The organism is Klebsiella sp. HMSC16A12 (assembly GCF_001808265.1).
Classification (GTDB): Bacteria; Pseudomonadota; Gammaproteobacteria; order Enterobacterales; family Enterobacteriaceae; genus Klebsiella; species Klebsiella pneumoniae.
On the sequence record NZ_KV792606.1, the window covers coordinates 1 to 115,343 of the forward strand.

Annotated in this window: 93 protein-coding genes and 1 riboswitch; of the genes, 52 read left to right on the top strand and 41 right to left on the bottom strand. The window is 57.4% G+C overall.

Translation table 11 applies throughout. The annotated features are described in order from the left end of the window. Window positions 1-187: 187 nt before the first annotated feature. Entirely contained in the window at window positions 188-1,528 is a 1,341-nt protein-coding gene (gene citS, locus HMPREF3140_RS11375; RefSeq protein ID WP_032410800.1) for a citrate/sodium symporter CitS, read from the bottom strand. Window positions 1,529-1,784: 256 nt separating this feature from the next. Between citS and citC the strand changes: the two genes are divergently transcribed. The 12 genes from citC to folA all read left to right on the top strand — a co-directional run bounded on the left by citC (window position 1,785) and on the right by folA (window position 15,942). After that, a complete protein-coding gene (gene citC / locus HMPREF3140_RS11380) occupies window positions 1,785-2,813 on the top strand; it encodes a [citrate (pro-3S)-lyase] ligase (RefSeq protein ID WP_004222626.1) in 1,029 nt (342 codons plus the stop codon). Between the two features lie 30 nt (window positions 2,814-2,843). After that, window positions 2,844-3,137: a citrate lyase acyl carrier protein gene (citD, locus tag HMPREF3140_RS11385; protein WP_070552988.1), complete on the top strand. Its 294-nt coding sequence runs from the start codon at window positions 2,844-2,846 to the stop codon at window positions 3,135-3,137. After that, complete coding sequence (gene citE / locus HMPREF3140_RS11390; RefSeq protein ID WP_004151372.1) at window positions 3,134-4,003, top strand: citrate (pro-3S)-lyase subunit beta; 870 nt, start codon at window positions 3,134-3,136, stop codon at window positions 4,001-4,003. The genes citD and citE overlap by 4 nt, the downstream gene beginning before the upstream one ends. A 10-nt stretch (window positions 4,004-4,013) precedes the next feature. After that, complete coding sequence (gene citF / locus HMPREF3140_RS11395) at window positions 4,014-5,540, top strand: citrate lyase subunit alpha (RefSeq protein WP_032410804.1); 1,527 nt, start codon at window positions 4,014-4,016, stop codon at window positions 5,538-5,540. 18 nt (window positions 5,541-5,558) lie between these two features. After that, entirely contained in the window at window positions 5,559-6,467 is a 909-nt protein-coding gene (citG, locus tag HMPREF3140_RS11400) for a triphosphoribosyl-dephospho-CoA synthase CitG (protein ID WP_004222628.1), read from the top strand. A 228-nt stretch (window positions 6,468-6,695) separates the two neighbouring features. After that, entirely contained in the window at window positions 6,696-7,517 is an 822-nt protein-coding gene (gene dapB / locus HMPREF3140_RS11405) for a 4-hydroxy-tetrahydrodipicolinate reductase (protein WP_004177440.1), read from the top strand. Window positions 7,518-7,974: 457 nt separating this feature from the next. Then, the gene (gene carA / locus HMPREF3140_RS11420; protein WP_004177433.1) at window positions 7,975-9,123 is read left to right on the top strand and encodes a glutamine-hydrolyzing carbamoyl-phosphate synthase small subunit; all 1,149 of its coding nucleotides are present in this window, start codon (window positions 7,975-7,977) and stop codon (window positions 9,121-9,123) included. Window positions 9,124-9,140: 17 nt separating this feature from the next. Continuing rightward, a complete protein-coding gene (gene carB / locus HMPREF3140_RS11425) occupies window positions 9,141-12,365 on the top strand; it encodes a carbamoyl-phosphate synthase large subunit (RefSeq protein ID WP_032410806.1) in 3,225 nt (1,074 codons plus the stop codon). Window positions 12,366-12,532: 167 nt separating this feature from the next. Next, window positions 12,533-12,766, top strand: a complete 234-nt coding sequence (locus HMPREF3140_RS11430) for a YgdI/YgdR family lipoprotein (protein WP_002888059.1) — start codon at window positions 12,533-12,535, stop codon at window positions 12,764-12,766. Window positions 12,767-12,897: 131 nt separating this feature from the next. After that, the gene (kefF, locus tag HMPREF3140_RS11435; RefSeq protein WP_002888068.1) at window positions 12,898-13,431 is read left to right on the top strand and encodes a glutathione-regulated potassium-efflux system oxidoreductase KefF; all 534 of its coding nucleotides are present in this window, start codon (window positions 12,898-12,900) and stop codon (window positions 13,429-13,431) included. After that, window positions 13,424-15,289 (top strand): glutathione-regulated potassium-efflux system protein KefC, encoded by a 1,866-nt coding sequence (kefC, locus tag HMPREF3140_RS11440; RefSeq protein ID WP_032410809.1) that lies wholly within the window; start codon window positions 13,424-13,426, stop codon window positions 15,287-15,289. The genes kefF and kefC overlap by 8 nt, the downstream gene beginning before the upstream one ends. 173 nt (window positions 15,290-15,462) lie before the next feature. Beyond that, a complete protein-coding gene (folA, locus tag HMPREF3140_RS11445) occupies window positions 15,463-15,942 on the top strand; it encodes a type 3 dihydrofolate reductase (protein WP_002888320.1) in 480 nt (159 codons plus the stop codon). A gap of 255 nt (window positions 15,943-16,197) precedes the next feature. Here the strand turns inward: folA and apaH are convergent, their stop codons facing one another. The 6 genes from apaH to lptD are packed head-to-tail and all read right to left on the bottom strand — an operon-like array spanning window position 16,198 to window position 22,933. Beyond that, on the bottom strand, window positions 16,198-17,046 hold the full coding sequence (gene apaH / locus HMPREF3140_RS11450) for a bis(5'-nucleosyl)-tetraphosphatase (symmetrical) ApaH (protein ID WP_002888321.1): 849 nt from the start codon (window positions 17,044-17,046) through the stop codon (window positions 16,198-16,200). A gap of 4 nt (window positions 17,047-17,050) precedes the next feature. Further along, window positions 17,051-17,428: a Co2+/Mg2+ efflux protein ApaG gene (gene apaG / locus HMPREF3140_RS11455; RefSeq protein WP_002888323.1), complete on the bottom strand. Its 378-nt coding sequence runs from the start codon at window positions 17,426-17,428 to the stop codon at window positions 17,051-17,053. A 2-nt stretch (window positions 17,429-17,430) separates the two neighbouring features. After that, on the bottom strand, window positions 17,431-18,252 hold the full coding sequence (gene rsmA / locus HMPREF3140_RS11460; protein ID WP_002888324.1) for a 16S rRNA (adenine(1518)-N(6)/adenine(1519)-N(6))-dimethyltransferase RsmA: 822 nt from the start codon (window positions 18,250-18,252) through the stop codon (window positions 17,431-17,433). After that, a complete protein-coding gene (gene pdxA / locus HMPREF3140_RS11465; RefSeq protein WP_002888327.1) occupies window positions 18,249-19,238 on the bottom strand; it encodes a 4-hydroxythreonine-4-phosphate dehydrogenase PdxA in 990 nt (329 codons plus the stop codon). The genes rsmA and pdxA overlap by 4 nt, the downstream gene beginning before the upstream one ends. A 5-nt stretch (window positions 19,239-19,243) precedes the next feature. Further along, window positions 19,244-20,530, bottom strand: a complete 1,287-nt coding sequence (gene surA / locus HMPREF3140_RS11470; RefSeq protein ID WP_002888329.1) for a peptidylprolyl isomerase SurA — start codon at window positions 20,528-20,530, stop codon at window positions 19,244-19,246. 54 nt (window positions 20,531-20,584) lie between these two features. Next, window positions 20,585-22,933: an LPS assembly protein LptD gene (lptD, locus tag HMPREF3140_RS11475; protein WP_004147026.1), complete on the bottom strand. Its 2,349-nt coding sequence runs from the start codon at window positions 22,931-22,933 to the stop codon at window positions 20,585-20,587. 243 nt (window positions 22,934-23,176) lie between these two features. Between lptD and djlA the strand changes: the two genes are divergently transcribed. Continuing rightward, a complete protein-coding gene (gene djlA / locus HMPREF3140_RS11480; protein WP_002888332.1) occupies window positions 23,177-24,004 on the top strand; it encodes a co-chaperone DjlA in 828 nt (275 codons plus the stop codon). A gap of 32 nt (window positions 24,005-24,036) precedes the next feature. Here the strand turns inward: djlA and HMPREF3140_RS11485 are convergent, their stop codons facing one another. Next, window positions 24,037-24,735, bottom strand: coding sequence for a response regulator (locus HMPREF3140_RS11485; RefSeq protein ID WP_002888337.1), 699 nt, complete (start codon window positions 24,733-24,735; stop codon window positions 24,037-24,039). Next, complete coding sequence (locus tag HMPREF3140_RS11490) at window positions 24,725-26,350, bottom strand: ATP-binding protein (RefSeq protein ID WP_002888340.1); 1,626 nt, start codon at window positions 26,348-26,350, stop codon at window positions 24,725-24,727. The genes HMPREF3140_RS11485 and HMPREF3140_RS11490 overlap by 11 nt, the downstream gene beginning before the upstream one ends. 324 nt (window positions 26,351-26,674) lie before the next feature. Here HMPREF3140_RS11490 and HMPREF3140_RS11495 point away from each other — a divergent pair, with 324 nt between their 5' ends. Both HMPREF3140_RS11495 and citX read left to right on the top strand, forming a co-directional pair. Further along, complete coding sequence (locus HMPREF3140_RS11495) at window positions 26,675-28,039, top strand: 2-hydroxycarboxylate transporter family protein (protein WP_002888345.1); 1,365 nt, start codon at window positions 26,675-26,677, stop codon at window positions 28,037-28,039. Window positions 28,040-28,218: 179 nt separating this feature from the next. Beyond that, window positions 28,219-28,758, top strand: a complete 540-nt coding sequence (gene citX, locus HMPREF3140_RS11505; RefSeq protein ID WP_002888347.1) for a citrate lyase holo-[acyl-carrier protein] synthase — start codon at window positions 28,219-28,221, stop codon at window positions 28,756-28,758. A gap of 74 nt (window positions 28,759-28,832) precedes the next feature. Here citX and rluA read toward each other — a convergent pair whose 3' ends face one another. From rluA to araB, 6 genes are all read right to left on the bottom strand, one after another. After that, complete coding sequence (rluA, locus tag HMPREF3140_RS11510; protein ID WP_004145980.1) at window positions 28,833-29,492, bottom strand: bifunctional tRNA pseudouridine(32) synthase/23S rRNA pseudouridine(746) synthase RluA; 660 nt, start codon at window positions 29,490-29,492, stop codon at window positions 28,833-28,835. A gap of 12 nt (window positions 29,493-29,504) precedes the next feature. Next, window positions 29,505-32,411, bottom strand: a complete 2,907-nt coding sequence (rapA, locus tag HMPREF3140_RS11515; protein WP_070552989.1) for an RNA polymerase-associated protein RapA — start codon at window positions 32,409-32,411, stop codon at window positions 29,505-29,507. A gap of 187 nt (window positions 32,412-32,598) precedes the next feature. Further along, window positions 32,599-34,956 carry a DNA polymerase II gene (gene polB / locus HMPREF3140_RS11520; protein ID WP_070552990.1) on the bottom strand — a complete coding sequence of 786 codons (2,358 nt, stop codon included), beginning with the start codon at window positions 34,954-34,956 and terminating at the stop codon, window positions 32,599-32,601. Between the two features lie 175 nt (window positions 34,957-35,131). Further along, window positions 35,132-35,827 (bottom strand): L-ribulose-5-phosphate 4-epimerase, encoded by a 696-nt coding sequence (gene araD / locus HMPREF3140_RS11525; RefSeq protein WP_002888353.1) that lies wholly within the window; start codon window positions 35,825-35,827, stop codon window positions 35,132-35,134. 137 nt (window positions 35,828-35,964) lie between these two features. Further along, window positions 35,965-37,467, bottom strand: coding sequence for an L-arabinose isomerase (araA, locus tag HMPREF3140_RS11530; protein WP_004177424.1), 1,503 nt, complete (start codon window positions 37,465-37,467; stop codon window positions 35,965-35,967). A 10-nt stretch (window positions 37,468-37,477) separates the two neighbouring features. Next, the gene (araB, locus tag HMPREF3140_RS11535; RefSeq protein ID WP_032410815.1) at window positions 37,478-39,187 is read right to left on the bottom strand and encodes a ribulokinase; all 1,710 of its coding nucleotides are present in this window, start codon (window positions 39,185-39,187) and stop codon (window positions 37,478-37,480) included. A 337-nt stretch (window positions 39,188-39,524) separates the two neighbouring features. On the opposite strand from araB, the gene araC reads away from it, so the two are divergent. After that, complete coding sequence (gene araC, locus HMPREF3140_RS11545; RefSeq protein ID WP_004145972.1) at window positions 39,525-40,370, top strand: arabinose operon transcriptional regulator AraC; 846 nt, start codon at window positions 39,525-39,527, stop codon at window positions 40,368-40,370. A 128-nt stretch (window positions 40,371-40,498) separates the two neighbouring features. Further along, complete coding sequence (locus HMPREF3140_RS11550; protein ID WP_002888373.1) at window positions 40,499-41,266, top strand: DedA family protein; 768 nt, start codon at window positions 40,499-40,501, stop codon at window positions 41,264-41,266. Here HMPREF3140_RS11550 and thiQ read toward each other — a convergent pair. From thiQ to sgrR, 4 genes are all read right to left on the bottom strand, one after another. Then, window positions 41,253-41,954, bottom strand: coding sequence for a thiamine ABC transporter ATP-binding protein ThiQ (thiQ, locus tag HMPREF3140_RS11555; RefSeq protein WP_004145970.1), 702 nt, complete (start codon window positions 41,952-41,954; stop codon window positions 41,253-41,255). The genes HMPREF3140_RS11550 and thiQ overlap by 14 nt on opposite strands. Continuing rightward, entirely contained in the window at window positions 41,938-43,548 is a 1,611-nt protein-coding gene (gene thiP, locus HMPREF3140_RS11560) for a thiamine/thiamine pyrophosphate ABC transporter permease ThiP (RefSeq protein ID WP_002888430.1), read from the bottom strand. The genes thiQ and thiP overlap by 17 nt, the downstream gene beginning before the upstream one ends. Further along, entirely contained in the window at window positions 43,524-44,507 is a 984-nt protein-coding gene (gene thiB / locus HMPREF3140_RS11565) for a thiamine ABC transporter substrate binding subunit (protein ID WP_070552991.1), read from the bottom strand. Before thiB ends, thiP begins: the two co-directional genes overlap by 25 nt. A gap of 32 nt (window positions 44,508-44,539) precedes the next feature. Then, window positions 44,540-44,759: riboswitch (TPP riboswitch) on the bottom strand. A 37-nt stretch (window positions 44,760-44,796) separates the two neighbouring features. Further along, window positions 44,797-46,452 carry an HTH-type transcriptional regulator SgrR gene (gene sgrR / locus HMPREF3140_RS11570; RefSeq protein ID WP_004145968.1) on the bottom strand — a complete coding sequence of 552 codons (1,656 nt, stop codon included), beginning with the start codon at window positions 46,450-46,452 and terminating at the stop codon, window positions 44,797-44,799. Window positions 46,453-46,539: 87 nt separating this feature from the next. On the opposite strand from sgrR, the gene sgrT reads away from it, so the two are divergent. Together sgrT and HMPREF3140_RS11585 are read left to right on the top strand one after the other, a co-directional pair. After that, the gene (gene sgrT / locus HMPREF3140_RS11575; protein ID WP_002888448.1) at window positions 46,540-46,692 is read left to right on the top strand and encodes a glucose uptake inhibitor SgrT; all 153 of its coding nucleotides are present in this window, start codon (window positions 46,540-46,542) and stop codon (window positions 46,690-46,692) included. A 267-nt stretch (window positions 46,693-46,959) separates the two neighbouring features. Beyond that, window positions 46,960-48,144 (top strand): sugar efflux transporter, encoded by a 1,185-nt coding sequence (locus tag HMPREF3140_RS11585; RefSeq protein ID WP_004147046.1) that lies wholly within the window; start codon window positions 46,960-46,962, stop codon window positions 48,142-48,144. 33 nt (window positions 48,145-48,177) lie between these two features. Here HMPREF3140_RS11585 and HMPREF3140_RS11590 read toward each other — a convergent pair whose 3' ends face one another. Further along, window positions 48,178-49,488, bottom strand: a complete 1,311-nt coding sequence (locus tag HMPREF3140_RS11590; protein WP_023279862.1) for an MFS transporter — start codon at window positions 49,486-49,488, stop codon at window positions 48,178-48,180. A 231-nt stretch (window positions 49,489-49,719) separates the two neighbouring features. Here HMPREF3140_RS11590 and HMPREF3140_RS11595 point away from each other — a divergent pair, with 231 nt between their 5' ends. Then, window positions 49,720-50,616 carry a LysR family transcriptional regulator gene (locus HMPREF3140_RS11595; protein ID WP_002888455.1) on the top strand — a complete coding sequence of 299 codons (897 nt, stop codon included), beginning with the start codon at window positions 49,720-49,722 and terminating at the stop codon, window positions 50,614-50,616. 37 nt (window positions 50,617-50,653) lie between these two features. On the opposite strand, the gene aroD is transcribed toward HMPREF3140_RS11595, so the two are convergent. The 9 genes from aroD to leuL all read right to left on the bottom strand — a co-directional run bounded on the left by aroD (window position 50,654) and on the right by leuL (window position 60,832). Beyond that, window positions 50,654-51,409: a type I 3-dehydroquinate dehydratase gene (gene aroD / locus HMPREF3140_RS11600; RefSeq protein WP_070552992.1), complete on the bottom strand. Its 756-nt coding sequence runs from the start codon at window positions 51,407-51,409 to the stop codon at window positions 50,654-50,656. 30 nt (window positions 51,410-51,439) lie between these two features. Continuing rightward, on the bottom strand, window positions 51,440-52,654 hold the full coding sequence (locus tag HMPREF3140_RS11605; RefSeq protein ID WP_023279857.1) for an MFS transporter: 1,215 nt from the start codon (window positions 52,652-52,654) through the stop codon (window positions 51,440-51,442). Between the two features lie 10 nt (window positions 52,655-52,664). After that, the gene (locus HMPREF3140_RS11610) at window positions 52,665-53,528 is read right to left on the bottom strand and encodes a shikimate dehydrogenase (RefSeq protein ID WP_032410820.1); all 864 of its coding nucleotides are present in this window, start codon (window positions 53,526-53,528) and stop codon (window positions 52,665-52,667) included. Window positions 53,529-53,539: 11 nt separating this feature from the next. Then, the gene (locus tag HMPREF3140_RS11615; RefSeq protein ID WP_023279856.1) at window positions 53,540-55,573 is read right to left on the bottom strand and encodes an oxidoreductase; all 2,034 of its coding nucleotides are present in this window, start codon (window positions 55,571-55,573) and stop codon (window positions 53,540-53,542) included. Window positions 55,574-55,968: 395 nt separating this feature from the next. Further along, a complete protein-coding gene (gene leuD, locus HMPREF3140_RS11620; RefSeq protein ID WP_002888481.1) occupies window positions 55,969-56,574 on the bottom strand; it encodes a 3-isopropylmalate dehydratase small subunit in 606 nt (201 codons plus the stop codon). 10 nt (window positions 56,575-56,584) lie between these two features. Further along, a complete protein-coding gene (gene leuC / locus HMPREF3140_RS11625; protein ID WP_004177417.1) occupies window positions 56,585-57,985 on the bottom strand; it encodes a 3-isopropylmalate dehydratase large subunit in 1,401 nt (466 codons plus the stop codon). A 2-nt stretch (window positions 57,986-57,987) separates the two neighbouring features. After that, window positions 57,988-59,079 (bottom strand): 3-isopropylmalate dehydrogenase, encoded by a 1,092-nt coding sequence (gene leuB, locus HMPREF3140_RS11630; protein WP_002888487.1) that lies wholly within the window; start codon window positions 59,077-59,079, stop codon window positions 57,988-57,990. Then, complete coding sequence (gene leuA, locus HMPREF3140_RS11635; RefSeq protein ID WP_004178594.1) at window positions 59,079-60,650, bottom strand: 2-isopropylmalate synthase; 1,572 nt, start codon at window positions 60,648-60,650, stop codon at window positions 59,079-59,081. The genes leuB and leuA overlap by 1 nt, the downstream gene beginning before the upstream one ends. A gap of 95 nt (window positions 60,651-60,745) precedes the next feature. Continuing rightward, window positions 60,746-60,832, bottom strand: a complete 87-nt coding sequence (gene leuL, locus HMPREF3140_RS27330; protein ID WP_004222662.1) for a leu operon leader peptide — start codon at window positions 60,830-60,832, stop codon at window positions 60,746-60,748. 613 nt (window positions 60,833-61,445) lie between these two features. Between leuL and leuO the strand changes: the two genes are divergently transcribed. From leuO to mutT, 23 genes are all read left to right on the top strand, one after another. Continuing rightward, window positions 61,446-62,414 carry a transcriptional regulator LeuO gene (gene leuO, locus HMPREF3140_RS11645; RefSeq protein ID WP_004192013.1) on the top strand — a complete coding sequence of 323 codons (969 nt, stop codon included), beginning with the start codon at window positions 61,446-61,448 and terminating at the stop codon, window positions 62,412-62,414. A gap of 394 nt (window positions 62,415-62,808) precedes the next feature. Further along, a complete protein-coding gene (ilvI, locus tag HMPREF3140_RS11650) occupies window positions 62,809-64,533 on the top strand; it encodes an acetolactate synthase 3 large subunit (protein ID WP_002888534.1) in 1,725 nt (574 codons plus the stop codon). A gap of 2 nt (window positions 64,534-64,535) precedes the next feature. Next, window positions 64,536-65,027, top strand: coding sequence for an acetolactate synthase small subunit (gene ilvN / locus HMPREF3140_RS11655; RefSeq protein ID WP_002888536.1), 492 nt, complete (start codon window positions 64,536-64,538; stop codon window positions 65,025-65,027). Window positions 65,028-65,207: 180 nt separating this feature from the next. Then, window positions 65,208-66,212 (top strand): catabolite repressor/activator, encoded by a 1,005-nt coding sequence (gene cra, locus HMPREF3140_RS11660; protein ID WP_004145952.1) that lies wholly within the window; start codon window positions 65,208-65,210, stop codon window positions 66,210-66,212. A 640-nt stretch (window positions 66,213-66,852) separates the two neighbouring features. Then, complete coding sequence (gene mraZ / locus HMPREF3140_RS11665) at window positions 66,853-67,311, top strand: division/cell wall cluster transcriptional repressor MraZ (protein WP_002888541.1); 459 nt, start codon at window positions 66,853-66,855, stop codon at window positions 67,309-67,311. Between the two features lie 2 nt (window positions 67,312-67,313). Next, entirely contained in the window at window positions 67,314-68,255 is a 942-nt protein-coding gene (gene rsmH / locus HMPREF3140_RS11670; RefSeq protein ID WP_002888547.1) for a 16S rRNA (cytosine(1402)-N(4))-methyltransferase RsmH, read from the top strand. Further along, window positions 68,252-68,617 (top strand): cell division protein FtsL, encoded by a 366-nt coding sequence (ftsL, locus tag HMPREF3140_RS11675; protein WP_002888550.1) that lies wholly within the window; start codon window positions 68,252-68,254, stop codon window positions 68,615-68,617. Before rsmH ends, ftsL begins: the two co-directional genes overlap by 4 nt. Before the next feature lie 15 nt (window positions 68,618-68,632). Then, window positions 68,633-70,399, top strand: a complete 1,767-nt coding sequence (locus HMPREF3140_RS11680) for a peptidoglycan glycosyltransferase FtsI (RefSeq protein ID WP_002888559.1) — start codon at window positions 68,633-68,635, stop codon at window positions 70,397-70,399. After that, on the top strand, window positions 70,386-71,873 hold the full coding sequence (gene murE / locus HMPREF3140_RS11685) for a UDP-N-acetylmuramoyl-L-alanyl-D-glutamate--2,6-diaminopimelate ligase (RefSeq protein ID WP_070552993.1): 1,488 nt from the start codon (window positions 70,386-70,388) through the stop codon (window positions 71,871-71,873). Before HMPREF3140_RS11680 ends, murE begins: the two co-directional genes overlap by 14 nt. Beyond that, window positions 71,870-73,228, top strand: a complete 1,359-nt coding sequence (gene murF, locus HMPREF3140_RS11690) for a UDP-N-acetylmuramoyl-tripeptide--D-alanyl-D-alanine ligase (protein ID WP_004147073.1) — start codon at window positions 71,870-71,872, stop codon at window positions 73,226-73,228. The genes murE and murF overlap by 4 nt, the downstream gene beginning before the upstream one ends. Next, window positions 73,222-74,304: a phospho-N-acetylmuramoyl-pentapeptide-transferase gene (mraY, locus tag HMPREF3140_RS11695; protein WP_002888562.1), complete on the top strand. Its 1,083-nt coding sequence runs from the start codon at window positions 73,222-73,224 to the stop codon at window positions 74,302-74,304. The genes murF and mraY overlap by 7 nt, the downstream gene beginning before the upstream one ends. Window positions 74,305-74,306: 2 nt before the next feature. Continuing rightward, entirely contained in the window at window positions 74,307-75,623 is a 1,317-nt protein-coding gene (murD, locus tag HMPREF3140_RS11700) for a UDP-N-acetylmuramoyl-L-alanine--D-glutamate ligase (RefSeq protein WP_004151364.1), read from the top strand. Further along, window positions 75,623-76,897, top strand: a complete 1,275-nt coding sequence (gene ftsW / locus HMPREF3140_RS11705) for a cell division protein FtsW (RefSeq protein WP_002888565.1) — start codon at window positions 75,623-75,625, stop codon at window positions 76,895-76,897. Before murD ends, ftsW begins: the two co-directional genes overlap by 1 nt. Next, window positions 76,894-77,964, top strand: coding sequence for an undecaprenyldiphospho-muramoylpentapeptide beta-N-acetylglucosaminyltransferase (gene murG / locus HMPREF3140_RS11710; protein ID WP_002888566.1), 1,071 nt, complete (start codon window positions 76,894-76,896; stop codon window positions 77,962-77,964). The genes ftsW and murG overlap by 4 nt, the downstream gene beginning before the upstream one ends. A gap of 47 nt (window positions 77,965-78,011) precedes the next feature. Continuing rightward, window positions 78,012-79,487: a UDP-N-acetylmuramate--L-alanine ligase gene (gene murC / locus HMPREF3140_RS11715; RefSeq protein WP_004145947.1), complete on the top strand. Its 1,476-nt coding sequence runs from the start codon at window positions 78,012-78,014 to the stop codon at window positions 79,485-79,487. Continuing rightward, a complete protein-coding gene (locus HMPREF3140_RS11720; protein ID WP_023279854.1) occupies window positions 79,480-80,400 on the top strand; it encodes a D-alanine--D-alanine ligase in 921 nt (306 codons plus the stop codon). Before murC ends, HMPREF3140_RS11720 begins: the two co-directional genes overlap by 8 nt. A gap of 1 nt (window position 80,401) precedes the next feature. Beyond that, window positions 80,402-81,232 carry a cell division protein FtsQ gene (gene ftsQ / locus HMPREF3140_RS11725; protein WP_002888624.1) on the top strand — a complete coding sequence of 277 codons (831 nt, stop codon included), beginning with the start codon at window positions 80,402-80,404 and terminating at the stop codon, window positions 81,230-81,232. Then, the gene (gene ftsA / locus HMPREF3140_RS11730) at window positions 81,229-82,491 is read left to right on the top strand and encodes a cell division protein FtsA (RefSeq protein ID WP_002888625.1); all 1,263 of its coding nucleotides are present in this window, start codon (window positions 81,229-81,231) and stop codon (window positions 82,489-82,491) included. Before ftsQ ends, ftsA begins: the two co-directional genes overlap by 4 nt. A 62-nt stretch (window positions 82,492-82,553) precedes the next feature. Then, window positions 82,554-83,705, top strand: a complete 1,152-nt coding sequence (gene ftsZ, locus HMPREF3140_RS11735) for a cell division protein FtsZ (RefSeq protein WP_002888628.1) — start codon at window positions 82,554-82,556, stop codon at window positions 83,703-83,705. A 100-nt stretch (window positions 83,706-83,805) separates the two neighbouring features. Then, window positions 83,806-84,723 carry a UDP-3-O-acyl-N-acetylglucosamine deacetylase gene (gene lpxC / locus HMPREF3140_RS11740; RefSeq protein WP_002888632.1) on the top strand — a complete coding sequence of 306 codons (918 nt, stop codon included), beginning with the start codon at window positions 83,806-83,808 and terminating at the stop codon, window positions 84,721-84,723. 322 nt (window positions 84,724-85,045) lie between these two features. Then, a complete protein-coding gene (gene secM / locus HMPREF3140_RS11745) occupies window positions 85,046-85,543 on the top strand; it encodes a secA translation cis-regulator SecM (RefSeq protein WP_002888635.1) in 498 nt (165 codons plus the stop codon). 61 nt (window positions 85,544-85,604) lie between these two features. Next, window positions 85,605-88,310: a preprotein translocase subunit SecA gene (gene secA / locus HMPREF3140_RS11750; RefSeq protein WP_002888638.1), complete on the top strand. Its 2,706-nt coding sequence runs from the start codon at window positions 85,605-85,607 to the stop codon at window positions 88,308-88,310. Window positions 88,311-88,368: 58 nt separating this feature from the next. Next, on the top strand, window positions 88,369-88,761 hold the full coding sequence (gene mutT / locus HMPREF3140_RS11755; protein ID WP_023279853.1) for an 8-oxo-dGTP diphosphatase MutT: 393 nt from the start codon (window positions 88,369-88,371) through the stop codon (window positions 88,759-88,761). 52 nt (window positions 88,762-88,813) lie between these two features. Here the strand turns inward: mutT and yacG are convergent, their stop codons facing one another. From yacG to coaE, 3 genes are read right to left on the bottom strand one after another with little or no spacing between them, the layout of a single operon-like run. Further along, window positions 88,814-89,008 carry a DNA gyrase inhibitor YacG gene (gene yacG / locus HMPREF3140_RS11760; RefSeq protein WP_002888644.1) on the bottom strand — a complete coding sequence of 65 codons (195 nt, stop codon included), beginning with the start codon at window positions 89,006-89,008 and terminating at the stop codon, window positions 88,814-88,816. Between the two features lie 9 nt (window positions 89,009-89,017). After that, on the bottom strand, window positions 89,018-89,761 hold the full coding sequence (zapD, locus tag HMPREF3140_RS11765) for a cell division protein ZapD (RefSeq protein WP_004178596.1): 744 nt from the start codon (window positions 89,759-89,761) through the stop codon (window positions 89,018-89,020). Next, window positions 89,761-90,381, bottom strand: a complete 621-nt coding sequence (gene coaE / locus HMPREF3140_RS11770) for a dephospho-CoA kinase (RefSeq protein WP_002888649.1) — start codon at window positions 90,379-90,381, stop codon at window positions 89,761-89,763. Before coaE ends, zapD begins: the two co-directional genes overlap by 1 nt. 343 nt (window positions 90,382-90,724) lie before the next feature. On the opposite strand from coaE, the gene HMPREF3140_RS11780 reads away from it, so the two are divergent. Further along, window positions 90,725-91,768, top strand: coding sequence for a GMP reductase (locus tag HMPREF3140_RS11780; protein ID WP_004145938.1), 1,044 nt, complete (start codon window positions 90,725-90,727; stop codon window positions 91,766-91,768). A 36-nt stretch (window positions 91,769-91,804) separates the two neighbouring features. Here the strand turns inward: HMPREF3140_RS11780 and hofC are convergent, their stop codons facing one another. The 4 genes from hofC to nadC all read right to left on the bottom strand — a co-directional run bounded on the left by hofC (window position 91,805) and on the right by nadC (window position 95,902). Next, window positions 91,805-93,010, bottom strand: a complete 1,206-nt coding sequence (hofC, locus tag HMPREF3140_RS11785) for a protein transport protein HofC (protein ID WP_023279852.1) — start codon at window positions 93,008-93,010, stop codon at window positions 91,805-91,807. After that, window positions 93,000-94,385 carry a type II secretion system protein GspE gene (gene gspE, locus HMPREF3140_RS11790; protein WP_004145935.1) on the bottom strand — a complete coding sequence of 462 codons (1,386 nt, stop codon included), beginning with the start codon at window positions 94,383-94,385 and terminating at the stop codon, window positions 93,000-93,002. The genes hofC and gspE overlap by 11 nt, the downstream gene beginning before the upstream one ends. Before the next feature lie 10 nt (window positions 94,386-94,395). After that, complete coding sequence (gene ppdD, locus HMPREF3140_RS11795) at window positions 94,396-94,827, bottom strand: prepilin peptidase-dependent pilin (protein ID WP_002888683.1); 432 nt, start codon at window positions 94,825-94,827, stop codon at window positions 94,396-94,398. Window positions 94,828-95,008: 181 nt separating this feature from the next. Continuing rightward, window positions 95,009-95,902, bottom strand: coding sequence for a carboxylating nicotinate-nucleotide diphosphorylase (gene nadC, locus HMPREF3140_RS11800; protein WP_002888684.1), 894 nt, complete (start codon window positions 95,900-95,902; stop codon window positions 95,009-95,011). Between the two features lie 133 nt (window positions 95,903-96,035). On the opposite strand from nadC, the gene ampD reads away from it, so the two are divergent. Together ampD and ampE are read left to right on the top strand one after the other, a co-directional pair. After that, a complete protein-coding gene (gene ampD, locus HMPREF3140_RS11805) occupies window positions 96,036-96,599 on the top strand; it encodes a 1,6-anhydro-N-acetylmuramyl-L-alanine amidase AmpD (RefSeq protein ID WP_002888692.1) in 564 nt (187 codons plus the stop codon). Then, complete coding sequence (gene ampE, locus HMPREF3140_RS11810; RefSeq protein WP_002888694.1) at window positions 96,596-97,450, top strand: beta-lactamase regulator AmpE; 855 nt, start codon at window positions 96,596-96,598, stop codon at window positions 97,448-97,450. Before ampD ends, ampE begins: the two co-directional genes overlap by 4 nt. A 235-nt stretch (window positions 97,451-97,685) precedes the next feature. Here the strand turns inward: ampE and HMPREF3140_RS11815 are convergent, their stop codons facing one another. The 3 genes from HMPREF3140_RS11815 to aroP all read right to left on the bottom strand — a co-directional run bounded on the left by HMPREF3140_RS11815 (window position 97,686) and on the right by aroP (window position 101,597). Next, complete coding sequence (locus HMPREF3140_RS11815; RefSeq protein ID WP_023279850.1) at window positions 97,686-98,636, bottom strand: glycoside hydrolase family 43 protein; 951 nt, start codon at window positions 98,634-98,636, stop codon at window positions 97,686-97,688. Continuing rightward, a complete protein-coding gene (locus HMPREF3140_RS11820; protein WP_004145929.1) occupies window positions 98,636-100,042 on the bottom strand; it encodes a glycoside-pentoside-hexuronide (GPH):cation symporter in 1,407 nt (468 codons plus the stop codon). The genes HMPREF3140_RS11815 and HMPREF3140_RS11820 overlap by 1 nt, the downstream gene beginning before the upstream one ends. Window positions 100,043-100,226: 184 nt before the next feature. Then, a complete protein-coding gene (gene aroP / locus HMPREF3140_RS11825; RefSeq protein ID WP_004147090.1) occupies window positions 100,227-101,597 on the bottom strand; it encodes an aromatic amino acid transporter AroP in 1,371 nt (456 codons plus the stop codon). 643 nt (window positions 101,598-102,240) lie between these two features. On the opposite strand from aroP, the gene pdhR reads away from it, so the two are divergent. From pdhR to HMPREF3140_RS11855, 5 genes are all read left to right on the top strand, one after another. After that, complete coding sequence (pdhR, locus tag HMPREF3140_RS11835; RefSeq protein WP_002888699.1) at window positions 102,241-103,020, top strand: pyruvate dehydrogenase complex transcriptional repressor PdhR; 780 nt, start codon at window positions 102,241-102,243, stop codon at window positions 103,018-103,020. A 136-nt stretch (window positions 103,021-103,156) separates the two neighbouring features. Beyond that, window positions 103,157-105,820: a pyruvate dehydrogenase (acetyl-transferring), homodimeric type gene (gene aceE / locus HMPREF3140_RS11840; protein WP_002888700.1), complete on the top strand. Its 2,664-nt coding sequence runs from the start codon at window positions 103,157-103,159 to the stop codon at window positions 105,818-105,820. A 14-nt stretch (window positions 105,821-105,834) separates the two neighbouring features. Next, window positions 105,835-107,751 (top strand): pyruvate dehydrogenase complex dihydrolipoyllysine-residue acetyltransferase, encoded by a 1,917-nt coding sequence (gene aceF / locus HMPREF3140_RS11845; protein WP_032410827.1) that lies wholly within the window; start codon window positions 105,835-105,837, stop codon window positions 107,749-107,751. 206 nt (window positions 107,752-107,957) lie between these two features. Further along, the gene (gene lpdA, locus HMPREF3140_RS11850) at window positions 107,958-109,382 is read left to right on the top strand and encodes a dihydrolipoyl dehydrogenase (RefSeq protein WP_002888731.1); all 1,425 of its coding nucleotides are present in this window, start codon (window positions 107,958-107,960) and stop codon (window positions 109,380-109,382) included. 164 nt (window positions 109,383-109,546) lie between these two features. Further along, window positions 109,547-109,831 (top strand): hypothetical protein, encoded by a 285-nt coding sequence (locus tag HMPREF3140_RS11855; protein ID WP_002888732.1) that lies wholly within the window; start codon window positions 109,547-109,549, stop codon window positions 109,829-109,831. Window positions 109,832-109,876: 45 nt separating this feature from the next. On the opposite strand, the gene HMPREF3140_RS11860 is transcribed toward HMPREF3140_RS11855, so the two are convergent. Beyond that, window positions 109,877-110,683, bottom strand: coding sequence for a DUF2950 family protein (locus HMPREF3140_RS11860; RefSeq protein WP_032410830.1), 807 nt, complete (start codon window positions 110,681-110,683; stop codon window positions 109,877-109,879). 11 nt (window positions 110,684-110,694) lie between these two features. Next, window positions 110,695-112,302, bottom strand: coding sequence for a DUF3300 domain-containing protein (locus HMPREF3140_RS11865; RefSeq protein ID WP_004177401.1), 1,608 nt, complete (start codon window positions 112,300-112,302; stop codon window positions 110,695-110,697). Between the two features lie 431 nt (window positions 112,303-112,733). On the opposite strand from HMPREF3140_RS11865, the gene acnB reads away from it, so the two are divergent. After that, window positions 112,734-115,331, top strand: a complete 2,598-nt coding sequence (gene acnB, locus HMPREF3140_RS11875; protein ID WP_002888735.1) for a bifunctional aconitate hydratase 2/2-methylisocitrate dehydratase — start codon at window positions 112,734-112,736, stop codon at window positions 115,329-115,331. The last annotated feature ends 12 nt before the right edge of the window (window positions 115,332-115,343 follow it).

Here is a 115,343-nt window from a genome sequence, read left to right on the forward strand (position 1 = left end):
CCTTCGCCTAACAGGATGGCATTGTCAGTCATTTATACATCTCAAATAGGGGCACGATGACGCGCTGTCTGACAAGGTTTCTGGCGTTTCCGGCTAAGGAGCAGGGTGGATTTCCCTCTGCCGCTCCCGGCATGGGACCCTGATTCGTTCTTCACCTGTCAGTTCAACGTGCCATCGTGCGTATGGGTTAAATCATCATGCCGAACACGATGCTGGCGATGACCAGCACAATACCGCCGCCCAAACGGGAGGAGATTTGCGCATAAGAGATAAGGTTCATACGGTTACAGGCAGAGAGAACTTCCAGGTCGCCGGAGCCGCCGCGGTTGGCCATACACAGGCCTGCAGTGATGGCCGATTCTATTGGGAAGAAGCCCATCAGCCAGCCACCGATCGCCGCGCCGAGCACCGCACCGATAACGATAATGGCGGCGATAACAACGTTAGCGAAGGTGATGGCGTTGATAATTTCCTGTAGGTCGGTGTAGCAGACGCCGACCCCGACCATCAGCACCCACAGCAGCTGTTTGGAGAAGAAATCAGACAAGCGTTTAGCACCGGCTTTGATTTCCGGTGAGCACAGCCCGGAGGCGTTCAGCGCGGCGACGATCAGCACCATCCACGCGAAATAGTGAATAGCCACACCGCCAATGCTGGGCAGAATTTTCTTCGCCACGACGTAGGCCAGCAGGAAGCAGGTAGTGGACAGCACCAGACCGACGGCGGTTTCGCGATGGGTGATTTGTCCCGCTTTCTCATCTTCTTCCACTTTGAACGAGGCTTTACGCACCAGTTCCCCTTCGCCGCTCAGCCAGGCGTGTTTTTTGCCGATGATATCGAGGACGGCGGCAAAGACGATGGCGAAGATGTTAGCGATGGTCAGAATAGCGATAGCGGTTGAGTAATACTCTTCGCGAGAACGACCGGTGACGGAGTGGTAAATCTCCGACAGGGGGACCGCGCCCGCGCCGTTGCCGCCACCCATGATCGGCAGGACGTACAGCATCATGATGCGATCCACTGGAATACCGAACACCAGGCCGATAGCGATGCCAAAAATAGACGCGCCGACAATGCCCATCAGGATAGTTGGAATATAGCCGAGCAGTGATTTCAGCAGCAGGCGGCGGTTTACCGACAGAATTGCTCCGGTAATTAATACCGCGATGAATAAGTTAAGGAAGTTACTCTTATCCATAACGTTGCTGATAGCATCGATTTCTTTCTGCGTAAAAATACCGGCATAGACAAAATAAGCCGCCACCAGGAAAATCATCACCGGAGCGCCACCGATATATTTGTTGAATATTGGCAGGCGATTGCCAATTTCCCCGAATATAGCGCCGATAATAAACATGATGGCAAAGCCGCCGACGATATCGGTGGGTAAAGCGTTATAAAAATGTGAAAGTAATAGTGTAATTAACGCAAATGCGTAAAGGGGGAGCGGCATGCCGAAGATTTTAAATCCCAGCAGATCGCTAACGCCCTTTTTCTCCGTCGCCGGAGCCTGACTCATGTTAGTCATAAACGTTATCCTGTTTATTGATGGAGTAGTAAGACCGGCGCATAGTAATAAATAGATCCAGGGGTAAGGTGTGATTATCTTCACTGAATACTCGTGTTTTTTATTAATTTAATTGTTTTTATGATTCTGAATTAATTAACAACATAAAAACCATAAAGCCAATTAAGCCACGAGAAAAACTGTGACTTAAATACAAGAATCCATAGCCGAACGCTGGCGAAATACAGTTCGTTTTGAAATGACGAAGCGCTAAAAAATGACACTGATATTAAAACGCGTTCAACTATTAAAAGATAAACCGCGGCGAGAGGCGATCGATCGGTTTCTCCGCCAGCATCAACTGTCGTTAGAGGCCGACTGCGAAATGGCGATTATCGCCGAGTATCAGCAGCGGCTGGTCGGCTGCGGTGCTATCGCCGGCAATGTGCTGAAATGCATCGCCATCGATCCCTCGCTGCAGGGGGAGGGGCTGAGCCTTAAATTACTGACCGAGCTCCTGACGCTGGCCTATGAGCTGGGGCGCAGCGAACTGTTTTTGTTCACTAAACCTTGCAATGCTGCGTTATTTTCCGGCGCCGGCTTCTGGCCGATAGCCCAGGCGGGCGACCGCGCCGTGCTAATGGAAAATAGCCGCGAACGACTGACTCGTTACTGCCGACAGCTGGCGATGTACCGTCAGCCGGGAAGAAAAATCGGCGCTATCGTGATGAACGCCAATCCATTCACCCTCGGCCACCGCTGGTTGGTAGAACAGGCGGCCAGCCAGTGCGACTGGCTGCATCTGTTTGTGGTCAAAGAAGATGCGTCCTGCTTTTCCTATCACGATCGCTTCAAGCTCATTGAACAGGGGATTACCGGCATCGATAAGGTGACGCTGCATCCCGGTTCGGCGTATCTGATCTCGCGGGCGACGTTCCCCGGCTATTTCCTGAAAGAGCAAGGGGTGGTTGATGACTGCCACAGCCAGATTGACCTGCAGCTCTTCCGCGAGCGCCTGGCCCCGGCGCTGCAGATTACCCATCGCTTTGTCGGCACCGAGCCGTTGTGTCCCCTGACCCGTAATTACAACCAGCGCATGAAGTCACTACTGGAAGCGCCAGGCGACGCGCCGCCCATTGAAGTAGTTGAGCTTGCGCGAATCGAAAAAAATGGTGGACCCGTGTCGGCCTCCCGAGTGCGTGAACTCTATCGACAGCGCAACTGGCAGGCGGTCGCGGCGCTGGTGCCGCCGGGGACCCTCTCTTTTCTGATGCAACTGGCGGAAAGCGAACATCAAACCGCCTGATTTTTATGCCCTAACTAAGGATTTTCCCCTATGGAAATGAAGATTGACGCCCTGGCCGGCACGCTGGAGTCCAGCGATGTGATGGTCAGGATTGGACCGGCGGCGCAGCCGGGCATTCAGCTGGAAATCGACAGCATTGTGAAACAACAGTTTGGCGCTGCGATTGAGCCGGTAGTGAGAGAAACGCTGGCTCAGCTTGGCGTGAAACAGGCCAACGTGGTGGTCGATGATAAAGGCGCGCTGGAATGTGTTTTGCGAGCTCGCGTACAGGCCGCGGCGCTGCGCGCGGCGCAACAGACCCAATTACAATGGAGCCAGCTATGAAACCACGTCGCAGTATGTTGTTCATCCCTGGCGCCAATGCCGCCATGTTAAGCACGTCATTCGTCTACGGCGCCGATGCGGTGATGTTCGACCTGGAAGATGCCGTTTCGCTGCGCGAGAAAGATACCGCTCGTCTGCTGGTGTATCAGGCGCTGCAGCATCCACTGTATCAGGATATCGAAACCGTGGTGCGCATTAACCCGCTGAATACGCCGTTCGGTCTTGCCGACCTTGAAGCGGTAGTCCGCGCGGGCGTGGATATGGTGCGTCTGCCGAAAACCGACAGCAAAGAAGATATCCATGAGCTGGAAGCGCATGTTGAGCGGATTGAACGCGAGTGCGGCCGGGAAGTGGGCAGCACCAAGTTAATGGCGGCGATCGAGTCGGCGCTGGGCGTGGTGAACGCGGTGGAAATCGCCCGTGCCAGCCCGCGTCTGGCGGCGATCGCGCTGGCGGCCTTCGATTACGTGATGGATATGGGCACCTCCCGCGGCGACGGTACTGAACTGTTCTACGCCCGCTGCGCTGTACTGCATGCCGCCCGCGTTGCCGGCATCGCCGCCTATGACGTGGTGTGGTCGGATATCAATAATGAAGAGGGCTTCCTGGCGGAAGCGAATCTGGCCAAAAACCTCGGCTTTAACGGCAAATCGTTGGTTAACCCACGACAAATTGAACTCCTGCATCAGGTCTATGCCCCGACGCGCAAAGAGGTCGATCACGCGCTGGAAGTGATTGCCGCGGCGGAAGAAGCCGAAACGCGAGGTCTGGGTGTGGTATCGCTGAACGGCAAGATGATCGATGGACCGATTATCGACCATGCTCGCAAAGTGGTGGCGCTCTCGGCTTCCGGTATTCGTGATTAAGGGGAATAAGATGAAAGAGACAGTAGCAATGCTTAATCAGCAGTACGTGATGCCGAATGGACTGACACCTTATGCCGGCGTAACGGCGAAAAGTCCCTGGCTGGCGAGTGAGAGCGAAAAGCGCCAGCGCAAAATCTGCGATTCGCTGGAAACGGCGATTCGTCGCTCCGGCCTGCAAAACGGCATGACCATCTCGTTTCACCACGCGTTTCGCGGCGGTGACAAAGTCGTCAATATGGTAGTGGCGAAGCTGGCGGAAATGGGTTTTCGCGATCTCACCCTGGCGTCCAGTTCGCTGATCGACGCCCACTGGCCGCTGATCGAGCATATTAAAAATGGCGTGATCCGCCAGATCTACACCTCCGGCCTGCGCGGCAAGTTGGGCGAGGAGATCTCCGCCGGTTTAATGGAAAACCCGGTGCAGATCCACTCCCACGGCGGTCGCGTACAGCTGATTCAAAGCGGCGAGCTGTCGATTGATGTCGCGTTTCTCGGCGTTCCTTGCTGCGATGAGTTTGGCAACGCCAACGGCTTTAGCGGTAAATCACGCTGCGGTTCGCTGGGCTACGCGCGCGTCGATGCCGAGCACGCTAAATGCGTGGTGCTGCTCACCGAAGAGTGGGTGGATTATCCTAACTATCCGGCCAGTATTGCCCAGGATCAGGTGGATCTGATAGTCCAGGTAGATGAAGTCGGCGATCCGCAAAAAATTACCGCGGGTGCCATCCGTCTGACCAGCAACCCGCGCGAGCTGCTGATCGCCCGCCAGGCGGCGAAAGTGGTTGAGCACTCCGGTTACTTTAAAGAGGGTTTCTCGCTGCAGACCGGTACCGGCGGCGCCTCGCTGGCAGTAACTCGCTTCCTTGAAGATAAAATGCGCCGTAACGGCATTACCGCCAGCTTCGGCCTCGGCGGTATCACCGGGACGATGGTCGATTTGCACGAAAAAGGGTTGATCAAAACGCTGCTCGATACCCAGTCCTTCGATGGCGACGCGGCGCGTTCGCTGGCGCAGAACCCGAACCATGTCGAGATCTCCACCAATCAGTATGCCAGCCCGGGCTCCAAAGGCGCCTCCTGCGAGCGCTTAAACGTGGTGATGCTCAGCGCGCTGGAAATTGATATCGACTTTAACGTTAACGTGATGACCGGTTCTAACGGTGTGCTGCGCGGGGCGTCCGGTGGCCATAGCGATACCGCCGCCGGTGCGGATTTGACCATTATTACCGCGCCGTTAGTTCGCGGCCGTATTCCCTGCGTCGTGGAAAAGGTGCTGACCCGCGTCACGCCGGGGGCCAGCGTGGATGTGCTGGTCACTGACCACGGCATTGCGGTCAACCCGGCACGTCAGGACCTGATCGACAATTTGCGCAGCGCAGGCATTCCGCTGATGACCATTGAGGAACTGCAGCAGCGTGCTGAGCTGTTGACTGGCAAGCCGCAGCCGATCGAATTCACCGATCGGGTGGTGGCGGTGGTGCGCTATCGCGACGGTTCGGTCATCGATGTGATTCATCAGGTGAAAAACAGCGACTAAACGCAGAGGGGAAAGGCCATGAGCGACGTGTTAATTAATCCTGCGCGTGTGCGGCGCGTGAAGCCACTGAGTGCCGAAGAGGTGGTCAGCGCGGTAGAGCGCGCGCTGTTGACCGAAGTTCGCCTGACCCCAAAGCCCGGGTTGGTGGATATTCGTAACGCTGGCGCGCACTGGGATATGGATCTGGCCTCGTTTGAGGCCAGCACCGCGGTGGTGGCTCCGTGGATGGAGAAATTTTTCATCATGGGCCACGATACTGCGGCGGTCGCGCCGGAGCAGGTATTGATGATGCTGCGCCCGGTAGGGATGGCCTGTGAGAACGATATGCTGGAGGCCACCGGCGGGGTGAATACCCATCGCGGGGCGATCTTCGCTTTTGGCCTGCTCAGCGCGGCGGCGGGCAGGCTGGTGTCGAAAGGTGAGCCGATAGAGCAGCACCGGCTTTGCGACCAGGTGGCGCGCTTCTGTCGCGGCATGGTTATGCAGGAGTTGTCTTCTGCTGGCGGGGAACGGCTCAGTAAAGGCGAGGCTCATTTTCTGCGCTATGGTCTCTCCGGGGCCCGCGGCGAGGCGGAGAGCGGTTTCCTGACGGTGCGTACCCAGGCCATGCCAGTCTTTACCCGCATGATGGAAGAGACCGGCGACAGTAATCTGGCGCTACTGCAAACCCTGCTGCATCTGATGGCGTGGAATGATGACACCAACCTGGTCTCGCGCGGCGGGCTTGCCGGGCTGAACTTTGTCCAGCAGGAGGCGCAGCGACTGCTGTGGCAGGGCGGCGTGCTGGCGGACGGCGGGCTGGAGGCGCTGCGACAGTTTGACGATGAGCTGATTGCCCGCCATCTCAGCCCTGGCGGCAGCGCCGATCTGTTGGCGGTGACCTGGTTTTTATCCGCGTTTCCCGCCGGCGCGCTTTTCCCGCTGTAACCCACTGCAATACCGCCTTCGCCCGCACTGTACGGGCGAGGGCGCCATCATTAGCCTTCCCGGTTGTCATCCGGTAAACACGGAATCGCGGCACAATCGTATAGTTTTTACTGATATCGTCCGCCGTTTGTCATAAATTTCTAATTATCGGCGTTTTTGAGTAGCGGCCCGCTGACGGGCTGGTTACTCTGAAAACAATTTACGTAATGTTAACAAAAGAGAATAGCTATGCATGATGCACAAATCCGCGTGGCCATCGCCGGCGCGGGCGGCCGGATGGGACGCCAGTTAATTCAGGCTGCATTGCAGATGGAAGGCGTGGCGCTGGGCGCGGCGCTGGAGCGTGAAGGGTCAAGCCTGGTGGGCAGCGACGCCGGCGAGCTGGCGGGCGCCGGCAAAGCGGGCGTCGCGGTGCAGAGCAGCCTGGCGGCGGTAAAAGATGATTTCGACGTGTTGATCGATTTTACCCGCCCGGAAGGCACGCTGAACCATCTGGCGTTTTGCCGCGAGCACGGCAAAGGGATGGTCATCGGCACCACCGGTTTTGACGACGCTGGCAAACAGGCGATTCGCGATGCCGCGCAGGACATTGCCATTGTCTTCGCCGCTAACTTTAGCGTTGGCGTCAACGTCCTGTTGAAGCTGCTGGAGAAGGCGGCGAAGGTGATGGGCGACTATACCGACATCGAAATTATCGAAGCGCACCACCGGCATAAAGTGGATGCGCCGTCAGGCACCGCGCTGGCGATGGGCGAAGCGATCGCCGGGGCATTGAACAAAGATCTTAAGGACTGCGCGGTCTACAGTCGTGAAGGCTACACTGGCGAACGCGTCCCGGGCACCATCGGCTTCGCGACCGTTCGCGCGGGGGATATCGTCGGGGAGCATACGGCAATGTTTGCTGACATCGGTGAGCGTATTGAAATCACCCATAAAGCGTCCAGCCGCATGACCTTTGCAAATGGCGCCGTTCGTTCAGCATTATGGCTGAAAGACAAGAAAAATGGCCTGTTTGATATGCGTGATGTGCTGGATCTGAATAGTTTATAACGATTATTACCCATCGTGATGTGGTTATTGCTATCAATAAGTTATTGATTCAAGGGGCAATATTTTGTTGCCCTTTTTTATTTTTGCGAATTACGGTGTATTTCTTAAGTCTAATGCGTAAAAAATACAATATTAGCGTGTTTTTTAGTGAATTAAATGTAAATTTTGACCATCTGGTCCACTTTTTTGTCGATCATCCCTCTGTTTTACACTCTTCCACATCCGCAAGCGTTTTCTCAGCCAGGTTTGTTGATCTTTTTGGCGTAAAAATCACGTGTTACGCACCAGTGGCGTAAAATGACATTAAAAATCTCCGCTTTAAGTTGACTTTTATCCGACATCTCTCCAGAATGCCGCCGTTTGCCAAAAATCTGCGGGCAACAGATTTGCATTGATTCAGATCGTGTTTATGAATTAATATGCAAATAAAGTGAGTGGATATTCTCTGGAGGATGTTTTGATTAAGTCAGCGCTATTGGTTCTGGAAGACGGAACCCAGTTTCACGGTCGGGCCATCGGGGCAACCGGCACGGCGGTTGGGGAAGTCGTTTTCAATACTTCAATGACCGGTTATCAAGAAATCCTCACTGATCCTTCCTATTCCCGCCAAATCGTCACTCTTACTTATCCTCATATTGGTAATGTCGGCACCAACGCCGCCGATGAAGAATCTTCTCAGGTACATGCGCAGGGGCTGGTTATTCGCGACCTGCCGCTGATTGCCAGCAACTTCCGCAGTACTGAAGACCTCTCTTCTTATCTGAAGCGCCATAACATCGTGGCGATTGCCGATATCGATACCCGCAAGCTGACGCGTCTGCTGCGTGAGAAAGGGGCGCAGAACGGCTGCATCATCGCGGGCGACAGCCCGGATGCCCAGCTGGCGCTGGAAAAAGCGAAAGCGTTCCCGGGCCTGAACGGCATGGACTTGGCGAAGGAAGTGACCACCGCAGAAACCTATAGCTGGACGCAAGGCAGCTGGACCCTGGCGGGCGACCTGCCGGAAGCGAAAGCGGAAAGCGAGCTGCCGTTCCACGTTGTGGCATATGACTTCGGCGCGAAACGCAACATCCTGCGCATGCTGGTTGACCGCGGCTGCCGCCTGACGGTGGTGCCGGCGAAGACCTCCGCCGCGGACGTGCTGGCGCTCAATCCGGACGGTATCTTCCTCTCCAACGGCCCTGGCGACCCGGCGCCGTGCGATTACGCTATCGAGGCGATTGAAAAATTCCTTGAGACCGATATTCCGGTATTCGGCATCTGCCTTGGCCATCAGCTACTGGCGCTGGCGAGCGGTGCCAAGACCATTAAGATGAAGTTCGGCCACCACGGCGGCAACCACCCGGTGAAAGATATTGATAACAACGTGGTGATGATCACTGCCCAGAACCACGGTTTCGCCGTAGATGAGGCGACGCTGCCGGCCAACCTGCGCGTGACCCATAAGTCGCTGTTCGACGGCACCCTGCAGGGGATCCATCGTACCGACAAACCGGCGTTCAGCTTCCAGGGGCACCCTGAAGCGAGCCCGGGGCCGCACGATGCCGCGCCGCTGTTCGACCACTTTATCGAGTTAATTGAGCTCTACCGTCAGTCCGCGAAATAATCAGGAGTAAAAGAGCAATGCCAAAACGTACAGACATAAAAAGTATCCTGATTCTGGGCGCGGGCCCGATTGTTATCGGTCAGGCGTGTGAGTTTGACTACTCCGGCGCCCAGGCCTGTAAAGCGCTGCGCGAAGAGGGCTACCGCGTTATCCTGGTGAACTCTAACCCGGCGACCATCATGACCGACCCGGAAATGGCCGATGCCACCTACATCGAGCCGATTCACTGGGAAGTGGTGCGTAAAATCATCGAAAAAGAGCGCCCGGATGCGGTGCTGCCGACCATGGGCGGCCAGACGGCGCTGAACTGCGCGCTCGAGCTGGAGCGTCAGGGGGTACTGGCTGAATTCGGCGTGACCATGATTGGCGCCACCGCCGATGCGATTGATAAAGCCGAAGACCGTCGCCGTTTCGATATCGCAATGAAAAAAATCGGCCTCGACACCGCGCGCTCTGGTATCGCCCACACGATGGAAGAGGCGCTGGCGGTTGCCGCAGACGTTGGTTTCCCGTGCATCATCCGTCCGTCCTTCACCATGGGCGGCACCGGCGGCGGTATCGCCTATAACCGCGAAGAGTTCGAAGAAATCTGCGAACGCGGCCTGGATCTCTCTCCGACCAACGAACTGCTGATCGATGAATCGCTGATCGGCTGGAAAGAGTACGAGATGGAAGTGGTGCGCGATAAGAACGATAACTGCATCATCGTCTGCTCCATCGAAAACTTCGACGCCATGGGGATCCACACCGGTGACTCCATCACCGTTGCCCCGGCGCAGACCCTGACCGACAAAGAGTACCAGATCATGCGTAACGCCTCGATGGCGGTGCTGCGTGAAATCGGCGTCGAAACCGGCGGCTCTAACGTGCAGTTCGCGGTCAACCCGAAAAACGGTCGCCTGATCGTTATCGAAATGAACCCGCGCGTCTCCCGCTCCTCGGCGCTGGCCTCTAAGGCCACCGGCTTCCCGATTGCTAAAGTGGCAGCCAAGCTGGCGGTAGGTTATACCCTCGACGAGCTGATGAACGACATCACCGGCGGCCGCACCCCGGCTTCCTTTGAACCGTCCATCGACTACGTGGTCACTAAAATCCCACGCTTTAACTTTGAAAAATTCGCCGGCGCCAACGACCGTCTGACCACCCAGATGAAGTCTGTCGGCGAAGTGATGGCGATTGGTCGTACCCAGCAGGAATCCTTGCAGAAAGCGCTGCGCGGTCTGGAAGTGGGCGCTACCGGCTTCGACCCGAAAGTGAGCCTCGACGATCCGGAAGCGCTGACCAAAATCCGCCGCGAGCTGAAAGATGCCGGCGCTGAGCGTATCTGGTATATCGCTGACGCGTTCCGCGCGGGCCTCTCGGTTGACGGCGTCTTCAACCTGACCAACATCGACCGCTGGTTCCTGGTACAGATTGAAGAGCTGGTCCGTCTGGAAGAGAAAGTGGCGGAAGTGGGCATCAACGGCCTCGACGCTGACTTCCTGCGCACCCTGAAGCGTAAAGGCTTTGCCGATGCGCGTCTGGCGAAGCTGGCGGGCGTGCGGGAAGCGGAAATCCGCAAGCTGCGCGACCAGTATGACCTGCACCCGGTCTACAAGCGCGTGGACACCTGCGCTGCGGAATTTGCTACCGATACCGCCTACATGTACTCCACTTATGAAGAAGAGTGTGAGTCCAACCCGTTCGTTGACCGCGATAAAATCATGGTCCTCGGCGGCGGCCCGAACCGTATCGGTCAGGGTATCGAATTCGACTACTGCTGCGTACACGCCTCGCTGGCGCTGCGCGAGGACGGTTACGAGACCATCATGGTCAACTGTAACCCGGAAACCGTCTCTACCGACTACGACACCTCCGACCGTCTGTATTTTGAGCCGGTGACCCTGGAAGACGTGCTGGAAATCGTGCGCATCGAGAAGCCAAAAGGCGTTATCGTCCAGTACGGCGGCCAGACCCCGCTGAAACTGGCTCGTGCCCTGGAAGCTGCCGGCGTGCCGGTTATCGGTACCAGTCCGGACGCTATCGACCGGGCGGAAGACCGTGAGCGCTTCCAGCACGCGGTTGACCGTCTGAAGCTGAAGCAGCCGGCGAACGCCACCGTCACCGCCATTGAGCAGGCGGTAGAGAAAGCGAAAGAGATTGGCTACCCGCTGGTGGTGCGTCCGTCTTATGTGCTCGGCGGCCGGGCGATGGAGATCGTCTATGACGAGCAGGATCTGCGCCGCTACTTCCAGACCGCGGTCAGCGTCTCCAACGACGCGCCGGTGCTGCTGGATCGCTTCCTCGACGATGCGATTGAAGTGGATGTCGATGCCATCTGCGATGGCGAAATGGTGCTGATTGGCGGCATCATGGAGCATATCGAGCAGGCAGGCGTCCACTCCGGCGACTCCGCCTGTTCCCTGCCGGCCTACACCCTGAGCAAAGAGATTCAGGATGTGATGCGCGAGCAGGTGCAGAAGCTGGCCTTCGAGCTGCAGGTTCGCGGCCTGATGAACGTCCAGTTCGCGGTGAAAGATAACGAAGTTTATCTGATTGAGGTCAACCCGCGTGCGGCGCGTACCGTACCGTTCGTCTCCAAAGCCACCGGCGTCCCGCTGGCGAAAGTGGCGGCGCGCGTGATGGCCGGTAAGACGCTGGCGCAGCAGGGCGTGACCAAAGAGATCATCCCGCCGTACTACTCGGTGAAAGAGGTGGTCCTGCCGTTCAATAAATTCCCGGGCGTTGACCCGCTGTTAGGGCCAGAAATGCGCTCCACCGGGGAAGTGATGGGCGTCGGCCGCACCTTTGCCGAAGCGTTCGCCAAAGCGCAGCTGGGCAGCAACTCGACCATGAAGAAACAGGGTCGCGCGCTGCTCTCCGTCCGCGAAGGCGATAAAGAGCGCGTGGTTGACCTGGCGGCGAAGCTGCTGAAGTTTGGCTTCGAGCTGGATGCGACTCACGGTACGGCGATTGTGCTGGGTGAAGCGGGCATTAACCCGCGTCTGGTGAACAAGGTGCATGAAGGTCGTCCGCACATTCAGGACCGCATCAAGAATGGCGAATATACCTACATCATCAACACCACCGCAGGTCGCCAGGCGATTGAAGACTCCAAGCTGATTCGCCGCAGCGCGCTGCAGTACAAAGTGCATTACGACACCACCCTGAACGGCGGCTTTGCCACCGCGATGGCGCTGAACGCTGACGCCACCGAGAAGGTGATTTCGGTGCAGGAAATGCACGCGCAAATCACTAAATAAGCTTCCCGGCCTGGCCGGATAGCAACAATCCTGGGCTGACGACATCGTCAGCCTTTTTTTTGGCCGCAGCCATCTTCAGAGAGTTCTGCTTTTAACCCCCTGTCGGGTCAGGCTAACTATAGTTAGCACCATAACGATACCTATTGATGAAAAGACAGGAGGATACAATGCGGAACAATATTCTGGTGGCATCCGCACTGGCAGCGACGGCAATCATGTTCGTGGCCGGCTGCTCATCGAATCAATCGATCAAAACCACCGACGGTAAGACCATTGTCACCAGCGGCAAACCGCAGGTGGATGATGACACCGGCCTTGTCTCATACAAAAATGCCGAAACCGGCCGCGTGGAGCAGATTAACCGCGACCAGGTGAAGTCCATGGACGAGCTGGATAACTAAGGCCTGACGTTAACCCTCAGGGCGCGCGTTGCGTAAGCCATCGCGACATAAATCACAGTTATCATTGTAAGCGGTTCGCTTAACTGTCTACACTCTTGCTGATTACGACAAGAGCAAACGCAGGCCAATCAATGATTCTGATAATTTATGCGCATCCTTATCCGCAGCATTCTCATGCGAATAAGCGAATGCTTGAACAGGCAGGGACGCTTGAAGGCGTAGAGATACGCTCCCTCTATCAACTCTATCCCGACTTTAATATCGATGTCGCCGCCGAGCAGGCGGCGCTGGCCCGTGCCGATCTGGTTATCTGGCAGCACCCTATGCAATGGTATAGCGTACCGCCGCTGCTCAAGCTGTGGATGGACAAGGTGCTGTCGCACGGTTGGGCCTATGGCCATAACGGTATTGCGCTGCGCGGTAAATCGCTGATGTGGGCGGTCACTACCGGCGGCGGTGAAAGCCACTTTGATATCGGTTCGTTTCCCGGTTTCCCGGTGCTGGCGCAGCCTCTGCAGGCAACCGCGCTTTACTGCGGGATGAAGTGGCTGCCGCCGTTCGCTATGCACTGCACCTTTATCTGCGATGATGAAACGCTGCAGGCGCAGGCCCGCCGCTATCGTCAACGCTTAATCGACTGGCAGGAGGCACACCAGAATGGATAGCCATACGCTGATACAGGCGTTGATTTACCTCGGCGCCGCGGCGCTGATTGTGCCCATCGCCGTCCGTCTGGGGCTGGGGTCAGTGCTGGGCTATCTCATCGCCGGCTGTATTATCGGCCCGTGGGCGCTGCGGCTGGTGACCGATGCCGAGGCGATTCTGCACTTTGCCGAGATTGGCGTGGTGCTGATGCTGTTCGTCATTGGTCTGGAGCTCGATCCGCAGCGCTTATGGAAGCTGCGCGCCTCGGTGTTTGGCGGCGGCGCACTGCAGATGGTGGCGTGCGGGGTGTTGATCGGCCTGTTCTGCATGCTGCTGGGCCTGCGCTGGCAGGTGGCCGAGCTGATTGGTATGACTCTGGCGCTTTCCTCAACCGCGATCGCTATGCAGGCGATGAATGAGCGCAATCTGACGGTGTCGCAGATGGGGCGCAGCGCCTTTGCGGTGCTGCTGTTCCAGGATATCGCCGCGATCCCGCTGGTGGCGATGATCCCGCTGCTGGCGGCCAGCGGCGGCGCCACTTCGCTGATGGCTTTTGCCCTCTCCGCGCTGAAAGTGGCCGCAGCGCTGGCGCTGGTGGTGGTCCTTGGGCGCTATCTGACCCGCCCGCTGCTGCGCTTTGTCGCCCGTTCCGGCCTGCGCGAAGTGTTCAGCGCCGTGGCCCTGTTCCTGGTCTTCGGCTTTGGCTTATTGCTGGAAGAGGTGGGGCTGTCGATGGCAATGGGGGCGTTTCTCGCCGGGGTGCTGCTGGCCAGCTCCGAATATCGTCATGCGCTGGAGAGTGATATTGAGCCGTTTAAAGGACTGCTGTTGGGGCTGTTCTTTATCGGCGTCGGCATGTCGATTGATTTCGGCACCCTGGTCACCCATCCGCTGCGTATTGTGATTTTGCTGGTCGGTTTCCTGGCGATAAAAATGCTGATGCTGTGGCTTATCGCCAGGCCGCTTGGCGTACCGCGCGCCCAGCGCCGCTGGTTTGCGGTGCTGCTGGGGCAGGGGAGTGAGTTCGCGTTTGTGGTGTTTGGCGCCGCGCGGATGGCGGATGTACTGGACGGCGAATGGGCAAAAGCGTTGACCCTGGCGGTGGCCCTGTCGATGGCGGCAACCCCCATTCTGCTGGTGCTGCTGACCCGTCTGGAGAAATCGTCCAGCGGCCAGGCGCGTGATGCTGACGAGATTGATGAAGAGCAGCCGCGGGTGATTGTCGCCGGCTTTGGCCGCTTCGGGCAGATAGCCGGCCGTTTGCTGCTCTCGAGCGGGGTGAAGATGGTGATCCTCGATCACGATCCGGACCATGTCGATACCCTGCGCAAATTTGATATGAAGGTTTTCTACGGCGATGCCACCCGGGTCGATCTGCTGGAGTCGGCCGGCGCCGAAAAGGCGGAAGTGCTGATCAATACCATTGACGATCCGCACGTCAGCCTGGAGCTGGTGGCGAGGGTAAAAGAGCATTTTCCGCATCTGCAGATCATCTCCCGCGCCCGCGATGTCGATCATTACATTCAGCTGCGCCAGGCTGGCGTCGAGGCCCCGGAGCGTGAAACCTTCGAGGCGGCGCTGAAGTCCGGCCGAATGACGCTGGAGGCGCTGGGGCTCGGCGCCTATGAAGCGCGCGAGCGGGCCGATCTGTTCCGTCGATTCAACCTGCAGATGGTCGAAGAGATGGTGGCGATGGCGGAAAACGATGCCGCGTCGCGGGTGGCGGTCTTCAAGCGGACCAGCGATATGCTGACCGGCATCATCAACGAAGATCGTCATCATCTGTCGCTGGTGCAGCGTCATGGCTGGCAGGGTACGGAAGAGGGCAGGCACACCGGGGATATCGCCGATGAGCCGGAAAATAAGCCCTCAGCCTGAGGCTGACCAGTAACATTTTGTTTTCGTTTGGATCCTCTTCTGGCGGCCCACGGTGTGAACGTGGGCTTGCCAGCAAATCAGAAAATTTTCTTATTCTTTACCCTCCGGCCAGTCGACGAAGTTGTACGCTTTCCGTATAGTGGCGACAATTTTGTGCACTCGGGAATGAATGAATGATCAGTCTGATTGCGGCGTTAGCGGTAGATCGCGTCATTGGTATGGAAAACGCCATGCCATGGAACCTGCCTGCCGATCTCGCCTGGTTCAAACGCAACACGTTAAATAAGCCGGTGGTGATGGGGCGTCTGACCTGGGAATCCATTGGGCGCCCATTGCCGGGGCGTAAAAATATCGTGATCAGCAGCAAACCCGGCAGCGACGATCGCGTGCAGTGGGTCTCCTCCGTAGAAGAAGCAATTGCCGCCTGCGGCGATGTGGAAGAGATTATGGTGATCGGCGGCGGCCGGGTGTATGAGCAGTTCCTGCCGAAAGCGCAGAAGCTCTACTTGACCCATATTGATGCGGAAGTGGAAGGCGATACCCATTTCCCGGATTACGATCCGGACGAATGGGAGTCGGTGTTCAGCGAGTTTCATGACGCCGACGCGCAGAACTCCCATAGCTACTGCTTTGAGATCCTCGAACGTCGTTAAGCGGGCAGGATAGCGATAAAAAAACCCCGGTCGCGTCTGGCGTGACCGGGGTTTTCTTTTGCATGAATTGCGCGACGATGGCGCACTCAGTATCTCGTCATGTTCCCCGTCGCGGGCTTCGTCTTCTTTCTGAAGCACTCCCCGGAGCGACAAATAGCACATAAACGTAGGTCGGGTAAGGCGTTAGCCGCCACCCGACAAAACGACGCCGCAGGTAGCCCGGATAAGGCGCAACGCGCCGCTATCCGGGAAGAGTCAGGACGCGACGGCTTCGCCTTCGTCGAGGCTTTTCTGCCGGTTTGACGGCTGGGTGAAGTACTGCTTATCTTCCCAGCGCAGGCAGGTGAGTTCCCCGCCCCAGCAGCAGCCGGTATCCAGGGCGTAAATCCCCTCCGGCGTGCCGCGTCCCTCCAGCGAAGCCCAGTGGCCAAAGGCAATGCTGTAGGCATTGCTGACCGGGCCGGGAATGGCAAACCACGGCTTCAGCGGCGCCGGGGCGTCCTCGGGCGCTTCCTTCGAATACATATCCAGCTGTCCGTTCGGGAAACAGTAGCGCATGCGGGTAAAGGCGTTAGAGATAAAGCGCAGGCGCGCCAGGCCGCTCAGCTCGTTGCTCCAGTGGTTCGGCATGTCGCCGTACATGGCATCGAGGAAGAAAGGATAGGAGTCGCTGGAGAGCACTGCTTCAACATCACGCGCGCACTGCTGGGCGGTCTCCAGATCCCACTGCGGCGTAATGCCGGCATGGGCCATCACCAGCTTTTTCTCTTCATCCACCTGCAGCAGCGGCTGGCGACGCAGCCAGTTGAGCAGCTCATCGGCATCCGGCGCTTCCAGCAGTGGTTTCAGACGATCCTTTGGCTTGTTGCGGCTGATACCGGCAAAGACCGCCAGCAGGTGTAAGTCATGGTTGCCCAGCACCAGTCGAACGCTGTCGCCCAGAGATTTGACATAGCGCAGGACCTCCAGCGATCCCGGGCCTCGGGCCACCAGATCGCCGGTCAGCCACAGCGTATCTCTCCGCGGATCGAATTCAACCTGCGCTAATAATGCGATCAGTTCATCGTAGCAACCGTGAACGTCGCCAATAAGGTATGTTGACATTGTTTTAATGAATGAGCGTTGGAACTGCGAGACGGAAAACAGGGATCTCAATACGGAACGGCGCGCCGTCGATATCGATCATCTCATAATGACCCTGCATGGTTCCCAGCGGCGTTTCAATCACTGCGCCGCTGGTATATTGATATTCACCGCCGGCGGGAATATGCGGTTGCTCGCCGACCACCCCTTCACCCTGAACTTCAGTCTCACGACCGTGGCCATTAGTGATGAGCCAGTAGCGGCCAAGCAGCTGAACCTGACTCCGCCCCAGGTTGCGAATGGTGACGGTGTAAGCGAAGACGTAGCGCTCTTCTTCCGGGGAAGACTGCGATTCGATATAGACGCTCTGTACCTGGACACACACCCGGGGCGAATGAATCATGGTTAGCTCTCCTTCGTTGGCAGATTGTCAGACAGCCAGTTGGCCATCAGGCAGTACTGCGCCACGGAAATATTTTCGGCGCGCATGGCCGGGTCGATGCCCAGCTCGGTCAGCACTTCCACGCTGAACAGATTGCCGAGACTGTTGCGGATAGTCTTGCGGCGCTGGTTGAACGCTTCGGTGGTGATGCGGCTCAGCACCCGGATCTCTTTGACCGGATACGGCATGGTGCTGTGCGGCACCAGGCGTACCACCGCGGAGTCGACCTTAGGCGGCGGGGTAAACGCGCTCGGCGGCACTTCGAGTACCGGGATCACCTGGCAATAATATTGCGCCATCACGCTTAACCGACCATACGCCTTACTGTTCGGTCCGGCAACCAGACGATTCACTACTTCCTTCTGCAGCATAAAGTGCATATCGGCAATGGCATCAGTATAGCTGAACAGATGGAACATCAGCGGGGTCGAGATATTGTACGGCAGGTTGCCGAAGACGCGCAGCGGCTGGCCCATTTTCTCCGCCAGTTCGCCAAAGTTCATGGTCATCGCATCCTGCTGATAGATGGTCAGCTTTGGACCGAGGAACGGATGCGTCTGCAGGCGAGCCGCCAGATCGCGGTCCAGTTCGATGACGGTCAGCTGGTCAAGGCGTTCGCCGACCGGCTCGGTCAGGGCCGCCAGGCCGGGGCCGATTTCAACCATCGCCTGGCCTTTCTGCGGGTTAATCGCCGAGACGATGCTGTCGATCACAAACTGATCGTTGAGGAAGTTCTGCCCGAAGCGTTTACGGGCTAAATGGCCCTGATGGACTCGATTATTCATTGGGTATTAACAATCATTTTGATGGCGAGATTAAGCGCCGTGATAAAACTGCCGACGTCCGCTTTTCCCTGGCCCGCTAATTCCAGTGCGGTGCCGTGGTCGACGGAGGTACGAATAAAAGGTAAACCGAGCGTAATGTTCACGCCGCGGCCAAAGCCCTGGTATTTTAGCACGGGCAGGCCCTGATCGTGGTACATCGCGAGTACCGCATCGGCATGATCAAGATATTTCGGCTGAAAGAGGGTGTCTGCCGGCAGCGGACCGCTGAGGTTCATCCCCTTTGCGCGCATCTCTTCCAGCACCGGAATGATGGTGTCTATCTCTTCTGTTCCCATATGGCCGCCTTCGCCAGCATGCGGGTTAAGCCCGCAAACCAGCACATGCGGCTGGGCAATGCCAAATTTCGTGCGCAGGTCGTGATCGAGAATGGTGATGATCTCGCGCAGTAGCTCGGGGGTAATCGCTTCGCTGATGGCTTTCAACGGCAGATGGGTGGTGACCAGCGCCACCCGCAGCTCCTCGGTCGCCAACATCATCACCACTTTGCTGGCCTTCGCGCGTTCTTCAAAGAACTCGGTATGACCGGTAAAGGCGATACCGGCGTCGTTGATGTTGCCTTTATGCACCGGGCCGGTCACTAACGCCGCAAACTCGCCGCTAAGGCAGCCGTCGCAGGCGCGCGCCAGCGTCTCCACTACGTAGGCGCCGTTTTGCACATTCAGCACGCCGGGCTCCGCCGGGACGTTTAGCGGCACGTTCAGCAGCGTCAGGGTACCGGCGCGCTGAGGAACAGGAGGTTGCGCGGGATCGTAAGGGAGGAGAGATAAAGGAAGACCGAGCCGCTTGGCTCGGTCAGTTAACAGGGCGCCATCGGCGCAAATCACCAGCTCAACTGGCCAGTCTCGCTGGGCAAGCTGCACGACCAGGTCAGGGCCAATCCCGGCGGGTTCGCCGGGAGTGATAACAACTTTACGGGTTTCAGGCATCGATATTAGTTGCTCAGAATTTTAACATACGCACTGGCGCGCTGTTCCTGCATCCAGGTTGCCGCTTCTTCAGAGAATTTGCGGTTCATCAGCATGCGGTAAGCACGATCTTTCTGCGCGGCGTCGGTTCTGTCGACCTGACGGCTATCCAGCAGTTCGATCAGATGCCAGCCAAAGGAAGAGTGCACCGGTCCGCTGGTCTGCCCTTTGTTCAGACGCATCAGCGCATCGCGGAACGCCGGGTCAAAGATGTCCGGCGTGGCCCAGCCTAAATCACCGCCCTGGTTTGCCGAGCCCGGATCTTCCGAATAGGTTTTCGCCGCTTGAGCAAACGTGATTTTCCCGCTCTTAATCTCGGCTGCGATCTGTTCCAGCTTAGCCTGAGCCTGGGCGTCGTTCATGATCGGCGACGGTTTCAGCAGAATATGACGGGCGTGAACCTCGGTAACGGAGATATTCTGGGTACCACCGCGCAGGTCGTTGACTTTCAGAATGTGGAAACCAACGCCGGAACGAATCGGACCGACGATATCCCCTTTCTTCGCGGTGCTTAACGCCTGAGCGAAAATGCCCGGCAGCTCCTGGATACGGCCCCAGCCCATCTGGCCACCCTTCAGCGCCTGTTGGTCAGCGGAGTAGGTGATCGCCAGTTTGCCGAAGTTGGCGCCGTTGCGCGCCTGCTCAACGATGGAGTTTGCTTGCTCCTGGGCCGCGGCGACTTCATCAGAGGTCGGGTTCTCCGGCAGCGGGATCAGGATGTGGCTCAGGTTGAGCTCGGTGCTGGCGTCGTTCTGGTCGCCGATCTGTTTCGCCAGCGCTTCCACTTCCTGCGGCAGCACGGTGATGCGACGACGCACTTCATTGTTACGCACTTCCGAAATCAGCATCTCTTTACGGATCTGGTTACGGTAGGTGTTGTAGTTGATGCCTTCATAGGCCAGACGGCTGCGCATCTGATCCAAGGTCATATTATTTTGTTTGGCGATGTTGGCGATAGCCTGATCGAGCTGGTCGTCAGAGATCTTCACGCCCATCTTCTGCCCCATCTGTAACACGATCTGGTCCATGATCAGTCTTTCGAGGATTTGATGGCGCAGGGTGGCGTCATCCGGCAGCTGTTGGCCAGCCTGACCAGCATTGAGCTTAACCGATTGCATCAAACCATCGACGTCGCTTTCCAGCACGACGCCATTATTGACGACGGCCGCTACTTTATCGACCACCTGGGGGGCAGCGAAACTGGTATTCGCGATCATGGCGATACCGAGAAGCAGCGTTTTCCAGTTCTTCATACTTTTTCCATTTCGATTAACCGCAAATGCGGATGATGTTGTAAACCAGCCGCATCACAGGGAGCTCTGGTACGGTAAAATGTTCGAGCGCAGCATCTGCTGGGTGCCGAGGCCGTAGTTAGAGCTCAGACCGCGCAATTCGATATTGATTCCGAAGGTGTTATCGTATTTGCTCTCGCCGCCGTTGTCGTTGCTGTTCCAGCCGTTGACTTTACGTTCGTAGCCAAGACGGATGGCGTAGCAGCAGGAGTTATACTGCACACCCAACATCTGGTTTGCTGCTTTCCGGGTATTAGTATCGTAGTAGTAGGCCCCGACCACGGACCAGCGATCGACAATTGGCCAACTGGCGGTCATCCCCACCTGCGAAATACCCTGTTTATATTGTGCCGCGGTGGAATATGACGGCAGCGTGGCCTGAATATATTCCGGGCTGGCGTAACGATAGTTAAGCTGAACTAAGCGGTTCTCATCGCGACGGTATTCAATGGTGCCGTTACCAGTGGCAACGTTATCCAGACGCGTATCGTACTGGATCCCCCCGCGCAGACCCCATTCATCGGCAATGCGCCAGTAGGTATCGCCGGCCCAGACCAGTGAACCCGTGGTATCGTTGTTCTCCCAGTTGATGTTGTCATCACCGGTGCGTGACTCGGTGAAATAGTAGATTTGACCAACGGAAATATTAAAACGTTCCACCGCGGCGGCATCATACACGCGCGAGGTGAGGCCGGTGGTGACCTGATTAGCCGACGCGATGCGGTCCAGACCGCTATAGGTACGGTCGCGGAACAGACCGGTGTAATCCGACTGCAACAGCGTGGAGTCGTAGTTGCCGATTTCACTCTGATCGCGGTACGGCACGTACAGATACTGCACGCGCGGTTCCAGCGTTTGGGTGAATCCCTCCTGCAGGTCGCGTTCAAAGACCATTTTGCCGTCGACTTTAAACTGCGGCATTACGCGGCTGACGGACTCTTTATAGTCAGTGCCGTTGGCGGCATTGTACTTATCGAGGTTGCTTTGCTGGTAGTGAGTCGCCAGCAGCTTGGCTTCGGTATTCAGACTGCCCCAACCGTTGGACAGCGGCAGGTTGATCGTCGGTTCGAAGTGAACGCGGGTCGCTTCCGGCATGTTGTTATTCGAGTTAACAAAATGGGCAACCTGTCCATAGAGATGGGTATCGAACGGACCGACATCATTCTGGTAGTAGTTGACGTCGAGCTGCGGCTCAGCCGAATAGGAGTTGCTCGATTCGCGGTCAAAGACCTGGAACTGTTTGGTCGATACCGTGGCGTCAAAGTTCTGGTTGACGTAACCGGCGCTGAATTTCTGCGTCGCATAGCCGTCGGTACTGGAACCATATTTCGAGCTGAAGTCGTTGAAGTAGTCAGGATCGCTGACCTTGGTGTAGTCAGCGTTCAGACGCCATACCTGATCGATAACCCCCGAGTGGTTCCAGTAGAACAGCCAGCGGCGGCTGTTGCTGTCGCTCGAGTGGTCGTCTTCGTAGACTTTATCCGACGGCAGGTAGTCGAATTCAGTTAAGCCGCTGCCGAGCTGGGTCAGATAGCGGAACTCGTTTTCCCACATCACGCCGCCGCGTTTGTTCATATAGTGCGGAGTAATGGTGGCATCGAAGTTTGGCGCGATGTTCCAGTAGTACGGCAGGGAGAATTCCACGCCGTTTTTGGTGCTGTATTTCGCGTTCGGGATCAGGAAGCCTGAACGACGCTTATCGCCCACCGGCAGCTGCAGGTAGGGGCTATAGAAAATCGGCACAGAGCCAAGCTTGAAGCGGGCGTTCCAGATCTCGGCAACCTGCTCTTCGCGATCGTGGATAACTTCGCTGCCGACGACGCTCCAGGTGTCGGAGCCCGGCAGACAGGAGGTAAAGCTGCCGTTTTCGAGAATGGTATAGCGGTTTTCACCGCGCTGTTTCATCAGGTCGGCGGTGCCGCGTCCCTGGCGTCCGACCATTTGATAATCGCCCTGCCAGACGTTGGTATCTTTGGTATTCAGATTCGACCAGGCTTTTGGCCCTTTGAGGATCACCTGGTTATCGTCGTAATGCACGTTGCCCAGCGCGTCCACGGTGCGCACCGGCTGCGCCTGGCCCGCGGCCTGCTGCTGATGCAGCTGAACTTCGTCGGCGCGGAGGCGACTATTCCCCTGGTTAATATCGACGTTGCCGGTAAAGACGGCGTTGTCCGGGTAGTTGCCCTTCGCATGATCGGCGTTAATCGTCACCGGCAGATCGCCAGGACGACCTTCCACGAGCGGACGATCATAGCTTGGCACGCCAAGCATACATTGCGTTGCGAGATCGGCAGCGAGGCCTTGTTGGCTATACAAGGCGCTGGCAATCATCGTAGCCAGGAGGCTGGGAATACGTTTTTTCATACGTTGTATTTATTGTTCCATCATCTTGTGACAGCGGCTTGCAAACGGTCAGAGCCTAACTTACTCAACATTATCACGCTAGTGTTAATCCTGCCCGTTTCGAGCCCGAGCGTTAGGCACCCTGTTGAATGACGAGTATGATAAAGCAAATTATAGGCTATGTCCCACAATTGACCGAGGCGCGAGTGCCGGGTAACGTGCGGTCATATTCGAGCTTAACGGCGATAAACAGTTGGGGAGTCTATGCAGTATTTGGGTAAAGTGATTGGCGTGGCAGTGGCTTTGCTGATGGGTGGTGGGTTCTGGGGCGTGGTGCTTGGCTTTCTGGTCGGCCATATGTTTGACCGGGCGCGCAGCCGCCGGTTAAATCTCTTCGCCAATCAGCAGGAGCGTCAGTCGCTCTTCTTTTCCACCACCTTCGAAGTGATGGGGCACCTGACCAAATCCAAGGGCCGCGTTACCGAAGCGGATATTCATGTCGCCAATGTGCTAATGGATCGCATGAACCTGCATGGCGCCTCGCGCACCGCGGCGCAGCAGGCGTTTCGCGACGGTAAGGCCGACAACTATCCCCTGCGCGAGAAAATGCGTCAGCTGCGCAGCGTCTGCTTTGGCCGTTTCGATCTGATTCGGATGTTTCTGGAAATTCAGCTGCAGGCGGCGTTCGCTGATGGCGAACTGCATCCTAACGAACGGGAAGTGCTGTTCGTCATTGCCGACGAGCTCGGCATCTCCCGCGCCCAGTTCGATCAATTCCTGCGGATGATGCAGGGCGGCGCCCAGTTTGGCGGCGGTTCGCAGCAGCGCTCTTATGGCCAGCATGGCGGCAACGCCGGCTGGCAGCAGGCGCAGCGTGGGCCGACCCTCGAAGATGCCTGCAATGTGCTGGGAGTAAAACCGACCGACGACGCGGCGACGGTGAAGCGCGCCTATCGCAAGCTGATGAACGAACATCATCCGGACAAGCTGGTAGCGAAAGGTCTGCCGCCGGAGATGATGGAGATGGCCAAACAGAAGGCCCAGGAGATCCAGAAGGCCTGGGAGCTGATCAAAGAGCAGCGCGGCTTCTGACGTTTCCAGCCCCTCCCGTCCGGCGAGGGGTTTTAACTTTTGACCTTAGCGCGGCGATACAGCCGCCGCGGATGGCCAATTTTTCCGTACAGCATCTCCACTTCCAGAAAACCGGTCTCAACGCCGTGCTCCAGATAGCGACGGGCGGTGGTTTTGCTGAGCCCGGCGGCGCTGACCACTTCATCAACGGAAAAACAGTGCGCTTCCCGGTCGCTAAACAGTCCCTGCACCAGCGCCAGCGTTTTCTCTTCAATCCCCTTGCTGCCGCTATCCACGCGATAGTTCTTCGCCTGCAGTTGATAGAGGGAATCGACGTTTTGCTGATCGACGATTTTCCACTCCCGTTGCTGATCGTAGAACTGGATAAAGCGCTCCAGCGACTGGCTCAGCCGCTTCCATGATACCGGCTTAAGGATGTAGTCGAAGGCGCCGTTGCGGATGGCCTGGCTGCAGGTTTCCATATCGCTGGCGGCGGTGATAAAGATCACCGAGCATTGGCTGGTCGCCAGCGCCGGGTCGGTCATCAGCGTGACGCCTTTGCCGTCCGGTAAATAGTTATCCAGCAGCACCAGCTGCGGCGGCGTGGCGTGAAGCAGCTGCCGCGCCTGGGCGAGGGAGGCCGCCATGCCTGCCAGCCGCAGTCGCGGGTGTTTTTGCACAAGCTCGGCGTGCAGGCGCGCCAGTTCGCTCTCATCTTCAATGATTAGCACATCGACCAGGTCATGATGCATCGTGGGCCTCCGGTTGCGGACAGGCGTGCGCGTCGGCCGGGATAAATAGGGTGAAGATCGTTCCCCGCGGCGCGTTATCGGCGACTTCGATGGTGCCGCCCGCCTGAGTGACATAATGTTCAATAAGATACAGACCAATGCCGTGATCGCCACGGGTTTTGGTGGTGACGCCGCGTTCAAAAATGCGCTCGCGGATATCGGGGCGGATGCCGACGCCGCGGTCGGCCACTTCGATAATCAACTCCCGGGCGTTGAGCTGGATCAGGACTTCCACCGGCTCATGCGGCAGCTCGGCACGCTGCGTGGCTTCGATGGCGTTATCCAGCAGGTTGCCGATGATGGAGATCAGCTCGGATTCCATCAGCGACGGCAGGGGGCGGTCGATGCGGCAGGCCGGGTCGAAGCTCAGCGCCACGCCTTTTTCGCGGGCGCGGGTGGCTTTGCCGAGCAGCAGACCGCATAGCGTCGGCGAGTGGAAGTGCGAGGAGATAAAATCCAGTAGCTCCTGAGCATGTTCCGACTGGGCCTGAATATAGCGGATCGCTTCGTCATAATGGCCCATATGCAGCAGGCCGGAGAGGGTAGTCATCCGGTTGAGCTGCTCGTGGCGCATGATGCGCAGATTGTCGACATAGCGCTTCACCTGGCTCAGCTGGGCGGTGAGGGCATTGATTTCATTGCGGTCACGGAATGTGATCACCCAGCCCTGCAGGGTATTCTCCAGCATAATGCGCACCCGACTGGCGAGCACGGTCAACTGGTTGAAGCGGCACAGCTCATCGTGGGTATCGCGTTCGAGCATGTCGCCGCTGGCGAAAAAGGGCTGCGGCGAAATGACGCTGTCGATCGACTGACCGCGCAGCTGGCGGGCGGGCTGGCTGAGCCCCAGCAGGCTGCGGGCGGCATGGTTTATCACCTCAATACGCCGCTGGCGATCGATGACGATCACCCCCTCAAAGATCGACTCCATCATCGCCTTTTGCTGGCGAACCAGCAGGCCAATTTCCCGCGGCTCGAGCGAAAAAATCTGCTTCTTGATACTGCGGGTAAAGTACCAGGAGAAGATAAACAGGGCGATGAGCAGCAGGACGGCGGCGATAAAAATATTGATCACTTTAGTCAGAGTAATGCTGTCGAGATAGCTGGTGAGGTAGCCGACGGAGACAATACCGATCACTCGCCCTGCGTCATCAACGATGGGCGTTTTGCTGCGCAGCGAGACCCCGAGGCCGCCTTTGCGAATGGTGGTGATGGATTTCCCTTCCAGTACCGCCTGGTTGTCGCCGCCGACCAGTCGGGTGCCAACCCACTCCGGATGGACGGAATGAAACAGATGAACTCCCTGACGGTCGCCGATGACGATAAAGCTGGCGTCGCTATGGGCGGCGATTTGCTGCATAAACGCCTGAATCGCCTGTGGGTCGTGCCGGCTGACCTGTTGACGTAAATTCGGCATCAGGGCTATCTCTTCGGCCTGTATTTTGGCCCGAGCGCTCATCTCCTGATAAAGCTGGCGGCTGGCGTCAAAATAATAATAAATGCCCAGCGCGATAAAAAGGACCGAGAAAAAAGCGACCAGAGAAATAAACAGCTTATATTGAAAAGATAATTTCATAGGCCCCGGACGACGTATTAACCATAGCGGCACTCTATCATTTTTCTGTCACGTGACGTAAATGTTAAGGGAAAGTTGTGATCAGCGGCGCAGGCGCGGGCTGCCGCCAGCGGTCGCGGCGAAAATAGGCGGCCGGCGGGAAATAAAAACCATAAAAACCACAGTCATAAATCAGAGATATATCACTCCCGGGCAGTTCAGCGAATAGAAACCATAAAAACCATAGTGACCATTAAAACTTCTTTTTTAATTTGGGAAGCTTCACATTAACGACGCCGCTGTCCCTTTACGCTGAAAATGAATAATAACGACAGGGCTGAATTTATGAGCACCACAGACAATGCATTCTCTGCAACCCTTGAACCGATCGATACGCCGAAAACCACGCTCAAGCAGCGCTGGTGGCATATCATGGATAACTGGAAGGTGGGGATCGTCCCGCTGCCGCTGTTTCTGCTGGCCGGAGGACTGATTGCCCTCGACTGCCTTGGCGGCAAACTGCCGAGCGATATCGTGGTGATGGTGGCCACCCTGGCTTTCTTTGGCTTCGCCTGCGGCGAGTTTGGTAAACGCCTCCCGGTGCTGGGGAAACTCGGTGCGGCGGCGATCTGCGCCACCTTTATTCCTTCCGCGCTGGTCCACTATGGTCTGCTGCCTGACGTGGTTATTGAATCCACGACCAAATTCTATAAATCCACTAACATCCTCTATCTCTATATCTGCTGCATCATTGTCGGCAGCATCATGAGTATGAACCGCACCACGCTGATTCAGGGCTTTCTGAAGATCTTCTTCCCGATGCTGTGCGGCGAAGTGGTCGGCATGCTGGTGGGCATCGGCGTCGGCACGCTGCTGGGCATGGAGCCGTTCCAGGTGTTCTTCTTTATCGTGCTGCCGATTATGGCCGGCGGCGTGGGAGAGGGGGCGATCCCGCTGTCAATGGGTTATGCCGCGCTGATGCATATGGAGCAGGGCGTGGCCCTGGGCCGGGTATTGCCGATGGTGATGCTTGGCAGCCTGACGGCGATCGTCATCTCCGGCTGCCTCAACCAGCTCGGCAAGCGCTTCCCGCATCTGACCGGCGAAGGGCAACTGATGCCGAACCGCAGCCATGAAACCCGCAGCCTCAGCGAGAGCGAAGGCGTGAGCGGTAAGACCGACGTTGGGACCCTCGCCTCCGGCGCGCTGCTGGCGGTACTGCTGTATATGATGGGGATGCTCGGCCACAAACTGATTGGTCTGCCGGCGCCGGTAGGCATGCTGTTCCTCGCGGTGCTGTTAAAGCTGGCTAACGTGGTGTCTCCGCGTCTGCAGGAGGGGTCGCAGATGGTGTATAAATTCTTCCGCACCGCGGTCACCTACCCGATCCTCTTTGCCGTCGGCGTGGCGATCACCCCGTGGCAGGAACTGGTAAACGCCTTCACTTTAACCAACCTGCTGGTGATCGTCAGTACCGTCTCCGCGCTGGTGGCGACCGGTTTCCTGGTTGGTAAAAAGATAGGGATGCACCCGATCGATGTGGCGATTGTTTCCTGTTGCCAGAGCGGGCAGGGCGGCACCGGCGATGTGGCGATCCTGACCGCCGGCAACCGCATGAGCCTGATGCCGTTCGCGCAGATCGCTACCCGCATCGGCGGGGCGATAAATGTCTCGCTGGGGTTGCTGTTCCTCAGCCACTATCTGGCGTGATATAACGCTACGCTCAGCGATAAATCTGCTATTTTCCGCTACAGAACGCCGAAAATATCTGCGTTCTGTATCCTAAATGCTCCGCATTTAGCGTTACAATCAGCGCGCGATCGGCTATCGCAACCATCATCATGACAGTCCAGGCGCTGTCGCATTTATCATATGTAGGAGAGGAATTAATGTCAGTGGATACTCCCGCCCAGGCGGGCGTCAGCATCGACGCATTGCTGGCGGCGAAAGAGCAGCGTGCAGCCCGCCAGGCCGACTGGTTGGCCCATTATCAGCAGCCTGTTATTTCCCTGACCCTGGTGACCCCGGGGGCGGTGAAGGACAGCATTCGCTATCGCAATATGATGGGCGTTGCCCTCCAGGCCTGCGATCAGCTGCTGTGGAAGCACCGCTGGCAAACGCTGGATCGTCAGGTGCTATGGCTGCCGACCGGGCCAGAAGCGCTGTGGTGCGTAGCGCATCCGGCCAGCGAAATCAAAGCGATGTGCAGTACGCTGGAGCAGAGCCATCCGCTGGGACGCCTGTGGGATATCGATGTAATCTGTCCGCAGAACGGGCTGGTGGGACGCCAGTCGCTGGGCGAATCGCAGCGCCGCTGCCTGCTGTGCGATGAGCCGGCGCACGCCTGTGCGCGCAGCCGTCGTCACGACACCGATCTCGTCGTCGCCCGCGTTGAGCAGATGATTGACGCGTGGTTCGCCCGCGATTAATCGGGATTGTTTTCTGTATCCTCACTAATCCGAGTTGCACGCAGCCAACCCGCATGCAACTCGAAGTATGAGCGTTAAAAGTCGATCGGCGCGCGAAAGGTCATCGCGTTGCCGTAGGCAGGATGGGTGATGGTGAGCGTCTCGGCGTGCAGCAGCAGGCGCGGGGCCATCGCCAGCGCCTCCGGCGTGGCATAGAAGCGGTCGCCAAGGATCGGATGCCCCAGCGCCAGCATATGCACGCGCAGCTGGTGCGACCGTCCGGTAATCGGCTTCAGGCGCACGCGGGCGGTGTTATCCTCTGCGTACTCCAGCACCTCATATTCGGTTTGCGCCGCTTTGCCGGTTTCATAGCACACCTTCTGCATTGGCCGGTTCGGCCAGTCGCAAATCAGCGGTAAATCCACGAGGCCTTCCGCCGGCTGCGGATGGCCCCAGACGCGGGCGACGTACTGCTTCTTCGGCTCGCGCTCGCGGAACTGACGCTTCAGTTCACGCTCGGCGGCTTTATTCAGCGCCACCACAATCACGCCGCTGGTGGCCATATCCAGGCGATGCACCGATTCGGCCTGCGGGAAGTCGCGCTGAATGCGCGTCATCACGCTGTCTTTATGCTCCTCAAGACGACCGGGGACGGACAACAAGCCGCTCGGCTTGTTGACCACCATGATGTGCTCATCCTGATACAGGATCACCAGCCAGGGATCCTGCGGCGGATTGTAGTTTTCCATCGCCATGTTCGCGTTCCGTTACTGGTGAGTGACGACGATCAGACGCAGCGCGTCCAGACGCCATCCGGCCTGCGCCAGCGCATCCATCACCTGCTGACGGTTGCTTTCGATCGCCGCCAGTTCGTCGTCACGGATGTTCGGGTTCACCGCCTTCAGCGCTTCCAGACGCGACAGCTCCGCCGTCAGCTTTTCATCGGCTTCGTTACGCGCCGCGTCGATCAGCCCCTGCGCCGCTTTGGCGATCTGCGCTTCACCCTGCTGCAGAATCGCATGAACGTCCTGCTGCACCGCATTGACCAGCTTGCTACCGGTATGGCGGTTGACCGCGCTCAGCTGGCGGTTGAAGCTTTCGAACTCCACCTGCGCGGCGAGGTTGTTGCCGTTTTTATCCAGCAGCATGCGAACCGGGGTCGCCGGCAGGAAGCGGTTGAGCTGCAGCTGCTTCGGCGCCTGCGCTTCGACGACATAGATCAGCTCCAGCAGCAGGGTGCCGACCGGCAGCGCCTTGTTCTTCAGCAGGGAAATGGTGCTGCTGCCGGTATCGCCGGAAAGGATCAGGTCCAGACCGTTGCGTATCAGCGGGTGTTCCCAGGTAATAAATTGCGCATCTTCACGCGACAGCGCCACGTCACGTTCGAAGGTGATGGTGCAACCGTCTTCCGGCAGGCCCGGGAAATCCGGCACCAGCATATGGTCGGAAGGGGTGAGGACGATCAGGTTTTCACCGCGGTCGTCCTGGTTGATGCCGACGATATCGAACAGGTTCATCGAGAAAGCGATCAGGCTGGTGTCGTCATCCTGCTCTTCGATGCTCTCCGCCAGGGCCTGGGCTTTCTCGCCGCCGTTGGAGTGGATCTCCAGCAGACGGTCGCGGCCCTGCTCCAGTTGCGCCTTCAGGGCATCATGCTGTTGGCGGCAGGATTTGATCAGATCGTCAAAGCCGTCGATGGATTCCGGCGCCGCAAGATAGTTGATCAGTTCATCGTGAACGCTGTCGTAGACGGTGCGACCGGTCGGGAAGGTATGTTCGAAGGCGTCGAGCCCTTCGTGATACCAGCGCACCAGCACCGACTGCGCGGTTTTTTCCAGGTACGGAACGTGGATCTGGATATCGTGCGCCTGGCCGATACGGTCGAGACGACCGATACGCTGCTCCAGCAGATCCGGGTTAAACGGCAGGTCGAACATCACCAGGTTGCTGGCGAACTGGAAGTTGCGTCCTTCGGAGCCGATCTCGGAGCACAGCAGCACCTGGGCGCCGGTGTCTTCTTCAGCAAACCACGCCGCGGCGCGGTCGCGTTCGATAATCGACATCCCTTCATGGAACACCGCGGCGCGGATGCCTTCGCGCTCGCGCAGCACCTGCTCCAGCTGCAGGGCGGTGGTGGCCTTAGCGCAGATTACCAGCACCTTCTGCGAGCGATGGCTGGTCAGGTAGCCCATCAGCCACTCAACGCGCGGGTCGAAGTTCCACCAGGTACCGGTATCACCTTCAAATTCCTGATAGATCTGCTCCGGATAGAGCATGTCGCGCGCGCGCTCTTCCGCGGTTTTGCGCGCGCCCATAATGCCGGACACTTTGATGGCCGTCTGGTACTGGGTCGGCAGCGGCAGACGAATGGTGTGCAGCTCGCGTTTCGGGAAACCTTTGACGCCGTTACGGGTATTACGGAACAGCACGCGGCTGGTGCCGTGGCGGTCCATCAGCATCGAGATCAGCTCCTGGCGCGCGGCCTGGGCATCTTCGCGATCGCTGTTGGCGGCCTGCAGCAGCGGCTCGATATCCTGCTCGCCGATCAGATCGCCCAGGGTATTGAGTTCGCTATCGCTCAGCTTGTTGCCCGCCAGCAGCAGCGCGACGGCGTCGGCCACCGGACGGTAGTTCTGCTGTTCTTCGACAAACTGTTCAAAATCGTGGAAGCGGTTCGGATCCAACAGACGCAGGCGCGCAAAATGGCTCTCCATTCCCAGCTGTTCCGGCGTCGCGGTCAGCAGCAGGATACCCGGCACGCGCTCAGCCAGCTGTTCAATAGCCTGATATTCACGGCTCGGCGCCTCTTCGCTCCACACCAGGTGGTGCGCTTCGTCGACCACCATCAGGTCCCACTCGGCGTCGCACAGGTGCTCCAGGCGCTGCTTGCTGCGACGCACGAAGTCTAAAGAGCAGATCACCAGCTGTTCGGTTTCGAACGGATTGTAGGCATCGTGCTGCGCTTCGGCGTAGCGCTCGTCGTCGAACAGCGAGAAACGCAGGTTGAAACGGCGCAGCATCTCCACCAGCCACTGGTGCTGGAGGGTTTCCGGGACCACGATCAGCACGCGCTCTGCGGCGCCGGAGAGCAGCTGCTGGTGCAGGATCATCCCGGCTTCAATGGTTTTACCTAAGCCCACTTCATCGGCCAGCAGGACGCGCGGCGCGTGACGACGGCCCACATCGTGGGCAATATGCAGCTGGTGCGGGATCAGGCTGGTGCGCTGGCCGCGCAGGCCGCTCCACGGCATGCGGTACTGTTCGCTCTGGAACTTGCGCGCGCGGTAGCGCAGGGCAAAGCGATCCATGCGGTCGATTTGGCCGGCGAACAGGCGGTCCTGCGGTTTGCTGAATACCAGTTTGCTGTCGAGCAGCACTTCACGCAGGGTGACGTTCGCTTCCTGGGTGTCCAGGCGGGTGCCAGTGTAGGACAGCAGCCCGTTCTCTTCATTCACTTTGTCAACGTGGAGCTGCCAGCCTTCATGGCTGGTGATGGTGTCGCCCGGGTTAAACATTACGCGGGTGATCGGGGAATCGTTGCGAGAGTACAGACGGTTTTCGCCGATGGCGGGGAAAAGGAGAGTGACCATGCGCGCATCCAGCGCTACCACCGTCCCTAATCCTAGTTCGCTCTCTGTGTCGCTAATCCAGCGTTGACCAAGTGTAAAAGGCATATATGTTCGGCTCTTTAGTTCTTTAATTGCAGGCAATAGTTGATCATCTCCATTAACAATCGGAGATGCGTCAAAATTGGGGCCAGGAATGGAAAGGGCGCTATATTACTGGATGGCAGAACGTTCGTCACGTTCTCCTCACGCTTCATTTTTAGGCTTTCGTGCCCGTGGAATGGGTGACAAAAAATCAAAATAGCCCCAACTGTCCTGTCACTATTGTAGCAAAGTCATCGTTGACGAAGGGCAGGATCCCTTCCGCCACCGGCTGCAACTGCTTTGTTAAATAGTGATCGTAATCGAGCGGCGACTGCTGGTAATCCACCGGCTCCGGGCCACTGGTGGTCCAGACGTATTTGATGGTGCCGCGCTGCTGATACTGCTGCGTCCGCCCAAGCTTCAGGTTGTGTTCATCGGCAAGCCGGGCGGCGCGCACGTGCGGCGGTACGTTGCGCTGATACTCCGCCAGCGGCCGGCGCAGGCGTTTGCGATAAACCAGCTGTTCGTCGAGCTCGCCGTTCATCAGCCTGGCGATAGTCTCCCGCACATAATCCTGATACGGCTGGTTGCGGAAGATGCGCAGGTATAACTCCTGTTGAAACTGCTGGGCCAGCGGCGTCCAGTCGGTACGCACCGTTTCCAGCCCCTTAAACACCATGCGCTGGGCATCGCCCTCCTGAATCATCCCGGCATAGCGCTTCTTGCTGCCGGTATCGGCGCCGCGGATCGTCGGCATTAAAAAGCGGCAGAAGTGGGTTTCATACTCCAGCTCCAGGGCGCTGGTAAGCTGGCTTTTGCTAAGCTCCTGCGCCCACCAGGCGTTGACATCGCTGACCAGCTCGCGGCCGATCTCCGCCGCCTGGGCTTCGCTGTGCGGGCGCTTCAGCCAGACGAAGGTGGAGTCGGTATCGCCGTAGATAACGTCATAGCCTTTGGCTTCAATTAACGCTTTGGTCTGGCGCATGATCGCATGGCCGCGCATGGTGATCGACGAGGCGAGACGCGGGTCGAAGAAGCGGCAGGCGCTGGTCCCCAGCACGCCGTAAAAGGCGTTCATAATGATCTTCAGCGCCTGGGAGAGCGGCTTATTGTGCTGGCGTTTGGCTTCATCCCGGCCGTGCCAGATCTGGCTGACAATCCCCGGCAGGCAGTGCTTATCTCGCGAGAAGCGGGCGCCGAGGAAGCCCTCGATACTGTGCTGATCATCGGGTTGCGCCAGCCCTTCAACCAGGCCGACCGGATCGATTAAAAAGGTACGAATAATCGACGGATACAGGCTTTTATAGTCCAGCACCAGCACCGAGTCATACAGGCCGGGGCGGGAGTCCATCACGTAGCCGCCGGGGCTCGCCTGCGGCGGTACGTCGCCGAGATTCGGCGCCACGTAGCCCAGGCGGTGCATGCGCGGGAAATAGAGATGGCTGAAGGCGGCGACCGAGCCGCCGTGGCGGTCGGCGGGCAGACCGTTGACCGTCGCCCGTTCGAGCAAAAACGGCATGATCTCCGTTTTGTGGAAGATCCGCGTCACCAGCTCGCAATCCTGCAGGTTATAGATGGCCAGCGCCGGTTTGTCTTCATGAAACCGGCGATCGATCTCATCCATCCGATCCCATGGGTTGTCGATGGCTTTGCCTTCTCCCAGCAGCTCGCGGGCCACCGCCTCCAGCGAAAAGGAGGAGAAATTCCAGAACGCCGATTTTAGCGCGTCGATGCCGTCGATAATCAGCCGCCCGTTGGCCTGGGCGAAAAAGACGCCGTTCTTAAAGCCGTGCTCACGCCACTCCAGCTCGCTGTTGCCGCGGCCGAGCCGCAGCGGGATGCGATAGCGTTCGGCGTGCTTTTGCAGAACGCGCAGATCGAACTGCACTACGTTCCAGCCGATCAGCACGTCGGGGTCGTTTTCGGCAAACCAGGCGTTGAGCTTTTCCAGCAGCAGGGGACGGCTGGCGATGAAGACCAGCTCGAAGTTGACGTCTGGCGGCGTTTCCGGTTCGGGGCCCAGCATGTAGACCACCCGCTGGCCGCAGCCTTCCAGACCGATGCAGTACAGCTCGCCGTGGCGGCTGGTTTCGATATCCAGCGACACCCATTTCAGTGGCGGACGATAGTCAGGGTTCGGCTTCATGCGTGCGTTGACCAGCTGCGAGCCGCGCGTTTCGCCTTCCACCCACACCGGGGCGGTGATAAAGCGCTCCATCAGATAGCGCTCCGGCGGGCGGATATCGCCTTCGTAAACGGTGACGCCGCTGTCGCGGAGCATCTTCTCCAGACGCATCAACTGGCGATGGGCGCGGCAGTAGAGGCCAACAATTGGCTGACGGTGGAAATCTTTCAGGGCAAGCGGGGCGAAGCGGAGCCCTTTCTCCCCCTGCAGCAGCCGTTCAGCCTGCGCCCGCTGCGCTTCGGGAATAAAGGCGACGGACTCCTGCGGCGGGAGGGTTACCTGCAGCGGACCGTCGTCGGTGGCCAGCCAGAAGGAGAGCTCGGTGCCCTGCGGAGTGTCCCGCCAGTGACGGGTGAGTAAAAATCCTGCTCGTGGCTGGGTCACGGGTATTCTCGCCGATAAAAAACCAGGCCTGATTATAGCCTGGTTTCATGAGGGGCGCTGGGGTTTTATACAGGTGTTCGGCGCTAATGTTGCCCCGGATTGCGGCTTGTGCCTTATCCCGGTTACCAGATGGCGCAGAGCCCTGGCCCTGCTAAGCGCAGCGCGAGCAGGGTGATTATTGGCCGTAGTAGGCTTTGGCCCCGTGCTTACGCAGATAGTGCTTATCCAGCAGGGTCTGCTGCATAGCCGGCAGCTGCGGCGCCAGCTGGCGGCAGAAAATCCCCATATAGGCGATCTCTTCCAGCACGATGGCGTTATGCACCGCGTCTTCGGCGTTCTTGCCCCAGGCGAACGGACCGTGGGAATGGACCAGCACGCCGGGCATCTGCGCCGGGTCGATTCCCTGCTGGCGGAAGGTTTCGACAATCACGTTGCCGGTTTCCCACTCATAGTCGCCGTTGATCTCCGCATCGGTCATTAACCGGGTGCAGGGCACCGGGCCATAAAAGTAGTCGGCATGGGTAGTGCCGGTCGCGGGAATAGATTGCCCGGCCTGCGCCCAGATGGTGGCGTGGCGCGAATGGGTATGCACAATGCCGCCCAGCGTCGGGAAAGCCTGATACAGCAGGCGATGGGTCGGGGTATCCGACGAGGGCTTTTTATTACCCTCTACCACTTCGCCGCTCTCCAGACTGACCACCACCATATCGTCGGCGGTCATCACGCGGTAATCCACACCGGAGGGTTTGATCACGAACACCCCTTTCTCGCGGTCGACGGCGCTGACGTTGCCCCAGGTTAAGGTCACCAGATTATGCTTTGGCAGGGCCAGGTTAGCTTCCAGCACCTGGCGTTTAAGATCTTCTAACATAGTGTGCTCCGAATAGCAGGCGAGTCGGGTATCCCTCACCCCGACCCTCTCCCGGCGGGAGAGGGAGAAAGGCGGCATGGCGCCCGGTCGGTCCCCTCTCCCCAACGGGGAGAGGGGAAGGGTGAGGGGACGGCCTCTTAGCGTTTTGAACCGTAATACACTTCATTCCAGCGCAGCGCGTCCTTGAAGGACGGCAGACGGGTATCGTTGTCAATGACGGTCAGCTCGATATCATGCAGCTCGGCGAACTGGCGCATATCGTCGAGGTTCAGCGCATGGCTGAAGACGGTATGGTGCGCGCCGCCGGCGATGATCCAGGCTTCCGACGCGGTACGCAGATCCGGCTGCGCTTTCCACAGGGCGTTGGCCACCGGCAGCTTCGGCAGATCGTGCGGCGTTGGGACGGTTTCGATGGTATTGACCAGCAGACGGAAGCGGTCTCCCAGGTCGATCAGGCTGGCGACGATCGCCGGGCCGGTTTGAGTATTGAAGATCAGGCGCGCTGGATCCGCTTTGCCGCCGATGCCCAGCGGCTGAACGTCGAGGATCGGTTTCTCGGCGGTGGCGATCGTCGGGCACACTTCCAGCATGTGCGAGCCGAGCACCAGATCGTTACCATTGTCGAAGTGGTAGGTGTAATCCTCCATAAAGGAGGTGCCGCCCTGCAGACCAGTTGACATCACCTTCATGATGCGAAGCAGAGCGGCGGTTTTCCAGTCGCCCTCGCCGGCAAAGCCGTAGCCCTGCTGCATCAGGCGCTGTACGGCGAGACCCGGGAGCTGTTTCAGGCCGTGGAGATCTTCAAAGGTGGTGGTAAAGGCGTGGAAACCGCCCTGTTCGAGGAAGCGTTTCATCCCCAGCTCAATGCGCGCGGCGTCCAGCACGTTCTGGCGCTTCTCGCCGTGAACCTGCGCTGCCGGGGTCAGACGGTAGCTGCTCTCATATTCATCGACCAGGGCGCTGATATCGCCGTCGCTGATGCTGTTCACCACCTGCACCAGATCGCCGACCGCCCAGGTGTTCACCGAGAAGCCAAACTTAATCTGCGCGGCGACTTTATCGCCGTCGGTCACCGCCACTTCGCGCATGTTATCGCCGAAACGGCACACTTTCAGATGACGGGTATCCTGTTTGGAGACCGCCTGACGCATCCAGCCGCCGATACGCTGGTGGGCCTCTTTATCCTGCCAGTGGCCGGTGACCACGCTGTGCTGTTGGCGCATACGGGCGCCGATGAAGCCGAACTCGCGGCCGCCGTGCGCGGTCTGGTTCAGGTTCATAAAGTCCATATCAATGCTGTCCCACGGCAGCGCGGCGTTGTACTGAGTATGGAACTGCAGCAGCGGCTTATTGAGGATGGTCAGGCCGTTGATCCACATTTTTGCCGGCGAGAAGGTATGCAGCCAGACCACTAACCCGGCGCATTTGTCATCGTAGTTGGCGTCGCGGCAGATATGGGTGATCTCGTCCGGGGTGGTGCCCAGCGGCTTAAGGACCAGTTTGCACGGCAGTTTGGCTTCCGCATTCAGGCTGTTCACCACATGTTCGGCATGCTTCGTCACCTGGCGCAGGGCTTCCGGGCCGTACAGATGTTGGCTGCCAATAACGAACCATACTTCATAGTTATCAAAAATCGTCATTTTCGTATCCTTAATGGGTGAGCGCTGCCTGAGATTGCGGGGCTTTTTCCGCCTTTGCAGCCGAAGGGAGATAGTGTTGTTCCGCGCTGACCGACCACTGCTGGTAGCGCTGATAGAGTTGTTCGAAACGCTGTGCCTGCGCCGGACGCGGCTGCAGGGTAGTTTCCACCTGGCTTGCCATCCGCTGTTGGGCGGCAGGAATATCGTCATAGACGCCGGCGGCGACGGCGGCGAAGATAGCCGCCCCCAGCGCGCAGCACTGATCGGAGGCGACAATCTGCAGCGGACGGTTCAGCACGTCGCAGCAGGCCTGCATGATGACCTGGTTTTTCCGCGCGATACCGCCAAGCGCCATGACGTTGTTAACCGGGATCCCCTGCTCGGTGAAGCACTCCATAATGGCGCGAGCGCCGAAGGCGGTGGCGGCGATCAGACCGCCGAACAGCGCCGGCGCGTCGGTGGCCAGGTTAAGGTCGGTGATCACCCCTTTCAGGCGCTGGTTGGCATTCGGCGTGCGGCGGCCGTTGAACCAGTCGAGCACCACCGGCAGATGCTCCAGCGATGGATTGTTGGCCCAGGCTTCGGTGAGCGCCGGCAGTAACTGTTTTTGGCTGGCTTTGATTTGCTCGCGCAACGCCGGCTGCTGCTGAGCCAGCTGCTCCAGCGGCCAGCCGAGAATGCGGCCAAACCAGGCGTAAATATCGCCGAAGGCGGACTGGCCTGCCTCCATGCCGATAAAGTGTGGAACCACGCTGCCGTCGACCTGGCCGCAGATGCCTTTGACCGTGCGCTCGCCGACGCTCTCTTTATCGGCGATCAGAATGTCGCAGGTGGAGGTGCCGATGACTTTCACCAGCGCGTTAGGCTGCGCGCCGGCGCCAACGGCGCCCATGTGGCAGTCGAAGGCGCCGCCGGAGATGGCCACGGTCTGCGACAGACCCAGGCGCTGGGCCCACTCTGCGCTCAGCGTGCCGACCGGCACATCGGCCGTCCAGGTATCGGTGAACAGCGGCCAGGCCAGATGCTGGTTGATGATGGGATCAAGCTCATCGAAGAATCTGGCCGGCGGCAGACCGCCCCAGCTCTCATGCCACAGCGATTTATGTCCGGCGCTGCAGCGGCCGCGGCGCAGATCCTGCGGACGCGTAGTACCGGAGAGCAGGGCGGGCACCCAGTCGCAAAGCTCTACCCACGAGGCGGCTGCCTGGGCGACGGTGCTATCTTCGCGGGTGACGTGGAGGATTTTGGCCCAGAACCATTCGCTGGAGTAGATCCCGCCGATATAGCGCGAGTAATCCTCTTTGCCCGGCTGGTGGCACAGGCGGGTGATCGCCTCGGCTTCCTCGACCGCGGTGTGATCCTTCCACAGGACAAACATGGCGTTAGGGTTGTCAGCGAATTCTTCGCGCAGCGCCAGCACGTTGCCCTCGGCATCGACGGGAGCCGGAGTTGAGCCGGTGCTGTCGACGCCAATGCCCACGACGTCGGCGCGCTGTTCGGCGCTCAGCGAAGCGAGCACGCTTTTCAGCGCCGCTTCCATGGACTGGATGTAATCTCGCGGGTGATGGCGGAAGCGGTTGTTAGCGCCATCGCAATACTGTCCTTCCCGCCAGCGCGGATACCACTCCACGCTGGTCGCCAGCTCTGCGCCGGACGCGCATTCCACCGCCAGAGCGCGGACTGAGTCACTACCAAAGTCGAGGCCAATCGCAATTGCCATCTTGTTACTCCATGCAGAAATCATTCATGCAGCAACAGTAGATATCCCCGGCAAAATCCGTCAGGCCGGATTCGCTAATCTTATGGATTATTTTGCTGTTACCTTGCAAAGTGTGACGCCGTGCAAATATTCGATGTGGACTTTTCTGCCGTATTTATAGACACTTTTGTTACCCGGCATATCACGGTGGAATGCACGCTGCTGGCGCTTTTTTCGCTTGCTGTGCGGGTTTTTCGCCAAATTCCCACCGCCGTCGCAGTCGCGACAAGGCCGAGAGCGATAAAATGATGAATATGGACAATTGGTGCCACTGATACCTTCGGGGAGAACCACGCGTATGGCCGAAACGCAAAACGATCCGCTGCTGCCGGGCTACTCTTTTAACGCTCATCTGGTTACCGGCCTGACGCCGATTGAGGCGCAGGGATACCTGGATTTCTTTATCGACCGCCCGCTGGGTATGAAAGGCTATATTCTCAATCTGACGATTCGCGGCGAGGGGGTGATCAACAACCACGGCGAACAGTTTGTCTGCCGGCCGGGCGATATGCTGCTGTTCCCGCCCGGGGAAATTCATCACTATGGCCGCCATCCCGACGCCAGCGAGTGGTATCACCAGTGGGTCTACTTCCGCCCGCGCGCCTACTGGCACGAGTGGCTCAACTGGCCAACGATTTTTGCCCAGACTGGCTTTTTTCGTCCGGATGAACAGTGGCAGGCGCGCTTTGGCGAGCTGTTCGGCCAGATCGTTGATGCCGGGCAGGGGGCTGGGCGCTATTCCGAACTGCTGGCGATAAACCTGCTGGAACAGCTGCTGCTGCGGCGCATGGAGGCGATCAACGAATCGCTGCATCCGCCGCTGGACAACCGGGTGCGCGACGCCTGCCAGTACATCAGCGACCATCTGGCGGACAGCCATTTTGATATCGCCAGCGTCGCCCAGCACGTCTGCCTGTCGCCCTCGCGTCTGTCGCACCTGTTCCGCCAGCAGCTGGGGGTCAGCGTCCTCGGCTGGCGGGAGGATCAGCGCATCAGCCAGGCCAAACTGTTGCTCAGCACCACGCGGATGCCGATCGCCACCGTTGGGCGCAACGTCGGCTTCGAAGATCAGCTCTATTTTTCCCGCGTGTTTAAAAAATGCACCGGGGCCAGCCCGAGCGAATTCCGCGCGGGTTGTGAATAAAAAGTAAAGAAAGTGAAATGATGACCCGCTTAAATGTCACAGCCAGTAAACTATTAAGACAATTGATGGCTTGACGACGGCGCGATGGCTTCGGAGAATCCGGGCTTCGTTTTTTAACCGGGTACATTATGCAAGCATTGCTCGAACACTTTATTACCCAATCCACGGTCTACTCATTGTTAGCCGTGATGCTGGTGGCCTTTCTCGAGTCGCTGGCGCTGGTGGGGCTTATCTTACCCGGCACGGTGATGATGGCTGGCCTTGGGGCGCTCATCGGCGGCGGCGAAGTTAACTTCTGGCAGGCGTGGCTGGCGGGGATTGTCGGCTGCCTGCTGGGCGACTGGATCTCATTCTGGCTCGGCTGGCGCTTTAAGAAGCCGTTGCACCGCTGGTCGTTTATGAAGAAAAACCGCGCCCTGCTGGAGAAAACCGAGCATGCGCTGCATCAGCACAGCATGATCACCATTCTGATTGGCCGCTTTGTCGGACCGACGCGTCCGCTGGTGCCAATGGTCGCCGGGATGCTCGACCTGCCGGTGGCCAAGTTCGTGCTACCGAATATTATCGGCTGCCTGCTCTGGCCGCCGCTCTATTTCCTTCCGGGCATCCTCGCCGGGGCGGCGATTGATATTCCGGCTGATGAAAACAGCGCCAGCTTTAAATGGCTGCTATTGGGGGCGGCGCTGCTGGCCTGGCTGGCGGGATGGCTGTGCTGGCGGCTGTGGCGGAGCGCGAAAACCTCAGGCGATCGGCTGACCCGCTGGCTGCCGCGCGGCCGACTGCTGTGGCTGTCGCCGCTGATGGTCGCGCTGGCGGCTACAGCGTTAACATTTGTCTTCCGCCATCCGCTGATGCCGGTCTATCTGGCGATCCTGCACAAAGTCATCGCGCGCTGATCCCCATCAAATGCGAGGCGCTGCTGTGGCCGCTTAACAGCTCGGCGGTGGCGCCATCCCAGACAATGCGCCCTTCGGCGACCACCATCGAGCGCGGCGCGATGCGCGCGGCGTCCTCTACGCTGTGGGAGACCATCAGCAGGGTGAGCTGCTGCTGCTCGCAGACATCGGCGACCAGGGACAGCATCTCCTGGCGCAGCGCCGGATCGAGCGCCGAGAAGGGTTCATCCAGCAGCAGCACCGGCTGCTGGCGCACCAGACAGCGGGCCAGCGCCGCGCGCTGCCGCTGACCGCCGGAGAGCTCGCCGGGCAGACGTTCCAGCAGCGCATCAATTCCCATCTGTCCAGCTATCGCCGTGACCTGCGCCTGCTGCTCGCGGCTCAGTTTAAGGCCTGGGTGGATCCCGAGGCTGATATTTTGTCGAATGGTCAGATGGTTAAACAGGTTATTCTCCTGAAACAACATCGAGACCGGACGCTGCGCCGGCGGCGTCGCATTATGCGCCTCGCCGTTAATCAGCAGGCTGCCGCTGGCGGGCGGCAGAAACCCGGCGATTAGATTCAGCAGGGTGCTCTTTCCGGCGCCGCTGGGACCGAGCACCGCGATGCGCTCCCCGCGCGCGACGTCGAGGGTGAAGCGCATCGGCAGATGCTGGTATAGCCAGGTCACATCATTGAGTTTTAGCATCACGCCCCGGAAGTTTTTCAATCAGCGTAAACAACAAGAAACAGAGCAGCAGCAGGAGCAGGGCGGTGACGGCCCCGTCCTGGCTGCGGTAGGCGCCTATCTGCTGGTACAGATAGAAAGGCAGGGTGCGGAACGCCTCGTTGCCGAACAGCGCCACCACGCCGAAATCGCCAATCGACAGTACGCAGGCGAAGGCGAGCGCCTGGGCCAGCGGGCGCCGGAGAGCGCGAAGCTCGACCACCCGCAGCCGGGCAAAGCCTTCAATACCCAGCGACTGGCACAGCATGCTGTAGCGGGCGGCAATGTCGCGCATCGGGTTTTCCAGTACTTTCAGCGCATAGGGGATCGCCATCAGGGCATTAGTGAAGATGACGATGCCGTCGGCGGACTCCGGCAGGCCGATAGTGTTATTGAGCAGCAGGAAGAAGCCGGTCGCCAGCACAATTCCCGGCATCGCAAGGATCAGCATGCCGCTCAGCTCCATTGCCTGCCCGGCCAACGGCCGCTGGCGAGCGCGCAGCTCCCGGCTGCTCCATAACAGCATCATCGTCAGGGTCACGCTCAATAGCCCGGCGGCGATGGCGATGCGTAGAGAGGTGCTCAATGCCTGCCAGAGCGCTGGCTGCGCCAGCACGTCCAGCATATTACGGTTGATCCCGTCGACGATGACCGCCAGCAGCGGCGGGAGCAGCAGCAGCAGGGCGGCGCCGATCAGCAACCCGTCGCTCAGGCGGCTATGCAGGCGATCGTCAGGGTCGCGCCAGCCGCGCACATGGCTGACGCCGATGGCGACGGCTTTACTCAGACGCTGGCTAAGCAGCACCAGCCCAAGGCAGCAGAGCATCTGGATCAGCGCCAGCATTGCTGCTCGCGCCGGATCGTAATCAAAGCTCAGCGCCTGGTAGATAGCCAGCTCGATCGTGGTGGCTTTCGGGCCGCCGCCCAGCGAGAGCACGGTGGCGAAGCTGGCGAAGCAGAGCATAAAAATCAGCGCGGCGACGGCGGGAATGTGCCGGCGCAGCCACGGCCATTCGACGAGGCGGAAGAAGGCATAGCCGCGCATGCCAAGCTGGGCGGCAATTTGCCGCTGCTCGCCGGGAATGTTCTCCAGCGCCTGCAGCAGCAGGCGGGTCGCCATCGGCATATTGAAAAAGACGTGCGCCAGCAGGATGCCCTGCAGACCGTAGGGCGAGAACTCCCATTGCCAGCCGAGCGCGTTAAATAGTGAGGCCAGCCAGCCCTGGCGGCCATAGACGCTGAGGATACCGAACACCGCCACCAGCACCGGCAGGATCAAGGTCATCGCGCACAGGCGCAGCAGCAGCGTACGGCCCGGGAAGCGACGCCGGTAAAGCGCGCGGGCGAGAAAGATGGCTGGTCCCACCGAGATCAGCGCTGACAGCGACGCCTGCCAGAAGGAGAAGCGGACCACATGCCACAGGTAGCTATCGCTGAAGACCGATTGCCAGCCCGCGCCGGGGGCGCTAAACCACAGCGCCAGAAACGCCGCCAGCGCGACAGCGCACAGCAGCGTAGCGGCGAACAGGCCCGGCATCAGCCCGCGAAGGTTTAGCGGCTGACGGCGCGTTGCCATGCGCTAATCCAGGTTTGACGCTCGCTGGCGACCTGCTGCGGGGTCAAGGACAGGGTGGTCTGCGGCTTCACCAGGGTATCAAACCCGGCCGGCATGGTGACCTTGGTTACCGGATACATCCAGTTGCCGGTAGGGATGGCGTTCTGGAAGCCAGGAGATACCATAAATTTGAGGAATTTTTCCGCCAGTTCCGGCTGCTTGCTGGCGGCGGTACGCGCGGCAACTTCGACCTGCAGATAGTGGCCCTCGGCGAAGTTCGCCGCCGCATAGTTGTCTTTCTTCTCTTCAATCATGTGGTAGGCCGGCGAGGTGGTATAGCTCAACACCAGGTCGCTTTCCCCTTTCAGGAACAGGCCATAGGCTTCGCTCCAGCCTTTGGTGACGGTAACGGTTTTCGCGGCCAGCTTCTGCCAGGCCTCGGGCGCTTGATCGCCATAGACCTTTTGCATCCACAGCAGCAGGCCCAGTCCCGGGGTGCTGGTACGCGGATCTTCATAGATGACCCGCCATTTTTGCGGCCCCTCGACCAGCTCTTTCAGTCTCTTCGGTGGATTAGCCAGTTTGTTTTTGTCATAGACGAAGGCGAAATAGCCATAGTCGTAGGGAACAAAGGTGTCATTATCCCAGCCGCCCGGCACGCTGACCGCGCTGGCGGGGACGTTGCTTTTGGCAAACAGCTTACTCTGCGCCGCGGCTTCCAGCAGGTTGTTATCAAGGCCAAGCACGACGTCGGCCTTGCTGTTTTTGCCTTCCATGCGCAGGCGATTCAGTAGCGAAACGCCATCTTCCAGCGCGACGAACTTCAGCTCGCAGCCGCACTCCGCTTCAAAGGCTTTTTTGACCGCCGGGCCGGGGCCCCAGTCGGCAGAGAAGGAGTCATAGGTATAGACGGTAAGAACAGGCTTAGCCAAAGCGGGCATGGCGACAAGCGCCAGCAGCGGGAGTAATTTTTTCAACACTTTGCACCTCAGAAAAAAGGGGTGGCAAAGGATTTTGAGTGAGCCTCAAATCCCTTCGCCGGCGTTATCCGGATCAGGTTCGACGGGTATTTTCTCAGCCCATACGCTTCATCCTTCAAGCCGCATCTGCGTTAGCTTCGCGCGTTCACCCCAGTCACATAGTTATCTATGCTCCAGGGGATTCACCCGCTTGCTGCCTTGATGCAACTTGAATGATATTGCGTATGTTTATTAGCACCCCGTTGAGAACGGCCTTAGTGTAATGATTTTGTCAGATGACGGAAAGCGCTTACGGCTCCGGCGGCGCAAACCATGCGGATTTAAAATCGAACCAGCCGAGGGTATTCATCCTCACGCCGCGCATACTGCGCTGACCCTGAATCATCAGCCAGTGGTGGATCAGCGGCACGATATGTTGCCCGGCCAGCAGCCGCTGGCTCCAGGTGGCCGGATTAAACTCTCCTGCTCGCCAGCGGCAGGCGTCTGCCTGCCAGTCAATGGGAATGCAGCGCTGAATCAGCGGGACTTCGTACAGATAGGCGAAGAGCGAAAATTCGATCGGTAAGGTGAAGTTCACGCTGTTGAGCCAGATATCGCTGACCACCTCGCCGCGATGCCAGGCATCGTACTCCAGCTCCTGGATCTCCAGCTTTACCTGATGCGCCGCCAGCAGGTCGCGCATGATCCCGCCGATCACCCGATGTTCGACGTGATCGCGGTAGTAGGTAAGGGTGACTGTCTCCAACCCCGCCGGCTTCTCGCAGGCGTGGTTGCTGGCGTGATGCCAGCGCGGCAGCAGGCCGTAGGCGGGAAACCAGTTGCCCTGGTAGTGTTCGCCCGCATGGTAGAGCAGGTTGGCGGGCTGAAACAGATAACTTAGCCAGCGGCGCACCGCGTCGTTGGCCCCCAGCGGGCTTCGCGAGTCGAACAGCAGGTAATAGCAGCCCTCTTCCAGGCGACTCTCTACCGCTTTTTCGCTTTCGGTATTGCCCTGCAGCGTCAGGCCGCCGTTGGGCTCTTCGCTAATCTCCGGCAGCACCCAGACGTTCACCTCATCGATCAGCGCCCGGTAGCCAAAATAGTCCTCAAAGGCATGGATCTTGAGCTGATTCTGGTTGTTACGCACCACGGCATAGGGGCCGGTGCCGACCGGCATGGAGGAAAAGTGGTTCATGGTCTGCCACTCCTGAGGCAGCACCATCGCCGGCACCTGCCCCAGCAGCCAGGGCAGCCAGCGGTCGGGCTGGCGCAGATGAATATCCAGGGTCCAGGCGGTGGGCGATTCGATGCGTTCGATATGTGAATAGAGCGGCAGGGCATTGCTGCGCTGCAGAGAGGCGATCACATCGGCCATCTCCAGCTCACGGCCATGGTGAAAATGGATGCCGGGACGGAGGAAAAAGCGCCAGTGGGTGGGGGTCAGCTGCTGCCAGTGGTGGGCAATATCGGCTTCCAGTTCCCCATTTTCCTCATTTACCCGCGTCAGGGCGCTGAATATTTGCCGGGCAATATGCGTTTCCGAACGCCGCAGCGCGCTACCTGGCAGCAAATTCTTCATCGGACGATAGTAGAGCACGCGCAGGATGTGCCGCCCCTGGCGGAAGCTGCGGCCGAGATGCGAGACCAGCATCTGGCGGACGGCAGCCTTATCGCCGACCAATTGCACCAGCTGATCGATGCGATCCTGCTCAAGGAGATCTTCGGCACGTTGCTGCTGCAGGGCGAGGCCGGTATAGAGAAAGGTTAGCCGCGAACGCTTGCCGCGGCCTGCCTCCGCTTCCCAGGTCAGCCAGCCGCGGGACTCCATCATATTGAGCAGGGTGCGCATATGGCGGCGCGAGCAGCTCAGCATTTCCGCCAGCTCGTTAAGGGTGGTCTCCTGCGACTTGCCGTCGCAGCACTGCCATAGGCGAATGAACTGTTGTTGCAGACGGCCGGAAGACATAAAAGGGGAACTCCTGCGCAAAACTCAGCAATTTATTACTTCCTATATTAAGCCAATAATGAATCCCGATGAAGCGAGGAGGTGAATATGATGAGGTCTACCGCAAAATCGTTCTACCAACGCTACTTTTCTGCGACGCAGGAAGCGTCCTGGCTGGCCCGCCTGATGGCAGGACGACAGCAGGAAATTCTGGGGGAACTGATGCAGTGGGGAGTGACGTCAACGACCTCTGATCATTGACTTGCAGACATCATGTGTGACTGAGTATTGGTGTTATACTCGTCGTTTTTCAAACTGCAGGTGCGCTGTCGATGCTTCCTGGGCCGTATGTTCGGGCTGCGTGATTCGCCTCTACGGGACTCACCTTTTCAGGGCCAGCGCGAGCGCGGCGCAAAATGGTTAACCGTTTTGTCCTGCAGCATGAAATCCATAGAGTATAGAATCACCCGCCAGCAGAAAGCCTCTGCTGGCTTTTTTCGTTTTCTTCGCGTGTGTTAAGGACATTCCATGCTGTGGTTGATGACGATGGGACGACGGCTTAACGGCGTCTATGCCGCCTTTATGCTGGTTGCTTTTATGATGGGCGTGGCGGGCGCGTTGCAGGCGCCGACGTTGAGTTTGTTTCTCAGCCGCGAAGTGGGGGCGCAACCGTTCTGGGTGGGCCTGTTCTATACCGTAAACGCCATCGCCGGGATCCTGGTTAGCCTGTGGCTGGCCAAGCGCTCCGATAGCCGCGGCGACCGGCGGCGGTTGATTATGTTCTGCTGTCTGATGGCGGTGGGTAATGCGCTGCTGTTTGCCTTCAACCGCCACTATCTGACGCTGATCACCTGCGGCGTGATGCTGGCATCCATTGCCAACGCGGCCATGCCGCAGCTCTTCGCGCTGGCGCGGGAGTACGCCGACAGCTCGGCGCGGGAAGTGGTGATGTTCAGCTCGGTCATGCGCGCCCAGCTGTCGCTGGCTTGGGTGATTGGCCCGCCGCTGGCCTTTATGCTGGCGCTCAACTATGGCTTCACCACCATGTTCTCCATTGCGGCGGGCATTTTTGTCATTAGCCTCGCTCTGATTGCCATCAAACTGCCTTCGGTTCCGCGTGTGGAACAGCCCTCGGAGGAGGCGGCGGCGCTAGCGCAGGCCGGCGGCTGGCAGGACAAGAACGTGCGTATGCTGTTTATCGCCTCCACCCTGATGTGGACCTGCAACACCATGTACATCATTGATATGCCGCTGTGGATCAGCAGCGATCTCGGGCTTCCCGACAGCCTGGCCGGGATCCTGATGGGCACTGCCGCCGGGCTGGAGATACCGGCGATGATCCTCGCCGGCTACTACGTAAAGCGCTTTGGCAAACGTAAAATGATGGTGGCGGCGGTGGCCGCCGGCGTGCTGTTTTATGCCGGACTGATCCTGTTTCATGGTCGCACGGCGCTGCTGGCTCTGCAGCTGTTCAATGCCATCTTTATCGGCATTATCGCCGGGATAGGCATGCTGTGGTTCCAGGATTTAATGCCGGGACGGGCGGGAGCGGCGACCACCCTGTTCACCAACAGTATTTCCACCGGCGTGATCCTTGCCGGCGTGATGCAGGGGGCGCTGTCCCAGAGCTATGGTCACGCCAGCGTCTACTGGACGATCGCGGCCATTTCGCTGGTGACGCTGTTTTTGACCAGCAAGGTGAAGGATATCTGACTACTCGCCCCGGCATCGCCGGGGCGACCAGGCCTACTTGAGTTCGATACGCTTAATGTCGCCGATGATAAAAATGTAGGCAATCACCCCAATCAGCGCCGTCAGGCCGACGTAGATCAGCGCGTAAAAGAAATTACCCGTGGCGGAAATAATCACACCAATTATCAGTGGTGCGATAATCGAGGCCATATTGGCACAGAAATTAAATATGCCGCCGGTGAGGCCTGCCATATTTTCCGGGGCAATATCCGAAATTAAGGTCCAGCCCAGACCGACCATCCCCTGGCCAAAAAAAGCCACCGACATGATAATAATTACGGTGCTATTGGCGCTTACCCAATTCGCCGCGATAATACAGCTGGACAGCAATAAACCGGAAATTATTGGTAACTTTCGACTGATGTTGACGGAGCCGGTTCGCTTCAACAACCGGTCGGAGATCCAGCCGCCGAAGAGGATGCCAATCGCGGCGGCAAGGAAGGGCCAGGTGGCGAAGAAGCCGACGTGCAGCCATGGGAGATGGCGCTCGTTGGCGAGGTAGCTGGGAAACCACGTCAGGAAAAAGACCAGTGTGGTGTTGCCGGCGAACTGACCCAGGCTGGCGCCGAGGATCTGGCGACAGCCCAGCAGGCGTCTGGCGTCACGCCAGTTAAATGGAACGTTCTGGATTTTATTGTTAATGCTGTTTGCGCCGATATACTCCAGCTCCGCTTGATTAGCCGTGCGCGATTCATGCGGTTCATGATAAAAACGCCACCACACTAAAGTAAATAAAATACCTAATCCGCCGGTGAGGAAAAAAAGCGTTCTCCAGCCATGATGTTCGAGAATTAAAAATAACAGCGGCGAGAAAGCGGCCAGCCCTATATATTCACCAACTGTATACGTTGCCGTTGCCCGCGCGCGCTCATGCTGAGGGAACCAGGTGCTGACGATGCGGCTGTTGGCCGGAAAGCAGGGCGCTTCGCTGACGCCGAGTCCCAGGCGCAGAAGCAGCAGGGATTTTAGGCCGAGGGTGAAACTTTGCAGCAGGGTAAACAGCGACCAGAAGAAAATTGACAGGGCATAGGTCACTTTGTTGCCAAAGCGGTCTAAAAACATCCCGCCGGGGATCTGCGCCAGCGCATAAGTCCAGGCGAAGGCGGAGAAGATGATGCCCATCATCGCCGGATCGATATGGATTTCTTTGCTTAACTGTGGCGCTACAATACCCAGGATGGTACGGTCGAGATAATTGATCATCGTTCCGACGGAAAGTAGCAGCAGAATAACTATCCGTACGCGGCTTCTTTTTTTCGCCCCCGATGTGGAAGTGAGGACTTCCTGAGAGTTTGACATACTCATAGCGAGTTCCTTTAAAGTTTAAAATATTTTTGCATATATTCTAATATGCAAAAATATCTCCAGGAGCTATAGGTAGTATCTATGAATGGCAATGCCTTGTGGCACATTCATGCCCTTCGTCAAATAATATTTGATGTAACGCCGATATTTACCCGTTCATGCGCATTATTGGTGGCTTGCATGGTATATTAGCGTCAGTGCATTTATTCTTATATTATACGGGTAAAAATAATGAACCTAAAGCAACTTTATTATTTTAAACGTCTGTCTGAAACTGAGCATTACACCGAAGCCGCCTCCAGTCTGTGCATCACCCAGCCCTCGCTAAGCCACGCGATATCGGAGCTGGAGAAGGAGTTAGGGGTCGCGCTATTCGCCAGACAGGGGCGGAACGTAAAAATTACCCAAAACGGCAAGCGTTTTTTGCCGTATGTTGAAGATGCGCTGGCCTCGCTGGAGAACGGACGCATGATATTGCAAAAAAATGGCGCTGAGAATAAAGAGAATATTCGCATCGCCTTTATTTACACGATGGGGGAGTATGTTGTTCCACAGTTAATTAATAAATATTCTCTTTCACCTGAATGTCACAATGTGACTTTTTCTTTTACTCAAGGGACATCGCTGACGCTGTTGCAGGAGCTGAAGGCCGGAAAAGTCGATCTGGCGATCTGCTCTTATATTGCCGATGAACCCGATATCGATTTTATTCCGGTGATCCAGCAGGAACTGGTGGTGGTCACGGCAAAGGATCATCCGCTGGCCCGGCTATATGAACATGAAGTCGATCTGGTGGAGACGATTCATTATCCGTATATCTATTTTTCAGAAAATAGCGGCTTACGTCCGTTTATCGATAATGTATTTATGCAGCAAAAGCTGGTGCCGGAGATCGCCTGCTATGTGGATGAGGATACGGCGATGGCCGGGCTGGTGAGTATTGACTACGGGATCGCGATTATGCCGCGCATCACCGCGCTCTCCTATTACAATGTCCATATCCTGAAGATTAAAAACACCATCCCCCCCCGCTATATCTATCTGGCGACCATGAAAGACAAGGGGCTCTCTCCGGCGCTGGAGTCATTTAAAAATGTGGTTATCCACGACAGCCAGAAGATCTGTTAACGGATGGCCCGGATGTGACCTCCGGGCCATCCGGATATCAGGAGAGAATATCCATCACTTCACGCAGCTTAGCGATGGCGATCTGCCCCGGCGCGGAGGCCTGACCAACGGTACCGAAGGTCATCGCCGAACCGAACAAGCGCCCGGTGACCCGGCTAACGCCACCGGATTTGCCCATCGACATGGTGATCAGCGGACGCGTCGCATACTTCTCTTTCATGGTCAGCGTGGCGGCGAGCAAGGTGAGTACGTCCTGCGGCGACTGCGGCATCACCGCGATCTTCGGCAGATCGGCCCCCAGATCCTGCATGCGGCGCAGGCGATAGATAATATCTTCCTGAGCGGGGGTCTTATGGAAATCATGATTACTCATGATCACCTTGACGCCCGCGGCATGCGCATCGTCAACCAGCGCGCGGATCTGCGCTTCATCATTGAACAGTTCGATATCGATAACATCAACCAGTCCACTGCGTGCGGCCTCGCGGTTGAGCGCAAAATAGGCTTCGTCGCTGAGCTCGGTTTCGCCACCTTCTTTCTTACTGCGGAAGGTAAACAGCAGCGGAAGCGCTTTCAGCGCGCCATGGATTTCCGCCAGCGCGGCCATCACCTGGGCCATCTCTCTGACCTGGGCAAAGTGGTCAACGCGCCATTCGATAATATCAGCGCCGGCATCGACCAGGCCGTGGGCGTTACCCAGTATCTCATCCAGGGTTTTACCGATCAGCGGTACACAAATGAGGGTTTCCCCTTCCTGAAAGGTGATGTTCTTTACGGTTACTGCATTTGTCATGTAGGTATCCATTATTTTTCGCGTTGTACTTCAGGCGGTGACTGCGGTGCGTGACACTTTTTGCGCCGCCCGAGCCTGCAGTTGACGATAGCCGATGTACAGGGCGATCACAAAGCCGATAACGGCGATCAGAAAATCAAACCACATAATGCTGGCAATACTGATCTGCGAAAGCTTTGCGGTGATCAACGGGATCGTGAAGCTGGCGATACTGCCGGCAGTGTAGAAGATGCCGGTTGCTTTGCCTTTTCCGTTCGGGAAGCTCATCGCCATGATTGTCGCACCCAGCTGCAGCACTCCGCCAGCGGCGGCAAAGCCGATGACAAAAGCAAAGCCGGTCACCATTATCGGCGTCGGGAACAGGCACACCAGCAGCAGCGAAATCATCGACAGGCCAGTATAAATAATCATCGCAATGGCCGAGCTAAACACCTCTTTGACGAAGGCGGCAGTTACAAAGACGCAGACCAGCGAGCCGACGGTATAGATGCTAAGCAGTTTAATCGCCGAGGCATAGGGCAGGCCGACGACGAACTGGCCGTACTGCGCCAGCCATTGGCTGACCAGATAGAAGGTCGCCATGCCGATATAACCGTACAGGGTGAAGATCACCATATCCATCTTATTAGCCTGTGGCCGGACGGCTGTTTCCGCCTGTGCCGTAGGGGCTTCCTCTTTTTTCGCTGCCTGGCTGTCAGGGAACGGCATTTTAAGCAGATAAATCCCGCTCAGTACAAAGAGTGCTGCCGCAATCACGAACGACCAGCCGAACCACAGATTTGCCCATATCAGGAAGCTGATAATGAACGGCAACAGGAACTGCCCTGCAGAGACGAAGGCTTTGATCAGCACGTTGGCCCGGCTGGCAGAGTGCGGGAAAGATTCCATCAGCGCCGGATAGGTACCGGAGTCGAGGAAGCTGTTCGCCAGGCCCGCCATAATGCCGAACACGTAAGCCAGATAGATATTTTTGGTCAGCAGGATGCCGACGAAAAAGATCAGGTAGCTAAGGATCCCAAGATAGATAAAGGGCTTGCGACCGAAGCGATCCGAGAGAAATCCGGTCACGATGGTCGCTAACTTACCAATACCTAACGAAGATATAACGATCGATACGCCGGCTTTGTCTGTTCCCCACTGTTCCTGAAGATGGGCCATGTTGAGGGTGATTAACAGCACCCCCATACCGTGGATCAGGTAGTTGAGATACAGCCCTGCCGCAGTAGGGATGTATTTATTTTTCATCATTCGCCTCTTAGAACAGAATGCTCTTGATGTAATCAACCGGCATCTGTTTGCCCGTCCAGATTTCGAACGCGCGCGCGCCTTGCCACAGCATCATTCCCAGGCCGTTCAGCGTGCGGCAGCCTTTTTTCTCGGCCACTTCCAGCAGGTGGGTTTTGCGCGGGTTGTAGACGACGTCGGAGACGATCAGGTCCGGACGCAGGAAGCTTTCGTCAGGTAGCAGCATCTGGCCTTCGAACGGCTTCATGCCGACCCCGGTGGCATTGGTCAGGATCACGCTGCTGTCAATTTCGGCGCGCAGTTTGTCATGATCGTCGAGATCGAACAGATGGATCTCGCAGTCGGTGTTGTGGCGGATCTTGGCCACGGTTTCTTCTGCGTTGGCGAAGAATTTATCGCGACGGTTAAAGATGGAGATCGCCTTCACGCCATCCAGTGCTGCCTGGACGCAGAGCGCCGTTGCCGCGCCGCCGGCGCCGAGTACGGTCATCTTCTTGCCGATGATATCGATACCGGCTTCGCTAAGGGCGCGCATGTAGCCGGTGCCATCGGTGATATGTCCGGTCAGTACGCCGTCGTCGTTGACCACGGTATTGACCGCCCCGACCAGCTGTGCCGCCGGCGACAGTTTATCGAGATACTGGCAAATTTCGGTTTTGTTCGGCATAGAGACGTTAAAGCCGCGCAGCTTCATCGCCCGGAAGCCCTGCACCACGTCTTTTAGCTCCTGGTTACCAACTTCAAAAGCGAGATAGACGTAGTCCAGCCCGAGATGGGCGAAAGCCTCGTTGTGCATGGTGGGCGACATGCTGTGACGAATCGGGGTGGCGATCAGGCCAATCAGCTCAGTGTGTCCAGTAATACGTTCTGCCATGACAAAAATCCTCAATAAGTTAGAAAGGGAATTCGTTGTGCTTCGCGGCTGCCCAGCGCACCCATGTCTTCCAGTGCATCCAGTACGTTGCGGCCTTCGCGGACGCCATCGATAATGCGTCGCGCCATCACGCTGTCGCCGATGTTCATGATTTTGACGTTATTGGCATTGGCCCAGCGCTCGATCTCGTCGAGACCCATCCGGTTGGCGCGCATCCCCAGACAGACAAAGCCGTAGTCGAAGGGAATATCGAAGGTTTGCTGTGTATTTTTCACCTGGAAATGGTCGGCAGCGACCGCCATCAGTTGGGTATTCATGTGCTGTTCGACCTGGTGCTCGTCGAGCATGGTCAACATGGCATTTTTGGTTATGATGTCGAGATCGCGGCCGGCGGCGTCCTGCATCTCGATTAGCACCGCCTGTGCGCCGCGAGCGGTAAAGTATTCGATAACGTCAAGGCCAACGGCGCCGGCGCCGACTACGGCGATGCGTTTGCCCTTGATATCGGTAAATTTCGCCAGATTGTCGATCATGCCGGTAATGGAAAAGATCTTGCCGTTCTCGACGTCAATGTTTTCCCGCAAGCCTTCAATGGGCGGCAGCAGCGGCGTTGAGCCGGTGGCGTTGACGATCAGATGCGGACGCAGGGCGGAAACTGAAGCCACGTCGGCCCGCTTGCCGATCTGCAGCATCAGGTTGTCCAGCGAGGCGATACGATTTTTCATAAACTGCGGGAAATCAGCGATGCGTTTTTTCTCCGGCAGGCGGGAGATTTCGCTGGCGAGGCCGCCGACGTGGTTTTTCGCTTCCAGCAGCCAGGTATGGCAACCAACTTCCGCCGCGGTGCAGGCGGCTTCCATCCCGGCGGTGCCGGCGCCGATGACCACCACGTTAGTGTCGCGATTCACGCGCCGCATTTTATAGGCGTCACCGTGAATAATATCCGGGTTAATCGAACAGCGCAGCGGGCGCGAGCGGGCGATGCGATGGTCGGCGCAGCCGATGTTGCAGGAGATACATTTGCGCATCAGACGCTCTTTTCCGCCTTGCACTTTCTGCACCCACTCCGGCTCGGCAATCAGACCGCGGCCAATGGCGATAAGATCGGCATCGCCGCTGGCGAGGATATCTTCGGCTACCTGCGGAGTGCGAATATTGCCGGCGATGACGGTGGGTTTATGGAATTTATCGCGCACCGCGCGGGAGAGATAGCGCTTCCAGCCATCCTCCAGCGACATCTGATCGATTTGCAGATTCAGGTTATCGTTCTGCGCCGCAGAGACGTTGATGATATCGACCTTCTCCTGGCAGAGCTCAAGAATACGCAGGGAATCTTCGAGGGTATTGCCGCCCTTGAGGAAGTCGTCGGCGCTGATGCGCAGGCTGACCGGAAAACGCGGCCCCACGCAGGCGCGCACTTTATCGACAATCAGACTCAATATCCGGGTGCGATTTTCGACGCTGCCGCCAAATTCATCAGTGCGCTTATTAAACAGCGGCGATAAAAACTGGCTAATTAAATAGGAGTGACCGGCATGAATTTCGACGCAGTCAAAACCTGCGCGCCGAACGCGCTCCGCGGCGTCACCAAATTTTTCTACCGCATGATATATTTCCTCATGGGTCATCGGACGCGGAATATTACCGTGCTTCTTCGACGGTGTTGTAGAAGAGGAGAGCGGCGTCTGGCCTTCCAGTCGGTAGGCATAAGCGGAAGCGCCGGCATGATTTAACTGAATGGATACGCAGGCGCCATGTTTATGCAGGGTCTCGGTTAATTTAAACAGCCGTGGAATATATTGATCGTTATCGATGCGCAGTTGGGTGGTGCCGTTGGAGGCGAAGGGGAAATCAATACAAATATTTTCGATGGTGATAAGCCCGGTGCCGCCTTTGGCCCGCAGTTCGTAGTATTCCAGCTGTTCCTGCGACACCTCGCCATTGAGCGTGGCCATATTGGTGCCCATAGGGGGCATAATAATGCGGTTTTTTAACGTCATACCGTTGATGGTCAACGGACTGAAAAGGTGCGGATAGTGGCTCATCTCTTCTCTCCACAGGAGGCCGGGAGGCCGATATGCGGGGCCCAGGCGTGTCCTTAGTTAATATTTCTCTGTGGCAAAAGATAACGAGGGGAAAAATCGAAAAATAATGCTTTTTTTTGTGCATAGCCATAGGGGTTCTCTATGAGATTAACGCTTTCTTCACATTCTTATATTTTTATATTAAACACTCGTGCCTTATTTTTACTTGCAGTGCAGGGAAAATACATAAACAGTGCTGGAGAAGGGGAGGAAAGCGGAATAATTCTTCTTTAGGCGGTAGGGCAGGGTGGCGGTAAGGTCTGACAATCAGCAAATTAAAATTGGTTTTTGTGCGTGAGATCGCAATTTTCTCCGCAATAAAATAAAAAGCCCGATCAAATGACCGGGCCCAAAGGTTAATTCATAAACGCCGGCAGCTTGCGTTCATAGTCGGAGATCGCCGCTTCATGCTGCAGCGTCAGGCCGATGCTATCCAGGCCGTTGAGCATGCAGTGGCGGCGGAAATCGTCGATCTTAAAGCTGTAGGTTTTATCCCCGGCTTTAACTACCTGCGCTTCCAGATCCACTTCAAACGTAATGCCCGGGTTGGCCTGCACCAGCTTGAACAGCTCGTCGACCTGCTCGTCGCTCAGGGTCACCGGCAGCAGCTGGTTATTGAAGCTGTTGCCGTAAAAGATATCGGCAAAGCTCGGGGCGATAACGACCTTAAAGCCGTAATCGGTCAGCGCCCACGGCGCGTGCTCGCGCGAGGAGCCGCAGCCGAAGTTTTCCCGCGCCAGCAGTATCGATGCCCCCTGGTACTCAGGAAAATTCAGCACGAACTCCGGGTTCGGCTGTTGACCTTTATCGTCGAGAAAGCGCCAGTCGTTAAACAGGTGCGCGCCAAAGCCGGTGCGGGTGACCTTCTGCAAAAATTGCTTAGGGATGATCGCGTCGGTATCGACGTTTGCAGCATCCAGCGGAACCACCAGGCCGGTATGTTGGGTAAATTTCTCTGCCATGATGGTCTCCTTACTTCAGATTACGGATATCGGCGAAATGGCCGGTAACGGCTGCCGCCGCGGCCATTGCCGGGCTCACCAGGTGCGTGCGTCCGCCGCGGCCCTGACGGCCTTCAAAGTTACGGTTGCTGGTTGAGGCACAGCGTTCGCCCGGATTCAGGCGGTCATTATTCATTGCCAGACACATAGAGCAACCAGGTAAGCGCCACTCAAAGCCGGCTTCGATAAAGATCTTATCCAGACCTTCCGCTTCCGCCTGCGCTTTCACCGGACCAGAACCCGGCACCACCAGCGCCTGGACGCCCGGCGCCACTTTACGCCCTTTAGCGATTTCCGCCGCGGCGCGTAAATCTTCGATGCGCGAGTTGGTGCAGGAGCCGATAAACACTTTATCGATAGCGACTTCCGTCAGCGGGATCCCGGATTTCAGCCCCATATAGGCCAGCGCTTTTTCGGCGCTGGCGCGTTCCACCGGATCGCTGAACGACGCTGGATCGGGGATGTTATCCGTCACCGAGATCACCTGGCCCGGGTTGGTGCCCCAGGTCACCTGCGGGGCAATTTCCGCCGCCTGCAGCGTCACCACGGTATCAAACGTCGCGCCGTCGTCGGTTTTCAGGGTTTTCCAGTACGCTACGGCATCGTCAAAATCTTTGCCTTTCGGCGCATGCAGACGGCCGCGTACGTAATTGAAGGTGGTTTCGTCCGGCGCGACCAGGCCCGCTTTGGCGCCCATCTCGATCGCCATGTTGCACAGGGTCATACGCCCTTCCATGCTCAGATCGCGGATCGCTTCGCCGCAGAACTCAACCACATGGCCGGTGCCGCCGGCGCTACCGGTTTTACCAATGATGGCCAGCACGATATCTTTGGCGGTAATGCCCGGCGCCGCTTTGCCCTGGACTTCGATTTTCATGGTCTTCGCGCGGCCCTGTTTCAGGGTCTGGGTCGCCAGCACATGCTCCACTTCGGAGGTGCCGATACCGAACGCCAGCGCACCGAACGCGCCGTGGGTGGCGGTATGGGAGTCACCGCACACGATCGTCATCCCCGGCAGGGTAACCCCTTGTTCCGGGCCCATGACGTGGACGATGCCCTGATACGGGTGGTTCAGGTCGTACAGTTCAACGCCGAACTCTTTACAGTTCTTAATCAGCTCCTGCATCTGAATGCGGGCCATCTCACCGGACGCGTTAATGTCTTTGGTCTGCGTCGAGACGTTATGATCCATGGTAGCGAAGGTTTTACCCGGCTGGCGCACCTGGCGGCCATGGGCGCGCAGGCCGTCAAACGCCTGCGGAGAGGTGACTTCGTGCACCAGATGGCGGTCGATATACAGCAGCGGGGTTTCGTTCTGCGCCTCATACACTACGTGCGCATCAAATAATTTTTCGTATAACGTCTTCGCCATGATTACACCCCTTCTGCGACATAGCGGGCAATAATATCGCCCATTTCATCAGTGCTGACCGCCGCCGTGCCGCGCGCTAAGTCGCCGGTTCGAACCCCTTCTTCTAAGGCGCGGTTGATCGCGTTTTCAATGGCGGTCGCCGCTTCGTCAGCGTCGAGGCTGTAGCGCAGCAGCAGAGCCAGGGAGAGGATCTGCGCGATCGGGTTGGCGATATTTTTGCCGGCGATATCCGGTGCGGAACCGCCCGCCGGCTCGTACAGGCCAAAACCTTGTTCATTGAGGCTGGCGGACGGCAGCATACCCATCGAGCCGGTGATCATCGCGCACTCGTCGGAGAGGATGTCGCCAAACAGGTTGGAGCACAGCAGCACGTCGAACTGGGACGGATCTTTAATCAGCTGCATGGTGGCGTTATCGATATACATATGCGCCAGCTCAACGTCCGGATACTCCTTGCCGATCTCGCTGACGATTTCGCGCCACAGGATGGAGGACTGCAGAACGTTGGCCTTATCGATGGAAGTCACTTTGTGACGACGCTTGCGGGCGGATTCAAAAGCGATGCGCGCGATACGCTCGATCTCAAAGCGGTGATACACCTCGGTATCAAAGGCTTTCTCATGCTGACCGCTGCCTTCGCGGCCTTTCGGCTGGCCGAAGTAGATGCCGCCGGTCAGTTCGCGTACGCAGAGAATGTCGAAGCCGTTAGCAGCGATGTCGGCGCGCAGCGGGCAGAACTCTTCCAGCCCCTGATACAGTTTGGCCGGGCGCAGGTTGCTGAACAGTTTAAAGTGTTTACGCAGCGGCAGCAGCGCGCCACGCTCTGGTTGTTCCGCCGGCGGCAGGTGCTCCCATTTCGGACCGCCGACGGAGCCGAACAGGATCGCATCCGCCTGCTCGCATCCGGCGACGGTCGCCTGCGGCAGGGGAGTTCCCTGACGGTCGATGGCCGCCCCGCCAACGTCATACTGGCTGGTGGTAATGTGCATGGCAAAACGTTGGCGCACGGCTTCCAGTACTTTCATCGCCTGGTTCATCACTTCCGGGCCAATGCCATCACCCGGCAAAACGGCAATATGGTAATTCTTCGACATTACACGGTTTCCTTATTGTTCTCTTTATTCTGAGCTTTGCGTTGCAATTCTTTTTCGACTTCGGCGGCGCGCCAGATGTTGTTCAGCACGTGAACCATCGCTTTGGCTGACGACTCTACGATATCCGTTGCCAGACCAACGCCATGGAAGCGGCGGCCATTGTAGTCAACGACGATATCCACCTGGCCCAGGGCGTCTTTGCCGTGGCCTTTCGCGCTTAAGCCATACTTCACTAATTCAATGTTGTAGTCGGTGACGCGGTTAATCGCCTGGTAGATAGCATCGACCGGACCGTTGCCGTTGGCGGCTTCGGTTTTGATCTCATCCCCGCAGACCAGTTTGATCGAGGCGGTGGCGATATCGCTGGATCCGGATTGGACGTTGAAGTAATCCAGGCGGAAATGCTCTGGCTCTTCCTGCTGCTTGTTGATAAAGGCCAGCGCTTCCAGATCGTAATCGAAGACCTGGCCTTTTTTGTCCGCCAGCTTCAGGAATGCGTCGTACAGATGATCCAGGTTGTAATCGCTCTCCTGGTAGCCCATCTCTTCCATCCGGTGTTTCACCGCCGCGCGGCCGGAGCGGGAAGTCAGGTTCAGTTGCACCTGGTTCAGGCCGATAGATTCCGGGGTCATGATCTCGTAGTTTTCGCGGTTCTTCAGCACGCCGTCCTGGTGAATGCCGGAGGAGTGGGCGAAGGCGCCGGTGCCGACGATGGCCTTGTTCGCCGGGATCGGCATATTGCAGATCTGGCTGACGGTCTGGCTGGTGCGCCAGATTTCATGATGATTAATGTTGGTGTGCACGTTCATGATGTCTTTGCGCACTTTGATCGCCATGATCACTTCTTCCAGCGCGCAGTTGCCGGCGCGTTCGCCGATACCGTTCATCGCACCTTCTACCTGGCGCGCACCGGCGTGGACCGCGGCGAGGGCGTTACCGACAGCGATGCCCAGATCATCATGGGTGTGGACGGAAATAATTGCTTTGTCGATATTCGGCACGCGATCATACAGGCCGCTGATGATGTTGGCATATTCGAACGGCATGGTATAGCCGACGGTATCCGGGATATTAATGGTGGTGGCGCCGGCGTTGATCGCCGCTTCCACGACGCGAGCCAGATCGGCAATCGGCGTACGGCCGGCGTCTTCACAGGAGAACTCAACGTCGTCAGTGTAGTTGCGTGCCCGCTTCACCATATAGATCGCGCGCTCAATAACCTCATCCAGCGTACTGCGCAGTTTGGTGGCGATATGCATCGGCGAGGTGGCAATAAAGGTATGAATACGGAAAGCCTCGGCCACTTTTAACGATTCCGCCGCCACGTCGATATCTTTCTCAACGCAGCGCGCCAGGGCGCACACGCGGCTGTTTTTAATGGTGCGCGCGATGGTTTGCACCGATTCAAAATCGCCCGGCGAGGATACCGGGAAACCGACTTCCATTACGTCGACCCCCATTCGCTCAAGGGCCAGTGCGATCTGCAGCTTCTCTTTGACACTCAGGCTTGCCTGTAACGCTTGTTCGCCATCACGTAAGGTCGTATCGAAAATAATGACTTGCTGGCTCATGGTTTGGATCCTTAGTCTGTGTCCTGGCGCCTTGTTGACGAGCATAAAAAAACCCGCGCCAAGGCGCGGGTTTTATAGTCTTGCTGGAAGATGACTTAACGCTGAACGTCGCCCAACAGCCTACCGCGCAAATGGCATGCGTTTAGTAGTAGTAGGCTGGTGATACGAGCGGTGCGAATCATTGCGTCAAACTCCAGATGAAATCGTTATGCTTTTAGAGTTACTGGATAGCTGTTTTAAAGTCAACCCCTGGCATGGAAAAAGCGTTTTGGGCTGACTAAATGAATTAGCAAAATGTGCTGATGTAAGCCCCATTTTGCCGAAGATCCTATTTTGGACCGAAGGCGGTTTATCCCCATTTGTTTCATTTGAAAAAGTGCTTTGCATTCAAGGCATCGTCGAAGAGGTGTCGCCAATGAAGGGACAAAAAACGGTATCTGGATGAAAATATTAAATTTATTTTTCCTGTGAATGTATTCGAACGCTAGCGGATTATTTTTCAATGATAAGGGTTTGTTAATTTTATGGAGGGAAAAATAAAATACTTTATTATTGCTTAAGTTACAGTTAACTCGTGGTGCTGTTTTTATTTTTATGGATTATGGTTACACTTATCATCATTAAGTAATCAGTATGGTTTGAGCGGCTCAATTTTTTGATCAAGACCGTTTCTTCACTGCCACTCATAGCCTTGATATATTCCTAAAAATTTCTTTTGCTATTTTGTAAATGTCATTTGCATGGTAAATGATATTTTCGGCGCTAATTATAGCGGTTTAGTGAAGGGAATTCATCGTGACGGCGGAATTAGATATGTTAATTGAAACTCCAGAATATAAATCAGCCCCCGGACAGGAAGTCGTTAAACCTCAACTACGGATGGTTGATCTCAATCTGCTTACCGTTTTTGATGCGGTTATGCAAGAGCAGAATATTACTCGTGCCGCCCATACGCTCGGCATGTCACAACCCGCGGTGAGCAATGCGGTTTCACGACTGAAAGTGATGTTTAATGACGAGCTTTTTGTGCGCTATGGCCGCGGTATTCAGCCGACGGCGCGCGCCTATCAGCTGTTTGGCTCGGTACGCCAGGCGCTGCAGCTGGTCCAAAACGAATTGCCAGGCTCCGGTTTTGAACCGCTGAGCAGTGAGCGCGTGTTCCATCTGTGCGTCTGCAGCCCGCTGGATAACATCCTGACGTCGGTTATTTTTAATAAAGTTGCAGAGATAGCACCCAATATTCATTTAGTCTTTAAGTCTGCGCTGAATCAAAATACGGAACATCAGCTACGTTATCAGGAAACAGAATTCGTAATCGGTTATGAAGAGTTCCGTCGCCCTGAGTTTGCCTGCGTTCCGTTATTTAAAGACGAAATGGTCCTGGTCGCCAGTCGCAACCATCCGCGTATTTCCGGGCCGATGATGGAGGCGGATATTTATCGCGAGGAGCATGCCGCCGTTGCTCTCGACCGGTATGCCTCATTTAGTTTGCCGTGGTATGACACGGCCGATAAACAAGCGCGTATCGCCTATCAGGGTAATGCGATGGTCAGCGTATTAAACGTAGTATCGCAAACCCAGATGGTGGCCATTGCCCCGCGCTGGCTGGCAGATGAATTTGCTGACAAGCTTGCCCTGCAAATATTACCTTTGCCGTTGAAGGTCAACAGTCGGACCTGCTATCTCTCCTGGCACGAAGCCGCTGGTCGTGATAAAGGCCACCAGTGGATGGAAGAGCTGTTGGTGGACATTTGCAAGCGCTGACCCAACGACGATAGATAGCAAAGGAGCTTCGGCTCCTTTTTTTATATGACATAAATCAAATAAAGCAGAATTTTATTCTGTTTACCTTGCGCGAGGGGTTCGTTGTGTTCGTGAAAAATGGATCTATTCCTGTTATCACCCTTTTTCGCCGAGTATTTACCATTCTCTTTTCTTATCTCTGAAGCAATTCACCATATTTTCCCCTCACCGCTTTCTTTTCTTCTTATTCAAGAAATAAGGCCTCAGCTGCGGCGAATTGCCTGCCTGCTGGCGAGCAGTTATGGTAGTGGCATGCAGTACATTCACCTCAATGCGGAGGACCACTCCTTCGCATCGTGCGAGCGCGCGGAAATTGAGTTCCGCTGTCGTAAAACAATAAGCCTGGAGGCAAACCATGGAGATGTTGTCAGGAGCCGAGATGGTCGTCCAATCGCTTGTCGATCAGGGCGTCAAGCAAGTATTCGGCTATCCCGGAGGCGCAGTCCTCGATATCTATGATGCGTTACATACCCTTGGCGGTATCGATCATGTGCTGGTTCGTCACGAGCAGGCGGCGGTGCATATGGCGGATGGCCTGGCGCGGGCGACCGGGGAGGTCGGCGTGGTGCTGGTGACCTCTGGGCCTGGGGCGACGAACGCCATCACTGGCATTGCGACAGCCTATATGGACTCTATTCCGTTGGTGATCCTCTCGGGGCAGGTAGCCACCTCGCTTATCGGCTACGATGCCTTCCAGGAGTGCGACATGGTGGGGATTTCCCGTCCGGTGGTGAAGCACAGTTTCCTGGTGAAGCAGACCGAAGATATTCCCGGCGTGCTGAAGAAAGCCTTCTGGCTGGCGGCCAGCGGTCGCCCCGGTCCGGTAGTGGTCGATCTGCCGAAGGATATTCTCAATCCGGCGAAGAAGCTGCCTTACGTCTGGCCGGACGCAGTGAGCATGCGCTCGTATAACCCAACCACCAGTGGCCATAAAGGGCAGATTAAACGCGCCCTGCAGACCCTGGTGGCCGCAAGTAAGCCGGTCGTCTACGTCGGCGGCGGGGCGATCAATGCGCATTGCGAACCTCAGCTGCGCGAGCTGGTGGAAAAACTGAAGCTGCCGGTGGCCTCATCCTTGATGGGACTTGGCGCTTTCCCGGCGACACACTCGCAGGCGCTGGGGATGCTGGGGATGCACGGCACCTATGAAGCCAACATGACCATGCACCACTCGGACGTGATTTTTGCCGTCGGCGTTCGCTTTGACGACCGGACCACCAATAACCTGGCCAAGTATTGTCCGAACGCGACGGTACTGCATATTGATATCGATCCGACTTCAATCTCGAAAACCGTGCCGGCAGATGTGCCGATCGTCGGCGATGCCCGGCTGGTGCTGGAGCAGATGCTGGAGCTGCTGGAGCAGGAGGAAGCGCAGCAGCCGCTGGACGACATTCGCGACTGGTGGCAACAGATCGAGCAGTGGCGTGCCCGTCATTGTCTGCGCTACGACGACCAGAGCGATAAAATCAAACCGCAGGCGGTAATTGAAACTATCTGGCGGCTGACCCAGGGCGATGCCTACGTCACTTCCGATGTGGGTCAGCATCAGATGTTCGCCGCCCTGTATTACCCCTTCGATAAACCGCGGCGCTGGATTAACTCCGGTGGTCTCGGCACCATGGGCTTTGGCCTACCGGCTGCGCTGGGGGTCAAAATGGCTCTGCCGGACGAAATGGTGGTCTGCGTGACCGGTGACGGCAGTATCCAGATGAACATTCAGGAACTCTCCACTGCGCTGCAGTATGAGCTGCCGGTCCTGGTGCTTAACCTCAACAACCGCTATCTCGGGATGGTGAAGCAGTGGCAGGATATGCTCTATTCCGGGCGTCACTCGCAGTCCTATATGGAATCGCTACCGGACTTTGTCCGTCTGGCGGAAGCCTATGGCCACGTCGGGATCCGCATCAGCGAGCCGCAGGAGCTGGAGACGAAGCTTGCTGAAGCTCTGGAGCAGGTGCGCCAGCGTCGGCTGGTGTTTGTCGATGTGACCGTCGACGGCAGTGAGCATGTGTACCCCATGCAGATCCGCGGCGGCGGCATGGATGAAATGTGGTTGAGCAAAACGGAGAGGACCTGATTATGCGCCGGATATTATCGGTATTACTGGAAAACGAATCGGGCGCATTGTCCCGCGTTATCGGCCTCTTTTCCCAGCGTGGCTATAATATAGAAAGCCTGACTGTCGCGCCGACGGACGATCCCACTCTCTCCAGAATGACCATTCAGACCGTGGGCGATGAAAAAGCGATTGAGCAGATTGAAAAGCAACTGCACAAGCTGGTGGATGTCCTGCGGGTCAGCGAGCTGGGGCAGGGGGCTCATGTTGAACGCGAAATTATGCTGGTGAAGGTTCAGGCCAGCGGCTATGGCCGTGAAGAAGTGAAGCGCAACACCGAAATCTTCCGCGGACAGATTATCGACGTGACGCCTTCTATCTATACCGTCCAGCTCGCCGGCACCAGCGATAAGCTGGATGCATTTCTGGCCTCGCTGCGCGATGTCGCTCGGATTGTGGAAGTGGCTCGCTCCGGCGTGGTCGGCCTGTCTCGCGGTGATAAAATCATGCGCTAAGGATCGGGAACTGCTGTAAAAATAGCCCGGCAGAGACTGTCGGGCTTTTTTTTTGCGAAATCAGTAGGAACTGTAAGCGAAAGCGGTTGCTGCGCTAACTATTCTGCGCTTAGATGTTATAAAAAGGATTCCATACCTGAATAATGGTTATGTTTGGCACTTCTTACCCAAGGGGCAATTGTGAAACTGGATGAAATCGCCCGGCTGGCCGGTGTTTCAAGAACCACCGCGAGCTATGTGATTAATGGCAAAGCGAAGCAGTACCGCGTAAGCGATAAAACGGTCGAAAAAGTGATGGCTGTGGTGCGAGAGCACAACTATCACCCAAATGCGGTCGCTGCTGGCCTGCGTGCAGGACGCACACGCTCTATCGGTCTGGTGATCCCGGATCTGGAAAACACCAGCTATACCCGGATTGCAAATTATCTCGAACGTCAGGCGCGTCAGCGCGGCTATCAGCTGCTGATTGCCTGCTCGGAGGATCAGCCCGATAACGAGATGCGCTGTATCGAGCATCTGCTGCAGCGCCAGGTGGACGCTATCATTGTCTCTACTTCGCTGCCGCCGGAGCACCCTTTTTATCAGCGCTGGGCTAACGACCCGTTTCCGATTGTCGCCCTCGACCGCGCCCTCGATCGCGAGCACTTCACCAGCGTGGTTGGCGCTGACCAGGATGACGCCGAGATGCTCGCAGCTGAGCTGCGGACGTTTCCTGGCGAAACGGTGCTCTATCTCGGCGCGCTGCCGGAGCTGTCGGTGAGCTTCCTGCGCGAACAGGGCTTCCGTAAAGCCTGGCAGGACGATCCACGTGAGGTGCATTATCTCTATGCCAACAGCTATGAGCGCGAAGCGGCGGCCCAGCTGTTTGAGAAATGGCTTGAAACCCATCCGATGCCACAGGCGCTGTTTACCACCTCTTTCCCGCTGCTGCAGGGCGTAATGGATGTGACCTTGCGTCGCGAGGGTAAACTGCCCTCCGAGCTGGCGATCGCCACCTTCGGTGATAATGAGCTGCTCGATTTTCTGCAGTGTCCGGTACTGGCCGTGGCCCAGCGTCATCGCGATGTCGCTGAGCGGGTGCTGGAGATCGTCCTCGCCAGCCTCGACGAACCTCGCAAGCCGAAGCCGGGTCTTAGCCGTATTCGCCGTAATCTCTATCGTCGCGGTAGCCTGAATCGCCGCTAAGGGCGCCATATCGCCAGCGCCCAGGTATAAACCTGGCAGGCCTGACCGTAAGCAGGCCGCTGGCGATAAATCAGGCAATTGACGTGCAAAATGCAAAACTGAATATATTTCAGACAAATCCCTAAACTTCTTTACGCGTTATTTTATTTTATTCACTGACCATCGTTTTGTGACTCCAAATGGGGTACAAAAAATGACTGCGCGGACTTTAATTGTATTATTTTGTTACATTCATCAGGTTAATTGCTGAATTAACACTCATTTTGTACGCGCCACGCTTTCTTCCCCGTCATATCCCGCGCCTGGCCAGTCCCTCTGCCAGCAACAGGTACTGTTAACGGCCGGCATAATGGCCTAAAATGCCGCTCGCGTCGCAAACTGACACTTTATATTTTCCCGCCGAAGATATTCTGTTGTTTATAACTGTTACGAGTTTGTTGGTTATTTTCTTACACGTATTCATAACGTTAATTTGCCTCGCCTGTTGATGATTTTTTCATCAGGGCTAATGTCGGCTGTAAATAATGGGTTTTTGAGCTCCGTTGGCATCCGTGCTGGCTTGACAAGCTTTTCCTCCGCTCCGTAAACTCCTTCTGGTGGGAATTTGTGGGGTAAAGTGGCGAAAAGGGGTGAGGCTGGCATGTTCCGTGGAGCAACGTTAGTCAATCTCGACAGCAAAGGCCGCCTGGCCGTGCCAACGCGCTATCGCGAAGGGCTGATCGAGGACGCTGCCGGTCAATTGGTATGCACCATTGACATTCATCACCCGTGCCTGCTGCTTTATCCATTGCCTGAATGGGAAGTCATCGAGCAGAAATTGTCGCGTTTATCGAGCATGAATCCCGTTGAGCGGCGCGTACAGCGTTTGCTTTTGGGTCATGCCAGCGAATGTCAGATGGATAATGCCGGCCGCTTGCTGATTGCGCCGGTGTTACGGCAGCATGCCGGGCTGACAAAAGAAGTGATGCTGGTCGGGCAGTTTAATAAATTTGAACTGTGGGATGAAACGACCTGGTATCAACGGGTCAAGGAAGATATCGACGCTGAGCAGTCCGCGACCGGTGAACTGTCGGAGCGCCTGCAGGATTTGTCCTTATAAAAATGATGGAAAATTATAAACATACTACGGTACTTCTGGATGAAGCCGTCAACGGCCTCAATATTCGTCCAGACGGTATCTATATTGATGGTACTTTTGGCCGCGGCGGTCACTCGCGCCTGATCCTCTCCCGGCTGGGTGCGGAAGGACGCTTGCTGGCTATCGATCGCGACCCGCAGGCTATTGCCGTCGCGCAAACCATCGATGACCCCCGCTTTTCCATCGTACATGGTCCCTTTTCACAACTCGCTGAGTACGTCGGCGAGCGCAATCTTACCGGTAAGATCGACGGCATTCTGCTCGATCTCGGCGTCTCTTCCCCGCAGCTTGACGATGCGGAACGCGGCTTTTCCTTTATGCGTGACGGGCCGCTGGATATGCGCATGGATCCGACGCGCGGTCAGTCCGCAGCCGAATGGCTGCAGACGGCTGAAGAAGACGATATCGCCTGGGTGATTAAAACCTTTGGCGAAGAGCGTTTCGGCAAACGTATCGCCCGCGCGATCGTCGAACGTAATCGCATTCAGCCGATGACCCGCACCAAAGAGCTGGCGGAAGTCATCGCCGCGGCGATGCCGGTAAAAGATAAGCACAAACATCCCGCGACCCGTACCTTCCAGGCGGTGCGCATATGGGTAAACAGTGAACTGGAGGAGATAGAGCAGGCGCTAAAAAGCTCGCTCAGCGTGCTGGCCCCGGGCGGGCGGCTGTCGATCATTAGTTTTCATTCGCTGGAAGATCGCATTGTGAAGCGCTTTATGCGTGAGCAAAGCCGCGGTCCGCAGGTTCCGGCGGGAATACCGATGACCGAAGCGCAGCTCAAAAAACTGGGCGGCCGTGAGTTGCGAGCACTAGGCAAGTTGATGCCGGGCGAAGAAGAGGTGGCAGAGAATCCACGCGCCCGTAGTTCAGTGCTGCGTATCGCAGAGAGGACGAACGCATGATCGGCAGAGTGACAGAGGCCTTAAGCAAGGTTAAAGGGTCGATTGGAAGCAACGAGCGCCATGCTTTGCCTGGCGTGATCGGGGACGACCTTCTGCGGTTTGGGAAACTGCCACTCTGCCTGTTCATTTGCATCATTATTACGGCGATTACCGTGGTCACCACTGCGCATCACACACGCCTGTTGACCGCGCAGCGTGAACAGCTGGTTCTGGAGCGCGACGCCCTGGATATTGAGTGGCGCAACCTGATCCTCGAAGAGAACGCGCTCGGCGATCACAGTCGGGTTGAGCGGATCGCGACCGAGAAGTTACAGATGCAACACGTCGATCCATCACAAGAAAATATCGTTGTACAGAAATAAGGATTATTGCGACGGATGAAAGCAGCGCCAAAAACGCCTAAAGCAAAACGTCAGGAAGAACAGGCCAACTTTATCAGTTGGCGTTTTGCGTTGCTGTGCGGCTGTATTCTGCTGGCGCTGGCTTTTCTGCTGGGTCGCGTCGCCTGGCTACAGGTGATCAGCCCCGATATGCTGGTGCGCCAGGGCGATATGCGTTCTCTGCGCGTACAGGAAGTGTCCACCGCGCGCGGGATGATTACCGATCGCTCCGGACGTCCGCTGGCGGTCAGCGTGCCGGTGAAGGCTATCTGGGCCGACCCGAAAGAGCTCCATGACGCCGGCGGGGTTACCCTGGATACACGCTGGAAGGCGCTGGCGGATGCCCTCAATATGCCGCTGGATCAGCTGGCGACGCGCATCAATACCAATCCGCGGATGCGGTTTATCTATCTGGCGCGTCAGGTTAACCCTGACATGGCCGATTACATCAAGAAGCTGAAGCTGCCGGGCATTCATCTGCGCGAAGAATCCCGTCGGTACTACCCTTCCGGGGAAGTAACCGCTCACCTCATCGGCTTTACCAACGTCGATAGCCAGGGGATTGAAGGGGTTGAGAAAAGCTTTGATAAATGGCTTACCGGCCAGCCGGGCGAGCGTATCGTGCGTAAAGACCGCTATGGCCGGGTAATTGAAGACATCTCTTCTACCGATAGCCAGGCAGCGCACAACCTGGCGCTGAGTATCGACGAACGCCTGCAGGCGCTGGTCTATCGCGAGCTGAACAACGCCGTGGCCTTTAACAAAGCCGAGTCGGGCAGCGCCGTGTTAGTGGATGTTAACACCGGTGAAGTGCTGGCGATGGCCAACAGCCCATCCTATAACCCGAACAACTTCGCCGGTACGGCAAAAGACACCATGCGTAACCGTGCGATTACCGACGTGTTTGAGCCGGGTTCGACGGTGAAACCGATGGTGGTCATGACGGCGCTGCAGCGCGGTATCGTCAACGAAAATACCGTGCTCAATACCGTGCCTTATCGAATTAACGGCCACGAAATCAAAGATGTGGCGCGCTATAGCGAATTGACCCTGACCGGGGTGCTACAGAAGTCGAGTAACGTCGGTGTTTCTAAGCTGGCGTTAGCGATGCCGTCCTCAGCGTTAGTAGATACTTACTCACGTTTTGGGCTTGGAAAGGCGACCAATTTGGGGTTGGTCGGAGAACGCAGTGGCTTATATCCTCAAAAACAACGGTGGTCTGACATAGAGAGGGCCACCTTTTCTTTCGGCTATGGGCTAATGGTAACCCCGTTACAGTTAGCGCGTGTCTACGCAACGATTGGCAGCTATGGCATCTATCGCCCGTTGTCGATTACCAAGGTTGATCCTCCGGTTCCGGGCGAGCGCGTCTTCCCGGAATCACTCGTTCGTACCGTCGTTCATATGATGGAAAGCGTGGCGCTGCCCGGCGGCGGCGGTGTGAAAGCGGCGATCAAAGGCTATCGCATCGCGATTAAAACCGGTACGGCGAAAAAAGTGGGGCCGGATGGCCGCTATATCAACAAATATATTGCTTACACCGCAGGCGTTGCGCCCGCCAGCCATCCGCGCTTCGCGCTGGTGGTGGTGATCAACGACCCGCAGGCAGGTAAATACTACGGTGGCGCCGTTTCCGCGCCGGTCTTCGGTGCCATCATGGGCGGCGTATTGCGCACCATGAACATCGAGCCGGATGCGCTGGCAACGGGCGAAAAAAGTGAATTTGTAATTAATCAAGGCGAGGGAACAGGTGGCAGATCGTAATTTGCGCGACCTACTCGCTCCATGGGTGCCAAACGCACCGGAGCGCATTCTGCGAGAGATGACGCTGGACAGCCGGGTGGCTGCTTCCGGCGATCTCTTTATCGCGGTACAGGGTCATCAGGCGGACGGGCGTCGTTATATCCCGCAGGCGATAGCGCAAGGTGTGGCTGCCATTATTGCTGAAGCGCAGGGCGAAGCTAAAGACGGTGAGATCCGTGAAATGCACGGCGTGCCGGTTATCTACCTGAGCCAGCTTAACGAACGCTTATCGGCGCTGGCCGGGCGTTTTTATCATCAGCCGTCGCAGCAGCTGCGTCTGGTGGGCGTCACCGGCACCAACGGGAAAACCACCACCACTCAGCTGCTGGCGCAGTGGGCAAAGCTGCTCGGCGAAACCAGCGCGGTGATGGGGACCGTCGGTAACGGTCTGCTGGATAAAGTCGTTCCAACTGAAAACACCACCGGTTCCGCGGTGGACGTTCAACATGTGCTCTCCAGTCTGGTCGGGCAGGGGGCTACCTTCGGCGCGATGGAAGTCTCCTCCCACGGTCTGGTACAGCACCGCGTAGCGGCCCTGCAGTTTGCCGCCTCGGTGTTTACCAATCTCAGCCGCGATCATCTCGACTACCATGGCGACATGGAGCACTACGAAGCGGCGAAATGGCTGCTGTACTCCACCCATCATTGCGGTCAGGCCATCGTCAATGCTGACGATGAAGTCGGTCGTCGCTGGCTGGCGAAGCTGCCGGACGCGGGGGCGGTATCGATGGAAGATCATATCAACCCGAATTGCCACGGCCGCTGGCTAAAGGCCACCGCGGTGAACTATCACGACAGCGGGGCGACCATCCAGTTTGACTCCAGCTGGGGCAAGGGCGAAATCGAAAGCCGCCTGATGGGCGCATTTAACGTCAGCAACCTGCTGCTGGCGCTGGCCACGCTGCTGGCGCTGGGCTATCCGCTGGCCGATCTGCTGAAGAGCGCAGCGCGTTTACAGCCGGTGTGCGGCCGTATGGAAGTGTTCAGCGCGCCGGGTAAACCTGCCGTGGTGGTAGATTATGCCCATACGCCTGACGCGCTGGAAAAAGCGCTGCAGGCGGCACGCCTGCACTGCAGCGGCAAGCTGTGGTGCGTCTTCGGCTGCGGCGGCGACCGCGACAAAGGTAAACGTCCGTTGATGGGCGCTATCGCGGAAGAGTTTGCCGACATCGTGGTCGTTACTGACGATAACCCGCGCACCGAAGAGCCGCGGGCGATTATCAACGATATTCTGGCCGGCATGCTCGATGCAGGTCAGGCGAAGGTGATGGAAGGCCGCGCGGAAGCGGTGACCAACGCCGTGATGCAGGCGAAAGAGAACGACGTGGTGCTGGTGGCGGGTAAAGGCCATGAAGATTACCAGATCGTCGGCAACCGCCGTCTGGATTATTCCGACCGCGTGACCGTCGCGCGTCTGCTGGGAGCGGTAGCATGATTCGCTTTACGTTAAGTCAACTTGCCGCGATCGCCCATGGCGAACGGCAGGGTAGCGATGTCGCTATCGACGAGGTGACCACCGATACCCGTAAAGTGACGACGGGCTGCCTGTTTGTGGCGCTGAAAGGGGAGCGTTTCGACGCCCATGATTTTGCCGAACAGGCGAAAGCGGCGGGCGCCGGCGCGCTGCTGGTGAGTCGTCCGCTGGCCTGCGATCTCCCGCAGGTGATTGTGAACGATACCCGGCAGGCTTTCGGTGAGTTAGCCGCCTGGGTGCGTCAGCAGGTGCCGACTCGCGTCGTCGCCCTGACCGGCTCGTCCGGTAAAACCTCGGTTAAAGAGATGACCGCGGCGATCCTCAGCCAGTGCGGCAACACGCTGTATACCGCCGGCAACCTGAACAACGATATCGGCGTCCCGATGACGCTGCTGCGGCTGACCAAAGAGCATCAGTACGCGGTGATCGAACTCGGCGCCAACCACCAGGGCGAAATCGCCTGGACCGTCAGCCTGACGCGTCCGGAAGCGGCGCTGGTCAACAACCTTGCTGCGGCGCACCTGGAAGGTTTCGGTTCGCTGGCGGGCGTGGCGAAGGCGAAGGGCGAAATCTATACCGGTCTGCCGGAAAATGGCATCGCCATCCTCAATGCCGACAATAACGACTGGCTGAACTGGCAGGCGGTGATTGGCGATCGCAAAGTGTGGCGCTTCTCGCCGAACGCGGCGAACAGCGATTTCACGGCGACCAACGTGCAGATCACCAGCCACGGCACCGAATTTACGCTGCAGACCCCAACCGGCAACGTTGACGTACTGCTGCCGCTGCCGGGACGCCACAACATCGCTAATGCGCTGGCCGCCACTTCGCTGGCGATGGCGGTAGGCGCCGATTTGGCGGCGGTGAAAGCCGGACTGGCGCAGCTGCAGGCCGTTCCGGGACGTCTGTTCCCGATCCGGCTGACCGAGAGCCAGCTGCTGCTGGATGATTCCTATAACGCTAACGTTGGTTCGATGACCGCGGCGGTGCAGGTGCTGTCAGAGATGCCCGGCTTTCGCACGATGGTGGTCGGCGATATGGCAGAGCTTGGCGCGGAGAGCGCGGCCTGCCATCGCGAAGTCGGCGAAGCGGCGAAAGCGGCGGGTCTGGATTGCGTCCTCAGCGTCGGCGCCTTGAGCGCGGATATCAGCCGCGCCAGCGGCGTGGGCGAACATTTTAACGATAAAGCCGCCGTGGTGGCTCGCCTGCGCGAGCTGCTGGCGGAGCACAAAATAATGACCATTTTAGTGAAGGGTTCACGTAGTGCCGCCATGGAAGAGGTAGTACGCGCATTACAGGAGACTGGGACATGTTAGTATGGCTGGCCGAACACTTGGTCAAATATTATTCCGGCTTTAACGTCTTTTCATATCTGACGTTTCGCGCCATCGTCAGCCTGCTGACCGCGCTGTTCATCTCGTTGTGGATGGGCCCGCGCATGATCGCCCGTCTGCAAAAACTCGCCTTTGGCCAGGTCGTACGTAACGACGGCCCGGAGTCTCATTTCAGTAAACGCGGTACTCCGACCATGGGCGGGATCATGATCCTCACCGCGATCACCGTTTCCGTTCTGCTGTGGGCCTATCCATCTAACCCGTACGTCTGGTGCGTACTGACGGTATTAATCGGCTACGGCATCATCGGTTTCGTTGATGATTACCGTAAAGTCGTGCGCAAAGATACCAAAGGCCTGATCGCCCGCTGGAAGTATTTCTGGATGTCGGTGATCGCCCTGGGCGTGGCCTTCGCGCTGTATCTGGCGGGGAAAGATACCCCGGCAACCGAGCTGGTGGTGCCGTTCTTTAAAGACGTAATGCCGCAGCTGGGGCTGTTCTATATCTTGCTGGCCTACTTCGTTATCGTCGGTACCGGCAACGCCGTCAACCTGACCGACGGCCTCGACGGCCTGGCGATTATGCCGACCGTTTTCGTCGCGGCAGGCTTTGCGCTGGTGGCATGGGCCACCGGCAACATGAATTTTGCCAACTACCTGCATATCCCGTATCTGCGCCACGCCGGCGAGCTGGTGATCGTCTGTACGGCGATTGTCGGGGCGGGGCTGGGCTTCCTGTGGTTCAACACCTACCCGGCGCAAGTCTTTATGGGCGACGTCGGTTCACTGGCGCTCGGCGGCGCGTTGGGCATTATCGCCGTGCTGCTGCGTCAGGAGTTCCTGCTGGTGATCATGGGCGGGGTTTTCGTGGTGGAAACGCTGTCGGTTATTCTGCAGGTCGGCTCCTTTAAGCTGCGCGGTCAGCGCATCTTCCGCATGGCGCCGATCCACCACCACTATGAACTGAAAGGCTGGCCGGAGCCGCGCGTTATCGTGCGCTTCTGGATTATTTCGCTGATGCTGGTGCTGATTGGCCTGGCGACGCTGAAGGTACGTTAATCATGGCAGATTATCAGGGTAAAAAAGTCGTCATAATTGGGCTGGGCATGACCGGCCTGTCATGCGTGGACTTTTTCATGGCGCGCGGCGTAACCCCGCGCGTGATGGACACCCGCGTCGCGCCTCCGGGGCTGGATAAATTACCCGAATCGGTCGAATGCCATGTCGGCGGACTCAATGATACCTGGCTGCTGGCGGCGGACCTGATTGTCGCCAGTCCGGGGATTGCGCTGGCCCATCCTTCGCTCAGCGCAGCGGCCGACGCTGGCGTAGAGATCGTTGGCGATATCGAACTGTTCTGCCGCGAAGCGCAGGCGCCGATTATCGCCATTACCGGTTCTAACGGCAAAAGCACTGTTACTACCCTGGTGGGCGAGATGGCGAAAGCCGCTGGAGTTAACGTCGGCGTGGGCGGCAATATCGGCCTGCCGGCGCTGATGCTGCTGGACACCGATCGAGAGCTGTATGTGCTGGAGCTCTCCAGCTTCCAGCTGGAAACCACCTCCAGCCTGCAGGCGGTGGCGGCAACCATCCTCAACGTGACTGAGGACCATATGGACCGCTACCCGCTGGGGCTGCAGCAGTATCGCGCGGCGAAGCTGCGGATTTACGAGAATGCGAAGACCTGCGTGGTGAACGCGGACGATGCGCTCACCATGCCGGTACGCGGGGCGGACGAACGCTGCATTAGCTTTGGCGTCGATGTCGGTGACTACCACCTTAACCGCCAGCAGGGCGAAACCTGGCTGCGCGTTAAAGGTGAGAAAGTCCTCAATGTGAAAGAGATGCCTCTCACCGGTCAGCATAACTACAGCAACGCCCTGGCGGCGCTGGCGCTGGCCGATGCCGCGGGTCTGCCGCGGGCCAGCAGCCTGAAGGCGCTGACCACCTTTACCGGTCTGGCGCACCGTTTCCAGCTGGTGCTGGATCACAACGGCGTACGCTGGATTAACGACTCGAAGGCGACCAACGTCGGCAGCACCGAGGCGGCGCTGAACGGCCTGCAGCTGGACGGCACGCTCTATCTGCTGCTGGGCGGCGACGGCAAGTCCGCTGATTTTACCCCGCTGAAGCGCTACCTCGGCGGCGATCGTATTCGCCTGTACTGCTTTGGTCGCGATGGCGCCGAGCTCGCTGAGCTGCGTCCTGAGGTGGCGGTACAAACTGAGACTATGGAACAGGCGATGCGTCAGATTGCTCCCCTGGTGAAAGCGGGGGACATGGTGCTCCTGTCGCCGGCCTGCGCTAGCCTGGATCAGTTTAAGAACTTTGAACAACGGGGCGAGATGTTTGCCCGTCTGGCGAAGGAGTTAGGTTGATGCGTTTCTCTCTCCCACGCCTGAGAATGCCGCAGCTGAGCCTGCCTCGGCTGAGACTGCCGCGATTGCCGGGGATGTTTATTTTCGCCTGGCTATTCGCTGCGCTGAAAGGCTGGGTGATGGGCTCGCGCCCGAAAGATAACGACAGTCTGGTGATGTATGACCGGATGCTGCTATGGCTGACCTTCGGCCTGGCGGCGATCGGCTTTATTATGGTGACCTCGGCGTCGATGCCGGTCGGACAGCGCCTGGCGAACGATCCTTTCCTCTTCGCCAAGCGTGACGGCCTGTACATTGTGCTGGCCTTCGCGCTGGCGATGATTACGCTACGTCTGCCGATGGATTTCTGGCAGCGCCACAGTACCGCGATGCTGATCGCCTCGATCGTCATGCTGCTGATCGTACTGGTAGTAGGCAGCTCGGTAAACGGCGCATCGCGCTGGATAGCCCTTGGTCCGCTGCGTATTCAGCCGGCGGAGTTCACCAAGCTGTCGCTGTTCTGCTACATCGCCAACTATCTGGTGCGTAAAGCCGACGAAGTGCGTAACAACCTGCGCGGCTTCTTAAAACCGATGGGCGTGATTTTCGTACTGGCCATCCTGCTGCTGGCGCAGCCTGACCTCGGTACCGTGGTGGTCCTGTTCGTCACCACGCTGGCGATGCTGTTTCTCGCCGGCGCGAAGCTGTGGCAGTTCATCGCCATTATCGGCATGGGTATTTCGGCGGTGGTCCTGCTGATCCTCGCCGAACCATACCGTATTCGCCGCGTGACCTCCTTCTGGAACCCGTGGGAAGACCCGTTCGGCAGCGGCTACCAGCTGACCCAGTCGCTGATGGCTTTCGGCCGCGGCGAGATGTGGGGGCAGGGCCTCGGCAACTCGGTGCAAAAACTGGAGTATTTACCGGAAGCGCACACTGACTTTATCTTCGCCATTATCGGCGAAGAACTCGGTTATATCGGTGTGGTACTGGCGCTTTTAATGGTATTCTTCGTCGCTTTCCGCGCCATGTCGATTGGCCGTAAAGCGCTGGAGATCGATCATCGCTTTTCCGGCTTCCTCGCCTGTGCGATTGGTATCTGGTTTAGCTTCCAGGCGTTAGTTAACGTCGGCGCGGCGGCGGGGATGCTGCCGACGAAAGGTCTGACGCTGCCGCTGATCAGTTATGGTGGTTCCAGTCTGTTGATTATGTCGACGGCCATTATGTTGTTGTTGCGAATTGATTATGAAACGCGTCTGGAAAAAGCCCAGGCGTTTACACGGGGTGTGCGATGAGCGGTCAGGAAAAGCGGTTGATGGTGATGGCGGGCGGTACCGGCGGGCATGTGTTCCCGGGACTGGCGGTCGCGCACCATTTAATGGACCAGGGCTGGCAGGTTCGCTGGCTGGGTACCGCCGATCGTATGGAAGCGGATTTAGTGCCGAAAAACGGCATCGAAATTGATTTTATCCGTATCTCCGGCCTGCGTGGCAAAGGTATCAAAGCGCAGCTACTGGCGCCGGTGCGTATCTTTAACGCCTGGCGTCAGGCGCGGGCGATCATGAAGCGTTTCCAGCCGGACGTGGTGCTGGGTATGGGCGGCTATGTTTCCGGGCCTGGCGGTCTGGCGGCGTGGTCGCTGGGGATCCCGGTGGTCCTCCACGAGCAAAACGGCATTGCCGGCCTGACTAACAAGTGGCTGGCGAAGATTGCGAAGAAAGTGATGCAGGCGTTTCCCGGCGCGTTCCCGCATGCGGACGTCGTTGGGAACCCGGTGCGCACCGATGTACTGGCGCTGCCGCTGCCAGGTCAGCGTCTGGTTGGCCGTCAGGGGCCGATTCGCGTGCTGGTGGTCGGTGGCTCTCAGGGCGCGCGCGTCCTGAACCAGACGATGCCGCAGGTGGCGGCGAAGCTCGGCGCTACGGTGACCATCTGGCATCAAAGCGGCAAAGGCGGCCAGCAAACCGTGCAGCAGGCCTATGCCGCCGCCGGACAGCCGCAGCATAAAGTGACGGAATTTATTGATGACATGGCCGCGGCGTATGCCTGGGCAGATGTTGTGGTTTGCCGTTCCGGCGCGCTGACGGTTAGCGAAATCGCGGCCGCAGGTTTACCAGCGCTGTTTGTCCCGTTCCAGCACAAAGATCGTCAGCAGTACTGGAATGCGCTGCCGCTGGAGAAAGCCGGCGCGGCGAAAATTCTTGAACAGCCTGAGTTCACGGTAGAGGCGGTTGCCTCTACCCTGGCGAGCTGGGATCGCGAAACCTTGCTGGATATGGCGGAACGAGCGCGTGGCGCTTCGATTCCGGACGCTACCGAGCGGGTAGCAGAAGAGGTCAGCGCCGTAGCTTTGGCGCGCTAATTGCGGTGATTTTCACCGCCCGAATACAGAAGTTGATGGCGTAAAGAATGAATACACAAGATTTGGCAAAACTGCGTTCCATAGTGCCCGAGATGCGTCGCGTTCGGCACATTCATTTTGTCGGCATCGGCGGTGCCGGTATGGGCGGTATTGCCGAAGTGTTGGCTAACGAAGGTTACCAGATCAGCGGCTCCGACCTGGCGCCGAATCCGGTGACCCAGCAGCTGTCGCAGCTTGGCGCCACCATTTATTTCAACCATCGCCCGGAAAACGTGCGTGATGCCAGCGTGGTTGTCGTTTCCAGCGCGATTTCTGCAGATAACCCGGAAATCGTTGCCGCGCATGAGGCGCGTATCCCGGTGATCCGTCGTGCCGAAATGCTGGCGGAGCTGATGCGCTTTCGCCACGGGATCGCCATTGCCGGGACCCACGGCAAAACCACCACCACCGCGATGGTATCCAGCATTTACGCCGAGGCCGGGCTGGACCCGACCTTCGTCAACGGCGGACTGGTAAAAGCGGCGGGCGTACATGCCCGTCTTGGCCATAGCCGTTACCTGATCGCGGAAGCGGATGAGAGCGACGCGTCGTTTCTGCATCTGCAGCCGATGGTGGCCATTGTCACCAACATCGAAGCCGATCACATGGATACCTACCATGGCGACTTTGAGAATCTGAAGCAGACCTTTATCAACTTCCTGCACAACCTGCCGTTCTACGGACGCGCGGTGATGTGCGTGGACGATCCGGTGATCCGGGAATTGCTGCCGCGCGTTGGCCGGCAGATCACTACCTACGGTTTTAGCGACGACGCCGACGTGCGCGTCGAGGACTATCGTCAGGTTGGGGCGCAGGGGCATTTCCGCCTGGTGCGCCAGGATAAAGCGATCCTGCAGGTGACGCTCAATGCCCCGGGACGCCATAACGCGCTGAACGCGGCGGCGGCCGTCGCCGTGGCGACGGAAGAGGGGATTGACGATCGGGCTATTCTGCGCGCACTGGAGAGCTTCCAGGGAACAGGACGCCGCTTTGATTTTCTTGGCGAGTTTCCGCTGGCCGAAGTCAACGGCAAACCGGGCAGCGCGATGCTGATCGATGATTACGGTCACCACCCGACGGAAGTGGACGCCACCATTAAAGCAGCGCGCGCTGGCTGGCCGGATAAAAACCTGGTGATGGTATTCCAGCCGCACCGTTATACCCGTACCCGCGATCTGTATGATGATTTTGCCAACGTGCTGACCCAGGTGGATGCCCTGCTGATGCTGGACGTCTATCCGGCGGGCGAAGCGCCGATCCCGGGCGCCGACAGCCGCTCGCTGTGCCGTACCATTCGCGGTCGCGGGAAAGTGGATCCGATCCTGGTGCCCGATTCGGCCCAGGCCGCGGAGATGCTGGCGTCAGTCCTGACCGGCAACGATTTAGTACTGGTGCAGGGCGCCGGTAACATCGGTAAAATCGCCCGCCACCTGGCTGAAATCAAACTGATCCCGCAAAAAACGGAGGAGGAGCGCCATGGCTGATAAAATCGCGGTGCTTTCCGGTGGAACCTCCGCTGAACGTGAAGTGTCGCTGAATTCAGGCGCGGCGGTGCTGGCCGGGCTGCGTGAAGGCGGGGTGGACGCCCATCCGGTCGACCCGCGCGATGTTGATATTACCCAGCTAAAAAAGCAGGGCTTTAAGAAAGCGTTTATTGCCCTCCACGGCCGCGGCGGGGAAGATGGCACTCTGCAGGGGCTGCTGGAGTTAATCCAGCTGCCTTATACCGGCAGCGGCGTGATGGCTTCGGCGATTTCAATGGATAAACTGCGCAGCAAGTGGCTGTGGCAGGGCGCCGGATTACCGGTCGCGCCGTGGGTGGCGCTGACCCGCGCCCAGTTTGCCGCCGGGCTGTCTACTGACGTCGAACAGCAAATTGCGGCGCTGGGTCTGCCGGTCATCATCAAGCCGAGCCGTGAAGGCTCCAGCGTCGGGATGTCGAAAGTCAGCGAAAGTTGTGATTTAGCGAGTGCATTGGCGTTGGCTTTTCAGCATGATGATGAAGTTTTGGTCGAAAAATGGCTCAGTGGACCGGAATTTACCGTCGCCATAGTCGGTGAAGAAATTTTACCGTCAATACGTATCCAGGCCGCGGGAACCTTCTATGATTATGAGGCGAAGTATCTCTCTGATGAGACGCAATATTTCTGCCCAGGATTTGAAGATCCCGCGCGTGAGTCAGCTATTCAGAACCTGGTGCTTAAAGCCTGGAATATTCTGGGTTGCAAAGGCTGGGGCCGTATTGACGTGATGCTGGACAGCGATGGCCAGTTTTATCTGCTGGAAGCGAATACTTCCCCGGGCATGACCAGCCACAGCCTTGTGCCAATGGCGGCGCGTCAGGCAGGAATGAGCTTCTCCCAGCTTGTTGTACGAATTCTGGACCTGGCGGGGTGATATGTCGCAGGCTGCGCTGAATACGCGGAACCATGAAGAAGAGGCTTCTTCTTCGCGTCGGAGTAATGGAACGCGGCTGGCAGGGATCGTTTTCCTGCTGGCGGTGCTGTTTACCGTGCTGGTCAGCGGGTGGATGGTTCTTGGCTGGATGGAAGATGCGCAGCGCTTACCGCTGTCGAAGATGGTGGTGACCGGCGAGCGCCACTATACGCGCAATGATGACATCCGTCAGGCGATCCTGGCGCTGGGTTCGCCGGGTACCTTTATGACTCAGGATGTGAACATCATCCAGAGCCAGATTGAACGTCTGCCGTGGATTAAGCAGGCGAGCGTCCGAAAGCAGTGGCCCGATGAATTGAAGATTCATCTGGTTGAATATGTGCCGATTGCGCGCTGGAATGATCAACATATGGTGGATGCAGAAGGAAATGCCTTCAGCGTGCCGGCGGATCGCACCAGCAAACAGAATTTACCGATGTTATACGGTCCCGAAGGCAGCGAGAACGAAGTGCTGCAGGGGTATCGTGACATGGGGCAGGTGCTGGCAAAGGATAAATTCACGTTGAAAGTGGCGGCGATGACCGCCCGTCGCTCCTGGCAGTTGACGCTTAATAATGACATCAAGCTCAACCTTGGCCGTGGCGATACCATGAAACGGCTTCAGCGCTTTATGGAACTCTACCCGGTTCTTCAGCAGCAGGCGCAGACCGACGGCAAACGGATTAGCTACGTTGATTTGCGTTATGACTCGGGTGCGGCAGTGGGCTGGGTACCTGCTCCCGCAGAGGAAACTAATCAACAACAGAATCAGGCACAGGCAGAACAACAATGATCAAGGCGACGGACAGAAAACTGGTAGTTGGACTGGAGATTGGCACCGCCAAGGTGGCCGCTTTAGTAGGGGAAGTTCTGCCCGACGGCATGATCAATATCATCGGCGTGGGCAGTTGCCCATCGCGTGGTATGGATAAAGGCGGTGTGAACGACCTCGAGTCGGTGGTGAAATGCGTACAGCGCGCCATCGACCAGGCCGAACTGATGGCGGATTGCCAGATTTCATCAGTTTATTTGGCACTTTCGGGTAAACATATAAGCTGTCAGAATGAAATCGGGATGGTACCGATTTCGGAAGAAGAAGTGACGCAGGACGACGTCGAGAATGTGGTCCACACCGCGAAGTCGGTTCGCGTTCGCGATGAACATCGTGTCCTGCACGTGATTCCGCAGGAATATGCTATCGACTACCAGGAAGGGATTAAAAACCCGGTAGGGCTGTCCGGCGTGCGTATGCAGGCGAAGGTGCATCTGATCACCTGCCATAACGATATGGCAAAAAACATTGTTAAAGCAGTGGAACGTTGTGGTCTGAAAGTTGACCAACTTATTTTCGCCGGGTTAGCGGCCAGTTATTCGGTATTAACAGAAGACGAACGTGAGCTGGGCGTCTGCGTTGTGGATATCGGCGGTGGTACAATGGATATCGCCGTCTACACCGGCGGCGCATTGCGTCACACCAAAGTGATCCCGTATGCCGGTAACGTGGTGACCAGCGATATCGCCTATGCCTTCGGTACGCCGCCGAGCGATGCCGAAGCGATTAAGGTTCGTCACGGATGCGCATTGGGTTCCATCGTCGGTAAAGACGAAAACGTCGAAGTACCGAGCGTCGGTGGACGTCCTCCGCGTAGCCTGCAGCGTCAGACGTTGGCAGAGGTGATTGAACCGCGCTATACCGAGCTGCTTAACCTGGTCAATGAAGAGATCCTGCAGCTGCAGGAACAGCTCCGCCAGCAGGGTGTTAAACATCATCTGGCGGCGGGGATTGTGTTAACCGGCGGCGCGGCGCAAATTGAAGGTCTGGCGGCCTGTGCGCAGCGCGTGTTCCATACTCAGGTGCGCATTGGCGCGCCGCTGAACATCACCGGTTTAACCGACTATGCCCAGGAGCCGTATTATTCAACGGCGGTGGGGCTGCTGCACTACGGAAAAGAGTCACATCTCAGTGGTGAAGCGGAAGTAGAAAAACGCGTGACGGCCTCAGTGGGCTCGTGGATTAAGCGACTCAACAGCTGGCTGCGAAAAGAGTTTTAATTTTTTAAGAGAACGCAGACAATTAGCGTTCTCAGGCGACAGGCACAAGACGGAGAGAAACTATGTTTGAACCTATGGAACTGACCAACGACGCGGTGATTAAAGTCATCGGCGTCGGTGGCGGCGGCGGTAACGCCGTTGAACACATGGTGCGCGAGCGCATTGAGGGTGTTGAATTCTTCGCGGTAAATACCGACGCGCAGGCGCTGCGTAAGACGGCGGTTGGCCAGACTATCCAGATCGGTAGCGGTATTACCAAAGGTCTGGGCGCGGGCGCGAACCCGGAAGTCGGCCGTAACGCGGCTGATGAAGACCGTGAAGCGCTGCGCGCAGCCCTTGATGGCGCAGACATGGTGTTCATCGCGGCAGGCATGGGCGGCGGTACCGGTACCGGCGCGGCGCCCGTAGTCGCGGAAGTGGCGAAGGATCTGGGGATCCTCACCGTTGCGGTGGTCACTAAGCCGTTTAATTTTGAAGGTAAGAAGCGCATGGCGTTCGCTGAGCAGGGGATCACCGAGCTGTCCAAGCACGTTGACTCACTGATCACCATCCCGAACGACAAGCTGCTGAAGGTCCTGGGGCGTGGAATTTCCCTGCTCGACGCATTCGGCGCGGCAAACGACGTCCTGAAAGGCGCGGTGCAGGGTATCGCCGAACTGATCACCCGTCCGGGTCTGATGAACGTCGACTTCGCGGACGTCCGTACCGTGATGTCTGAAATGGGCTACGCGATGATGGGCTCCGGGGTGGCGAGCGGTGAAGACCGTGCGGAAGAAGCGGCTGAAATGGCTATCTCTTCTCCGCTGCTGGAAGATATCGACCTGTCAGGCGCGCGCGGCGTGCTGGTCAACATTACTGCGGGCTTCGACCTGCGTCTGGACGAGTTCGAAACTGTGGGTAACACCATCCGTGCTTTTGCCTCGGATAATGCGACCGTGGTTATCGGTACCTCTCTGGACCCGGATATGAACGACGAGCTGCGCGTGACCGTAGTGGCGACCGGTATTGGCATGGATAAGCGTCCGGAAATCACCCTGGTAACCAACAAGCAGGTTCAGCAGCCGGTGATGGATCGTTACCAGCAGCATGGTATGTCGCCGCTGACGCAAGAGCAGAAGCCGGCAGCCAAAGTGGTGAACGACAATACGCCGCAAACCGCGAAAGAGCCGGATTATCTGGATATCCCAGCCTTCCTGCGTAAGCAAGCCGATTAAGAATCGACTGGAAGTTGGGCATCTGCGCTCTTTGTGCTAAACTGGCCTCCCGATAGTGGTGTACACTTCGGTTGGATAGGTAAATTGGCGAGATTATACGATGATCAAACAAAGGACTCTTAAACGTATCGTTCAGGCGACTGGCGTCGGTTTGCATACCGGCAAGAAAGTCACACTGACGTTACGCCCTGCGCCGGCAAATACCGGGGTCATCTATCGTCGCACCGACTTGAATCCACCGGTAGATTTTCCGGCTGATGCCAAATCTGTGCGTGATACCATGCTCTGTACTTGCCTGGTTAATGAGCATGACGTGCGGATTTCTACGGTTGAACACCTGAACGCCGCATTGGCTGGCCTGGGTATCGACAACATTATTGTTGAAGTCGATGCGCCGGAAATCCCGATTATGGACGGCAGTGCGGCTCCGTTCGTTTATCTGTTGCTGGATGCCGGCATTGATGAACTGAACTGCGCCAAGAAATTTGTACGTATCAAAGAGACGGTTCGCGTCGAAGATGGCGACAAATGGGCTGAATTCAAACCGTACAATGGTTTTTCGCTGGACTTCACCATCGATTTTAACCATCCAGCGATTGATGCCAGCACCCAGCGCTATACGCTGAACTTCTCGGCCGATGCGTTCATGCGTCAGATTAGCCGTGCGCGTACCTTCGGTTTTATGCGCGATATCGAATATCTGCAGTCCCGCGGCCTGTGCCTGGGCGGCAGCTTCGATTGTGCCATCGTTGTTGACGATTATCGCGTACTGAACGAAGACGGTCTGCGCTTTGAAGACGAATTTGTTCGCCACAAAATGCTGGATGCGATCGGTGACCTGTTTATGTGTGGTCACAACATTATCGGCGCATTCACGGCGTACAAATCGGGTCACGCGTTGAACAACAAACTGCTGCAGGCGGTTCTGGCAAAACAGGAAGCCTGGGAGTATGTGACCTTCGAAGACGACGCAAAACTGCCAATGGCGTTCCGCGCACCGTCGATGGTTCTGGCGTAAGCCTGACCATCCAGTAAATTCGACTGGTAACCTGGTACTCTCTCCGACCAGGGAGCCAGTCGTTTTTCTTTTATAGCACCCTCCAGTTATTTTCGCTGCGATCCCTGGATAATAATTAGAGTGCGTTCGCTGCTTTATTAAGCGTTTTCGCCGGGCAATCGCCTTCATTCATGCTGCCTCAGGCCGGTATTAATGTTAGTATTTGAGCGCAAAATTATTTCTCAGGGTTGCTTTACCCCGTGGACATCAGGTTGTCCTGCGAAAAACATCAATAAAGAGACAGCCTGAACGACGACGGGTCTAGCAAAGAAAGGTAATGAACGTGAGTGGATTGCTGACGCGCTGGCGACAGTTTGGCAGACGGTATTTTTGGCCGCATCTCCTGTTGGGGATGGTCGCGGCCAGCCTCGGCCTGCCTGCGCTAAGCAACGGTCACGAGACCGCGGCGCCAGCGAAGGCGACCGCCAGCAATCACAATCCGAGCAAGGTTAATTTCTCTCAGCTGGCGCTGCTGGAGACGAATCGCCGGCCCAGCTTTACCGTCGACTACTGGCATCAGCACGCCATTCGCACCGTTATTCGTCATCTCTCCTTCGCCATGGCGCCGCAGGCGCTGCCGGTGGCGGAAGAAACTTCCCCGCTGCAGGCTCAGCATCTGGCGCTGCTCGACACCCTCAGCGCGCTGCTGACGCAGGACAGCACGCCGCCGGTGGTGATCCGCCAGGCGGGTTACATCCCTTCTTCATATTCTGCCTTCCGCGTCAGCGCCTGGATAAGCCAGGTGGCGGGGATCCGCGCAGGGCCTCAACGTCTCAGCTGAAAATAACCACGGACCATCCTATTTTTTGTGACTCCGCACCGCGGGCGTTTGAGATTTTATTATGCTTATCAAAATGTTAACCAAGGTTTTCGGCAGCCGTAACGACCGTACGCTGCGTCGTATGCGCAAAGTCGTCAATATCATCAACGGCATGGAACCGGCGATGGAAAAACTCTCTGATGACGAGCTGAAAGCGAAAACCGCTGAATTCCGCGCGCGCCTGGAAAAAGGCGAAACGCTGGAAAGCCTGATCCCTGAAGCTTTCGCCGTCGTTCGCGAAGCCAGTAAGCGCGTATTCGGCATGCGCCACTTCGACGTCCAGCTGCTGGGCGGTATGGTGCTTAACGATCGCTGCATCGCCGAGATGCGTACCGGTGAAGGTAAAACCCTGACCGCGACCCTGCCGGCGTACCTCAACGCGCTAACCGGCAAAGGCGTTCACGTAGTGACCGTCAACGACTATCTGGCCCAGCGTGACGCCGAAAATAACCGCCCGCTGTTTGAATTCCTGGGCATGACAGTTGGCATCAACATGTCCGGCCTGCCGGCGCCGGCGAAGCGTGAAGCTTACGCTGCCGATATCACCTATGGCACCAACAACGAATACGGCTTCGACTACCTGCGCGACAACATGGCCTTCAGCCCGGAAGAGCGCGTTCAGCGTAAATTGCACTATGCGCTGGTGGATGAGGTGGATTCCATCCTGATCGATGAGGCGCGTACGCCGCTGATCATTTCCGGCCCGGCGGAAGACAGCTCTGAAATGTACCGCAAGGTAAACAAAATCATCCCGCATCTGATCCGCCAGGAAAAAGAGGATTCGGATACTTTCACTGGCGAAGGCCACTTCTCGGTGGATGAAAAAGCGCGTCAGGTTAACCTGACCGAACGTGGTCTGGTGCTGATTGAAGAGCTGCTGGTACAGGAAGGCATTATGGATGAAGGTGAGTCCCTGTACTCTCCAACCAACATTATGCTGATGCACCACGTTACCGCCGCGCTGCGCGCCCATGCGCTGTTCACCCGCGACGTTGACTACATTGTCAAAGATGGCGAAGTTATCATCGTCGATGAGCACACTGGCCGTACGATGCAGGGCCGCCGCTGGTCCGATGGTCTGCACCAGGCCGTTGAGGCCAAAGAGGGCGTGGAGATCCAAAACGAGAACCAGACTCTGGCCTCTATCACCTTCCAGAACTACTTCCGTCTGTACGAGAAGCTGGCGGGGATGACCGGTACAGCCGATACCGAAGCCTTTGAATTCAGCTCTATCTATAAGCTGGATACCGTGGTTGTACCGACCAACCGTCCGATGATCCGTAAAGACATGGCGGATCTGGTCTATATGACCGAAGCGGAAAAAATTCAGGCAATTATCGAAGATATCAAAACTCGTACCGCTGCCGGTCAGCCGGTGCTGGTGGGGACTATCTCGATCGAAAAATCTGAAGTGGTTTCCCGTGAACTGACTAAAGCTGGCATCAAGCACAACGTCCTGAACGCCAAATTCCACGCCAGCGAGGCGGATATCGTCGCCCAGGCGGGCTACCCTTCCGCGGTGACCATCGCCACCAACATGGCGGGTCGTGGTACCGATATTATGCTCGGCGGTAGCTGGCAGGCGGAAGTCGCTGCGCTGGAAAACCCAACGCCAGAGCAGATTGAGAAAATCAAAGCCGACTGGCAGGTACGCCACGATGCGGTACTGGCCGCAGGCGGTCTGCACATCATCGGTACCGAGCGTCATGAATCTCGCCGTATCGATAACCAGCTGCGCGGCCGTGCTGGTCGTCAGGGGGATGCCGGTTCTTCCCGCTTCTACCTGTCAATGGAAGATGCCCTGATGCGTATCTTCGCCTCCGATCGCGTGTCTGGCATGATGCGTAAACTGGGAATGAAACCAGGTGAGGCGATTGAGCACCCGTGGGTCACCAAGGCGATCGCCAACGCCCAGCGTAAAGTGGAAAGCCGTAACTTCGATATCCGTAAGCAGCTGCTGGAATATGATGATGTGGCCAACGACCAGCGCCGGGCGATCTACACCCAGCGTAACGAGCTGCTGGACGTGTCTGACGTCAGCGAAACCATCAACAGCATCCGCGAAGACGTCTTTAAGGCGACGATCGATGCCCATATTCCGCCGCAGTCGCTGGAGGAGATGTGGGATATCGAAGGTCTGCAGGAGCGTCTGAAAAACGACTTCGACCTCGACCTGCCAATCAAAGAGTGGCTGGATAAAGAGCCGGAGCTGCATGAAGAGACCCTGCGCGAACGTATTCTGCAGAGCGCGGTAGAAACCTACCAGCGTAAAGAAGAAGTGGTCGGCGCCGAGATGATGCGCCACTTCGAGAAAGGCGTGATGCTGCAGACTCTGGATTCGCTGTGGAAAGAGCACCTGGCGGCGATGGATTACCTGCGCCAGGGTATCCACCTGCGCGGCTATGCGCAGAAAGATCCGAAGCAGGAGTACAAGCGCGAATCGTTCTCAATGTTTGCCGCGATGCTGGAGTCACTGAAGTATGAAGTGATCAGCACCCTGAGCAAAGTCCAGGTGCGGATGCCGGAAGAAGTCGAGGCGATGGAACAGCAGCGTCGTGAAGAGGCCGAGCGCCTGGCGCAGATGCAGCAGCTCAGCCATCAGAGCGATGATGAAGCCGCAGCCCAGGATCTGGCGGCGCAAACCGGCGAACGTAAAGTGGGCCGTAACGATCCGTGCCCGTGCGGCTCCGGCAAAAAGTACAAACAGTGCCACGGCCGTCTGAGCTAAGGTCTGATAAAACAAACAAAGGCGCAGAGTTCTGCGCCTTTTTTATGGAGCGCATTCAATGAAAAAACTGCAAATCGCCGTCGGGATAATTCGCAATCCGCAAGGCGAAATCTTTATTACCCAGCGCGCCGCCGATGCCCATATGGCGAATAAGCTGGAGTTCCCGGGCGGGAAAATTGAATCTGATGAGACGCCTGAGCAGGCGCTAATCCGCGAACTGCAGGAGGAGGTTGGGATTACGGTCACCGCCTCTTCGCTCTTTGATAAGCTGGAGTATCAGTTCCCCGATCGCTATATTACGCTGTGGTTTTTCCTCGTGGAAAGTTGGCAAGGCGAGCCGTGGGGTAAAGAAGGGCAGCCGGGTCGGTGGATGGCGGGACCAACGTTGGATCCGGCGGCGTTTCCTCCGGCGAATGAACCGGTTATCAGCAAACTTATCGCCCAGGGCTGAGCCCCGGGGCGCGAGGCTAACCCGCCAGGCGCCGGGTTAGCTTGCCATCAAATCAGGGTTGCTGCTCGCTCCAGTCATCGCTATCGGAGAGATCCCCCGCGCTGGGGATGCGCTTCTCTTCCGCAGCCCATTCTCCCAGATCGATCAGTTGGCAGCGCTTGCTACAGAACGGACGAAACGGACTCTGCTCGCCCCACACCACAGTTTTGCCGCAGGTCGGGCAGTTGACGATAGTCTCTTCTGACATGTTATCTCCTTAACAGCAGGCCAGTTCAAAATCAAAGCGCTCCGGCACGATCCCATATTCACTGTCCAGCGCCAGGAAACGGATGGCGAAACGGCTCTTATGGCCGGAAATTTGCGGATAAAGCTGGTGAGCCAGATCGAGACGCAGGCGCAGCAGATCGGCATCTTCGCCATTATCCTGATAAAAGCCGTTGAGGCTGGTCTGTTTGCGGAACAGCGCGGAGTTGCGGATAAGATCGAGGATCAGGCTCAGGGACTGGACCAGCGGATCGAGGCTGGCAAGCCAGCTGGCCACCTGCTCGTCGCGATGCGCCTGTGGCATATGGAGCCAGATATGCAGGGTCGGTAAATCGAAGCTGCAGCAGCCGCCAGGAATACTCAGGCGCTGACGCACCAGCGCAATCAGGCGATCTTCACGCAGAAACTGACCAATGCGCGGCGCGGCCATCAGGGTGCTGGAGGACTGCTTCAGCTGGTGGCGCAGCTCGTTTATGCGCTCCTGATCGACGCCCGGCACTTCTGCCCATGACTGGAGCTTACGCTGCTGGCGTTCCAGCTCTTTAACCAGGTCAGTGCGCACCTCGCCGCGCTCCAGGACATCCAGCAGATCGCCGGCGTTACGGAAAAAATGGAGCGCATCGGCATGGCTGGCAATCTGCGGACGGAAAGCCATCTGCTGGATCAGAAATTCGATGCGCAGCCAGGTGCGCATTTTCTCATTAAGAGGATGTTCAAACAGAACGGGGGTATGCATTACGAGTTTTCCTGTGAGGCGGCCTGCGATGCCAGCGTTAAATACTTTTCGTGCAGGCGGGCAACATCCGATGCCACTGCATCCGGCGTGCCAGTGTTTTCAATAACATCGTCCGCGACGGCCAGGCGCTGCTGGCGCGTGGCCTGGGCGGCAAGAATATGTTCAGCATGTTCGCGGCTGACCTTATCGCGCAGCATGGTGCGTTCGATTTGCGTCTCTTTCGGCACATCGACGACCAGTACGCGATCGGCCTGGCCGGACAGGCGGTTTTCGACCAGCAAAGGTACGACCCAGAGGAGATAAGGGGAGGTGGCGGCCTGCATCTGGCGGCGCGTTTCCTGCTGAATCAGCGGGTGCAACAGCGCATTGAGCCAGGCTTTTTCCTCCACGTGAGCAAAAATTTTTTCTCGTAGCAGGCGGCGGTTCAGCGTGCCGTCGGGGGCAATCATCTGTGGTCCGAAGTGGCCGACAATGGCCTGGAGCGCCGGGGTACCGGGCTCGACCACCTGACGGGCGATAACATCGGCATCGATAACCTTAACCCCAAGCTGCGCGAAGGCGTCGGCGACCGTACTTTTACCGCTGCCGATCCCGCCTGTTAACGCGACTGTGTACCCCATATCTTCTGACCCTGAAACGGATTGCTCGTATTTTTTGCAGGCAGACAGCGATGACTGGCAGCGCGCCGGGGAGGCGACAGTGAGCATGTCGTGAGGGCCCCGCGCCAACCGGGATCGCCGTCCGCTATACTGTTTGTTTTAATCAAGCAAATCAAATGGTTAAAAACAATACTCCGGCAGGGGAAGGCATAGGCGCCTTTTTCTCCATTCACCAGGTAAATTTATACGATTGTAGCGTAAAAAAAGTGAAAATCGCAGTCTTGCGCGGGCCTGATTCGCGCGTATGATAACGTCACTGGAGTTGTGCTCTCACATTCATGCCATTAACCCCAGGAATTCGCACATGCGTATTGAAGAAGATCTGAAGCTTGGTTTCAAAGACGTTCTTATCCGCCCGAAACGCTCTACCCTCAAAAGCCGTTCTGATGTTGAGCTGGAACGTGAATTCACCTTTAAACATTCAGGCCTGACCTGGTCCGGCGTGCCGATTATTGCGGCTAACATGGATACCGTCGGCACCTTCAGCATGGCTAAAGCGCTGGCCACTTTTGGTATTCTGACCGCGGTACATAAGCACTACACCGCTGAAGAATGGCTGGCGTTTACCCAGGGCGCATCCGCGGACGTACTCAAGCATGTGATGGTTTCCACTGGCACGTCCGATGCGGATTTCGAAAAAACCCAGCAGATCCTCTCTCAGAACCCACAGCTGAATTTTGTGTGTATCGACGTCGCCAACGGCTACTCTGAGCACTTTGTACAGTTCGTGGCGAAGGCGCGCGAAGCCTGGCCGCAAAAAACTATCATCGCCGGGAACGTGGTCACCGGTGAAATGTGCGAAGAGCTGATCCTCTCCGGCGCCGATATCGTCAAAGTTGGCATCGGCCCGGGATCCGTCTGCACCACCCGCGTTAAGACCGGGGTCGGCTATCCGCAGCTCTCCGCCGTGATTGAGTGTGCCGATGCGGCGCACGGCCTTGGCGGCCAGATCATCAGCGACGGCGGTTGCACCATGCCGGGCGATGTGGCGAAAGCCTTCGGCGGCGGCGCTGATTTCGTGATGCTTGGCGGCATGCTGGCGGGCCATGAAGAGAGCGGCGGAACCATCGTTGAAGAAAACGGAGAGAAATTCATGCTGTTCTACGGCATGAGCTCCGAGTCGGCGATGACCCGCCATGTGGGCGGTGTCGCGAAATACCGCGCGGCGGAAGGCAAAACCGTTAAGCTGCCTTTGCGTGGACCGGTGGAGAATACCGCACGTGATATTCTCGGCGGCCTGCGTTCTGCCTGCACCTACGTTGGCGCCTCGCGTCTGAAAGAGCTGACCAAGCGTACGACCTTTATCCGCGTTCAGGAACAAGAGAACCGGGTATTCAATAGCCTGTAATCGGCTGCACTGGCGCCTGCGCGGCGCCAGTGTTTCTCATCCTCCCACCCCGCCAATGGCATCGCCCAGGTGAAAAACGGGCAAATACATTGCCACCACCAGAATCCCGACCAGCGAGCCGGTTATCACCAGCATCATGGGTTCAAGATGCGCAGCCAGACTATCGGCTCGCTGATAGGTTTGCTCGCGATGATGATGCGCCAGGTTTTCCAGCATCTGATCCAGCGCTCCCGCGCTTTCCCCCGTGCGGATGAGCTGCAGGCACAGCGGTGTAAAACCGCCGCAGCGGCTTAACGCCTGCCAAATCGGCTCCCCCTGAACGATCAGCGCGCGGGCCTGCGCCAGACGCTGGCTCCATAGCGGGCACGACAGGGACTCTTCAACGCTTTGCAGCCCCTGCAGAAAGCTAATACCGGCGCTTTGGGTTAACGCCAGGATGGTGAAGATCAGGCTCAGCTGTTGTCCGCCGATCAGGGAACCAATGAGAGGGAGCGCGTTAAGCAACCGCTGGCGGCGCAGCAACCAGTCGCTGCGCCGCCGGATCAGCTGGTTGAGCAGCAGCGGGCTCAGCAGCAAGGCCAGCAGCAGCGGCCAGCCGCGACTTAGCATGTCGCCTGCCGCAACGACCATCCGCGTCAACAGCGGTAACGGCGTACTGAACGTCTGGTAGATGGCGGTGAACTCGGGCAGGACAAAATAGAGCATCCCCAGCACCACCAACAGCGCCAGAGAGAGCACGATCAGCGGGTAGCGCAGCGCTTTTTTGACTTTGCTGGCGAGCCGCTGCTGCTCCTGCTGCTGATTCGCCAACTGCAGGCAGCAGATATCGAGCTTGCCCGTCAGTTCGCCGGTGCTAATCATCGCCAGATATAGTGGCGGAAAAGCCTGGGGCCACTGCGCCAGCGCGGCAGAGAACGCCACGCCCTGGGCCAGCTCGCGGCCTAGCGCCTCAAGCAGCGCCTGCCACTGGGCATGCGACTGCTGCTGCGCCAGCAGCGATAACCCTTCCGCCAGCGGCAGGCCGGCCTGCAGCAGGGTCGCCAGCTGGCGGATCGTTTCGCAACTGTAGCGCGGGTGCCAGAGGCTCTGCTTCACCGCACAGCGGCGTACGGCCAGCGGTATGACTCGCTGCTGTTGGAGGTGCTGCAGGACCTCCAGACGCTTGGTTTGCCATAGCATCCCCTGACAAGGGGCGCCCTGCACATCGATACCGCGCCAGCGCCAGAGACGCTTAGTCGCCATGGGGGATCCCCAGCACCCGCACCACCTCTTCGAGGCTGGTCAATCCCTGTTCGATAGCCTGACAGCCGCTTTCAAAAAGCGTCATCATCCCCGCGGCTCGCGCCAGAGATTCAATCTCAATGGCGTTAAGTCCCTGGACTATCCCCTGGCGTAGCCCGGGGGTAACAGGCAGCACTTCGAACAGCGCCAGCCGGCCGTAATATCCGTGGTAACAATGTTCGCAGCCCGCTGCCTGCCAGCGTGGCAGCGGGCGGGGCCACAGGCTGTGCGGCAGGTCGGCGGCGCTGCCGGCATTACGCCGACAGTGGGGACACAGCTTGCGGACCAGACGCTGGGCGATGACCAGCGAGAGCGCAGAGGAAATCATCCAGCGGGCGATGCCCATTTGCTGCAGGCGGGTCAGGGTTTCACTGGTGGAATTGGTGTGCAGGGTGGATAGCACCAGATGACCGGTCTGGGCGGCTTTGAGCGCGATTTCAGCGGTCTCGGCATCGCGGATCTCGCCCACCATGACAATATCCGGATCCTGGCGTAACAGGGCGCGCAGCACACTGTGAAAAGTGAGTCCGGCGCGGGGATTGATTTGCGTCTGGTTCATCCCGGCGATGGGGATCTCCAGTGGATCCTCCACGCTACAGATATTCACTTGCTCACGGTTTCTGGCCTGCAGGGCGCTGTAGAGGGTCACCGTTTTCCCGCTTCCGGTTGGGCCGGTGACCAGCAGCAGACCCTGCGGCTGGTTCAGCGCCTGGCGAAAGGCCGCCAGCTGGGAGGATGAGAGTCCGAGTGCTTCCAGATCCAGCGCCTGGTCAACCTGATGCAGAAGGCGCAGGACAATCTTTTCGCCATAGCGGCAGGGCAGAGTGGCGATGCGAAAAGAGAGCGGTCGTCCCGCAAGATTCAGCGCGAACTGGCCATCCTGCGGTAAACGGTGCTCGGCGATATCGAGACTGGCCAGGACCTTGAGTCGCGCGATAACCGGTGCGGCCAGTTCGGGAGCCAGCAACGGTAGGGCGTGAAGGACGCCATCGACCCGCAGGCGGATGCGTAAGTGCGTTTCCGTGGGCTCGATATGAATATCAGACGCCCGCTGACGCAGGGCCTGTTCGAGGATCTGGTTGACCCGTTCGGCGATATTTTCCGGCCCGTCGTTCTGCGCCAGTTGCGCCTGCTTTTCCTGGGCCTGCAGACGCTTATCCATCTGCTCCTGGCTCCAGCATTCAATGTCGATCCGCTTTTGCGTCGCGAAGCGTAGCGCCTCCATTAACTCCGCCGGCGGGGTATTAACCACCGCAATAGAGATTGTCTGTTCATCGCTATGCAGCAGCATGGCGTGGTAGCGACGGCAGAGAGGGATCAGCTGTTCTGTTTTCATGCATTCGCCCTCACTTCACCCGGAAAACGTCTTCGCAGGCCTGCTGAAGCGCGCTATTGCCGGTGATGGTGCAGACGCGCTGCCAGCCGGTGACGCCCTCGGCATTGTCCCAGGTCGGCGTCAGGGTGACCCCCAGTCCGTTCAGACTCTCCTGACCGGTGAGGGTGACGACCCCTTTGGCCACGCTCATGGCGGAGAGGTAGCGCGTGGTTGTCGGCGAGGGAATGCCGTTGCTGCCGCCGTCGCATGGCGTTAGGCCGCCATGATCGAGCGCGCAAAGTTCGATGGCTGTCCGGTAAGGGACAAAGGTCTGCAGCAGGTCGGTGAGGGCGGCTTTACGCAGGTAGTTCTGGTAGGCCGGGATGCCGATGGCGCTAAGAATGGCGATGATTCCGATAACCACCATCAGTTCAATCAGGGTAAAACCTCGTTGTTTATCCATAAGTCGCTCCTTGTTGTGACAGGAGCACTGTGAAGGGATTGAGGGGCGCAGGCGAGGGGGCGAAAACGATCCGGGAAAGCGGGTTCCAGGGTTTTTATCTGGATTTCATGGTGAGCACGGGCGACTGCGAGGCGGGCCGCAAATTCAGGCCTTCACGCCCGGAAGCGTGAAGGCCTGTTGCTCAGCGGAAGCGCATCGACAGGTCGAGCGCCTGCACATGTTTGGTCAGGGCGCCGACGGAAATATAGTCGACGCCGGTATCGGCGAATTCGCGGATGGTGTCAAAGGTAACGTTGCCGGAGACCTCCAGCGCCGCCTGGCCTGCGGTAATTTTCACCGCCTCGCGCATCAGGTCGGTGGTGAAGTTATCGAGCATAATGATATCGGCCCCGGCTTTTAACGCCTGCTCCAGTTCATCCAGGGTTTCCACTTCCACTTCCACCGGCACATCAGGATGCAGCCAGAACGCCTTTTCCACTGCCTGACGGATCGATCCGGAGGCGATAATGTGGTTTTCTTTAATCAGGAACGCGTCGAACAGGCCCAGTCGATGGTTGGCGCCGCCGCCGCAGAGTACCGCGTATTTCAGCGCGGTACGCAGCCCTGGCAGCGTTTTGCGCGTATCCAGCAGTTGGGTTTTGGTGCCGGCGAGCAGGTCGACATAGCGACGGACGACGCTGGCGACGCCGGAGAGGGTTTGCACAAAGTTCAGCGCCGTGCGTTCGCCGGTGAGCAGAATACGCGACGGGCCTTCCAATTCGAACAGCGGCTGGTCGGCTTTGACCGCATCGCCGTCGGCCACGTGCCAGGTGATATTCACATCGTCACCGGCGAGCTGAATAAAGACCTCTTCCACCCAGCGTTTGCCACAGAAGACGCCATCTTCACGAGTAATGACCACCGCATGGGAGCGTGCATCCTGCGGCAATAATTGCGCGCTAATATCGTTGTTGGCGTCGACTTCGCCGCCCAGATCTTCCCGCAGGGAGTGTGCGACAGCATCGGTAATATCGAGATTAATACGTTCCAGCAGCACGTCACGGCGGCGGTCGGGGTTGTAACGACGAGGCGACATGATAAAGCTCCAGATAGATAAGATTCAGAAGTGGGAAACATGCTAACCTGAACGACGTTTCAGTACCATACACACTTCATCCTTTGGGCCGGCGTGTGGCCCGGAAGCATGAGTTCGCGAAAGGAGATCCCGCATGCAGTTGAACGAGGGGTGGTTGGTCGGCGCGCGTCGGGTTCCCTCGCCGCACCATGACTGCCGTCCGGATGAAGAGACCCCTTCCTTACTGGTGGTGCATAACATTAGCCTGCCACCGGGGGAATTTGGTGGTCCGTGGATTGATGCGCTGTTCACTGGTACCCTGGATCCGCACGCGCATCCTTTCTTTGCCGAGATTGCTCATCTGCGCGTTTCGGCGCATTGTCTGATTCGCCGTGATGGCGAAATCGTGCAGTATGTGCCTTTCGATAAGCGGGCGTGGCATGCGGGCGTCTCCTGTTATCAGGGACGCGAACGCTGCAATGACTTTTCCATCGGCATAGAGCTGGAAGGCACCGATACTCTGGCGTATACCGACGCGCAGTACCGGCAGCTGGCGGCGGTGACGGATCTGCTGATCGCGCTTTATCCGGCTATCGCCGAAAACATTGCGGGCCACAGCGATATCGCGCCCGTGCGGAAAACCGATCCAGGACCGGCCTTTGACTGGATAAAATACCGTGCGCTGCTCAGCGCCCCGTCAGAAAAGGAGACCTCATGACGCTGTTTACGACGCTGTTGGTGCTTATCGCCGAACGGCTGTTTAAGCTGGGCGAACACTGGCAGCTTGATCATCGGCTGGAGGTGGTGTTTCGCCGGATAAAACATTTCTCGTTACCGGGCACGCTGCTGATGACGCTGGTGGCCGTCGCGGTCGTGTATATCATTCAGCGTCTGCTGCAGGGGCAGCTGTTTAACATACCGCTGCTGGTGTTCTGGATTTTACTGGGCCTGCTATGCATTGGCGCCGGCAAAGTTCGGCTGCACTACCATGCCTATCTGAAAGCGGCGTCGCGCAATGACAGTCGCGCCTGCGATGCCATGGCCAGCGAGCTGACGCTGATTCACGGCGTGCCGCCGGGCTGTGATGAGCGTGAGTACCTTAGCGAACTGCAAAATGCGCTGCTGTGGATTAACTATCGATACTATCTGGCGCCGCTTTTCTGGTTTGTCGTGGGGGGCGCCTGGGGCCCGCTGACGCTTATCGCCTACAGCGTACTGCGCGCCTGGCAGACATGGCTGGCGCGCTACCAGACGCCGCACCACCGGTTGCAGTCCGGGATCGATGGTATCCTGCATATTGTGGACTGGCTGCCGGTGCGTCTGGTGGGGGTGGTCTATGCCCTGGTGGGCCATGGTGAAAAAGCGCTCCCGGCGTGGTTTGCTTCGCTGGGCGACCGCCATTCGTCGCAGTATCAGGTGTTGACCCGCCTGGCGCAGTATTCTCTGGCCCGTGAGCCGCACGTGGATAAAGTAGCGACGCCGAAGGCTGCGGTATCGATGGCTAAGAAGACTTCGCTGGTGGTAGTGGTGATTATGGCGCTGCTGACGATTTACGGTACCCTGGTTTAACGGCCTGAGCCCGCGCGCTGCCTGCCACAATGTACGTACCTGCGGGGCTTTTGTTGCCTGATGGCGCTGCGCTTATCCGGCCTGGCGAGTCACCCGCAGGCTCACGTCACGTAGGCCCGGCAAACAACAGCGTCGCCGGGCGATATATCAGACGCCGTGCTGGTCATGTTGCCGGGTGGCGGCTTCGCCTGACCCGGCCTGGAGAACCCGCGCCAGCGGGTAACATTCCGAACCGCTACAGCGTATCCGCCGGTGGAATACCGAAGTCGGGCATCCCGTCTTCCCGCCAGCTGATCAGCTTTAACCGCGTATGGCGATTGGGATCATACAGCGGGTCGCCTTCTATCTCGGTGTAATTCCGCGCGTGATACACCAGCACATCTTCCCCTTCCGGCGTTTGGGTAAAACTATTATGACCTGGGCCATACTGGCGGTTTTCATAGCTGGTGCGGAACACCGGCTGCGGAGCTTTATGCCAGTTTGCCGGCTGCAGCGGATCGGCCTGCCGGTCGATCCATAACAACCCCATGCAGTAGTTTTCATCGGTGGCGCTGGCGGAATAGCTGATAAATAGCTTATCGCCATGCATCAGTACCGCAGGCCCTTCGTTGACCTTAAATCCCCGGCACTCCCAGTCGAACTCCGGCTTGCTCAGCATGACCGGCTCGCCTTTTAACGTCCACGGGTTAGCCATTTCGGCGAGATACAGGTTTGAGTTGCCTTCGATATGCGGGGATTTTTGCGCCCACAGATACCAGCGTTTCCCCTGATGGGTAAAAGTGGTGGCATCGAGGGCGAAGGTATCGAAAGGCGTGACCACCTGGCCTTTTTCCTGCCAGCGGCCGGTCAGCGGATCGCTGTCAGCGCACTCGAGAACGAACATGCGATGCTGGAACATCCCCAGCGCATCCAGATCGTGAGTATGGGTGGCGGCAAAATAGATATACCACTTACCGTCTATTTCATGCAGCTCCGGCGCCCAAATCAGCTGGCTCATCGGCCCGCTTTGCGGCGCGCGCCAAACCACGACCGGCTCAGCATCGCGTAATCCTTCAAGGGTTACCGCGCGCCGGATCTCCAGCCGGTCGTATTCCGGCACCGAGGCAATAAAGTAGTAGTGGCTAAGATGGCGCAGGATAAAGGGGTCTGCACGCTGTTCAATAAAGGGGTTTGGCCAGTTGTTCATCAGGCTTTCCTTACGTGTTCACTGGTTTTCAGTTCCTGGTATTCGTTCAGCTCGCTGTAGTTGCTGCGGCGCTTCTCCAGATCGCTCTGAATCTGGCGCATCAGGGTACGGTCAACCTTCAGCAGGCGCACCACGCCGGCGGTGATCAGATAGCCGACGCCGGGAATGACTGAGAATAGCAGCACGATACCGTTCAGCGCGGAGGCGCTTTGCGCTTTCGCGCCGGCGTCGTAGCCGTACCATGACAGCAGGAAACCGACCATTGCCCCGGCGACCGCCAGGCCGACCTTGAGGAAGAACAGATTACCGGAGAAGCTGATACCGGTGATGCGCTTGCCGGTTTTCCATTCGCCGTAGTCATCAACGTCGGACATTAGCGACCAGTGTAGCGGGGAAGGGATTTGATGCAGAATGTTGAGCAGGAAGTAGAGCACCATAATCAGCGTGGTGGCGTGTGGATTAAAGAAATAGAAGGCGCAGGAGAACACGGCCAGCACGATATTGGTCCAGAAGAAAACCTGCAGTTTGCACCAGCGGTCGGTCAGGACTTTCGCCAGCATGCTGCCAATCATCATCCCAACTACGCCGAGGCTGATAAACAGGGTGGCAAAATGGGTGCTTTGTCCCATCACCCAGGTGACGTAGTACATGGTGGCGGCCATGCGGATAAAGCCCGGACAGACGTTGCACAGCGTGAGCAGCAGGATGCGCACCCACTGGTCATTTTTCCAGACGTCTTTCAGATCTTTTTTCAGTTCGTCATTCGTCTGCACCGCCGGGCGGATACGTTCGCGCACGGTGGCGAAGCAGAACAGGAACATACACATACCGATAAAGGCCAGCACGGTCATCGCCATCTGGTAGCCCTTCGCTTTATCGGCGCCGCCGAACCAGTCGGCCATTGGCAGCAGCGTCAATGACAGCAGGAGCGTGGCGATACCCACCATGACGAAACGATAAGACTGGCAGGCAACACGCTCTTTCGGATCGGCGGTCATCACCGTTCCCAGCGAGCAGTAGGGAATATTAATCGCGGTATAGGTAATCGACAGCAGAAAGTAGGTCACAAACGCATAGATGACTTTGCTATTGTAGGTCCACTCAGGAGTGGTGAACATCAGGACGCTGAACAGGGCGTAGGGGAAGGCGATCCACAGCAGCCATGGACGAAAGCGACCATATTTACTACGGGTGCGGTCGGCAAGAGCGCCCATGATAGGGTCGGTTACCGCATCGATGACTCGCACCGAGAGCAGAAGTACGCCGACCAGCGCCGGCGCCAGTCCGAATATATCAGTGTAAAAATAGTTCACAAACAGCATGATGGCGCCAAAGATAATATTGCATCCGGCATCACCCATCCCGTAACCAATCTTTTCTCTTATTGAAAGCGTGTTCTCTGCCATGTGCGGTCTCTCCGTTGCAGTATGGAGAGAATTATTGGCTGCGGTTGGCAGAAATACGTTGCAGGAACTCGTTGACGATATGGATAAATAAGCTATGGAGGGGAAAGTGTGAAGCAGATAACAATGCTCTGCACCCATTATTCAGGGGAGGGCGCAGAGCAAAGTGAAGTATTGATGAGATGTATTATTGTGCTTTTATGGTGGCGGCGGCTTTCTCTTTAAACAGGTAGCCCACGCCCAGCACCGCAATCCATACCGGGATCAGCCAGACGGAAATCGCCATCCCCGGGGTCATCAGCATAATCACCAGCACCGCCGCCATAAACAGCAGGCACAGCCAGTTGCCCAGCGGATAGAAGAGGGCCGGGAAACGCGTGACCACGCCCTGCTGCTTTTTGGCGCGACGGAATTTCATATGCGCGAGGCTGATCATCGCCCAGTTGATGACCAGGGCTGAGACCACCAGCGCCATCAGCAGACCGAAAGCAGATTCAGGCGCCAGGTAGTTGATCAGCACGCACAGCGCAGTGACCAGGGCCGAGACGAGAATGGTATTCACCGGCACGCCGCGTTTGTCGACGCTGAGCAGCGCTTTTGGCGCGTTGCCCTGCTGAGCAAGGCCGAACAGCATACGGCTGTTGCAGTACACGCAGCTGTTATAAACCGACAGCGCTGCCGTCAGCACCACCACGTTCAGAGCGTTTGCCACCAGCGTATCGCCAAGTTCATGGAAGATCAGGACGAACGGACTGGTGTCCGCGGTGACGCGGGTCCACGGCAGCAGGGAGAGCAGCACCGCCAGCGAACCAACATAGAAGATCAGAATACGGTAAATAACCTGATTGGTGGCTTTAGGAATGCTTTGCTCCGGATTATCCGCTTCCGCGGCGGTGATCCCCACCAGCTCCAGGCCGCCAAAGGAGAACATGATGATCGCCATCATCATCACCAGCCCGTAAAAGCCGTGCGGCAGGAAGCCCCCCTGGTCCCACAGGTTACGTACCGTCGCCTGCGGGCCGCCGTTGCCGCTGAACAGCAGCCAGCCGCCGAACAAAATCATCGCCACTACGGCGACCACTTTGATAATCGCGAACCAGAATTCCATTTCACCGAACACTTTGACATTGGTCAGGTTAATGGCGTTGATGGCGATGAAAAAGACCGCCGCCGAGGCCCAGGTAGGGATTTCCGGCCACCAGAACTGGATATATTTGCCAACGGCGGTCAGTTCCGCCATGGCCACCAGGACATACAGTACCCAGTAGTTCCAGCCGGAGGCGAAGCCGGCAAAACCGCCCCAGTATTTGTAAGCAAAGTGGCTAAATGAGCCGGCCACCGGCTCTTCCACCACCATTTCGCCCAGCTGACGCATGATCAGGAAAGCGATAAAACCGGCGATAGCGTAACCAAGAATGATACCCGGGCCGGCGGACTGAATGACGGACGCGCTCCCCAGAAACAGGCCGGTGCCGATAGCCCCGCCCAGCGCGATGAGCTGAATGTGACGGTTTTTCAGGCCGCGCTTCAGCCGATCGCCGTGCTGTTGACCTTCCATATGAAACCTCGTGTGTGGTTATTTTTTGTGTACGTCATCCGTCAGGTTGCTGCTTCACTGCTGTCCCTGCCTGAAAGCATAGCCAGCGAAAATTTGGGCGAAGTGGCCCACTTTTTACCTGAGTGATGGCGCGCACATATTGTTGTGTTTGTGTATTCAGTAACTTCCGTTTCTGTATTGTTTTGTTTACGGAAGGCTGTGTGGTAATTCCGAAAAAGGCCTTTCGTCTCCGGCAGAATAGTGGTAAGCGCGTTTGAATGCACCTGCTTTATGAAGGGATGATGACGATGTGTCTAAAAAGACATCAATAGTCACAATCTGTCGTATTTTGATGCATGCTGCTTTGTCATTATTTATTCACTGTAAGTGGCTCTGTATTCATTTATTGCAGCGTTGAATCGGTTCAGAAAGCGTAATTTTTCGTTTCTATAAAGTTAAGGCTACCTCTTTGTGAGTAAACGTAACATTTGTGCAAGGTTACATTTCTGAAATGTTATTTCTGTAAGGTTGTTAAAATGTCCCGGGTTTACTGATTTCAATCAAAACCTGTATGGACAGAAGGTGAATACTTTGTTACTTTAGCGCTACGAACTTTAAATTGGTAAGACCAATTGACTCCGGGCTAATGGCAGAGACAGGGAATATGGCCTACAGCAAAATCCGCCAACCAAAATTATCCGATGTGATAGAGCAGCAGCTGGAGTTTCTGATTCTTGAGGGGACCTTGCGCCCCGGTGAAAAACTCCCGCCAGAACGAGAACTGGCTAAACAGTTCGACGTTTCCCGCCCCTCGCTGCGTGAGGCGATTCAACGCCTCGAAGCCAAGGGCTTGTTGCTTCGTCGTCAGGGAGGTGGAACGTTTGTTCAGAGCCGCCTGTGGCAGAGCTTCAGCGATCCGCTGGTTGAGCTGCTGTCCGATCACCCTGAATCCCAATTCGATCTGCTTGAGACCCGTCACGCGCTGGAAGGCATCGCGGCCTATTACGCGGCGCTGCGCAGCAATGATGAGGATCGCGACCGTATCCGTGAGCTGCATCAGGCTATTGAACGCGCTCAGCAGTCGGGCGATTTGGACGCTGAGTCCGGCGCCGTCGTCCAGTATCAAATCGCCGTCACCGAGGCGGCACACAATGTGGTGTTGCTTCATCTGCTAAGGTGTATGGAGCCGATGTTGGCGCAAAACGTGCGTCAGAACTTTGAATTGCTGTATGCCCGGCGGGAAATGCTCCCGTTGGTCAGCAACCATCGCACTCGCATTTTCGAGGCGATAATGGCCGGGGAGCCGGAGCAGGCGCGTGAAGCGTCGCACCGTCACCTGGCGTTCATTGAGGAAATTTTGCTGGATCGTAGTCGTGAGCAGAGCCGTCGAGAGCGCTCACTGCGTCGTTTACAGCAACGAAAGGACGAGAACTCCGGTTCTTAAGCGCCATTTTTAGAGCGCGGCAACTAAACGCAGAACCTGTCTTATTGAATTTTTGGTTGTTCCAGCGTGAAGAACGAAGAGTTCAATGGGACAGGTTCCAGATTAATCAACGATTAGATAGATAAGGAATACCCCCATGTCAGAACGTTTACACAATGACGTGGATCCGATCGAAACTCGCGACTGGCTACAGGCGATCGAATCGGTCATCCGTGAAGAAGGTGTTGAGCGCGCTCAGTATCTGATTGACCAACTCCTTTCTGAAGCCCGTAAAGGCGGAGTGAAGGTTGCTGCAGGCGCTTCCGCCGGCAACTACGTCAACACTATTGCCGTTGAAGATGAGCCGGAATACCCGGGCAATCTGGATCTGGAACGTCGCATTCGTTCTGCGATTCGCTGGAACGCCATCATGACCGTTCTGCGCGCGTCGAAAAAAGATCTCGAACTGGGCGGCCACATGGCGTCCTATCAGTCTTCCGCGACCTTCTACGAAGTCTGCTTCAACCACTTCTTCCGCGCGCGCACTGAGAAAGATGGCGGCGATCTGGTGTACTTCCAGGGTCACATCTCTCCGGGCGTATATGCACGTGCGTTCCTGGAAGGCCGTCTGACCGAAGAGCAGATGGACAACTTCCGCCAGGAAGTTCACGGCAAGGGTCTGTCCTCTTATCCGCACCCGAAACTGATGCCGGAATTCTGGCAGTTCCCGACCGTATCCATGGGTCTGGGGCCGTTGGGCGCTATCTATCAGGCCAAATTCCTGAAATATCTGGAACACCGCGGTCTGAAAGACACCTCCGAACAAACCGTTTACGCCTTCCTGGGCGACGGCGAGATGGATGAGCCGGAATCTAAAGGCGCTATCACCATCGCCACCCGTGAAAAACTGGACAACCTGGTCTTCGTCATCAACTGCAACCTGCAGCGTCTGGACGGCCCGGTCACCGGTAACGGCAAAATCATTAACGAACTGGAAGGCATCTTCGGTGGTGCTGGCTGGAACGTTATCAAGGTTATCTGGGGCGGCCGTTGGGATGAGCTGCTGCGTAAAGACACCAGCGGTAAGCTGATTCAGCTGATGAACGAAACCGTTGACGGCGACTACCAGACCTTCAAATCCAAAGACGGCGCTTACGTTCGTGAGCACTTCTTCGGCAAATATCCGGAAACCGCTGCCCTGGTCGCTGACTGGACTGACGAGCAGATCTGGGCTCTGAACCGCGGTGGTCACGATCCGAAGAAAGTCTACGCTGCATTGAAGAAAGCGCAGGAGACCAAAGGTCAGCCGACCGTGATCCTGGCGCATACCATTAAAGGTTATGGTATGGGCGATACCGCTGAAGGTAAGAACATCGCGCACCAGGTTAAGAAAATGAACATGGACGGTGTTCGCTACGTCCGCGATCGTTTCAATGTGCCGGTGGCGGATGCCGATCTCGAAAAACTGCCGTACGTAACCTTCCCGGAAGGTTCCGAAGAGCACACTTACCTGCACGCTCAGCGTCAGAAGCTGAACGGCTATCTGCCGACTCGTCAGCCGAAGTTCACTGAGAAACTCGAGCTGCCGACCCTGGCCGACTTCAGCGCGCTGCTGGAAGAGCAAAACAAAGAAATCTCTACCACTATCGCTTTCGTTCGCGCCCTGAACGTGATGCTGAAGAACAAGTCGATCAAAGATCGTCTGGTGCCGATCATCGCCGACGAAGCGCGTACCTTCGGTATGGAAGGTCTGTTCCGTCAGATCGGTATTTACAGCCCGAACGGCCAGCAGTATACCCCGCAGGACCGTGAGCAGGTTGCTTACTACAAAGAAGACGAGAAAGGCCAGATTCTGCAGGAAGGGATCAACGAGCTGGGCGCAGGCGCATCCTGGCTGGCTGCTGCGACCTCTTACAGCACCAACAACCTGCCGATGATCCCGTTCTACATCTACTACTCGATGTTCGGCTTCCAGCGTATCGGCGATCTGTGCTGGGCGGCTGGCGATCAGCAGGCTCGCGGCTTCCTGATTGGCGGGACTTCCGGTCGTACTACCCTGAACGGCGAAGGTCTGCAGCACGAAGATGGTCACAGCCACATTCAGTCGCTGACTATCCCGAACTGTATCTCTTACGACCCGGCGTACGCCTATGAAGTGGCTGTCATCATGCATGATGGTCTGGTCCGTATGTACGGCGAAGCGCAAGAGAACGTTTACTACTACATCACTACGCTGAACGAAAACTACCACATGCCGGCCATGCCGGAAGGCGCCGAGGAAGGTATCCGTAAAGGTATCTACAAACTCGAAACCATCGAAGGTAGCAAAGGTAAAGTTCAGCTGCTGGGCTCCGGTTCTATCCTGCGTCACGTGCGTGAAGCAGCGCAGATCCTGGCGAAAGACTACGGCGTGGGTTCCGACGTGTATAGCGTTACCTCCTTCACCGAACTGGCGCGTGATGGCCAGGATTGCGAACGCTGGAACATGCTGCACCCGCTGGAAACCCCGCGCGTGCCGTATATCGCTCAGGTAATGAACGACGCTCCGGCAGTGGCATCCACTGACTATATGAAACTGTTCGCTGAGCAGGTTCGTACTTACGTACCGGCTGATGATTACCGCGTACTGGGTACCGATGGCTTCGGTCGCTCCGACAGCCGTGAAAACCTGCGTCACCACTTCGAAGTCGATGCTTCCTATGTGGTCGTAGCAGCGCTGGGCGAACTGGCTAAACGTGGTGAAATCGATAAGAAAGTGGTGGCTGACGCTATCGCGAAATTCGACATCGATGCAGAAAAAGTTAACCCGCGTCTGGCGTAAGAGGTAAAAGAATAATGGCTATCGAAATCAAAGTACCGGACATCGGGGCTGATGAAGTTGAAATCACCGAGATCCTGGTCAAAGTTGGCGACAAAGTAGAAGCTGAACAGTCGCTGATCACCGTAGAAGGCGACAAAGCCTCTATGGAAGTCCCGTCTCCGCAGGCTGGCGTCGTGAAAGAGATTAAAGTCTCCGTCGGCGACAAAACCGAGACTGGCAAACTGATTATGATTTTCGATTCCGCCGAAGGTGCAGCCGCCGCTGCACCTGCGCAGGAAGAGAAGAAAGAAGCCGCTCCGGCAGCCGCTGCTCCAGCGGCTGCCGCGGCAGCGAAAGAAGTTCACGTCCCGGATATCGGCGGCGATGAAGTCGAAGTCACTGAGATCATGGTTAAAGTGGGCGACACCATCGCCGCTGAGCAATCCCTGATCACCGTAGAAGGCGATAAAGCTTCTATGGAAGTTCCGGCGCCGTTCGCCGGTACCGTCAAAGAGATCAAAATCAATACCGGCGATAAAGTTTCCACCGGCTCCCTGATTATGATCTTCGAAGTGGCGGGCGCTGCGCCTGCAGCCGCTCCGGCACAGGCTGCCGCTCCGGCACAGGCTGCCGCGCCGGCTGCTGCGGCTCCGGCTGCCGCAGCAGGCGTGAAAGATGTTAACGTCCCGGACATCGGCGGCGACGAAGTTGAAGTCACCGAAGTGATGGTTAAAGTCGGCGATAAAGTCGCGGCGGAACAGTCCCTGATCACCGTAGAGGGCGACAAAGCCTCTATGGAAGTTCCGGCGCCGTTCGCGGGTACCGTTAAAGAGATCAAAATCAGCACCGGCGATAAAGTCAAAACCGGTTCCCTGATCATGGTCTTCGAAGTGGAAGGCGCTGCGCCTGCCGCCGCTCCGGCTCAGGCTGCTGCCCCGGCACCAGCTGCTGCCCCGGCTCAGGCCGCTAAGCCTGCCGCTGCGCCGGCTGCGAAAGCAGAAGGTAAAAGCGAATTCGCTGAAAACGATGCCTACGTTCACGCGACCCCGCTGATTCGCCGCCTGGCGCGCGAGTTCGGTGTTAACCTGGCGAAAGTGAAAGGCACCGGCCGTAAAGGTCGTATCCTGCGCGAAGACGTTCAGGCCTACGTGAAAGACGCGGTTAAACGCGCTGAATCCGCACCGGCGGCTGCCGCTGGCGGCGGTATCCCGGGCATGCTGCCGTGGCCGAAGGTTGACTTCAGCAAGTTTGGCGAAGTCGAAGAAGTGGAGCTGGGTCGTATCCAGAAAATCTCTGGCGCCAACCTGAGCCGTAACTGGGTGATGATCCCGCACGTTACCCACTTCGACAAAACCGATATCACCGATCTGGAAGCGTTCCGCAAGCAGCAGAATGCCGAAGCTGAGAAGCGTAAACTGGACGTGAAATTCACTCCAGTGGTCTTCATCATGAAAGCGGTTGCCGCTGCGCTTGAGCAGATGCCGCGCTTCAACAGCTCGCTCTCCGAAGATGGTCAGCGCCTGACGCTGAAGAAATACATCAACATCGGTGTGGCGGTGGATACCCCGAACGGTCTGGTGGTTCCGGTCTTCAAAGACGTGAACAAGAAGAGCATCACCGAGCTGTCTCGTGAATTGACCACCATCTCGAAGAAAGCGCGCGATGGCAAACTGACGGCTGGCGAAATGCAGGGCGGTTGCTTCACCATCTCCAGCATCGGCGGCCTGGGTACCACCCACTTCGCGCCGATTGTTAACGCGCCGGAAGTGGCCATCCTCGGCGTGTCTAAGTCCGCGATGGAGCCGGTATGGAATGGTAAAGAGTTTGTGCCGCGCCTGATGCTGCCGATCTCTCTGTCCTTCGACCACCGCGTCATCGACGGTGCTGATGGTGCCCGCTTCATTACCATCATTAACAACACCCTGAGCGACATTCGCCGCCTGGTGATGTAATCGAAAAAGCCGGCCTGACGGCCGGCTTTTTTCTGATAACCTCAGGCTGTTGGGGATTATCAGCAACAAAGGACAAAATCGTTTGCCGTTTGTTGTTTAAAAATTGTTAACAATTTTGTAAAATACACGCGGATAGAACGTCCCGGTGGACTTGGGCGTAAGAATAATAGCGTCAGACCCGCCGGATATAAATTACAGAGGTCATGATGAGTACTGAAATCAAAACTCAGGTCGTGGTACTTGGGGCAGGCCCCGCAGGTTACTCTGCAGCCTTCCGTTGCGCTGATTTAGGTCTGGAAACCGTCATCGTAGAACGTTACAGCACCCTCGGTGGTGTTTGTCTGAACGTGGGTTGTATCCCTTCTAAAGCGCTGCTGCACGTGGCAAAAGTTATCGAAGAAGCGAAAGCGCTGGCCGAACACGGCATCGTTTTCGGCGAACCGAAAACTGACATTGACAAGATCCGCACCTGGAAAGAAAAAGTCATCACTCAGCTGACCGGTGGTCTGGCTGGCATGGCCAAAGGTCGTAAAGTGAAGGTGGTTAACGGTCTGGGTAAATTTACCGGCGCTAACACCCTGGAAGTGGAAGGCGAAAACGGCAAAACCGTGATCAACTTCGACAACGCTATCATCGCGGCGGGTTCCCGTCCGATTCAGCTGCCGTTTATCCCGCATGAAGATCCGCGCGTATGGGACTCCACCGACGCGCTGGAACTGAAATCTGTACCGAAACGCATGCTGGTGATGGGCGGCGGTATCATCGGTCTGGAAATGGGTACCGTATACCATGCGCTGGGTTCAGAGATTGACGTGGTGGAAATGTTCGACCAGGTTATCCCGGCTGCCGACAAAGACGTGGTGAAAGTCTTCACCAAACGCATCAGCAAGAAATTTAACCTGATGCTGGAAACCAAAGTGACTGCCGTTGAAGCGAAAGAAGACGGTATTTACGTTTCCATGGAAGGTAAAAAAGCACCGGCGGAAGCGCAGCGTTACGACGCAGTGCTGGTCGCTATCGGCCGCGTACCGAACGGTAAAAACCTCGATGCAGGTAAAGCTGGCGTGGAAGTTGACGATCGCGGCTTCATCCGCGTTGACAAACAAATGCGCACCAACGTGCCGCACATCTTTGCTATCGGCGATATCGTCGGTCAGCCGATGCTGGCGCACAAAGGTGTCCATGAAGGCCACGTTGCCGCAGAAGTTATCTCCGGTCTGAAACACTACTTCGATCCGAAAGTGATCCCATCCATCGCCTACACTGAACCAGAAGTGGCATGGGTCGGTCTGACCGAGAAAGAAGCGAAAGAGAAAGGCATCAGCTACGAAACCGCCACCTTCCCGTGGGCTGCTTCCGGCCGTGCTATCGCTTCTGACTGCGCAGATGGTATGACCAAACTGATCTTCGACAAAGAGACCCACCGTGTTATCGGCGGCGCGATTGTCGGCACCAACGGCGGCGAGCTGCTGGGTGAGATCGGCCTGGCTATCGAGATGGGCTGTGACGCTGAAGACATCGCCCTGACCATCCACGCTCACCCGACTCTGCACGAGTCCGTTGGCCTGGCGGCGGAAGTGTTCGAAGGCAGCATCACCGACCTGCCAAACGCCAAAGCGAAGAAAAAGTAACTTTTTCTTTCAGGAAAAAAGCATAAGCGGCTCCGGGAGCCGCTTTTTTTATGCCTGATGTTTAGAACTATGTCACTGTTCATAAACCGCTACACCTCATACATACTTTGAAAATAGTCACTCAGTAAACTTATAGGTAGTTAATGATATCGATGAGGTGTGAGATGAAACGCTTTTTAACCACAGCGCTGGTCGCTGCAACGTTTTTTACCGGTGTGGCTTGCGCCGCTGACGCCAACATTCCCTGGGCGGACAACAGCGGCGGTACGGAAACGACCCACATTGCGGCGATGGGCCAGGATCTGAATGCCCAGCATCAGCAGGTGACGAAGACCAATGAAGGGGTATGGGCGGCGAATTCCGGTAGCATCAGCGCTGACGAAGCGGCATTATCCAGCACAAAACCAGCCTTTGCCGGCGATCCTTCTCTGATGCCTCACCAGGGCTAAGTGAATGAAAACGCCCGGTTGCGTGAGTGCAACCGGGCGTTTTTTTTAAGGTTCTGCCACCTGCCAGCCGGCGTCAGCGTCGGGGGTAAAGCGCGTTATCTCCTGTGCCTTTGCGGCGCTCTCTTCACCGAGATTGGCCTGATAGACCCTATCCTGCTGATCGATCATAAAGCTCATCACGCCGGTTTCACCCCAGGCTATCGGCCAGGCCAGCAAGGCGACGCTCTGGTCATCGCGACCGGCGATAATTCGAAAGCGATAGCCATGGTAGCCGCTACCGGGCACCGTCGGGCTAAAGGCCGGACCGAGCGGGCTTGGCGCTTCGCCCGGCAAAGTTGGCCAGTACAAGCCATCTTTTTTGCCTTCGCTACTGATGATTTTCTGCGCCCAGCGGTGGTTCAGATGATAATAATCCTGCTGGGCATCAACATAGGCATGCATGGCGGCGATCGCCGACAGCTCATTGCGGCCGATGGCGCGGGTGAGGATCTCCTCTTCGCCAGCGGCCATATCAAAGCGCCATCCCTCAGACGTTTTTACGATAGGCACGGGCAGACGCCATGCCTCGCTACCGACATCGAGCCAGGCTTTGCCACCCTGCTGGATGATGACATGTTTCACCTGCCAGTCGCGTTGAAAGCGATCGACGGCGGCAGGGTCGATCCCGTCCGTGGGTAAAAACTGCTGCCAGTTATCGCCGAGTACTTCGCTCAGCGCGGCTTCATTAGGCTGGCTGATCGCTTCGGCCAGCGCAGTTGCGGCCTGTTCCGGCGTGGCAAACTGCTGTTGGGCGAAGGCGGCAAGCGGCGACAGCATTAACGTAAACAGGGCAACGGATAATGAGTTTCTCATTCTGCTCATCCTTAGCGGCGACGCAGTTCATGGTGTTCGGAAAGACGTTCTCTGGCGCCCTCGCGTAACTCGCGGTTTACGCCGGAAAACTGGCGGCTCTGCAGTCCTCGTTCCTGCTGCGCTTGCCAGGAGGGGGCGCGGCTTTCGTTGCCGCTAAGGGCGTTGGCGCGCAGATGGCTGAGCGTCTGCTGACGCTGGGCTGGCGTGGCGGACTGGAACTGCTGCCGGCGCTGCTGCTGCTGAGGTGTGCGGTTCTGCTCGTGGCTCCTGGCGGCTTCTCGACGCTGTTGTTGCTGCGGCGTGGGGTTTTTCAGCTGCGTTTTTGCCGCCTCGCGACGCTGCTGTTGGGTCGGCGTACTGTCGTAACCGCGGTAATTACTGCGTTGGGTGGCTTGCTTCAGCTGCGCCGAGGCCGCCTGACGCTGAGCGTCGCGTGAGGCGTTGTTTGCCGCCAGGTTGCCCGCTGTGGCCGTCGGTACGTTATGCTGCAGCTGGGTCATCGCTGCCTGGCGCTGCGCTTCGCGATCGACTGGCGCATGTTGGGTCGCGCTCAGTCCGCCGGAAACGTTGGTCTGATGGAAGCGCTGAGCTACCGTATTATCGGGATACGGTGTGTGTCCGCGATAGGCAGGATTGTGCTGCCAGTTAACGTGGTTTCCCGGCAGGTTTTCTCCTGTTATGTGATTGAAATTATTTACATTAATATTGATGTTATCGCCATTATGCGAGTAATCGCCGTGGTGGTAGTCGTCATCGTGATGGTGATGGTCATCATCATCCCAGTCGATACTGCTGAACAGCGCCCAGGTGGTGGCCACGCCGAGGCTGTACCCGAAGCCTTTGACGAAGCTATCGGTAAACTGCTCCCCGGGAGGGGGCGGCAGATAGACCGGCGGATAGGCGCTGTTCGGCCAGGTACCATAGACGGTGGAGGGGTTATAGCTGGGAACATAGACCACCTGTGGATTGGTCGGCTCTATTTTAATGACCTGCGTGGGCGCAGGCGCCGCTGTGTGGGCGGTTGCGGTTGCTGCCGTGCTGCTGCTGGCTGAAACCGGTGCGGCAGGGGTGACAATCACTTTCTGCTGCGGTGTGGATTTCAGCGTCCCGGTTTGTTGGGCAATGGCGCGCAGGCGCTGCACTGAATCCATCACATCATGCGGCTGGGCCAAAAACGCATTGCCAAGATTTTCCACCCAGGGCGGATTCTCGCCCATCATCGCCAGCAGGGCAGGGAAAGCGACAAGAGATTTGACGCTAGGGTCCCACGGCTGGCTGGCAACCGCCTGCACGGCCGCATCCCCTTTCATCGCGGGGTTATCCTGGGACCACTGGACCGCCTGCAGGACGTTGTCGGGATAAGTGGAGGCCATCAACACCTGCGACAGCAGACTGTCCGGGTAGAGCGCGATAGGGGCGACCCACTGATCAATTTGCGCCTGGGTGTAAGTGGCGGCCACCGGCTGTGTCGTCGACGCTGCGGGCGCTGGAGCTTGCTGCGCAGGCGGTTCAGCGATCGTCGCTGGGGTTCGGCTTTGCACATAGAGTGTTCCTGCCGCCGCGAGTAAGCCAGCGCTACAGAGCAGGGCGATAATATGGGGTTTGAACGGCAGTGACATGGAAACTCCTGACCCAAAAAGTAACCCATCTCGCTAAAGTATCTGCGAAAACGGCGCGTTTGCTGAGTATAAGTAAGCGGTATGGCTTTTTATTGATTATTGTTGGGATCGGCCCGTGGCGTTGTACGCGGAAAGGAATTTTTGTCGCGGGATTTGAACAGAAAGCCTGCAATATCCTGCCCTTAACGATTCAGCTAAATTTTAATGTTGCTTTTTTGTAAACAGATTAACACCTTTCAAAAATCCTGCTATGCTGCCGACGCGGTATCGGGCATTTACCCTACAAACTGCTGTCTCACAGGAGCGTGAAGAAAATCGCCCAGCCACTAAATCCTTCAAGATGCGTCACGCGGCAAGCTAAGCCAGGACAGAGGCAGATTGATTGAAGACGTGTAGGCCGCATTATGACAATGAGAGCGAGGAGAACCGTCGTGCTAGAAGAATACCGTAAGCACGTAGCTGAGCGTGCCGCCATGGGGATTGTTGCCAAACCCTTAGATGCAACCCAAATGGCCGCGCTGGTAGAACTGCTGAAAAACCCGCCTGCGGGCGAAGAAGAATTCCTGTTAGACCTGCTGATTAACCGTGTACCGCCGGGCGTCGATGAAGCCGCCTATGTTAAAGCTGGATTCCTTGCCGCGATCGCCAAAGGCGAAGCGACCTCCCCCCTGGTTACCCCTGAAAAAGCCGTTGAACTGCTGGGCACCATGCAGGGCGGTTACAATATCCATCCGCTGATCGATGCGCTGGACGACGCGAAACTGGCGCCGATTGCCGCGAAAGCGCTCTCCCACACCCTGCTGATGTTCGATAACTTCTACGACGTGGAAGAGAAAGCCAAAGCGGGTAACGAGCATGCTAAACAGGTTATGCAATCCTGGGCTGACGCCGAATGGTTCCTGAACCGTCCGCAGCTGGCAGAGAAAATCACTGTTACTGTCTTCAAGGTCACCGGCGAAACGAACACCGATGATCTCTCTCCGGCGCCGGATGCGTGGTCGCGCCCGGATATCCCGCTGCATGCGCTAGCAATGCTCAAAAACCCCCGCGAAGGCATTGAGCCGGATCAGCCGGGCGTGGTTGGCCCAATCAAACAGATCGAAGCCCTGCAGCAGAAAGGCTACCCGCTGGCCTACGTCGGCGACGTGGTCGGGACCGGTTCTTCACGTAAATCCGCCACCAACTCGGTGCTGTGGTTTATGGGCGACGATATCCCGAACGTGCCGAACAAGCGCGGCGGCGGCCTGTGTCTGGGCGGTAAAATCGCGCCAATTTTCTTCAACACCATGGAAGATGCGGGCGCGCTGCCTATCGAAGTTGATGTGTCTAACCTGAACATGGGCGACGTAATCGACGTGTACCCGTTCAAAGGCGAAGTGCGTAACCACGAGACCAACGAACTGCTGGCCAGCTTCGAGCTGAAAACCGATGTGCTGATCGACGAAGTGCGCGCCGGCGGCCGTATTCCGCTGATCATCGGTCGCGGTCTGACCACCAAAGCGCGTGAAGCGCTGGGCCTGCCGCACAGCGATGTCTTCCGTCAGGCGAAAGACGTGGCGGAAAGCACCCGCGGCTTCTCGCTGGCTCAGAAAATGGTTGGCCGCGCCTGCGGCGTTGCCGGTATCCGTCCGGGCGCTTATTGCGAACCGAAAATGACCTCCGTCGGTTCTCAGGACACCACCGGTCCAATGACCCGTGATGAGCTAAAAGACCTGGCGTGCCTGGGCTTCTCTGCAGACCTGGTGATGCAGTCCTTCTGCCACACCGCGGCCTACCCGAAGCCGGTTGACGTTACCACGCACCACACTCTGCCGGACTTCATCATGAACCGCGGCGGTGTTTCTCTGCGTCCGGGCGATGGCGTGATTCACTCCTGGCTGAACCGCATGCTGCTGCCGGATACCGTGGGTACCGGCGGTGACTCCCACACCCGTTTCCCAATCGGCATCTCCTTCCCGGCGGGCTCTGGTCTGGTGGCCTTCGCCGCCGCGACCGGCGTGATGCCGCTGGATATGCCGGAATCGGTGCTGGTGCGTTTCAAAGGTAAAATGCAGCCGGGGATCACCCTGCGTGACCTGGTCCACGCCATCCCGCTGTACGCCATCAAGCAGGGCCTGCTGACCGTGGAGAAGAAAGGTAAGAAAAACATCTTCTCTGGTCGCATCCTCGAGATCGAAGGTCTGCCGGATCTGAAAGTCGAGCAGGCGTTCGAGTTGACCGATGCCTCGGCGGAGCGTTCTGCCGCCGGCTGCACCATCAAGCTGAATAAAGAGCCGATCGTTGAGTATCTGAACTCCAACATCGTTCTGCTGAAGTGGATGATCGCCGAAGGCTACGGCGACCGCCGTACCCTGGAGCGTCGTATCCAGGGCATGGAAAAATGGCTGGCGGATCCGCAGCTGCTGGAAGCCGATGCTGACGCGGAATACGCGGCAGTGATCGACATCGATCTGGCGGATATTAAAGAGCCGATTCTGTGCGCGCCGAACGATCCGGACGATGCCCGCCTGCTGTCTGATGTGCAGGGCGAGAAGATCGACGAAGTGTTCATCGGCTCCTGCATGACCAACATCGGCCACTTCCGTGCCGCCGGTAAGCTGCTGGATAGCCACAAAGGCCAACTGCCGACTCGCCTGTGGGTGGCGCCGCCAACCCGTATGGATGCCGCGCAGCTGACCGAAGAAGGCTACTATAGCGTGTTTGGTAAGAGCGGGGCGCGTATCGAAATCCCTGGCTGTTCCCTGTGTATGGGTAACCAGGCGCGCGTGGCCGACGGCGCGACGGTGGTTTCCACCTCTACCCGTAACTTCCCGAACCGTTTAGGTACCGGCGCTAACGTCTATCTGGCCTCTGCCGAACTGGCAGCGGTGGCTTCGCTGCTCGGCAAACTGCCGACGCCGGAAGAGTACCAGACCTTCGTGGCGCAGGTGGATAAGACGGCGGAAGATACCTACCGTTATCTGAACTTCAACCAGCTGGATCAGTACACTGAAAAAGCTGACGGCGTGATCTTCCAGACCGCGGTGTAAACCATTCGGTCA

What these genes read in the sequence shown, in the direction of transcription:
- citS (WP_032410800.1), bottom strand. Translation starts at nt 1,528, where the DNA reads ATGACTAACATGAGTCAGGCTCCGGCGACGGAGAAAAAGGGCGTTAGC.
- citC (WP_004222626.1), top strand. Translation starts at nt 1,785, where the DNA reads ATGACACTGATATTAAAACGCGTTCAACTATTAAAAGATAAACCGCGG.
- citD (WP_070552988.1), top strand. Translation starts at nt 2,844, where the DNA reads ATGGAAATGAAGATTGACGCCCTGGCCGGCACGCTGGAGTCCAGCGAT.
- citE (WP_004151372.1), top strand. Translation starts at nt 3,134, where the DNA reads ATGAAACCACGTCGCAGTATGTTGTTCATCCCTGGCGCCAATGCCGCC.
- citF (WP_032410804.1), top strand. Translation starts at nt 4,014, where the DNA reads ATGAAAGAGACAGTAGCAATGCTTAATCAGCAGTACGTGATGCCGAAT.
- citG (WP_004222628.1), top strand. Translation starts at nt 5,559, where the DNA reads ATGAGCGACGTGTTAATTAATCCTGCGCGTGTGCGGCGCGTGAAGCCA.
- dapB (WP_004177440.1), top strand. Translation starts at nt 6,696, where the DNA reads ATGCATGATGCACAAATCCGCGTGGCCATCGCCGGCGCGGGCGGCCGG.
- carB (WP_032410806.1), top strand. Translation starts at nt 9,141, where the DNA reads ATGCCAAAACGTACAGACATAAAAAGTATCCTGATTCTGGGCGCGGGC.
- HMPREF3140_RS11430 (WP_002888059.1), top strand. Translation starts at nt 12,533, where the DNA reads ATGCGGAACAATATTCTGGTGGCATCCGCACTGGCAGCGACGGCAATC.
- kefF (WP_002888068.1), top strand. Translation starts at nt 12,898, where the DNA reads ATGATTCTGATAATTTATGCGCATCCTTATCCGCAGCATTCTCATGCG.
- kefC (WP_032410809.1), top strand. Translation starts at nt 13,424, where the DNA reads ATGGATAGCCATACGCTGATACAGGCGTTGATTTACCTCGGCGCCGCG.
- folA (WP_002888320.1), top strand. Translation starts at nt 15,463, where the DNA reads ATGATCAGTCTGATTGCGGCGTTAGCGGTAGATCGCGTCATTGGTATG.
- apaH (WP_002888321.1), bottom strand. Translation starts at nt 17,046, where the DNA reads ATGTCAACATACCTTATTGGCGACGTTCACGGTTGCTACGATGAACTG.
- apaG (WP_002888323.1), bottom strand. Translation starts at nt 17,428, where the DNA reads ATGATTCATTCGCCCCGGGTGTGTGTCCAGGTACAGAGCGTCTATATC.
- rsmA (WP_002888324.1), bottom strand. Translation starts at nt 18,252, where the DNA reads ATGAATAATCGAGTCCATCAGGGCCATTTAGCCCGTAAACGCTTCGGG.
- pdxA (WP_002888327.1), bottom strand. Translation starts at nt 19,238, where the DNA reads ATGCCTGAAACCCGTAAAGTTGTTATCACTCCCGGCGAACCCGCCGGG.
- surA (WP_002888329.1), bottom strand. Translation starts at nt 20,530, where the DNA reads ATGAAGAACTGGAAAACGCTGCTTCTCGGTATCGCCATGATCGCGAAT.
- lptD (WP_004147026.1), bottom strand. Translation starts at nt 22,933, where the DNA reads ATGAAAAAACGTATTCCCAGCCTCCTGGCTACGATGATTGCCAGCGCC.
- djlA (WP_002888332.1), top strand. Translation starts at nt 23,177, where the DNA reads ATGCAGTATTTGGGTAAAGTGATTGGCGTGGCAGTGGCTTTGCTGATG.
- HMPREF3140_RS11485 (WP_002888337.1), bottom strand. Translation starts at nt 24,735, where the DNA reads ATGCATCATGACCTGGTCGATGTGCTAATCATTGAAGATGAGAGCGAA.
- HMPREF3140_RS11490 (WP_002888340.1), bottom strand. Translation starts at nt 26,350, where the DNA reads ATGAAATTATCTTTTCAATATAAGCTGTTTATTTCTCTGGTCGCTTTT.
- HMPREF3140_RS11495 (WP_002888345.1), top strand. Translation starts at nt 26,675, where the DNA reads ATGAGCACCACAGACAATGCATTCTCTGCAACCCTTGAACCGATCGAT.
- citX (WP_002888347.1), top strand. Translation starts at nt 28,219, where the DNA reads ATGTCAGTGGATACTCCCGCCCAGGCGGGCGTCAGCATCGACGCATTG.
- rluA (WP_004145980.1), bottom strand. Translation starts at nt 29,492, where the DNA reads ATGGCGATGGAAAACTACAATCCGCCGCAGGATCCCTGGCTGGTGATC.
- rapA (WP_070552989.1), bottom strand. Translation starts at nt 32,411, where the DNA reads ATGCCTTTTACACTTGGTCAACGCTGGATTAGCGACACAGAGAGCGAA.
- araD (WP_002888353.1), bottom strand. Translation starts at nt 35,827, where the DNA reads ATGTTAGAAGATCTTAAACGCCAGGTGCTGGAAGCTAACCTGGCCCTG.
- araA (WP_004177424.1), bottom strand. Translation starts at nt 37,467, where the DNA reads ATGACGATTTTTGATAACTATGAAGTATGGTTCGTTATTGGCAGCCAA.
- araB (WP_032410815.1), bottom strand. Translation starts at nt 39,187, where the DNA reads ATGGCAATTGCGATTGGCCTCGACTTTGGTAGTGACTCAGTCCGCGCT.
- araC (WP_004145972.1), top strand. Translation starts at nt 39,525, where the DNA reads ATGGCCGAAACGCAAAACGATCCGCTGCTGCCGGGCTACTCTTTTAAC.
- HMPREF3140_RS11550 (WP_002888373.1), top strand. Translation starts at nt 40,499, where the DNA reads ATGCAAGCATTGCTCGAACACTTTATTACCCAATCCACGGTCTACTCA.
- thiQ (WP_004145970.1), bottom strand. Translation starts at nt 41,954, where the DNA reads ATGCTAAAACTCAATGATGTGACCTGGCTATACCAGCATCTGCCGATG.
- thiP (WP_002888430.1), bottom strand. Translation starts at nt 43,548, where the DNA reads ATGGCAACGCGCCGTCAGCCGCTAAACCTTCGCGGGCTGATGCCGGGC.
- sgrR (WP_004145968.1), bottom strand. Translation starts at nt 46,452, where the DNA reads ATGTCTTCCGGCCGTCTGCAACAACAGTTCATTCGCCTATGGCAGTGC.
- sgrT (WP_002888448.1), top strand. Translation starts at nt 46,540, where the DNA reads ATGATGAGGTCTACCGCAAAATCGTTCTACCAACGCTACTTTTCTGCG.
- HMPREF3140_RS11585 (WP_004147046.1), top strand. Translation starts at nt 46,960, where the DNA reads ATGCTGTGGTTGATGACGATGGGACGACGGCTTAACGGCGTCTATGCC.
- HMPREF3140_RS11590 (WP_023279862.1), bottom strand. Translation starts at nt 49,488, where the DNA reads ATGAGTATGTCAAACTCTCAGGAAGTCCTCACTTCCACATCGGGGGCG.
- HMPREF3140_RS11595 (WP_002888455.1), top strand. Translation starts at nt 49,720, where the DNA reads ATGAACCTAAAGCAACTTTATTATTTTAAACGTCTGTCTGAAACTGAG.
- aroD (WP_070552992.1), bottom strand. Translation starts at nt 51,409, where the DNA reads ATGACAAATGCAGTAACCGTAAAGAACATCACCTTTCAGGAAGGGGAA.
- HMPREF3140_RS11605 (WP_023279857.1), bottom strand. Translation starts at nt 52,654, where the DNA reads ATGAAAAATAAATACATCCCTACTGCGGCAGGGCTGTATCTCAACTAC.
- HMPREF3140_RS11610 (WP_032410820.1), bottom strand. Translation starts at nt 53,528, where the DNA reads ATGGCAGAACGTATTACTGGACACACTGAGCTGATTGGCCTGATCGCC.
- HMPREF3140_RS11615 (WP_023279856.1), bottom strand. Translation starts at nt 55,573, where the DNA reads ATGAGCCACTATCCGCACCTTTTCAGTCCGTTGACCATCAACGGTATG.
- leuD (WP_002888481.1), bottom strand. Translation starts at nt 56,574, where the DNA reads ATGGCAGAGAAATTTACCCAACATACCGGCCTGGTGGTTCCGCTGGAT.
- leuC (WP_004177417.1), bottom strand. Translation starts at nt 57,985, where the DNA reads ATGGCGAAGACGTTATACGAAAAATTATTTGATGCGCACGTAGTGTAT.
- leuB (WP_002888487.1), bottom strand. Translation starts at nt 59,079, where the DNA reads ATGTCGAAGAATTACCATATTGCCGTTTTGCCGGGTGATGGCATTGGC.
- leuA (WP_004178594.1), bottom strand. Translation starts at nt 60,650, where the DNA reads ATGAGCCAGCAAGTCATTATTTTCGATACGACCTTACGTGATGGCGAA.
- leuL (WP_004222662.1), bottom strand. Translation starts at nt 60,832, where the DNA reads ATGATTCGCACCGCTCGTATCACCAGCCTACTACTACTAAACGCATGC.
- ilvI (WP_002888534.1), top strand. Translation starts at nt 62,809, where the DNA reads ATGGAGATGTTGTCAGGAGCCGAGATGGTCGTCCAATCGCTTGTCGAT.
- ilvN (WP_002888536.1), top strand. Translation starts at nt 64,536, where the DNA reads ATGCGCCGGATATTATCGGTATTACTGGAAAACGAATCGGGCGCATTG.
- mraZ (WP_002888541.1), top strand. Translation starts at nt 66,853, where the DNA reads ATGTTCCGTGGAGCAACGTTAGTCAATCTCGACAGCAAAGGCCGCCTG.
- rsmH (WP_002888547.1), top strand. Translation starts at nt 67,314, where the DNA reads ATGATGGAAAATTATAAACATACTACGGTACTTCTGGATGAAGCCGTC.
- ftsL (WP_002888550.1), top strand. Translation starts at nt 68,252, where the DNA reads ATGATCGGCAGAGTGACAGAGGCCTTAAGCAAGGTTAAAGGGTCGATT.
- HMPREF3140_RS11680 (WP_002888559.1), top strand. Translation starts at nt 68,633, where the DNA reads ATGAAAGCAGCGCCAAAAACGCCTAAAGCAAAACGTCAGGAAGAACAG.
- murF (WP_004147073.1), top strand. Translation starts at nt 71,870, where the DNA reads ATGATTCGCTTTACGTTAAGTCAACTTGCCGCGATCGCCCATGGCGAA.
- mraY (WP_002888562.1), top strand. Translation starts at nt 73,222, where the DNA reads ATGTTAGTATGGCTGGCCGAACACTTGGTCAAATATTATTCCGGCTTT.
- murD (WP_004151364.1), top strand. Translation starts at nt 74,307, where the DNA reads ATGGCAGATTATCAGGGTAAAAAAGTCGTCATAATTGGGCTGGGCATG.
- ftsW (WP_002888565.1), top strand. Translation starts at nt 75,623, where the DNA reads ATGCGTTTCTCTCTCCCACGCCTGAGAATGCCGCAGCTGAGCCTGCCT.
- murG (WP_002888566.1), top strand. Translation starts at nt 76,894, where the DNA reads ATGAGCGGTCAGGAAAAGCGGTTGATGGTGATGGCGGGCGGTACCGGC.
- murC (WP_004145947.1), top strand. Translation starts at nt 78,012, where the DNA reads ATGAATACACAAGATTTGGCAAAACTGCGTTCCATAGTGCCCGAGATG.
- HMPREF3140_RS11720 (WP_023279854.1), top strand. Translation starts at nt 79,480, where the DNA reads ATGGCTGATAAAATCGCGGTGCTTTCCGGTGGAACCTCCGCTGAACGT.
- ftsQ (WP_002888624.1), top strand. Translation starts at nt 80,402, where the DNA reads ATGTCGCAGGCTGCGCTGAATACGCGGAACCATGAAGAAGAGGCTTCT.
- ftsA (WP_002888625.1), top strand. Translation starts at nt 81,229, where the DNA reads ATGATCAAGGCGACGGACAGAAAACTGGTAGTTGGACTGGAGATTGGC.
- ftsZ (WP_002888628.1), top strand. Translation starts at nt 82,554, where the DNA reads ATGTTTGAACCTATGGAACTGACCAACGACGCGGTGATTAAAGTCATC.
- lpxC (WP_002888632.1), top strand. Translation starts at nt 83,806, where the DNA reads ATGATCAAACAAAGGACTCTTAAACGTATCGTTCAGGCGACTGGCGTC.
- secA (WP_002888638.1), top strand. Translation starts at nt 85,605, where the DNA reads ATGCTTATCAAAATGTTAACCAAGGTTTTCGGCAGCCGTAACGACCGT.
- mutT (WP_023279853.1), top strand. Translation starts at nt 88,369, where the DNA reads ATGAAAAAACTGCAAATCGCCGTCGGGATAATTCGCAATCCGCAAGGC.
- yacG (WP_002888644.1), bottom strand. Translation starts at nt 89,008, where the DNA reads ATGTCAGAAGAGACTATCGTCAACTGCCCGACCTGCGGCAAAACTGTG.
- zapD (WP_004178596.1), bottom strand. Translation starts at nt 89,761, where the DNA reads ATGCATACCCCCGTTCTGTTTGAACATCCTCTTAATGAGAAAATGCGC.
- coaE (WP_002888649.1), bottom strand. Translation starts at nt 90,381, where the DNA reads ATGGGGTACACAGTCGCGTTAACAGGCGGGATCGGCAGCGGTAAAAGT.
- HMPREF3140_RS11780 (WP_004145938.1), top strand. Translation starts at nt 90,725, where the DNA reads ATGCGTATTGAAGAAGATCTGAAGCTTGGTTTCAAAGACGTTCTTATC.
- hofC (WP_023279852.1), bottom strand. Translation starts at nt 93,010, where the DNA reads ATGGCGACTAAGCGTCTCTGGCGCTGGCGCGGTATCGATGTGCAGGGC.
- gspE (WP_004145935.1), bottom strand. Translation starts at nt 94,385, where the DNA reads ATGAAAACAGAACAGCTGATCCCTCTCTGCCGTCGCTACCACGCCATG.
- ppdD (WP_002888683.1), bottom strand. Translation starts at nt 94,827, where the DNA reads ATGGATAAACAACGAGGTTTTACCCTGATTGAACTGATGGTGGTTATC.
- nadC (WP_002888684.1), bottom strand. Translation starts at nt 95,902, where the DNA reads ATGTCGCCTCGTCGTTACAACCCCGACCGCCGCCGTGACGTGCTGCTG.
- ampD (WP_002888692.1), top strand. Translation starts at nt 96,036, where the DNA reads ATGCAGTTGAACGAGGGGTGGTTGGTCGGCGCGCGTCGGGTTCCCTCG.
- ampE (WP_002888694.1), top strand. Translation starts at nt 96,596, where the DNA reads ATGACGCTGTTTACGACGCTGTTGGTGCTTATCGCCGAACGGCTGTTT.
- HMPREF3140_RS11815 (WP_023279850.1), bottom strand. Translation starts at nt 98,636, where the DNA reads ATGAACAACTGGCCAAACCCCTTTATTGAACAGCGTGCAGACCCCTTT.
- HMPREF3140_RS11820 (WP_004145929.1), bottom strand. Translation starts at nt 100,042, where the DNA reads ATGGCAGAGAACACGCTTTCAATAAGAGAAAAGATTGGTTACGGGATG.
- aroP (WP_004147090.1), bottom strand. Translation starts at nt 101,597, where the DNA reads ATGGAAGGTCAACAGCACGGCGATCGGCTGAAGCGCGGCCTGAAAAAC.
- pdhR (WP_002888699.1), top strand. Translation starts at nt 102,241, where the DNA reads ATGGCCTACAGCAAAATCCGCCAACCAAAATTATCCGATGTGATAGAG.
- aceE (WP_002888700.1), top strand. Translation starts at nt 103,157, where the DNA reads ATGTCAGAACGTTTACACAATGACGTGGATCCGATCGAAACTCGCGAC.
- aceF (WP_032410827.1), top strand. Translation starts at nt 105,835, where the DNA reads ATGGCTATCGAAATCAAAGTACCGGACATCGGGGCTGATGAAGTTGAA.
- lpdA (WP_002888731.1), top strand. Translation starts at nt 107,958, where the DNA reads ATGAGTACTGAAATCAAAACTCAGGTCGTGGTACTTGGGGCAGGCCCC.
- HMPREF3140_RS11855 (WP_002888732.1), top strand. Translation starts at nt 109,547, where the DNA reads ATGAAACGCTTTTTAACCACAGCGCTGGTCGCTGCAACGTTTTTTACC.
- HMPREF3140_RS11860 (WP_032410830.1), bottom strand. Translation starts at nt 110,683, where the DNA reads ATGAGAAACTCATTATCCGTTGCCCTGTTTACGTTAATGCTGTCGCCG.
- HMPREF3140_RS11865 (WP_004177401.1), bottom strand. Translation starts at nt 112,302, where the DNA reads ATGTCACTGCCGTTCAAACCCCATATTATCGCCCTGCTCTGTAGCGCT.